General features: G+C 69.0%; 94 protein-coding genes and 3 pseudogenes. 40 read left to right on the top strand and 57 right to left on the bottom strand.

What is annotated here, in order from left to right:
- Nucleotides 1-29 precede the first annotated feature (29 nt).
- On the bottom strand, nt 30-515 hold the full coding sequence (locus ACXYMW_RS09315) for an Lrp/AsnC family transcriptional regulator (protein ID WP_459035042.1): 486 nt from the start codon (nt 513-515) through the stop codon (nt 30-32).
- Between the two features lie 228 nt (nt 516-743).
- Here ACXYMW_RS09315 and ACXYMW_RS09310 point away from each other — a divergent pair, with 228 nt between their 5' ends.
- From ACXYMW_RS09310 to ACXYMW_RS09300, 3 genes are all read left to right on the top strand, one after another.
- Nucleotides 744-2,069 (top strand): NAD(P)/FAD-dependent oxidoreductase, encoded by a 1,326-nt coding sequence (locus ACXYMW_RS09310; protein ID WP_459035041.1) that lies wholly within the window; start codon nt 744-746, stop codon nt 2,067-2,069.
- 146 nt (nt 2,070-2,215) lie between these two features.
- Nucleotides 2,216-2,476, top strand: a complete 261-nt coding sequence (locus tag ACXYMW_RS09305) for a heavy-metal-associated domain-containing protein (protein WP_459035040.1) — start codon at nt 2,216-2,218, stop codon at nt 2,474-2,476.
- A gap of 25 nt (nt 2,477-2,501) precedes the next feature.
- Nucleotides 2,502-2,993: an Lrp/AsnC family transcriptional regulator gene (locus ACXYMW_RS09300; RefSeq protein WP_459035039.1), complete on the top strand. Its 492-nt coding sequence runs from the start codon at nt 2,502-2,504 to the stop codon at nt 2,991-2,993.
- A gap of 12 nt (nt 2,994-3,005) precedes the next feature.
- Here the strand turns inward: ACXYMW_RS09300 and ACXYMW_RS09295 are convergent, their stop codons facing one another.
- From ACXYMW_RS09295 to ACXYMW_RS09260, 8 genes are all read right to left on the bottom strand, one after another.
- Nucleotides 3,006-3,893, bottom strand: a complete 888-nt coding sequence (locus ACXYMW_RS09295) for a GNAT family N-acetyltransferase (RefSeq protein ID WP_459035038.1) — start codon at nt 3,891-3,893, stop codon at nt 3,006-3,008.
- A 91-nt stretch (nt 3,894-3,984) separates the two neighbouring features.
- Nucleotides 3,985-5,136 (bottom strand): cation diffusion facilitator family transporter, encoded by a 1,152-nt coding sequence (locus ACXYMW_RS09290; protein ID WP_459035037.1) that lies wholly within the window; start codon nt 5,134-5,136, stop codon nt 3,985-3,987.
- A gap of 24 nt (nt 5,137-5,160) precedes the next feature.
- Complete coding sequence (locus ACXYMW_RS09285) at nt 5,161-6,312, bottom strand: NAD(P)/FAD-dependent oxidoreductase (RefSeq protein WP_459035036.1); 1,152 nt, start codon at nt 6,310-6,312, stop codon at nt 5,161-5,163.
- Nucleotides 6,313-6,376: 64 nt separating this feature from the next.
- Nucleotides 6,377-7,885 carry an ABC transporter substrate-binding protein gene (locus ACXYMW_RS09280; RefSeq protein WP_459035035.1) on the bottom strand — a complete coding sequence of 503 codons (1,509 nt, stop codon included), beginning with the start codon at nt 7,883-7,885 and terminating at the stop codon, nt 6,377-6,379.
- A 115-nt stretch (nt 7,886-8,000) separates the two neighbouring features.
- A complete protein-coding gene (locus tag ACXYMW_RS09275) occupies nt 8,001-9,098 on the bottom strand; it encodes an oligopeptide/dipeptide ABC transporter ATP-binding protein (RefSeq protein ID WP_459035034.1) in 1,098 nt (365 codons plus the stop codon).
- Complete coding sequence (locus ACXYMW_RS09270) at nt 9,095-10,174, bottom strand: ABC transporter ATP-binding protein (RefSeq protein ID WP_459035033.1); 1,080 nt, start codon at nt 10,172-10,174, stop codon at nt 9,095-9,097. Before ACXYMW_RS09270 ends, ACXYMW_RS09275 begins: the two co-directional genes overlap by 4 nt.
- A 17-nt stretch (nt 10,175-10,191) precedes the next feature.
- A complete protein-coding gene (locus ACXYMW_RS09265; RefSeq protein ID WP_459035032.1) occupies nt 10,192-11,058 on the bottom strand; it encodes an ABC transporter permease in 867 nt (288 codons plus the stop codon).
- A gap of 22 nt (nt 11,059-11,080) precedes the next feature.
- Nucleotides 11,081-12,022, bottom strand: coding sequence for an ABC transporter permease (locus ACXYMW_RS09260; RefSeq protein ID WP_459035031.1), 942 nt, complete (start codon nt 12,020-12,022; stop codon nt 11,081-11,083).
- Between the two features lie 380 nt (nt 12,023-12,402).
- Here ACXYMW_RS09260 and ACXYMW_RS09255 point away from each other — a divergent pair, with 380 nt between their 5' ends.
- On the top strand, nt 12,403-13,638 hold the full coding sequence (locus tag ACXYMW_RS09255) for an MFS transporter (protein ID WP_459035030.1): 1,236 nt from the start codon (nt 12,403-12,405) through the stop codon (nt 13,636-13,638).
- A 215-nt stretch (nt 13,639-13,853) separates the two neighbouring features.
- Here ACXYMW_RS09255 and ACXYMW_RS09250 read toward each other — a convergent pair whose 3' ends face one another.
- Both ACXYMW_RS09250 and ACXYMW_RS09245 read right to left on the bottom strand, forming a co-directional pair.
- Nucleotides 13,854-14,546: a GntR family transcriptional regulator gene (locus ACXYMW_RS09250; protein ID WP_459035029.1), complete on the bottom strand. Its 693-nt coding sequence runs from the start codon at nt 14,544-14,546 to the stop codon at nt 13,854-13,856.
- Nucleotides 14,543-17,458 carry an FAD-binding and (Fe-S)-binding domain-containing protein gene (locus ACXYMW_RS09245; RefSeq protein WP_459035028.1) on the bottom strand — a complete coding sequence of 972 codons (2,916 nt, stop codon included), beginning with the start codon at nt 17,456-17,458 and terminating at the stop codon, nt 14,543-14,545. The genes ACXYMW_RS09250 and ACXYMW_RS09245 overlap by 4 nt, the downstream gene beginning before the upstream one ends.
- Before the next feature lie 141 nt (nt 17,459-17,599).
- On the opposite strand from ACXYMW_RS09245, the gene ACXYMW_RS09240 reads away from it, so the two are divergent.
- The 9 genes from ACXYMW_RS09240 to ACXYMW_RS09200 all read left to right on the top strand — a co-directional run bounded on the left by ACXYMW_RS09240 (nt 17,600) and on the right by ACXYMW_RS09200 (nt 28,445).
- On the top strand, nt 17,600-18,787 hold the full coding sequence (locus ACXYMW_RS09240; RefSeq protein ID WP_459035027.1) for a pyridoxal-phosphate-dependent aminotransferase family protein: 1,188 nt from the start codon (nt 17,600-17,602) through the stop codon (nt 18,785-18,787).
- A gap of 148 nt (nt 18,788-18,935) precedes the next feature.
- Nucleotides 18,936-19,880 carry a TRAP transporter substrate-binding protein gene (locus ACXYMW_RS09235; RefSeq protein ID WP_459035026.1) on the top strand — a complete coding sequence of 315 codons (945 nt, stop codon included), beginning with the start codon at nt 18,936-18,938 and terminating at the stop codon, nt 19,878-19,880.
- A 129-nt stretch (nt 19,881-20,009) separates the two neighbouring features.
- Nucleotides 20,010-20,573, top strand: coding sequence for a TRAP transporter small permease (locus tag ACXYMW_RS09230; protein WP_459035025.1), 564 nt, complete (start codon nt 20,010-20,012; stop codon nt 20,571-20,573).
- Nucleotides 20,573-21,853, top strand: a complete 1,281-nt coding sequence (locus tag ACXYMW_RS09225) for a TRAP transporter large permease (protein ID WP_459035024.1) — start codon at nt 20,573-20,575, stop codon at nt 21,851-21,853. The genes ACXYMW_RS09230 and ACXYMW_RS09225 overlap by 1 nt, the downstream gene beginning before the upstream one ends.
- The gene (locus ACXYMW_RS09220; RefSeq protein WP_459035023.1) at nt 21,850-22,626 is read left to right on the top strand and encodes an enoyl-CoA hydratase/isomerase family protein; all 777 of its coding nucleotides are present in this window, start codon (nt 21,850-21,852) and stop codon (nt 22,624-22,626) included. Before ACXYMW_RS09225 ends, ACXYMW_RS09220 begins: the two co-directional genes overlap by 4 nt.
- Before the next feature lie 23 nt (nt 22,627-22,649).
- Entirely contained in the window at nt 22,650-23,825 is a 1,176-nt protein-coding gene (locus ACXYMW_RS09215; RefSeq protein ID WP_459035022.1) for a CaiB/BaiF CoA transferase family protein, read from the top strand.
- Between the two features lie 25 nt (nt 23,826-23,850).
- Nucleotides 23,851-24,594, top strand: coding sequence for a hypothetical protein (locus ACXYMW_RS09210; protein WP_459035021.1), 744 nt, complete (start codon nt 23,851-23,853; stop codon nt 24,592-24,594).
- 1,326 nt (nt 24,595-25,920) lie between these two features.
- Nucleotides 25,921-28,101 carry a hypothetical protein gene (locus ACXYMW_RS09205; protein WP_459035020.1) on the top strand — a complete coding sequence of 727 codons (2,181 nt, stop codon included), beginning with the start codon at nt 25,921-25,923 and terminating at the stop codon, nt 28,099-28,101.
- 98 nt (nt 28,102-28,199) lie between these two features.
- Nucleotides 28,200-28,445, top strand: coding sequence for a hypothetical protein (locus ACXYMW_RS09200; protein ID WP_459035019.1), 246 nt, complete (start codon nt 28,200-28,202; stop codon nt 28,443-28,445).
- Here the strand turns inward: ACXYMW_RS09200 and ACXYMW_RS09195 are convergent.
- Genes ACXYMW_RS09195 through ACXYMW_RS09175 form a run of 5 tightly spaced genes read right to left on the bottom strand, consistent with a single transcriptional unit; the run spans nt 28,436 to nt 32,913 of the window.
- Complete coding sequence (locus ACXYMW_RS09195) at nt 28,436-29,275, bottom strand: SDR family NAD(P)-dependent oxidoreductase (protein WP_459035018.1); 840 nt, start codon at nt 29,273-29,275, stop codon at nt 28,436-28,438. The two genes, ACXYMW_RS09200 and ACXYMW_RS09195, sit on opposite strands and share 10 nt — an antisense overlap.
- Entirely contained in the window at nt 29,272-30,099 is an 828-nt protein-coding gene (locus ACXYMW_RS09190) for an ABC transporter permease (protein WP_459035017.1), read from the bottom strand. The genes ACXYMW_RS09195 and ACXYMW_RS09190 overlap by 4 nt, the downstream gene beginning before the upstream one ends.
- Entirely contained in the window at nt 30,099-30,926 is an 828-nt protein-coding gene (locus ACXYMW_RS09185; RefSeq protein ID WP_459035016.1) for an ABC transporter permease, read from the bottom strand. Before ACXYMW_RS09185 ends, ACXYMW_RS09190 begins: the two co-directional genes overlap by 1 nt.
- A gap of 8 nt (nt 30,927-30,934) precedes the next feature.
- The gene (locus ACXYMW_RS09180) at nt 30,935-32,005 is read right to left on the bottom strand and encodes a quaternary amine ABC transporter ATP-binding protein (protein WP_459035015.1); all 1,071 of its coding nucleotides are present in this window, start codon (nt 32,003-32,005) and stop codon (nt 30,935-30,937) included.
- Between the two features lie 56 nt (nt 32,006-32,061).
- Nucleotides 32,062-32,913 (bottom strand): glycine betaine ABC transporter substrate-binding protein, encoded by an 852-nt coding sequence (locus tag ACXYMW_RS09175; protein WP_459035014.1) that lies wholly within the window; start codon nt 32,911-32,913, stop codon nt 32,062-32,064.
- A gap of 250 nt (nt 32,914-33,163) precedes the next feature.
- Between ACXYMW_RS09175 and ACXYMW_RS09170 the strand changes: the two genes are divergently transcribed.
- Nucleotides 33,164-34,105 carry a LysR substrate-binding domain-containing protein gene (locus ACXYMW_RS09170; protein WP_459035013.1) on the top strand — a complete coding sequence of 314 codons (942 nt, stop codon included), beginning with the start codon at nt 33,164-33,166 and terminating at the stop codon, nt 34,103-34,105.
- A 3-nt stretch (nt 34,106-34,108) separates the two neighbouring features.
- Here ACXYMW_RS09170 and ACXYMW_RS09165 read toward each other — a convergent pair whose 3' ends face one another.
- The 5 genes from ACXYMW_RS09165 to ACXYMW_RS09145 form a co-directional block, all read right to left on the bottom strand.
- Nucleotides 34,109-35,128, bottom strand: a complete 1,020-nt coding sequence (locus ACXYMW_RS09165) for an alcohol dehydrogenase catalytic domain-containing protein (RefSeq protein WP_459035012.1) — start codon at nt 35,126-35,128, stop codon at nt 34,109-34,111.
- Nucleotides 35,125-36,603: an aldehyde dehydrogenase gene (locus ACXYMW_RS09160; protein WP_459035011.1), complete on the bottom strand. Its 1,479-nt coding sequence runs from the start codon at nt 36,601-36,603 to the stop codon at nt 35,125-35,127. Before ACXYMW_RS09160 ends, ACXYMW_RS09165 begins: the two co-directional genes overlap by 4 nt.
- Complete coding sequence (locus ACXYMW_RS09155; RefSeq protein ID WP_459035010.1) at nt 36,596-37,480, bottom strand: dihydrodipicolinate synthase family protein; 885 nt, start codon at nt 37,478-37,480, stop codon at nt 36,596-36,598. Before ACXYMW_RS09155 ends, ACXYMW_RS09160 begins: the two co-directional genes overlap by 8 nt.
- A 13-nt stretch (nt 37,481-37,493) precedes the next feature.
- Nucleotides 37,494-38,792 (bottom strand): NAD(P)/FAD-dependent oxidoreductase, encoded by a 1,299-nt coding sequence (locus ACXYMW_RS09150; RefSeq protein ID WP_459035009.1) that lies wholly within the window; start codon nt 38,790-38,792, stop codon nt 37,494-37,496.
- A gap of 138 nt (nt 38,793-38,930) precedes the next feature.
- On the bottom strand, nt 38,931-39,500 hold the full coding sequence (locus tag ACXYMW_RS09145; protein ID WP_459035008.1) for a helix-turn-helix domain-containing protein: 570 nt from the start codon (nt 39,498-39,500) through the stop codon (nt 38,931-38,933).
- 204 nt (nt 39,501-39,704) lie between these two features.
- Here ACXYMW_RS09145 and ACXYMW_RS09140 point away from each other — a divergent pair, with 204 nt between their 5' ends.
- Nucleotides 39,705-42,152 (top strand): GcvT family protein, encoded by a 2,448-nt coding sequence (locus ACXYMW_RS09140; RefSeq protein ID WP_459035007.1) that lies wholly within the window; start codon nt 39,705-39,707, stop codon nt 42,150-42,152.
- A 106-nt stretch (nt 42,153-42,258) separates the two neighbouring features.
- On the opposite strand, the gene ACXYMW_RS09135 is transcribed toward ACXYMW_RS09140, so the two are convergent.
- Complete coding sequence (locus ACXYMW_RS09135; RefSeq protein WP_459035006.1) at nt 42,259-42,828, bottom strand: cupin domain-containing protein; 570 nt, start codon at nt 42,826-42,828, stop codon at nt 42,259-42,261.
- A gap of 141 nt (nt 42,829-42,969) precedes the next feature.
- On the opposite strand from ACXYMW_RS09135, the gene aptA reads away from it, so the two are divergent.
- Nucleotides 42,970-44,292 (top strand): omega-aminotransferase AptA, encoded by a 1,323-nt coding sequence (aptA, locus tag ACXYMW_RS09130; protein ID WP_459035005.1) that lies wholly within the window; start codon nt 42,970-42,972, stop codon nt 44,290-44,292.
- Between the two features lie 94 nt (nt 44,293-44,386).
- On the opposite strand, the gene ACXYMW_RS09125 is transcribed toward aptA, so the two are convergent.
- From ACXYMW_RS09125 to ACXYMW_RS09105, 5 genes are all read right to left on the bottom strand, one after another.
- Nucleotides 44,387-45,301, bottom strand: coding sequence for a DMT family transporter (locus ACXYMW_RS09125; protein ID WP_459035004.1), 915 nt, complete (start codon nt 45,299-45,301; stop codon nt 44,387-44,389).
- A 657-nt stretch (nt 45,302-45,958) separates the two neighbouring features.
- Nucleotides 45,959-47,032 (bottom strand): tartrate dehydrogenase, encoded by a 1,074-nt coding sequence (locus ACXYMW_RS09120; RefSeq protein WP_459035003.1) that lies wholly within the window; start codon nt 47,030-47,032, stop codon nt 45,959-45,961.
- Between the two features lie 11 nt (nt 47,033-47,043).
- Nucleotides 47,044-48,126, bottom strand: coding sequence for a tartrate dehydrogenase (locus tag ACXYMW_RS09115; protein ID WP_459035002.1), 1,083 nt, complete (start codon nt 48,124-48,126; stop codon nt 47,044-47,046).
- 13 nt (nt 48,127-48,139) lie between these two features.
- Nucleotides 48,140-50,143 (bottom strand): tripartite tricarboxylate transporter permease, encoded by a 2,004-nt coding sequence (locus ACXYMW_RS09110; protein WP_459035001.1) that lies wholly within the window; start codon nt 50,141-50,143, stop codon nt 48,140-48,142.
- A gap of 10 nt (nt 50,144-50,153) precedes the next feature.
- Entirely contained in the window at nt 50,154-51,107 is a 954-nt protein-coding gene (locus ACXYMW_RS09105; protein WP_459035000.1) for a tripartite tricarboxylate transporter substrate binding protein, read from the bottom strand.
- A 281-nt stretch (nt 51,108-51,388) separates the two neighbouring features.
- On the opposite strand from ACXYMW_RS09105, the gene ACXYMW_RS09100 reads away from it, so the two are divergent.
- The 6 genes from ACXYMW_RS09100 (at nt 51,389) to ACXYMW_RS09075 (ending at nt 58,416) form a co-directional block, all read left to right on the top strand.
- Nucleotides 51,389-52,324: a LysR family transcriptional regulator gene (locus ACXYMW_RS09100; protein ID WP_459034999.1), complete on the top strand. Its 936-nt coding sequence runs from the start codon at nt 51,389-51,391 to the stop codon at nt 52,322-52,324.
- A gap of 69 nt (nt 52,325-52,393) precedes the next feature.
- A complete protein-coding gene (locus ACXYMW_RS09095) occupies nt 52,394-53,305 on the top strand; it encodes a LysR family transcriptional regulator (protein ID WP_459034998.1) in 912 nt (303 codons plus the stop codon).
- Between the two features lie 83 nt (nt 53,306-53,388).
- Entirely contained in the window at nt 53,389-54,552 is a 1,164-nt protein-coding gene (locus ACXYMW_RS09090) for a mandelate racemase/muconate lactonizing enzyme family protein (protein ID WP_459034997.1), read from the top strand.
- 441 nt (nt 54,553-54,993) lie between these two features.
- On the top strand, nt 54,994-55,632 hold the full coding sequence (locus ACXYMW_RS09085; protein WP_459034996.1) for a hypothetical protein: 639 nt from the start codon (nt 54,994-54,996) through the stop codon (nt 55,630-55,632).
- Nucleotides 55,629-56,144 (top strand): hypothetical protein, encoded by a 516-nt coding sequence (locus ACXYMW_RS09080; protein WP_459034995.1) that lies wholly within the window; start codon nt 55,629-55,631, stop codon nt 56,142-56,144. The genes ACXYMW_RS09085 and ACXYMW_RS09080 overlap by 4 nt, the downstream gene beginning before the upstream one ends.
- Before the next feature lie 121 nt (nt 56,145-56,265).
- Complete coding sequence (locus ACXYMW_RS09075; protein ID WP_459034994.1) at nt 56,266-58,416, top strand: hypothetical protein; 2,151 nt, start codon at nt 56,266-56,268, stop codon at nt 58,414-58,416.
- 99 nt (nt 58,417-58,515) lie between these two features.
- On the opposite strand, the gene ACXYMW_RS09070 is transcribed toward ACXYMW_RS09075, so the two are convergent.
- Complete coding sequence (locus ACXYMW_RS09070) at nt 58,516-59,598, bottom strand: AbrB family transcriptional regulator (RefSeq protein ID WP_459034993.1); 1,083 nt, start codon at nt 59,596-59,598, stop codon at nt 58,516-58,518.
- A 73-nt stretch (nt 59,599-59,671) separates the two neighbouring features.
- On the opposite strand from ACXYMW_RS09070, the gene ACXYMW_RS09065 reads away from it, so the two are divergent.
- Together ACXYMW_RS09065 and ACXYMW_RS09060 are read left to right on the top strand one after the other, a co-directional pair.
- Nucleotides 59,672-60,355 carry a GntR family transcriptional regulator gene (locus ACXYMW_RS09065; protein ID WP_459034992.1) on the top strand — a complete coding sequence of 228 codons (684 nt, stop codon included), beginning with the start codon at nt 59,672-59,674 and terminating at the stop codon, nt 60,353-60,355.
- Nucleotides 60,356-60,375: 20 nt separating this feature from the next.
- Nucleotides 60,376-60,672: an FAD-binding protein gene (locus tag ACXYMW_RS09060; protein ID WP_459034991.1), complete on the top strand. Its 297-nt coding sequence runs from the start codon at nt 60,376-60,378 to the stop codon at nt 60,670-60,672.
- A 544-nt stretch (nt 60,673-61,216) separates the two neighbouring features.
- On the opposite strand, the gene ACXYMW_RS09055 is transcribed toward ACXYMW_RS09060, so the two are convergent.
- The gene (locus ACXYMW_RS09055) at nt 61,217-61,888 is read right to left on the bottom strand and encodes a GntR family transcriptional regulator (RefSeq protein ID WP_459034990.1); all 672 of its coding nucleotides are present in this window, start codon (nt 61,886-61,888) and stop codon (nt 61,217-61,219) included.
- A gap of 159 nt (nt 61,889-62,047) precedes the next feature.
- Here ACXYMW_RS09055 and ACXYMW_RS09050 point away from each other — a divergent pair, with 159 nt between their 5' ends.
- The 13 genes and pseudogenes from ACXYMW_RS09050 to ACXYMW_RS08990 all read left to right on the top strand — a co-directional run.
- Nucleotides 62,048-63,103 (top strand): zinc-dependent alcohol dehydrogenase, encoded by a 1,056-nt coding sequence (locus tag ACXYMW_RS09050; protein WP_459034989.1) that lies wholly within the window; start codon nt 62,048-62,050, stop codon nt 63,101-63,103.
- Nucleotides 63,100-64,101, top strand: coding sequence for an NAD(P)H-quinone oxidoreductase (locus tag ACXYMW_RS09045; protein ID WP_459034988.1), 1,002 nt, complete (start codon nt 63,100-63,102; stop codon nt 64,099-64,101). The genes ACXYMW_RS09050 and ACXYMW_RS09045 overlap by 4 nt, the downstream gene beginning before the upstream one ends.
- 3 nt (nt 64,102-64,104) lie before the next feature.
- Nucleotides 64,105-65,835 (top strand): acetolactate synthase catalytic subunit, encoded by a 1,731-nt coding sequence (locus tag ACXYMW_RS09040; RefSeq protein WP_459034987.1) that lies wholly within the window; start codon nt 64,105-64,107, stop codon nt 65,833-65,835.
- 55 nt (nt 65,836-65,890) lie between these two features.
- Complete coding sequence (locus tag ACXYMW_RS09035; protein ID WP_459034986.1) at nt 65,891-67,087, top strand: ABC transporter substrate-binding protein; 1,197 nt, start codon at nt 65,891-65,893, stop codon at nt 67,085-67,087.
- An 84-nt stretch (nt 67,088-67,171) separates the two neighbouring features.
- Entirely contained in the window at nt 67,172-68,056 is an 885-nt protein-coding gene (locus tag ACXYMW_RS09030) for a branched-chain amino acid ABC transporter permease (protein WP_459034985.1), read from the top strand.
- Nucleotides 68,053-69,867: a branched-chain amino acid ABC transporter ATP-binding protein/permease gene (locus ACXYMW_RS09025; RefSeq protein ID WP_459034984.1), complete on the top strand. Its 1,815-nt coding sequence runs from the start codon at nt 68,053-68,055 to the stop codon at nt 69,865-69,867. Before ACXYMW_RS09030 ends, ACXYMW_RS09025 begins: the two co-directional genes overlap by 4 nt.
- A complete protein-coding gene (locus ACXYMW_RS09020; RefSeq protein ID WP_459034983.1) occupies nt 69,860-70,564 on the top strand; it encodes an ABC transporter ATP-binding protein in 705 nt (234 codons plus the stop codon). The genes ACXYMW_RS09025 and ACXYMW_RS09020 overlap by 8 nt, the downstream gene beginning before the upstream one ends.
- Nucleotides 70,565-70,566: 2 nt before the next feature.
- Complete coding sequence (gene fabG / locus ACXYMW_RS09015) at nt 70,567-71,361, top strand: 3-oxoacyl-ACP reductase FabG (protein ID WP_459034982.1); 795 nt, start codon at nt 70,567-70,569, stop codon at nt 71,359-71,361.
- 23 nt (nt 71,362-71,384) lie between these two features.
- A complete protein-coding gene (locus tag ACXYMW_RS09010; protein ID WP_459034981.1) occupies nt 71,385-72,821 on the top strand; it encodes an aldehyde dehydrogenase family protein in 1,437 nt (478 codons plus the stop codon).
- 8 nt (nt 72,822-72,829) lie between these two features.
- On the top strand, nt 72,830-73,645 hold the full coding sequence (locus ACXYMW_RS09005) for a shikimate dehydrogenase family protein (RefSeq protein ID WP_459034980.1): 816 nt from the start codon (nt 72,830-72,832) through the stop codon (nt 73,643-73,645).
- Complete coding sequence (locus ACXYMW_RS09000; protein ID WP_459034979.1) at nt 73,642-75,036, top strand: FAD-binding oxidoreductase; 1,395 nt, start codon at nt 73,642-73,644, stop codon at nt 75,034-75,036. Before ACXYMW_RS09005 ends, ACXYMW_RS09000 begins: the two co-directional genes overlap by 4 nt.
- A complete protein-coding gene (locus ACXYMW_RS08995) occupies nt 75,033-76,634 on the top strand; it encodes a GMC family oxidoreductase (protein ID WP_459034978.1) in 1,602 nt (533 codons plus the stop codon). Before ACXYMW_RS09000 ends, ACXYMW_RS08995 begins: the two co-directional genes overlap by 4 nt.
- Before the next feature lie 392 nt (nt 76,635-77,026).
- Nucleotides 77,027-77,469 (top strand): annotated as a pseudogene (locus ACXYMW_RS08990) (transposase family protein); the annotation flags it as partial.
- 70 nt (nt 77,470-77,539) lie between these two features.
- Here ACXYMW_RS08990 and ACXYMW_RS08985 read toward each other — a convergent pair.
- The 20 genes and pseudogenes from ACXYMW_RS08985 to ACXYMW_RS08890 all read right to left on the bottom strand — a co-directional run bounded on the left by ACXYMW_RS08985 (nt 77,540) and on the right by ACXYMW_RS08890 (nt 98,327).
- Nucleotides 77,540-77,677, bottom strand: a complete 138-nt coding sequence (locus ACXYMW_RS08985) for a hypothetical protein (protein ID WP_459035043.1) — start codon at nt 77,675-77,677, stop codon at nt 77,540-77,542.
- Nucleotides 77,678-77,857: 180 nt separating this feature from the next.
- Nucleotides 77,858-78,130, bottom strand: a pseudogene (locus ACXYMW_RS08980) (SDR family NAD(P)-dependent oxidoreductase); the annotation flags it as partial.
- A gap of 83 nt (nt 78,131-78,213) precedes the next feature.
- On the bottom strand, nt 78,214-79,740 hold the full coding sequence (locus ACXYMW_RS08975; RefSeq protein WP_459034977.1) for a UxaA family hydrolase: 1,527 nt from the start codon (nt 79,738-79,740) through the stop codon (nt 78,214-78,216).
- A gap of 28 nt (nt 79,741-79,768) precedes the next feature.
- Nucleotides 79,769-81,256: a tripartite tricarboxylate transporter permease gene (locus ACXYMW_RS08970; RefSeq protein ID WP_459034976.1), complete on the bottom strand. Its 1,488-nt coding sequence runs from the start codon at nt 81,254-81,256 to the stop codon at nt 79,769-79,771.
- A gap of 3 nt (nt 81,257-81,259) precedes the next feature.
- On the bottom strand, nt 81,260-81,715 hold the full coding sequence (locus tag ACXYMW_RS08965; protein WP_459034975.1) for a tripartite tricarboxylate transporter TctB family protein: 456 nt from the start codon (nt 81,713-81,715) through the stop codon (nt 81,260-81,262).
- Between the two features lie 58 nt (nt 81,716-81,773).
- Complete coding sequence (locus tag ACXYMW_RS08960; protein ID WP_459034974.1) at nt 81,774-82,736, bottom strand: tripartite tricarboxylate transporter substrate binding protein; 963 nt, start codon at nt 82,734-82,736, stop codon at nt 81,774-81,776.
- A 65-nt stretch (nt 82,737-82,801) separates the two neighbouring features.
- Nucleotides 82,802-84,010, bottom strand: a complete 1,209-nt coding sequence (locus tag ACXYMW_RS08955) for a CaiB/BaiF CoA transferase family protein (RefSeq protein ID WP_459034973.1) — start codon at nt 84,008-84,010, stop codon at nt 82,802-82,804.
- 5 nt (nt 84,011-84,015) lie between these two features.
- The gene (locus tag ACXYMW_RS08950; RefSeq protein WP_459034972.1) at nt 84,016-84,696 is read right to left on the bottom strand and encodes a nitroreductase; all 681 of its coding nucleotides are present in this window, start codon (nt 84,694-84,696) and stop codon (nt 84,016-84,018) included.
- A 71-nt stretch (nt 84,697-84,767) separates the two neighbouring features.
- The gene (locus ACXYMW_RS08945) at nt 84,768-85,931 is read right to left on the bottom strand and encodes an acyl-CoA dehydrogenase family protein (protein WP_459034971.1); all 1,164 of its coding nucleotides are present in this window, start codon (nt 85,929-85,931) and stop codon (nt 84,768-84,770) included.
- Between the two features lie 3 nt (nt 85,932-85,934).
- Nucleotides 85,935-87,449, bottom strand: coding sequence for an AMP-binding protein (locus ACXYMW_RS08940; protein ID WP_459034970.1), 1,515 nt, complete (start codon nt 87,447-87,449; stop codon nt 85,935-85,937).
- A 122-nt stretch (nt 87,450-87,571) separates the two neighbouring features.
- On the bottom strand, nt 87,572-88,615 hold the full coding sequence (locus ACXYMW_RS08935; protein ID WP_459034969.1) for an enoyl-CoA hydratase/isomerase family protein: 1,044 nt from the start codon (nt 88,613-88,615) through the stop codon (nt 87,572-87,574).
- 270 nt (nt 88,616-88,885) lie between these two features.
- Nucleotides 88,886-89,767 (bottom strand): LysR family transcriptional regulator, encoded by an 882-nt coding sequence (locus tag ACXYMW_RS08930; RefSeq protein WP_459034968.1) that lies wholly within the window; start codon nt 89,765-89,767, stop codon nt 88,886-88,888.
- A 102-nt stretch (nt 89,768-89,869) separates the two neighbouring features.
- Nucleotides 89,870-91,435, bottom strand: coding sequence for an acyl-CoA synthetase (locus tag ACXYMW_RS08925; protein WP_459034967.1), 1,566 nt, complete (start codon nt 91,433-91,435; stop codon nt 89,870-89,872).
- 3 nt (nt 91,436-91,438) lie between these two features.
- On the bottom strand, nt 91,439-92,455 hold the full coding sequence (locus tag ACXYMW_RS08920; RefSeq protein WP_459034966.1) for a zinc-dependent alcohol dehydrogenase family protein: 1,017 nt from the start codon (nt 92,453-92,455) through the stop codon (nt 91,439-91,441).
- A gap of 3 nt (nt 92,456-92,458) precedes the next feature.
- Nucleotides 92,459-93,643 carry an acyl-CoA dehydrogenase family protein gene (locus ACXYMW_RS08915; protein ID WP_459034965.1) on the bottom strand — a complete coding sequence of 395 codons (1,185 nt, stop codon included), beginning with the start codon at nt 93,641-93,643 and terminating at the stop codon, nt 92,459-92,461.
- The gene (locus ACXYMW_RS08910) at nt 93,640-94,590 is read right to left on the bottom strand and encodes a branched-chain amino acid ABC transporter permease (protein WP_459034964.1); all 951 of its coding nucleotides are present in this window, start codon (nt 94,588-94,590) and stop codon (nt 93,640-93,642) included. Before ACXYMW_RS08910 ends, ACXYMW_RS08915 begins: the two co-directional genes overlap by 4 nt.
- Before the next feature lie 2 nt (nt 94,591-94,592).
- Complete coding sequence (locus ACXYMW_RS08905; protein WP_459034963.1) at nt 94,593-95,450, bottom strand: branched-chain amino acid ABC transporter permease; 858 nt, start codon at nt 95,448-95,450, stop codon at nt 94,593-94,595.
- A 97-nt stretch (nt 95,451-95,547) separates the two neighbouring features.
- Nucleotides 95,548-96,786, bottom strand: coding sequence for an ABC transporter substrate-binding protein (locus ACXYMW_RS08900; RefSeq protein WP_459034962.1), 1,239 nt, complete (start codon nt 96,784-96,786; stop codon nt 95,548-95,550).
- A gap of 72 nt (nt 96,787-96,858) precedes the next feature.
- Nucleotides 96,859-97,560 carry an ABC transporter ATP-binding protein gene (locus tag ACXYMW_RS08895; protein ID WP_459034961.1) on the bottom strand — a complete coding sequence of 234 codons (702 nt, stop codon included), beginning with the start codon at nt 97,558-97,560 and terminating at the stop codon, nt 96,859-96,861.
- Nucleotides 97,560-98,327: an ABC transporter ATP-binding protein gene (locus ACXYMW_RS08890; RefSeq protein WP_459034960.1), complete on the bottom strand. Its 768-nt coding sequence runs from the start codon at nt 98,325-98,327 to the stop codon at nt 97,560-97,562. The genes ACXYMW_RS08895 and ACXYMW_RS08890 overlap by 1 nt, the downstream gene beginning before the upstream one ends.
- A 144-nt stretch (nt 98,328-98,471) precedes the next feature.
- Between ACXYMW_RS08890 and ACXYMW_RS08885 the strand changes: the two genes are divergently transcribed.
- On the top strand, nt 98,472-99,359 hold the full coding sequence (locus ACXYMW_RS08885) for a LysR substrate-binding domain-containing protein (RefSeq protein WP_459034959.1): 888 nt from the start codon (nt 98,472-98,474) through the stop codon (nt 99,357-99,359).
- A 147-nt stretch (nt 99,360-99,506) separates the two neighbouring features.
- Here ACXYMW_RS08885 and ACXYMW_RS08880 read toward each other — a convergent pair.
- Nucleotides 99,507-100,231 (bottom strand): IS5 family transposase gene (locus ACXYMW_RS08880; protein WP_459034958.1). Its coding sequence is split into 2 segments (ribosomal slippage): nt 99,507-99,941 and nt 99,944-100,231, totalling 723 coding nucleotides; the frame shifts between segments, so codons are not numbered across the junction.
- A 100-nt stretch (nt 100,232-100,331) separates the two neighbouring features.
- Between ACXYMW_RS08880 and ACXYMW_RS08875 the strand changes: the two are divergent.
- Nucleotides 100,332-100,489, top strand: a pseudogene (locus tag ACXYMW_RS08875) (integrase core domain-containing protein); the annotation flags it as partial.
- Between the two features lie 81 nt (nt 100,490-100,570).
- Here ACXYMW_RS08875 and ACXYMW_RS08870 read toward each other — a convergent pair.
- The 4 genes from ACXYMW_RS08870 to ACXYMW_RS08855 form a co-directional block, all read right to left on the bottom strand.
- Complete coding sequence (locus ACXYMW_RS08870) at nt 100,571-100,705, bottom strand: hypothetical protein (RefSeq protein WP_459034957.1); 135 nt, start codon at nt 100,703-100,705, stop codon at nt 100,571-100,573.
- 105 nt (nt 100,706-100,810) lie between these two features.
- The gene (groL, locus tag ACXYMW_RS08865; RefSeq protein ID WP_459034956.1) at nt 100,811-102,439 is read right to left on the bottom strand and encodes a chaperonin GroEL; all 1,629 of its coding nucleotides are present in this window, start codon (nt 102,437-102,439) and stop codon (nt 100,811-100,813) included.
- Between the two features lie 45 nt (nt 102,440-102,484).
- Complete coding sequence (locus ACXYMW_RS08860; protein WP_459034955.1) at nt 102,485-102,772, bottom strand: co-chaperone GroES; 288 nt, start codon at nt 102,770-102,772, stop codon at nt 102,485-102,487.
- A gap of 133 nt (nt 102,773-102,905) precedes the next feature.
- A complete protein-coding gene (locus ACXYMW_RS08855; RefSeq protein WP_459034954.1) occupies nt 102,906-103,142 on the bottom strand; it encodes a hypothetical protein in 237 nt (78 codons plus the stop codon).
- A 150-nt stretch (nt 103,143-103,292) separates the two neighbouring features.
- Between ACXYMW_RS08855 and ACXYMW_RS08850 the strand changes: the two genes are divergently transcribed.
- Nucleotides 103,293-104,027: a Crp/Fnr family transcriptional regulator gene (locus ACXYMW_RS08850; protein ID WP_459034953.1), complete on the top strand. Its 735-nt coding sequence runs from the start codon at nt 103,293-103,295 to the stop codon at nt 104,025-104,027.
- Nucleotides 104,028-104,080: 53 nt separating this feature from the next.
- Here the strand turns inward: ACXYMW_RS08850 and ACXYMW_RS08845 are convergent, their stop codons facing one another.
- The 3 genes from ACXYMW_RS08845 to ACXYMW_RS08835 all read right to left on the bottom strand — a co-directional run bounded on the left by ACXYMW_RS08845 (nt 104,081) and on the right by ACXYMW_RS08835 (nt 105,315).
- A complete protein-coding gene (locus ACXYMW_RS08845) occupies nt 104,081-104,269 on the bottom strand; it encodes a hypothetical protein (protein WP_459034952.1) in 189 nt (62 codons plus the stop codon).
- A 210-nt stretch (nt 104,270-104,479) separates the two neighbouring features.
- A complete protein-coding gene (locus ACXYMW_RS08840) occupies nt 104,480-104,800 on the bottom strand; it encodes a hypothetical protein (RefSeq protein ID WP_459034951.1) in 321 nt (106 codons plus the stop codon).
- An 89-nt stretch (nt 104,801-104,889) separates the two neighbouring features.
- A complete protein-coding gene (locus ACXYMW_RS08835; RefSeq protein WP_459034950.1) occupies nt 104,890-105,315 on the bottom strand; it encodes a hypothetical protein in 426 nt (141 codons plus the stop codon).
- Nucleotides 105,316-105,795 lie beyond the last annotated feature (480 nt).

Here is a 105,795-nt window from a genome sequence, read left to right as displayed (position 1 = left end):
GCCGGGGATTTAGACCCCGGCCGCGCCCCTCAGCCCTCGAAGAGCGCGTTCAGCGGCAGGTGCGACTTCTCGAAGGGCGACTTGATCACCACGTAGTTGAAGTACTTCTCGATGCCGACATCCTGGTCGACCAGGCCTTCCATGATCGTCTGGTATTCCTCGATCCCCGCCGTCACGAATTTCAGCAGGTAGTCGAAGCCGCCCGAGACGAGGTGGCATTCGATGCAGGCCTCGATGCGCTCCACCGCGTCCTGAAAGCGGGCGAAATCGGGCTGGCGGTGGTTGCGCAGCGTGACCTCGGTGAAGACGGTGAGCGTGTCGCCCAGCCGGGCAAGGTCGATCCGCGCCGCGTAGCCCTTGATGAAGCCGGCCTTCTGCAGCTTCTTCACCCGCATCAGGCAGGGGCTGGGCGACAACGCCACCAGATCGGCGAGCTCGACATTGGTGACGCGGCCGTTCTTCTGCAGTTCCGTCAGGATCTTCAGGTCGATCCGGTCGAGCCTCATCCCCGTCATCGCCAAAGCCCGTCACCCCCGTCCGCGGCGCGCCGGTTCCGGCGCCGGTGCCGCAGCGTTACCCGCAGGCGCGGCTTTGGCAAGGCGGGGCAGGACGGGGCCGGGCAATTCGCCAGATAACACCGCGCCCGCCCGCGCGGCGGCAGAAAATGCCGTGCGCCGCGCCTCTTCCGCAGCGCTCGGGCACGGGCATCGTTAGGCTGGCGGCCAGACGATCAGGAGATGACCATGCCCGCGCCGCTGATGACCGTGCCGTCCTCGACCGAGCTGCCCGCCGAGGCCGACGTGGTGGTGATCGGCGGCGGCGTGGTGGGCACCTGCGCGGCCTGGTTCCTCGCCAAGCGCGGACTCAGGGTGGCGCTGCTGGAGAAGGGCCGGATCGCCGCCGAGCAATCGTCCCGCAACTGGGGCTGGTGCCGCCAGCAGAACCGCGACGCGCGCGAACTGCCGATGGCGACCCGGAGCCTGGCGCTCTGGGAGGAGATCGCGCAGGATCTGGGGGTCGATCTGGGCTTCCGGCGCTGCGGGCTCCTCTACCTCTCCGACGACGACGCCGAGATCGAGGGCTGGGCCAGATGGTGCCGCTTCGCCGCGGGCGCGGGCGTGACCTCGCACGTGCTGGGCGCGGCGGAGGCGACGGAGCGTGGCGCCGCCACCGGCAAGCCCTGGCGCGGCGGGGTGTTCTCGCCCAGCGACGGCACCGCCGACCCGGCCCGCGCGGTGCCGCTGATCGCCGCCGGCCTGAGCGACCGCGGCGCCAGCGTGCACCAGTTCTGCGCCGCGCGCGGGATCGAGACCGAGGCCGGCGCGGTCTCCGGCGTCGTTACCGAACGCGGCACCATCCGGACCAAGCGCGTGGTGCTGGCCGGCGGCGTCTGGGCCTCGTCCTTCTGCCGGCAGATCGGCGTCAGCTTCCCACAATCGGCGGCGCGGTCGTCGATCCTGTCGGTGATGCCGGGGGCCGAGGGGCTGCCGCCGGCGCTGCATACCGGCGCGGTCTCGATCACCCGGCGGCTGAACGGCGCGCATACGCTGGCGGTCTCGGGGCTGGCGCGGCTCGATCCCACGGCTCAGACCCTGCGCTATGCCCGCCACTTCCTGCCGATGTACGCCAAGCGCTGGCGGCTGGTCACCCCGGGCGGGCTGGAAGGGCTGCTCTCGGGGCACGAGAGCCGGCGGAAATGGGCGCTCGACCGCGCCACGCCGATGGAGCGGCGGCGCGTGCTCGACCCGCGGCCCTCGGCCCGCGCGGTGGCGACGACGCTGGCCCGCGCCCGGCGGCTTTTGCCGGCGCTGACCGAGGTGCCGGTGCAGGCGAGCTGGGCGGGCTATATCGACTTCACCCCGGACGGCGTGCCGGTGATCGACGCCGAGGCCGGGCCGGAGGGCTTCGTGCTGGCCGCCGGGTTCTCCGGCCACGGCTTCGGCATCGGGCCGGGCGCGGGGGAGCTGATCGCCGAGCTGATCGCGGGCGAGACCCCGACGCTCGCTTGGCGGCAATATGCGCTGTCCCGCTTCGCCCGCAGCGCCCGCGGCAAGGTGGCGGAGTTCTGATCCCGCCGGGGGCCGATACCGTCGCCAAGGCCCTTGACCTTCCAGCGGCTGGAAGCCCCATCTTGGACATCAATCGGCCGGGCCGCGACCGACTCGGGTGCCCCGGCCGACCGACGATCTGGACCTCACAGCAAGGAAGCTCGACTATGTGCGGATGCAGCTGCAACTCCACGACCGACGCCACGGCGACCACCACCTCCACCGCGAGTGCCGGTGCGGCCGCCTTTACCGTGCCCGACATGACCTGCGGGCATTGCGAGAAGGCGGTGCGCGGGGCCTTCGACAAGGCGATGCCCGGCACGCAGGTGGAGATCGACCTCGCCGCGAAGCGGGTGGTGGTGCATGGCGATGCCGCCACCGCTCAGGGCGTGCTGAGCGAGGCCGGCTACACCCCCGAGCCCGCCTGACCGGCGGCGGCGCAAGCGCCACGCCATGAGCCTCACCAAGTTCGACCGCATCGACGTCAACATCCTGGTCGAGCTGCAGGGCAACGGCCGGATGACCAACGCGCAGCTGGCCGACGCGGTGGGGCTCTCGCCCTCGCCCTGTCTCCTGCGGGTCAAGCGCCTGCAGGAGGCGGGCTATATCGAGACCATCAATGCCAGGGTGAACCTGGCCAAGCTCGGCCCGACCGTGACGCTGTTCGTCGAGGTCACGCTGGACCGCCACCGGCGCGAGAACTTCACCCGCTTCGAGGCGGCGCTGGCGGCGGTGCCCGAGGTGATGGAATGCCACCTGATCTCGGGCGGCTACGATTACCTCGTGCGGATGGTGGTGCCGCGGCTGTCGGATTTCCAGCGCATCATGGAAGAGCTGTTCGACGGCGGCGCCGGGATCGCGCGCTATTTCAGCTACGTGGTGATGAAGAGCCCGATCCGGCGGGCGGAATACCCGATCCGGGCGCTCTTCGACGATCCGTCCTGAACGCCCGCGCCCTCAGCCCAGCGTATGCGCGGCGAGGCCGAAGATCTGCGCGCCCGCCATGGCGCGGCGGCTGGGGCCGATGCGCATCTCCGTCACCGTGTCGAAATCCCCCAGCCCCGCGGCGGCGAGGAAGGCGTTGAAGACGGTGTCGTCATGCGGCGTGTCGACCCGCAGGAAGCGGCCTTCATGCGCGGCGATGGTCGGCGCGATGAGCGCCTGCGCCATTTCCGGGGTCTCCGCGACGATCGGGCCGATGACCCGGCCGCGGCCGAAATTGCGGTCGAGCGCGAAGCCCACCGGCGTGCCGTCGCGCGTGGCGATCAGGCCCCGGCTGCGGCCGAGCAGCGCCTCGAGCACCGGTTGGCGGTCGGCGCCGAAGGCGGCGCGGTCGAGCGCCAGCACCGCGCCGCGGTCCGCCTCCGTCATCTCGCGCAGATCGACGCCCGCTTGCGGCGCGGGCCGGGTGATGCGGCGCGCCGTGCCCTGGTGCTGGTGCACCGTGGCGACCGGCACGAAGCCCGCGCTCTCGTAGAGGCGGTAGCCCTGGCGGGTGGCGTTGAGGCGCAGATCGCGGCCGGCGCATTCGGCCATGATGCGGTCGAGCAGCCAGCGGCCGACGCCGTTGGTCTGCAGCCGCGGATGGGTGATCATCATGCCCAGCATGGCGAAGTCGTCGCCCATCCGGAACACCATGCCGGAACCGAGGGCGCGGCCGATCTCGTCCATCGCGAGGTAGCCCTGTCCGAGCGACAGGAGCAGCTCCAGGTCGCGGGCGCGGTGCGGCCAGAACACGCTGATGGTGAGCTCGTGCATCAGCGGCAGGTCGTCGGGCGTCAGCGCCCGGGTGCTGGCCTCGAAGGCGTCGACGCGCCGGTTCTCGGCTTTGGCGGGCTGGGCCATGATCTCTCCTCCGGGGCGCGCGCGCCTGGGGTCGGGCGGCGCAGGGTCGCCGGATGCCCCGATTAGGCCGGGGCATCCGAGGTCGGTCAAGTCAGGCGGGGCTCAGGCGGCCGCCGGGGACAGGGGCGTGATCGTGGTCGTGCCCGTGATCGTGGTCGTGGCGGTGGCCGTGATCGGGATAATGCCCGTGCCCGTGCCCGTGGTCGTGGTGGTGGCCCGGCCCGGGATCCGCGGCGGCGCGTTCGGCGGGATCGAGGATGCAGACGCCGGGGCTGTGTTCCCAGTCGATCTCGACGGTGGAATGGCCGATCCCGAAGGCCTCGGTCAGCACCCGCTTGACCGCCGCGGTGGCGCCCGGCGCGTCGGTGTTGTCGGCGAGCTGCACTTCCATGGTGGCCGAGGGCTGGCCCGAGGTGATCGACCAGACATGCACGTGGTGGACGCCGACGACGCCCGGCACCCGGTCGATCAGGGTCTCGCGCATGTCGGAGACAGTGATGTTGCTGGGCGTGCCCTCCATCAGGATGTTGAGCGAGGCCTTGAGCAGGAACCAGGCGCTGCGCAGCACGATGGCCGAGAGCAGCACCGACAGGATCGGGTCGATCGGCGTCCAGCCGGTGAAGTAGATGGCGATGGCGGCGGCGATGGCGGCGACCGAGCCGAGCAGGTCGCCAAGCACGTGCACCATGGCGCCGCGGATGTTCACGTGGTCGCGGTCTCCCTGCATCAGCATGAAGAAGACGCCGCCGTTCACCGCCAGGCCGAGCACCGCGATCACCAGCATCGGCCCGGCGAGCACCGGCGCGGGGTTGATCAGCCGGTCGACCGCCTCCCAGGCGATCCAGGCCACCAGCAGGATCAGCGTCACGGCATTGACGAAGCCCGCGAGGATCTCGAAGCGCATGTAGCCGAAGGTGCGCTTGTCGTCGCGCGCGCGGCGGCCGAAGCGGAAGCCGGCCCAGGCCAGCGCCAGGGCCGCGGCGTCGGTCAGCATGTGCCCGGCATCGGCGATCAGCGCCAGCGAGCCCGAGAGCAGCCCGCCGACCAGCTCGGCCAGCATGAAGCCGAAGGTCAGCACGAAGCCGAGCAGCACGACCTTCTCGTTGTCGCGGCTGACCTCGGGGGCGTGGTGGTGATGGCCGCCCTCGCCGTGGCCGTGGCACGGGCCGTGCGCATGATCGTGGCCGTGCCCGTGCGCATGATCTTGGGAATGGCCGTGGGAGGGTCCGTGATCGTGGGGCATCTTCGGTCTTTCTGGCGTCAAGCCTCAGGCCGCGCGTCGGTCCGCGAAGCGGGACGGGCGGAAGGTCTGCAGGATGTCCTGCGGCGTGTCGTCGACGATCTCGCGCCGGATCAGGTCCCCGGCCCAGAGCGCCTGGGTGGCGCCGCTGTGCATCACCGCGGCGTAGAGGTCGGGGCAGGCGTCGAAGCGGCCCAGCACCGGGCGGCGATCCTCGGGGATCGGCCGCATGCCGACGCGGGCGGCCTCGATGGGCGTGCCCTCGGTGGCGGGGTAGAACGCGGCGAGGCGGGCGCGGAGGGTCTCGACCGCCGCCGGGTCGGGGGTCCAGGCAGCCGCGCTGTCGGCGCGGGCCGCGGCGTCGGTGTTCGCGTCGGGGATCAGCGTGCCGTCGAGGCCGTAATCGTGCAGGCAGATGCGGCCGGCGCCGTCGGGGCGCAGGTTCAGCTCGGGGCTGTGGATCACCCGGCCCAGCGTCACCGCCGCGGGCGCGGTATAGGCCTGGAAGCCGCGCTCGTTGGTCATCGGCAGGGCGCAGCCGGCGGCCGCGGCCAGCGCTTGGGAGCGCGCGCCGGCGGCCAGCACCACGGCATCGGCGGCGATCCTGTCGCCCATCTCGGTGAGCACCGCGGCGATGCGGTCGCCGCGGCGGTCGAAGCCGGTGACGCGCCGGCCAGCCCGCACCTCGGCGCCGTGGGCCCGCGCGTCCGCCAACAGCCGGGCGATCAGCGGCGCGCCGGTGATCCAGGCTTCCTCGGAAAAGAAGGCGGCCTCGGCGCGCGCCGCGACCGCGGGGGAGAGGTCGGGCTCCAGCGCCAGAAGCTCCGCGGTGGAGAGCCAGCGGGCGGGATAGTCGAAGGCCGCCAGCGCATCGATCATGCCCTGCACCCGCGCCGCCTGGTCCGAGTCGAAGCAGAGCCGCAGGTTGCCGCCGCGGTGATACCACGGCGCGGTGCCGCAGGCGGCGGCGAATTCGGCGTGGCGGCGCATGCCCTCGAGGTTCATCCGGGTATAGGCCTCGGGCGGCTTGTCGGCGGCGTTCAGCCACGACAGCGAGGCGGCGGAGGTGTCCCCGCCCAGCCGGTCGGCGGCCAGCACGGTGACGCGCGCGCCGGCGGCCGCGAGTTCTGCCGCCGCCGCCGCTCCGATCAGTCCCGCGCCGATGACGCATACCTGCATGTGCCTGCCTTTCCCTTTGCTGCGGAGGGGCGCCGGCCCGCAGCGGGGCCGGCGCCGGTCCGGATCACTCGACCGTCAGGTCGGTGTCGAACACCACGTAGTTCAGCGGATGCGGCGTGTAGCCCCCGACGCTCTTGGCCACCGCGTCGAACACCGTTTCGTTGACGATGTAGACCATCACCGCCTGGTCGTAGACGAACTGCGCGATCTCCGAATAGGCGGACATGCGGGCCGCGCTGTCGGTCTCGGCCGCGGCGGCTTTGATCATCTCGTCAAGCGCCGGGTCGCAGAACTTCGAGAGGTTGAAGCCGCCCTCGCAGGCATAGTCGGCCGAGAAGAAGCCGATCGGCTCCGGCACGTCGGTCAGGTAGCCGCGCGACATCAGTGCGAGGTCGAAATCGCCCGACATCAGATCCGGCTCCAGCGCGCCGTAATCGGCCATCCGCACGTTCACCGTGATGCCGAGCTGCGACAGCATCGCCTGCACGATCTGCGAGATGTCCTTGAGTTCGGTCTTGGAGGTGTAGGCCAGAAGCTCCAGTTCCAGTGTGGACGGGTCGACCCCGGCCTCCTCGAAAAGCGCCTTGGCCTCCTCGATATTGGCTTCGATGGCCGGCGCGTTGGCGGCCTCCCAGGGTTCTCCGTCGCGGAACGGGTCGCCCGCCGGCGGGGCGTAGCCCTCGTAGACCGCGGCAGAGATGCCGGCAGTGTCGATGGCGGCGCGCACGGCCCGGCGCACCGTTGGGTTGTCGAAGGGCGGTTTCGAGGTCTGCAGGATCAGCTCGAGGATGCGCGGCGCGGCGACCTCGGCGATCTCGATGCCGGCGGTGGAGGACAGCGTCGAGACCGTCGTCGGCGGCACCAGCCGGGCGATCTGCACCTCGCCGGTGCGCACCATGGTGGCGCGGGTATTGGCATCGGGGATGAAGCGGATCTGCCCGCCGGCGAGCGCCGCAGCGCCGCCCCAATAGGCGTCGAAGCGTTCCAGCGTGACCGATTGCTCGGTGTCCCACGCGGTGATCCGGAACGGCCCGGTGCAATGGTTCACCGGGTCGATCCCGCTGTCCGTATAGGCCGCGGGGGCGAGGATGGCGGTCGCCGGGGCCGCCATGCGGGCGGGCAGGTTGGCCTGCGGCTCCACCGTGGTGATGGCGACGGTCCGCGGCCCGGTGGCGGTGACCGAGGTCGCGACCTTGGGCGAGAAGGCGCGCGCCGGGATCGATGCCTCGAGGAGGTGGGTCAGGGCGCCGGCGGCGGCCTCGGCGGTCAGGGGCTCGCCGTTCTGGAAGGTGACGCCGTCGCGCAGGGTGAATTCCCAGGTCAGGTCGTCGACCTGGCGCCACTCGGTGGCCAGCGCGGGTTCGATGGCCACGCTGTTCGACACCCGCGTCAGGCCCTCGTAGCAGCCGGCGCGCGCGGCGATGTAGCTGTCGTCGGAATAGAGCGCCCAGTTCGCCTCGATGCCGACATTGTCGGCGAGCGTCAGGGTGGCGCCGTCTTGGGCTGCGGCCGCGGTGGCTGCCGCGGCGACAATCGCGCCGGCGCTGGCGGTCCGATACATGAAGGTCTTCATCGCGTGGCTCCCCGGTTGGTCTCTGCGGCGCGCTGCGCCGTGTGTTTTGTGCCAGTGGGTCAAGCCTGCCGGCCGGCGGCCCGAAGATTGTTCCGAAGCGCCCGGCGGGCGGCGGTCAGGATGCCGAATCCACCCCCCGCGCGGCAGTTTCTTCGGCTGCCTCCAGCCAGTAGCGGCAGCGCACGAAATGCCCCGGCTCGGTCTGTTTCAGGTAGGGGGCGTGGGTCGCGCAATCGCTCCGGGCATGCGGGCAGCGGGTGTGGAAGGTGCAGCCCGGCGGCGGCGACAGGGGGCTCGGCGGCTCGCCATCGAGCAGCCTGGCGGCGCCGTCGAGACCGTTCTGCTCCAGCATCGAGGCGGCGATCAGCGCGCGGGTATAGGGATGGCCCGGCCGCTCGAAAAGCTGGTCGCGGTCGGCGATCTCGACCAGCCGGCCCATGTACATCACCGCGATGCGGTTGCAGAGATAGCGCACCACCCGCAGATCGTGGCTGATCATCACCATGGTCAGCCCGCGGCGGCGGCGCAGCTCGCTCAGCAGGTTGAGGATCTGGGTGCGCATCGAGGCGTCGAGCGCCGAGGTCGGCTCGTCGCAGATCAGCAGTTTCGGCTCCAAGAGCAGCGCCCGGCCGATCACCACCCGTTGCAGCTGGCCGCCCGAGCATTGCCGCGGCAGCCGGTCGTAGAAACCGGCGTCAAGCCCGACCTCCTCGAGCATGGCGACGGTGCGGGCCCGGCGGTCGGCGGCGTCGCGGCCGATGCCGTGATGCGCCAGCGGCGCCGACATCGACATCCCGATGGTCATGCGCGGATCGAGCGCGGCATGCGGGTCCTGGAAGATCAGCTGCACCTCGGGGCGGCGGCGGCGCAGCGCCTCGCCCTTCGGCGCCAGCCAGTCCTGGCCGTCGATGGTGATCGCGCCCTCGGTGGCGGTGGCGAGCCGGGTGACCAGCTTGGCGAAGGTGCTCTTGCCGCAGCCGGATTCGCCGACGAGGCCCATCACCTCGCCAGGCTGCACGTTGAGCGAGACGCCGTCGAGCGACTTCACCACGCGGGCGCGGCCGAAGCCCGCCACCGGGTAATGCTTCACCAGCCCGTCGGCGACGAGGAAGGCCGAGTGCCGGCGCGAGACCTCGACATAGCGCGGGGCGTCGCGGCGTCGGCAGCCGTCGACGGCGGTGCTGGCATGGTCGCGGGGCAGGTCGTGCATCATGCGGGGGCTCCCGTGCGGGTCTGGCGTGCAGCAAGGCGGGGATCGGCGGCGCGGGTCTCGACGCTCTGGACGTGGCAGCGGGCGCGCCAGCCGGCCCCGACGCGGTCGAGCGCCGGTTCGCTGCCGGTGCAGGAGCGCTCCAGCTGGCTGCCGTGACGGTGCATCTCGGAGCAGCGCGGCGCGAAGCGGCAGCCGCCGGGGATGGCCAGCGCGCCGGCGGAGCTGCCGGGGATGCTGGTCAGCGTGCCATCGGCCTCAGGCTCGAGCAGCGAGCAGCGGATCAGCGCGCGGGTATAGGGATGCGCCGGGGCGGCCATGACCTCTGCGGTCGGCCCCTCCTCGACGATGCGGCCGGCATACATCACCGCGACGCGGTCGGCGAAGGCCTGCACGATCGACAGGTCGTGGGTGATCATCAGGATCGACAGGTCATGCGTCCGGCGCTGGTCCCGCAGGAGCCGCAGGATCTGCGCCTGCAAGGTGACGTCGAGTGCGGTGGTCGGCTCGTCGGCGATCAGCAGGCGGGGGGTGCCGGCCATGGCGCAGGCGATCATCACCCGCTGCGCCATGCCGCCCGACAATTCGTGCGAGAAGGCCCGCGCCCGCGCTTCCGGATCGGGAATGCCGACACCGCGCAGGAGGTCGACGACGCGGGCGAGGGCGCGGCGCCCGGTCAGGCCCTCCTTGCGGCGCAGAGGCTCGGCCACCTGCGCCGCGACCCGCGCGGTGGGGTCGAGCATGGTCTGCGGCTGCTGGAACAGCATCGACAGGTCGGTGCCGCGGCGCTGGGTCAGTTCGGCCTCGGAGGCGCCGACCAGTTCCTCGCCGCCCATGCGGATCGAGCCCGCGGTGATCTCGAGCCCGCTCGGCAGCAGCTGCGACAGCGCCAGCGCGGTGACGCTCTTGCCCGAGCCGCTCTCGCCGACGAGGGCCACGACCTCGCCCCGCCCGACGGTCAGATCGAGCCCGCGCACGACGTTCCTGTCGAGGCCGCGGATCCCGACCTCGAGTCCGCGCACCTCCAGAAGCGGTTCGGCGGCGGCGGTCTCGGGCGCTGGCTGGCGCTGCGTGGTCATTGGCTTGCCCTCCCTCATCAACTGCGGTCCTCGCCGGTCTCGCTGGTGTCGATCTCCATGCCGTGGCCGATCCAGGTCACCCCGAGCGCGGCCGCGAAGATCACCGCGCCGGGGGCGATCATCAGCAGCGGCGCGCGCTCCAGATAGGGCTGGGCATCGGCCAGCATCAGGCCCCAATCGGGGTTCGGGGGCTGCACGCCGAGGCCGAGATAGGACAGCCCGCCCACGGTGATCAGCTTGTGGCCGAAGCGCAGGAACGACACGGCGGCGATCGGGCGGATGCAGTTCGGCAGGATGTGCCGCAGCATGACGAAGCGCGGCCGCATGCCCAGCACCTCGGCGGCGCGGATGTATTCGCGGGCATTGACCTCGCGGGTCAGGCCGCGGGCGAGGCGGGCATAGGGGGTCCAGCCGATGATCGTCAGCGACACGATCAGGGTGGTCCAGCCGGGGCCGAAGATGCCGATCAAAAAGATCGCGATCACCACGTCGGGGATCGAGATCAGGAGGTCGACGGCGCGCATCGCGATCTCGTCGGCGAGCCCGCCGGCGCGCCCGGCGGCGACGCCGATGGCGGTGCCGAGGACCAGCGTGATGACCACGGTGATGGCCGAGATGGTGACGGTGAACTGGCCGCCGATCAGCAGCCGCGACAGCACGTCCCGGCCCAGATGGTCGGTGCCCAGCCAATGCGCCGCTGAGGGCCCTTCGAGCCGCGCCAGCAGGTCCTGTGCGCCGGCGTCGTAGGGGGCGATCCACGGTGCCAGCGCCAGCAGCAGGACCAGCAGGGTGACGATGGCGAGCCCGGCGCGGAAGGTCCAGTGCCGCGAGCGGGCAAAGCTCAGCGCCGCGGCGAGCCGGCCTGCGAGAGCGGGGCGGGGCATGGCGGGAAGGGTCGCGTGGGTCTCAGACATGGGCACCTCGCATCGCCGGGTTGATCAGGACGTAAAGGACGTCGGCGGCGGTGCTGATCAGGATCGCGAGCCCGACCATGGCCACGAAGGCGCCCTGCAAGAGCGGCACGTCGTTGTTGATCACCGCGTCGAAGAGCAGCCGGCCCATGCCGGGGATGGCGAAGATCACCTCGACCACCACCGACCCGCCGAGCAGCCCCGCGAACCACAGCGCGAAGAAGGTCACCACCGGCAGCGAGCCGTTGCGCAGCCCGTGCCGCATCACCGCCTGGTTGTAGCTCAGCCCGCGGGCCCGGGCGGCGGTGATGTAGGGCGCCTGCAGCACGTCGAGCATGGCGGCGCGGGTGATCTGGGTGAAATAGGCCATCGGCCGCAGCGACAGCGCCAGGGCCGGCAGGATCAGCGACGACCAGTCCTGCCAGCCGGCCGAGGGCAGCAGCCCGAGCCAGAGCGCGAAGACCAGGATGGAGACCGGCGCGAACCAGTATTCCGGCGTGGCCACCAGCGTCTGGATCAACAGCGTGGTGGCGCCGTCGAGGCGCCCGCCGGGCCGCATCGCCGCGGCGGTGCCCAGCGGCAGCGCCACCGCCAGCGCCCAGCCGAGCGCGGTCAGCGCCAGCGTCAGCGAGACGCCGAGGGCGCGGCCGATCTCCTGCGTCACCGGTTGGCGCGAGGCGAAGGAATAACCCAGATCGCCGGTCAGGGCATTGCCGAGCCAGGCGAGGTATTGCACGAAGAGCGGCCGGTCGAGGCCGAGCTCCGCGCGCAGCGCCGCCACCGCCGCCGGGTCGAGGTTGAAGTCCGAGGTCCGCGACAGAAGGATGGTGCGGGCCGGGTCGGCCTCGGTGGTCAGCGGCACGATGAAGGCCGCCATCGAGACCACCAGCAGCATGACGAGCAGGATCGCCAGGCGCTGAAGGACCGTTTTCCACATCTGCGTTCCCTCCTGTGGCCGAGACCGCCGCGGGGGCTGCGCCGCGGTCCGTGTCACCAGACTATGCGCCGGACCCGGGATCGAAGCGGCAAAATGCCGAACCGGGGCAAAGATACTGCGGAATCCGGCGCGCGGGGCCGAATTCTGTGCCGGCGGCGGGCGGGATCCGGGCCGTTCCGGCGCCCCGCGCGCGTTCCCGCGCTGCGGGCACGGTATTTCTTGCCGCAGGGCCCGGCATTTCGACAGATCCTGCCGTGCCGGCGCGCCGCCGGGCGGTGCGGCGGGGGGGCGCGCGGCCTACCGTGGCCCGGAGGTCCCGCCTGTCCGTGCGGGCCCGTCGCGCCCCCGCCCGCACAATGCCTGCCAGCACGGAGACCGGCATGCCGCCCCGCCCCGGATTGCCCCTCGGCCAGATCGCGCTCCTGATGCTGACGCAGACACTGGGCTGGGGCAGCTCGATCTCGTTGATCGGAGTGATCGCCACCCATGTGCGCGGCGATCTCGGCCTGTCGAACGCGGCGGTCTATGGCGGCACCACGGTGATGTTCCTGACCGGCGCGGTGGCGGCGCCGCTGGCGGGGCGGCTGGCCGACCGGATCGGCGGCCTACGGGTGCTGTGCCTGGGCACGCCGGTGCTGGCCGCGGCGCTCGTCGCGCTGTCGCTGGCCACCGGACCGCACGGCTATCTGGCGGCGTGGGTGCTGTTCGGCATCGGCATGCATCTCGGCCTCGCCACCGCCGCCTATAACGGCATCACGCAGGTCGCCGGGGCCGGAGCCTACCGCGCCATCGGGCTGCTGACGCTGGCCACCGGGCTCAGTTCCACGGTGTTCTGGCCGCTCTCCGAATGGCTGCTCACGGCGATGGACTGGCGCGCGCTCTGCCGGCTCTACGCCGCGGCGACGCTGGGGCTGGGCCTGCCGGTGCATCTGTGGCTTGCCCGGCGCCACGGCAGTGCCGCCGCCGCGGGGCAGCCGGCGCGCGCCCCGAGCCCCGCCCATGTCGCGCCCGAGGCCGCCGGCCGGGCCTTCGCGCTGCTGGCCGCGGTGCAGGTGCTGACGGCGTCGCTGGGCACCGCCATCGCCATCGTCGCCATCGATCTCTTCGTGGCGCTCGGCACGCCGCGCGACGCGGCAGTCTGGGCCGGGGCGCTGATGGGCCTCGCCTATCTGGCGAGCCGCGGCTGCGACGTGGCGCTCGGCGCCCGGCTTTCGCGCATGAAGCTGGCGCGCATCGTGCATGTGGCGCTGCCGCTCAGCCTCGCGCCGCTCATGGTCTGCGCGGTGCTGGGCCTGCCGGTGCCGGGCTGGCTCGCCGCGCTCTCGGCGGTGCTTTACGGGCTGCCGGCGGGGCTTCTGGGCATCCTGCGCCCGGCGCTGCCCTTCCACATCTTCGGCTCGTTCAATTACGGGCTGCGGCTCGGCCGGCTGGCACGCCCGACCGACCTGGCCAATGCGCTGGCGCCGGCCGCCTTCGCGGCGCTGATGACGCGCTCGGCCGAGGCGGTGCTCTGGGCCGGCGTGGCGATGGCGGGCCTCGCCTGCCTGGCGCTCCTGGCGCTGAGCCGGATGGTCTCGGAAGGCGCCGGCCACCGCCATTACGACAGCGTGGCCTGATCGCCGTCGCAGGGAAAGCGCGCCCCGGATTTGGCTTCGCGAACCCCGCACAAGCCGTTGGCAGCCCGATCCCAAAGGAAGAACGTCACTCTTCAGGGCTGGGCTTGAGGCGTTTACCGCCTCATCCGGCTGCCTTTCATCCCCGCCTGCATTCGGACGCCGAGGGACGGGACCTTGTTTCCTTGCTCTGGGAGCGCTCGGATCTGGGCGCCGCGTCAGCCGGGGCTGCGGCCGGCGATCACCGAGGCGAGCGTGGCCATCAGGTGATCGTGCAGCAGCGCGCCGAGCCGCGCCGCGTCGCGGGCGCGCAGCGCGCGGGCGATCTCGCGGTGTTCGTCGAGCGCGGTCTGCCAGCGCGCCTTCGACAGGTTCGCCTGGTAGCGGGCGCGGTAGATCCGGGTGGCGACGGTCGAATGCGTGCGCATCAGGGTCTGGTTGCGCCCGGCGGTCAGGATGAAGCTGTGGATGGCGTAGTTGAGCTGGAAATAGGCATGGCGGTCGCCGGCTTCTACGGTGCCGCGCAGCTGCTCGGTCATCTCCTCGATGCGGGCGATGTCCTCTTCGGTGGCGTTGCGCGCGGCGAATTCGCCGGCGAGCCGCTCCAGCGCGGCGAGCACCGGGAAGGCCTCCGCAAGCTCTGCCTCGGATTGCCGGCTGACGATGGCGCCGCGATTGGGAATGAGCTCGATCAGGCCCTCCGCGGCCAGCATCTTCATCGCCTCGCGCAGGGGCGTGCGCGAGACGCCGAATTCCTGCGTCAGGGCGACCTCGCGGACCTTCTCGCCCTCGGGCAGCTCGCCCTCGAGGATCTTGGCGCGCAGCGCCTCGGCCAGGCGCACGGCGAGGGCCGGGGCCGCGAAGGGCGCCGCCGCGCTGGCCAGCGGCGCCGGGCCCGGCTCGGCCGTCATGCGGGGGCCTCCGCGCTGGCGGCGTCGAGCACCTGCGCGATGTGCAGCGCCCGCCGGCCGGTGCCGTCGGCGATCTGGTGGCGGCAGGACGTGCCGTTGGCCACCATCAGCGCGTCGGCCTCGGCGGCGCGCACCGCCGGCAGCAGCGACAGCTCGCCCATCGCCAGCGACGTGTCGATGGTCTCGGCGTCGTAGCCGAAGGCCCCGGCCATGCCGCAGCACGAGGATTCGATGGTCTCGGGCCGGAGCCCGTCGACGAGGCCAAGCGCCGCGCCCATGTCGCCCATCACCCCCGCCGCCTTCTGGTGGCAATGGCCGTGCACATAGGCCTTCCCGGCGAGCGCCCTGGTGTCGAGCACCATGCGCCCGGCGCGGGTTTCGCGGGCGACGAACTCCTCGAAGAGCAGCGCGCTCTCGGCCAGCCGCCGTGTGTCGGCGCCGGGCAGCAGCGCCTTGAACTCGTCGCGCAGGGTCAGCAGGCAGGACGGCTCGAGCCCGACGATCGGCCGGCCGGCCTCGATATGCGGCAGGAGCGCGGCCAGCGTGCGCTTGGCCTCGTAGCGTGCCTCGTCGATCATCCCCGCGGCGAGATAGGTGCGGCCGCAACAGAGCGGGCGGCCCTTGAGCGGGCCGGCGGCGTGCACAGTGTAGCCGGCGCGGATCAGCACGTTCAGCGCGGCGCGCGGGATCTCGGGATCCATCCAGCGGTTGAAGGTGTCGGCGAAGAGCACGACCTCCTTGTCGCCGGCGCCCGTGGGCGCCGCGGCGATCTCGCGCTCGCGGAAGAAGTCGCCGCGGAACACCGGCAGCGACCGGCGCGCCGAGATGCCGGTGATGCGCTCGGCCAGCCGGGCCACCAGCGGCACCCGGTTGCGCAGGTGGAAGAGCGCGCGCAGCGCCACCGCGGTGCGGGCATAGCGCGGCATCGTCGCGATCAGCTTGTCTTTCAGCGAATAGCCCTGCTTGCGGCCGCGCTGGTAGAGCACCTCGGTCTTCATCTTGGCCATGTCGACGCCGGTCGGGCATTCGCGCTGGCAGGCCTTGCAGCCGACGCAGAGCTTCATCGTCTCGGCCATCTCGGGGCGCATCAGCGCGTCGGGGCCGAGCTTGCCCGACAGCGCCAGTCGCAGCGAATTGGCGCGGCCGCGGGTCACGTCCTTCTCGTTCCGGGTCACCCGGTAGGAGGGGCACATGGCGCCGCCCTTGAGCTTGCGGCAGGCGCCGTTGTTGTTGCACATCTCGATGGCGCCCTGGAACCCGCCCGAGGCGCCGGACCAGGCCGACCAGTCGAACCCGGTCTCGAGATCGGCGAAGCGGTAATCGGCCGGGTAGCGCAGCAGGCTGCGGTCGTCCATCTTCGGCGGCTCGACGATCTTGCCCGGGTTGAGCAGGCGGGTCGGGTCGAAGGTGTCCTTGACCTCGCCGAAGGCGCGCACCAGCCGGGGCCCGAACATCTTTTCATGGAATTCCGAGCGCACGATGCCGTCGCCGTGCTCGCCGGAATGCGAGCCCTTGTATTCGCGCACCATCTCGAAGGCTTCCTCGGCGATGGCGCGCATCGCCTTCACGTCCTTCTCGAGCCGCAGGTTCAGCACCGGGCGGACATGCAGGCAGCCCTCGGAGGCATGGGCGTACCAGGTGCCCTCGGTGCCGTGCTTGTGGAACACCGCGGTCAGCCGGTCGGTGTAGTCGGCCAGGTGTTCCAGCGGCACCGCCGCATCCTCGACGAAGGAGACCGGTTTGCCCTGATCCTTCATCGACATCATGATGTTGAGGCCGGATTTCCGCAGCTCGCCGATATCGCCGATGAGCTTGGCATCGGAGACCTCGACGACGCCGCCCTCGCGCTCGCCGCCGGCGCCGAAGGCGTAGCCGAGGCCCGCCATCGTGTCCTCGAGGTTGCGCATCTTCTCGCGGTTCTCGTCGGGCGAATCGGCGAATTCGACGAAGAGCAGCGCCGCCGGGTTGCCCTTCACGAAGGCCTCGAGCGTCGGCACGAAGATCGGGATCTGGCGCGCCAGGTCGAGCATCGTGCGGTCCACCAGTTCGACCTGGGTGGGGCCGAGCTTCACCAGGTGCTGCGCGGCCTCCATGGCGGCGCGGAAGGTCGGGAAGTGGCAGACGCCCTGCACGCGGTCCGCGGGGGGCAGGGGGGAGAGCTTGATCTCGATCGCGGTGGAGATGGCGAGCGTGCCCTCTGAGCCCACCAGCAGATGCGCAAGGTTGAGCGGCCGGCTGCCCGGCACCAGCGCGTCGAGATTGTAGCCGCCGACGCGGCGCTGCACCTTGGAGAACCGCGCGGCGATCTCCTCGGCCTCGCGGCTGCCGAGCGCGGAGAGCCGGGCCAGCATCTCTTCGGGGACGTGGTTCTCGGACCCGGGGCCGAAATCGAACGGCGTGCCGTCGGCCAGCAAGCCCTTGATCGAGATGACATTATCGCGCGTCGTGCCGTAGCGCAGCGAACGCGCGCCGCAGGAATTGTTGGCCGTCATCCCGCCGATCGTGGCGCGCGAGGCGGTGGAGACGTCGACCGGGAACCAAAGGCCGTGCGGCTTCAGCTGACGGTTGAGCTCGTCGAGCACGATCCCCGGCTGCACCAACGCCCGCCGGCCCGCCACGTCGAGCTCCAGGATGCCGGTCAGGTGGCGCGAGCAGTCGAGGATCAGGCCGCTGTTGATGGTCTGGCCGCATTGCGAGGTGCCGCCGCCGCGCATGGTCAGCGGCAGGCCGCTCTCGCGCGCCGCATCGAGCGCCAGCGCGATGTCCGAATCGCTGCGCGGGGTCGCCACCGCGGCCGGCATGATCTGGTAATGCGACGCGTCGGTGGCGTAGCGTCCGCGGGAGAAGTCGTCGAACATCACCTCGCCTTCGAGACCGGAGGCAAGGCGCGATCTGAGCCCCTGTGTGAGCATGAATCTGTCCCGAATTGCAGGTGAGCGGTAAATCATCCTTGACTTGAATAATGAATTCATAATCACATTCCGTCAATCCGCCACGGTGGGTCGGCAGCGCCGCACCCAGAAACGGACCGGAGCGGGCAAGGGGAGAGAGAGATGCCGGCTGGACGCCACTTTCTGCAAATTCCGGGACCGTCGAACACGCCGGACCGCATCCTGCGCGCGATGGACATGCCGGTCATGGACCACCGGGGGCCCGCCTTCGCCGCGGTCGGCAAGGCCGCGCTCGACGGCATGAAATGGGTCTTCGGCACCGAAGGCGACGTGGTCATCTACCCGGCCTCGGGCACCGGCGCCTGGGAGGCGGCGCTGGTCAACACGCTGTCGCCCGGCGACACCGTGCTGATGTACGAGACCGGCCATTTCGCCACCCTGTGGAAGGCGCTGGCCGAGCGGCTGGGCCTGAAGCCCGAATTCATCGAGGGCGACTGGCGCGGCGGTGCCGATCCCGAGCGGATCGAGGCGCGGCTGCGCGAGGACAAAAACCACGAGATCAAGGCGGTCTGCGTGGTCCACAACGAGACCTCGACCGGGTCGGTCTCGCCCATCGCCGACATCCGCAAGGCCATCGACGCCGCCGGCCACCCGGCGCTGTTCATGGTCGACACGATCTCGGGCCTGGCCTCGATCCCCTATGCGCATGACGATTGGGGCGTCGACGTCACCGTGACCGGGTCGCAGAAGGGCCTGATGCTGCCGCCGGGCCTGTCCTTCAACGCCCTCAGCGCCAAGGCGCTCGAGGCGTCGAAATCGGCGACGCTGCCGCGCTCCTACTGGGACTGGTCGGAGATGCTCGGCCCCAACAAGACCGGCTATTTCCCCTACACCCCGGCGACCAACATGCTCTACGGTCTCAACGAGGCCATCGAGATGCTGCGCGAGGAGGGGATGGAGAACGTCTTTGCCCGCCATGCCCGTCACGCCGCAGCGACGCGCGCCGCGGTCGAGGCCTGGGGGCTCGAGGTGCTCTGCGCCAACCCGGCGCAGTATTCCGGCGTGCTGACGGCGGTGATGATGCCCGAGGGGCATTCCGCCGACGCCTTCCGCCGGACCACCCTGGAGAATTACGACCTGTCGCTCGGCAACGGCCTGTCCAAGGTCGCGGACCGGGTCTTCCGCATCGGACATCTGGGCGATTTCAACGACCTGATGCTGATCGGCACGCTGGGCGGCGTGGAAATGGGTCTCGGGGATGCCGGCGTGCCGCACAGCAAGGGCGGCGTGCAGGCGGCGATGGAGGCGCTGTCTGCGGCCAAGGGAGGACAGAAGGCGGCCGCCGAGTAATTCGCGCAGGGCAGGAGACAAGCGCGCGGCAAGCGCGCGGGGAGCAGGCGTCGCGCGCTTCGGCGCGCGACGGTCACCAAAGAAGTCTTTGGATACGCTAAGGGAGGAGTACCAAGAGATGAAAAAGTATCTTGCAGGCGCGGCCGTCATGGCCCTCTGTGCCGGCCAGGCCATGGCGGCGGAGACGACCCTGAGATTCGGCCATGTCGGCAATCCGGGCTCGCTGTTCGAGGCTTCGGTCGACAATTTCGCGGCCTGCGTGAACGACGCCGGCGGCGATGCCGTCGAGGTCCAGACCTTCGGCTCGTCGCAGCTCGGCTCGGACCAGGAGCTGCTGCAGAAGCTGAAGCTGAACCAGGTCGCCTTCGCGCTGCCGTCCTCGGTGATGTCCTCGGTCGACGAGACCTTCGGCGTCTTCGAGATGCCCTACATCATCAAGGACCGCGACCACATGCGCCGCGTGCAGGGCGAGATGATGGAGGATTTCCAGGCCGCGGCCAACGAGAACGGCTACCACATCGTCGGTCTCGCCGAGAACGGCTTCCGCCACATCACCAACAACGTGCGCCCGATCAACGTGCCGGACGACCTGAAGGGCGTGAAGCTGCGCACCCCGAACGGCACCTGGCGGGTGAAGATGTTCCAGCAATACGGTGCCAACCCGACGCCGATGTCGTTCTCGGACGTGTTCACCGCGCTGCAGACCGGCGTGATCGACGGCCAGGAAAACCCCTACGCCCAGATTGCCTCGGCCAAGTTCCAGGAAGTGCAGGAATACCTCTCGATCACCGGCCACGTCTACACGCCGGCCTACATCCTGACCTCCAAGGGGCAGTGGGACGGCTGGCCGGACGAGGTCAAGACCATCCTGTCGGACTGCGCCGCCTCCAGCCAGGACTTCACCTACGAGAAGGCCGCCGAGCTCGAGACCGAGCTGCTGCAGGTCATCAAGGATGCCGGCGTCGAGGTGAACGAGGCCGACAAGGACGCCTTCATCGAAGCCTCCAAGCCGATCTACGATGCCTTCGCGGCCGAGGTCGAGGGCGGCGGCGAGATGATCGAGCAGGTGCTGGGACTCGGCGAGTCCAGCTGACCCTTCGCCACGGCGACACCCGCCCGGCCCCGCGCGGCCGGGCGACTTCGCACAAAGAGAGGCCGCGTTGCGGACGCCGCGCTGTTGCCGCGGTGTCCGCGATTGCGGCCGCTCGACCCGGTAGGTGACATGAACCAGATCAACCGACTTTCCGAAATCATGGGCCTGATCCTCGAGGCCTTCACGGTGTTCCTGATGGTGCTGTTGACCAGCGTCGTCATCGTGGCCGTCGTGGCCCGGCTCGCCGGCAGCAGCTTCTCGTGGTACGACGAGGTGGCGGCGATCATGCTGGCCTGGATCACCTATTACGGCTCGGCGCTGGCGGCGCTGAAGCGGCGCCATATCGGCTTCGACACCGTGCTGCTGCTGCTCCCGGTGCGGGCGCGGATGGTCTCGGTGCTGATCGGCGAGGCGGTGATCCTGGTCTTCTTCCTCACCATGGCCTGGGCCGGCTTCCGGGTGCTCGACGTGCTGCAGGGCAGCTACCTGGTCTCGCTGACCTGGGTGCCCGTGCAATTCACCCAATCCGTGATCCCGCTGGGCGCGGTGCTCTTCATCCTCTGCCAGCTTCTGAGCCTGCCCGATTACTGGCGCAGCACCCGCGCCGGCATCTCGCTCGAACATGCCGAGATCGAGGAAGAGGTCGACGCCGAGCTCGAAAAGCAGTCCCACCGTCTCGAGGGCAGCCGCTGATGCTGATGTTCCTGATTTTCCTGGCGCTGGTCGCGCTGATCTGCGTCAACGTGCCGATCGCAGTGGCGCTCGCGGTGGCCGGCGTGCTGGGCCTTCTGGCCTATGAGGGCATGAACTCCCTCGTGACCATCGCGCTCGACATGTATTCGGGCGCCACCAGCTTCTCGCTGATCGCCATCCCGATGTTCGTGCTGGCCGGCGCCATCATGAATGCCGGCGGCATCACCGACCGGCTGATCAACTTCGTCTCGGCGATCATCGGCTTCGTGCGCGGCGGCCTCGCCATGGTCAACATCGGCGTGTCGCTGTTCTTTGCCGAGATCTCCGGCTCGGCGGTGGCCGACGTGGCGGCGATGGGCTCCATCCTGATTCCGCAGATGAAGAAGCGCGGCTACACCAAGGAGCTGTCGGCGGCGGTCACCTCGTCCTCGGCCTCGCTGGCGATCATCATCCCGCCGTCGATCCCGATGATCCTCTACGCCGCCTCGTCCAACACCTCTGTCGAGCAGCTCTTCGTGGCCGGCGTGGTGCCCGGCCTGATCGGCGCGGCGGGCCTGATGTTCGTGGCCTACGTCTTCGCCCGGCGCTACAACCTGCCGACCGAAGAGGCGTTCAACATGCCGCGCCTGCGCGAGACCTTCGTGGACGCGCTGCCGGCCTTCACCCTGCCGGTGATCATCCTCGGCGGCATCTTCGGCGGCTACGTCACCGCGACCGAGGCCGCGGGCCTGGCGGTGATCGCGGCGCTGGTCGTGTCGGCCTGGTACCGCAACCTTGACCTCGGGCATCTGCGCCGCGCGCTGCTCGACGGCGGCATGCAGACCGCGGTCGTCATGCTGCTGGTGGCGGCCTCCTACCTGATGGGCGGCTTCCTGACCCGCGCCCAGGTCCCGCAGGAGATCGCCCGGGCGATCCTCGACATCACCTCCCAGCAATGGCTGATCCTGCTGATCCTGAACTTCTTCTTCCTGATCGTGGGCTTCTTCCTGCACTCGGCGGCGGCGATCATCCTGGTGGTGCCGATCGTCATTCCGCTGATCAACGCCGCGGGCATCGACCCGGTGCATTTCGGCCTCGTGGTCACGCTGAACCTCGCCATCGGTCAGCAGACGCCGCCGGTCGCCTCGGTGCTGATCACCAGCTGCGCGGTGGCGCGGGCCAATATCTGGGCGGTCTCCAAGGTGAACATCTGGTTCGTCCTGGTGCTGCTCGCGGTGCTGATGGTCTGCACCTACGTGCCCTCCATTCCGCTCTTCCTCGTGGAGTACTTCTACAGATGACCGACGACATTCGCGCAGAGACCCGCGACGGGACGCTCTGGATCACCTTCAATCGTCCGGAAGCGCGCAATGCGATGACCTTCGCGATGTACGAGGCCCTCGCGGCGCACTGCGGCGCGGTGCCCACCGACGGCTCGGTCCGCGCGGTGGTGATCCACGGCGCCGGCGGCAAGGCCTTCGCCGCCGGCACCGACATGACGCAGTTCCGCGCCTTCGAGACGGCGCAGGACGCGCTCGACTACGAGGCGCGGATCAACGACGTGCTCGACGCGGTGGAGAAGTGCCCGCTGCCGACCATCGCGGCGGTGCACGGCGCCTGCACCGGCGGCGGCGCCTCGATCGCCGCGGCCTGCGACATCCGCATCGCCAGCGCGCGGCTGAAATTCGGCTTTCCGATCGCGCGCACGCTGGGCAATTGCCTGAACGCCGCCAACCTCGCCCGGCTGAGCGAGCTCTTGGGCGCCGGGCGGACGCGCGAGATGATCTTCACCGCGCGGCTGATGGAGGCCGAGGAGGCGCTGTCGACCGGGCTCGTCACCGAGGTGCTGGCGGACGAGGCGGCGCTGATGGCGCGCGCCGCGGAGCTCGCGCAGCAGGTCGGCGGCATGGCGCCGCTGACGCTGCGCGCCACCAAGGAGGCGCTGCGCCGCAACCGCGCGGCGATCGAGGTGGAGGATTCCGACCTCATCACCCTGTGCTACATGAGCGAGGATTTCCGCCACGGGCTCGAGGCCTTCCTCGGCAAGCGCGCGCCGGAATGGCAGGGCAAATGACCGGGCAGGGCCCCCTCCAGGGGATGAAGGTGGTCGAGCTGGCGCATATCATGGCCGGCCCCGCCGCCGGCATGATGCTGGCCGACATGGGCGCCGACGTGATCAAGGTGGAGAAGCCCGACGGCGACGACAGCCGTCGCTTCCTGCCGCCCGACATCAACGGCGAAAGCGCCGCCTACCTGATGATGAACCGCAACAAGCGGGGCATCGCGCTGAACCTCAAGGACGCGGGCGGGGTCGAGGCGCTGCGCACCCTGCTGGCCGATGCCGACGTGGTGATCGAGAATTACCGCATCGACACGATGGCCAAGCTCGGCCTGTCCTACGAGAGCCTGCGCGAGGTCAATCCGAAGCTCGTCTACTGCGCGATCTCGGGCTTCGGCCGCACCGGGCCCTATGCCGATCGCGGCGGGTTCGACCTGATCGCGCAGGGCATGTCCGGGCTGATGTCGATCACCGGCGAGGGGCCGGGCCGGCCGCCGGTGAAGCCCGGCGCGCCGATCTCCGACATCACCGCGGGCATCATCGCCGCCATGGGCATCATCGCCGCCTACAGCCACGCCCAGAAGACCGGGCAGGGCCAGACCGTCGACACCTCGCTCTTCGAGGCCGGGATCACGCTGACCTATTGGCAATCGGCCATCGCCTTCGCCACCGGGCAGGTGCCGGAACCGCTGGGATCGGGCCACCCGCTGAACGCGCCCTACCAGTCCTTCCGCACCGCCGATGGCTGGATCAACGTGGGCGCCGCGAACCAGCGCAACTGGCTGCGGCTGCTCGAGGCCATCGACGCGACCGAGCTCGGCGCCGACCCGCGCTTTGCCAGCAACCGCGACCGGATGGACCACCTGAGCGAACTGGTGCCGCTGCTCGAGGCGCATCTGACGAAGCGCACGACGGAGGATTGGCTGGCGCGGATGGAGGCGGTGGGCCTGCCCGCCGGCCCGGTCCTGTCGATCAACGAGATGCACCGCGACCCGCAGGCGCTGGCGCGCGAGATGATCGTCGAGACCGAGCACCCGGTCGCCGGGACGACCCGCGCCATCGGCCTGCCGGTGAAGTTCGGCGAGACCCCGGGCGGGGTCGCCCGCGCCGCGCCGGTCCTGGGCCAGCATGGCCGCGAGATCCTGGCCGAGCACGGCTACGCGCCCGACCGCATCGACGCGCTGATCGCGCAGGGCGCGCTGATTGGCGCCTGACCCACCGCGCACGGAAAGGACGGCCATGCCGGATCTCTCGGACTTCACCCGGGGCCTGATCGCCGCGCATCGCGCCCGGTCAACCTTCGCCCCCGACGGGCCGCTGCCCGAGACGGCGGACGAGGCCTATGCGGTGCACCAGGCGCTGACCGAGGCGGTGGGTCCGCCGGCGGGGTTCAAGATCTCCGGCGCGCCGGGGTCGGGCCGGACGATGGCGCCGATCCCCGTGCCGCGGCTTTTCGACGGCGGCGCCTGGGTCCCGGTGCCCGGCCCGGTGGGGCTGGAGCTCGAGGTGGCCTTCCAGGTCGTGGGGCCGCTGCCGGCGCCTGAGGATGCGGAGTTCGAGACGCGCCTGCGCGCCGCGGTGCGCCCGGCCGCGGTGATCGAGTTGGTGGCGCAGCGTTTGACCGGCCCGGCCGCCGAGCAGCCCTTCGCCAAGCTGGCGGACCTGCAGGCCAACGAGGCGCTGATCTGCGCCACGCCGCTGGACGGCTGGGACGGGCGCGATTTCGGCACTGTCGAGACCGTCATCGCGGTCGACGGCACCGGGATCCTCTCGGGCCCGGCCACCGTGCCGCATGGCTCGGCATTCGACTCGCTGGCGGCTCTGGTGCGTATGGTGGGCGGGCATTGCGGCGGGCTCGGCCACGGACAATGGATCCTCACCGGGTCGCTGCACCCCATCGCCCCGGTGCGGCCGGGTCAGCATATCGAAGCGCGGATCGACGGGCTCGGCACGGTGACGCTGACGCTCGGCGGACCGGACTGATCCGCCCCCGCCGGGACCCCGGCGACCGCAGAACGGCGGCCCGGCGACGCGACCAAGATTGCGTCCCCGGGGCGGTGGTGATCGATCGTTTGCTGTCGCCCTGAGCGACAACGGCCCGCTTATCCGAGCATGCAGGTTCGAGCAGGAGACGCCCAGGGTCTCGGCCGCGGTCTTCACGTTGAACCTGCCCCTTGGGCGGGGATGCCCCTGCCGCACAGGCCGGGATCGGTCTCGTTCTCGGGACGGCGCGACGAGTGCTCGGTTCATTCTCGGTGGTCAGACATCGTCTGAGCACGTCTGGTGAAATCGTTTCGCCGCTTGGAATGACTTCTGTCATGAATAGGGGCGTGCGATGCAGAGCCGCCCGTCTTTGGGCGCAGGAAACCCTGCGGGTTCGCGGAAGGGTTGCCTGAAGCTGTTCTGTGAGGTCTCTCCCCGTTACTTCTTAATTAAGTATCGCGTTTGGGCAGAAACGTAAGAAAAATATCGAACGTGAGATTGGGGCCTCCGGGGCCGCCTGCCCGGCTCGGGCAAACTCAACATTTTTCGTACGACGTTCTCGAAAAATCTTACTCGGTTTCGCAGGGGGCCTTGTTTTCAGGAGCCGGCACTTCAGATCCGCGCGCCTAAGCCAGTGAGACCCTGCCCGCGGCTTAATGGGGACGAGTTCCTGCGGACATCTGCACCGGATTTCCTAGCATGGAAACACCGCAATGACGGCAGCCCACCGCGCGTGTTCATTGCGATACGGGCCGGACCCTTCGGCATCGGCGGCCCGGACAACGCGCCTCGACAACTCCCGCATCTATTTCCCGATTCCAGGGTGCGAGAAACCCCGCTCCAAGGCCGGCTTCAGGCAGGAAATCCGAAAACGCGTAAGAAAAATGTCAGGTTGAGTATCGCGAGAAACAAGGGAAGTATCGCGTTTATCAAGTTAAGTATCGCATTTGGGCAACCTACGTTGACGTGCGGATGACCTGGGACGCCTTGACGGCCCGTCGAGGCAACTTTCCGGGAAGGCATTTCAGGGTGCGGACAGGGTATTTCGGGGCCTGACGGCAAATCGGGCGCCTCGATTGCCGATGTGGCACGTTTCCGGCCCCATCTGATCGCGTATGCCGCGGGAGAGACCGCCGAATACGCATGGTGTGCCCATTTGGATGATCCCGCAGCTTGGCGCGCTCAGTGCCGGATGCGCCTACAAAATGACAGAATCGGTGACGTATATGCCGGCCAAGACATCAGTCAGGATTTGGAATGACCTTTGGAACTTGGACGTACGGCCACCGAATACTTCTTCCGGTAAGCTGCCTGATTGCCCTCGGAATGCCTGCACTCGCCAGCGAAGACGCATACCAGTTTGGCGCCAAGCCTCGCGTGGTGGCGGACATCACCACCGGGATGACCCTGGCCGACGTTCGCGCATCGCTGACAGGGTACGACGCTCTCGGAAGCATGGATCTGACGCTCGAGGATGGCACCGTTCTCGGGACCCGCACCATGTTCGAGCGGGCGGGCGGGGATGAGATCGTCATCGTCGACAGCGCTTCCGAAGGCGGGGCGGTCGGTACCGTGTTCCGTGCGGCGGCCCTGCGCTACCAGGAGCCGGGCCGACTCGAACAGGCTGAGGCAGCGCTGACGGCGAAGTACGGGGAGGTCATCAGCTGCCAGGACCCCGAGATCGGGTTCGTGTTCCACTACGGCGCGGGCGGCTCCCTGATCGCGGAGGCGGATTGCTCCACCGTTCTGAATGGCCTCGATCCGATGCCGGAGGCCAGCGTCCACGAAGTCTTCGACGGCGATGGGCGAGCGTCCACGGTCGCCGTGGCCTTCGGTCAGGACGAAGCGGGACGCGCTTTCGTCATGGAGACCGTGCAGGCGAACGGCTTCAGCGCGCGCATTCACGCCGCGGCGATGGGGATCGAAGTTCCTCCGATGGAAGACGAGGCGGCCCCCGCGAACAAGGCGCCGGCGGACCTTGCCCCCGGGGAGGACCCGATCAACGAGATCCTGTCCCGGGACCCGCGCGGTGAGGCGGCCGCCGAGCTGCTTGATGGCCTGCTGACCAGCAAGTTTCCGGTGCCCCATGAGGGGTTCAAGATTCCCATGACACGGCGCGAAGCGGTGACCTGGTTCCGGGACAACAACGGCGCGTTCTTCACCCGCGAAGGGAAGATCCGCGGGAACCCCAAATTCGAGGACAGCTCGGCCGAGCTTGCCCTGCACCCGGGATACGAGCGCACGGCCCGGGCGGTGGCCGAGAGAGTGCTGACAACCGCGGCCACGCGCACGCCCGCTTTGCAAACCTCTTTCGCCGCCCAGTCCAAGTTCGACAACGGGGTCCTGGGCACGTACGTCGTCGGGTCCGAAGTCGATCCGTCCGGGGGCATCGGCATCGAAACCAGTCGCGTCTTCGAGGTGACCGCGTATTTCGACCTGGCCGAGACCAACTCGGACGTGACGAAAGACGACGCCCGGGCATGGGTCGAGCGAACCTTCGAGATGTCTTGTACCCTCGAGGAGCGCCGAACGAGCACGGTGTTCTTCTCCGCGTCGAACAATCTCGGCGACCGCATGGGTCTCGATGAGGCGGCCCAGCCCGGCTGCGGATCGATGGCCCGAGAGTATCGGGACACCGGATACAGCAACCTGATCGAGGTTTCCCACTCGCCCGAAGGGTTGGTGTCGAGGATCACTGTCAAATTCATGGATCACGCAACGCTTCACGAGCGGCTGCAAAAGGGCTTCGAATGGGCCCAGGCCGGCGGGCGCGAAGACGCGGAAACGAAGACGAAGGCGCAAGCTCTTGCACGTGCTCCGTCGGAGGTGCCGGAGTTCATGTCTGCCGGCGGCGGCGTGTTGCCGGCCATTCTGGGCTACGAGCTCGGGATGGATGCCGGCGACGCTGTCTCCCGCCTGAAGGCCGAAGGGTACAGGTTCCTGGGATACGGGTTGCAGGGGCCGCTGACGGATGAGCCCAAAATCCTCGACTGGACCTCCAACCTGGGCGGCGAAGAATATGTCGGCCGGGCAATCCAGGAGACGGGGAACACCAGCCCCGATGTGCAGCTGATGGCCGTCGCAGCACGGAGAAAGATCGACGATTACGAGGATACCATTGTCCTGCAGGTCGCACAGGGCAACGGTGATGCCTTTGCGGACGGAAAGGTCTCGCACATGATCGGCGTGCGAAACTATCCCCCCAAGCAACGGATCCATGTCAGTCAGGTTCGGGATGTCCTGAGCGCCAAGCGCATGCGGGGAAGCGGTTGCGTCACGCCAGGGAATGGCGGCATGCAGACCGTGATCTTCTGGGATGACCAGGGCAACGACGTAATCCCCCCGGACATGAAGGAAGGCGTTGCGCCCGGGTCCTGCCATACTTGGGAAATGCGGACGCCTCACAGGTATCGCGGATTGATCAACACCCTCGAATACGACGGAATGGTGGATACGCTGCGCGTCATTCTCGAGGATCACGAGGCGGTCCTGACCCGGATCAAATGACGTCGGGGGCGGTGCGGGTATAGACCGCGCTGCCCCCGTTTCATGAATGGATGTTGTTTCAATTTACGCGCCATACGCTGCCCAAGTCTTTGTGTGCATTGGAGAAGGTCGCCGAGGGCGCCGACGAGATCGCCGCGACCTATCCCGACCCCGAGATCGTGGCGGCGCTCGGTGCCCACCGGCAGGTCAACCTGCCGCTGCGGGTCGGCGGCCGCGCTGTGGGGCTCCTCAACCTTGCGCAGGGCGCGGGGCAGGACTGGTCGCGGCTGCAGCCGGTGCTGCCGCAGGCGGCGGCGCTGGCCGGGGCGCTGGTGGCCGGCTGCGGGGCGGGACCTCAGCGGTAATCGGTGCCCAGGGTCACCGCTTCCCAGGCCGCCATCTCCCGGGTCAGGCTGTCAAGCTGCCGCCGCGCCCGGTCGAGCGCGTCGGAGCCGAGCAGCAGGTCGCGGGGCGCCTCGGGCGCCGCGACCAGCGCGTGGATCGCCTCGGCCGCCCGGTCGGGATCGCCGATCTGGCGCCCGCTGACCCCGGCCAGCGCCGCCATGGCGGTGCCGACGGTGTCGCCTTCCGGGTCGCCCCCGGCGCGGTCGGAGTGGTCGAGGAAACCGGTGCGGAACTGCCCCGGCGCCACCGCGGTCACCCGGATGCCGCTGCCGGCGAGGTCCTGCGCCAGCGCCGCCGAAAAGCCCTCCATGGCGTGTTTCGCCGCCGCGTAGAGCGCCGTGCCCGGCCCCGGCGCGCGCCCGGCGATGGAGGTGATGTTGACGATGTGGCCCTGGCCCTGTCGGCGCAGGAGCGGCAGCACGGCGCGACAGAGGCGGATCGGCGCGTGCACGTCGACCGCAAAGAGCCGGTCGATGGCGGCATCGGGCAGGGTCTCAACCGCGCCGAGCAGCCCGTGGCCGGCATTGTTCACAACCACGTCGATCCGGCCGAAGGCCGCCGCCGCCTGCTGCACGAGGCCGGGGATGCGCTCCAGCGCCGAGAGGTCGGCGGTCAGCACCCGCAGCCGGTCGGAGCCCGCCGGCAGCGCCGGGGCGGCGCCGCGCACCGTGCCCACCACCCGTTCGCCCCGCGCCAGAACGTGGCGCGCCAGCGCGAGGCCGAGGCCGCGCGAGATGCCGGTGATCAGCCAGACCCGTCCGGCCGCACCGCTTTCCGCGCCCGCGCTCATGCCCCGGGCCGCCGTTCCAGCGCCCCGCGCGACACCCGGTCGAGCAGCACCGCCACCGCGACGATGGCGAGCCCGGCGCGCAGGCCGAGGCCCATCTCCATCCGGGTCAGCCCGCGGGTGACCTCGGCGCCGAGCCCGCCGGCACCGACCAGCCCGGTTAGCACCACCATGGCGAGCGACAAGAGGATGCACTGGTTGAGACCCACCACCAGCGTCGGCAGGGCGGCCGGCAGCTCGATCCGGAACAGGATCGTCCGCGGCCGCGCGCCGAGCGCGGCGCCCAGCTCCTTGAGGTCGGTCGGCACGCCCTTGAAGGCGAGCGTGGTCAGCCGCAGCATCGGCGGCACGCCGTAGACGATGGTGGCGATGATCGCCGGCACTTGGCCCAGGCTGAAGATCATCACCGCCGGGATCAGGTAGACCCAGGGCGGCACCGTCTGCATCACGTCGAGCACCGGGCGCAGCGTCGCCTCCACCCGCGGCCGCCGCGCGGCGAGGATGCCGAGCGGGAAGGCCACGGCCACCGCCACGGCGACCGCGACCACCACCAGCGCCAGCGTCTCCATGGTCTCGACCCACAGCGCCATGACCCAGCAATAGCCGAGCGCCGCGCCGGCCAGCAGCGCCACCCGGCGCCCCGCAAGGACATAGCAGCTTAGCATCGCCAGCGGGATCAGCGCCCACGGCGGCAGCAGCAGGAGCGCCGCCTCGAAGCCGCCCAGCACCGCCTCGATGGCGCGGGTGATCACGGCGAAGAGGGGATGGAAATTGGCGTTCAGCCAGTCGACGGCGGGGGCCAGGACGGCGCCGGGATCGAAGAGCATCAGCGGGGCCTCGCGGCGGCTTGCGTCACCCGGTCGAGCACCATGGTCAGCACCACGATGGCGATGGACGCGTTGATGGAGGTGGCGATGTCGAGGGTGCGGATGGCGGCATAGATCGTCTCGCCCAGGCCTCCGGATCCGACGATGCCGGCGATCACCACCATGCCGAAGGCCATCATCAGGCTTTGGTTGATCCCCGCCATGATCGAGGGCACGGCGAAGGGCAGGCGGATCTTGAAGAACATCTGCCCCGGCGTGACCCCGGAGGCCTGGCCGAGCTCGAGGAACTCCACCGGCGTGCGGCGGATGCCCACGGAGGTCAGCCGCACCGCCGGCGGGATCGCCACCACCACCGTGGCGATCAGCGCCGTGGCCTCGCCGTAGCCCAGGAGCGCGATGGCCGGCAGCAGGTAGATATAGGGCGGCATGGTCTGGATCAGGTCGAGCCCGGGCAGCAGCGCCCGGTCGAGCCGCGGCATCAGCCCGGCGAGGATGCCGAGCGGCACGGCGATCAGCAGCGCCATGGTCGAGGCGGCGAGGACGAGGGCGAGGGTCTCCATGGTCTCGACCCAGAGCCCCATGGCGGCGCAGGCCATCAGCGCGAGTGCGGTGGCGATCCCGGCGGGCAGGCTGAGCGCGCGCCAGGCGAGGGCGCCGATCAGCACCGCCACGACATAGGAGGGCGGCGCCGTCAGCAGCCACAGGAGCGCGCCGTAAAGCCCGTCGAGGACCGCGCGCAGCCCGTCGAAGACGAAGGCGGCGTGGTCCGTCAGCCAGAACAGCGCGCTGTCCACCGAGCGGTCGAAGAGGGTGACGACTTGGTCCATGCCGGGCCTCACGCCGCCGCTGCCGCCGGCGTGGCGTCGCCCTGCACGGCCAGAAGCAGGTCGCGCGTGGTGACGATGCCGGCGGGCTCGGCGCCCTCGGCGCCCCCGGTGATGGCCACGGCATCGCGGCCGGAGCGGATGATCTCGGCGATGAGCGTGCCGATATCGGCCTCCGGGGTGGCCCGCGGCAGGTCGTCGACCGGGCGCTGCCAGCTCGCCAGCGGCGACATGATGGTGCGCGCCTTGATCAGGTGCAGCCGCGAGATGCCGGCGACGAAATCGGCGACATACTGGTCGGCCGGGTTCATCACGATCTCTTCGGCGGTGCCGACCTGGATCAGCGCGCCGTCCTTCATGATGGCGATGCGGTCGCCGATGCGGATGGCCTCGTCGAGGTCGTGGGTGATGAACACCGCCGACTTGCCGAGATCCTTGGTCAGCTGGCGGAACTCGTCCTGCAATTGCCGGCGGATCAGCGGGTCGAGGGCGGAGAACGGCTCGTCCATCAGGATGATCTCGGGATCGGCGGCGAGCGCGCGGGCGAGGCCGACGCGCTGCTGCATGCCGCCCGAGAGTTCCGCCGGGTAGCGCGCCGTCCAGTCCGAGAGCCCGACCTTGTCGAGCGCGTCGCGGGCGGCGCGGTTGCGCGCCTCGCGCGGCACGCCCCGCACCTCGAGGCCGAAGGCCGCGTTCTCCAGCACGCTGCGCTGCGGCAGCAGCGCGACGCTCTGGAACACCATGCCGATGTGGCGGGCGCGGGTCTCGCGCAGGGTGGCGGCGTCCATCCGGGCGATGTCCTGCCCCTTGATCCGGACCCGTCCGAGGCTGGGCTCGATCAGCCGGTTGAGCAGGCGGATCAGCGTCGACTTGCCGCTGCCCGAGAGCCCCATGATGCAGAAGATCTCGCCCCGGTGGACCTGCAGGCTGGCATCCGAGACCCCGACCACGCAGCCGAACTCCTTGAGGATCTGGGTCTTGCTCAGGCCGCGTTCGGTGATCGCGCGGATCGCCTCGGCGCTGCGCGCGCCGAACACCTTCCAGACCGCCTCGCAGTCGATGAGAACCTCGGTCGTGTCCATGTCTGCTGCCCCGTCGTCGCTGTGATGGGGCGGCCCCAACGGCCGCCCCGCTTCGTTCAGTAGGATTTGATCGTCTTCCAGCGCTCGAGCAGCTCGGAATGCGCCTCGAGCCAGCCGGCGATGGCGTCGTCCATCGTCTGCCCGTCGTTCACCGCGGCGTTGATCGCGGTGATGTCGGCCAGCGGCACGAAGACGCTGGCGATGGCCTCGCGCGCCTTCGGCTTTTCCGCGGAGAAGCCGTCGCGGGCGATCCAGTAATAGGTCTGCGGCGGCGCGAAGACGCCCTTGGGATCGGCAAGGAACTTGGTGTCGAACTTCTGGACCATCCAGGAGGGCTCCCAGAGCGTCACGGCGATCCACTCGCCGCGGTCGACGGCGGATTTCAGCGCCGCGGTCATGCCCGCGGTGCTGCCCTCGATCAGGTCGAGGTCGAGGGCGTATTGATCGAGCGCGTCATTGGCCTCGCGCATCAGGCCCGATCCCGGCTCCAGCCCGACGATCTTGCCGCCGAGCTTGTCGGCATTGGCGTTCAGCTCCTCGACCGAGTCGATGGTGACGTATTTCGGCACCGCGATGCCCTGATAGAGGCCGTGCGACACCGGGGAGAGCTTCTCCAGCCGCGCATTGTTGCGCTGCCAGTAATCGTGGGTGACGTAATCGGTCTGCGAGGTGAGGATCTCCACGTCGCCCTTGGTCAGCGCGGCAAAGGCGATGCCCCATTCCGAGAACTCGGTGACCTCGACGGTGAAGCCCTGATCCTCCAGCACCTTCTTGGTGATCCCGGTGATCGGCGTCAGGTCCTCCCAGGACAGGGTGCCCATCTTGATGACGTCGTCCTGGGCCAGGACCGGCGTGGCCAGACCGAGCGTCAGCGCACCGGCCAGAAGCGAGTTGAAAAAGCGGCGCATGGCCGTCTACCTCCGTGTCGTTCTTGTTTAATTGGCGTGACGTCACGGTATCATGCGCGGCCCTCGGACCCGGTGTTCAAAAAGCTGCATTTGGGATAGAGCCAGTTTATGAGTAACGGCGCCGCATTGCCGGAAGGCTCGCACCCGGATATGATCCCGCTCGACGGAAGCGGATCCCGACGGGATCGAACCCGTCTATCGCAAATCCGGTCCGGTCCCTCCCCGGCCGGCAGCCAGACGAGCGCCCCAGATGTCCGGAACCCTCCGCCGCCAGATCCCCTCTCCGAACGCGCTCTTCGCCTTCGAGGCGACGGCCCGGCTGGGCAGTTTCGGCGGCGCCGCGGCGGAGATGAACGTCACCCAGCCGTCGATCTCCTACCAGATCAAGAACCTCGAACGGCATCTCGGCGTGCGCCTGTTCGAGCGGCGCGGACGGCTGACCGCCCTGACCGAGGCCGGCGAGGTGCTGCACCACGCGGTGGAGCGCGGCTTTTCCGAGATCCAGGTCGGCCTGACGCAGATCGCCCACCGCGAAAACCAGAACCTCGTCACCTTCTGCGTCTCGTCCTCGGCGGCGGCGCATTTCCTGCTGCCGCGGCATCCGGAGCTGAGCGCGGCGATCCCCGACATCGATCTCAGCCTGAAGATCCTCAGCCGCGACGTGAACCCGGCCTCCGAGAACGGCGATTTCGCCATCCGGCTGGGCCGCGGCGACTGGGACGACCTCGAGGCCTGGCCCCTGTTCGACGAGGTCTACTTTCCGCTCTGCACGCCGGACTTCTTCGGCCCGCGCGACGGGCCGGTGCCGCTGGAGGAGCTGAAGACCCGCAACCTGCTGTATCTCAAGGAACGGTTCCGTCCGCGTGACGACTGGTCGGCCTTCTTCAAGCGCGTCGGCGTGCCGATCGAGCGGGCGCATGCCCGGATGACCTTTTCCGACCAGCAGACGCTGCTGCAGGCGGCGGTGGCGGGGCAGGGCATCGGGCTGGGCTGGCGGGGGATGACCGATGGCTTCCTGAAGGACGGATCGCTGATCAACCCGACCGAAACCGAGGTGCGGACCGACCGGGCCTTCTACCTCGTCAAGCCGCGCGACCTGCGGCTGAACCGGACCGCGGTGAAGTTCCGCGACTGGATCATCGCGCAGGGGCAGGAGATCCAGTCGCGGGTGGTGTCCACCCGGATCGGCTGAGGCTCAGGGCACCAGCACGGTGTGGCTGAGCCCGCCGGCAACGTCGCGGGCATGGGCGATGGCGGCGTCGATCTCGGCCAGCGGGAAGGCGGTGGCCGAAAAGCGATCAAGGTCGAGACGGCCGGCCGCGACAAGGGACAGCAGCCGCGCGCGGGTCCGCGCGGTGAACCAGTAGGACCCGCGCAGCGTCAGGCTGTTGCGCATCACCAGCCCGGCATCGAGCGGCAGCGGCGCGCCGAGCGCACCGACAAAGACCGCGCGGCCGAAGCGCGGCAGCCCGGCGATCAGCGCGGCGCTGACCGAGGCATCCGCCCCGGCGCTGCAATCGAGCAGCAGCTCACAGGCGCCGGCCTCGGGCGGGCCGGCAACGACGCGCTCGGGGTCGAGCGCAACAAGGCTGTCGAGATGCGCCTGCCGGCGGCCGAGGACATGCACCCGCGCGGCGCCGAGGGCGAGGGCGGGCAGCACCGCGCCGGCACCGAGCGCGCCGGTGGCGCCGTTGATCGCCACCCGTTCGCCGGCGGCAAAACCGCCGCGCTCCAGCCCTTGCAGCGCCGTGCCGAGCCAACCGAGCCGGCACAGAAGCTCCGGCCGGTGCACCGCAACGGCCTCGGGCAGCGGGGTGAAACAGGCTTCCGGCGCGTGAATCACCTCGGCAAAGCTGCCATCGGGCCAGGCCGCCATCGGCGCCGCGGCGCCGGCGCCGAGCCCGAAGCAGCCGAGGAAACCGTGATCCTCGGCCGGGTCGGCGGCGTCGCGGCTGCCGGTGAAGGCGTCGAAATAGACCCGCTGGCCGGGGCGGAGCCGGCCGGCGCCTTCCTCGACCACGCCGATGGCGCATTGGCCCGGGGTGAAGGGCCGCGGCGGCGTGACCCAGGCGCCCGAGGGCAGGGCGCCCATGTAGGAGGCGACCATCGCCGCCTCCAGCCGCACCAGCGCGCCGCCGGGGGCGCGCGCAGGACGGGCGACCTCCTCGACCGCAAAGCCGGTCGCGCCCTCGTTGATCCGAACCGCGCGCATCATGCCTCCGACAGGTCGAACCAGATGGTCTTGAGCTCGGTATATTGCTCATGCGCGGCGATGCCGTTGTCGCGCCCGCCAAAGCCCGAGGCCTTCATGCCGCCGAAGGGGGTGGAGATCTCACCCTCGCTGTAGCCGTTGACCGCGACGGTGCCGGCCTGGAGGCGCCGGGCGCAGCGATGCGCCTTGCCCAGATCGCCGGTATAGAGCGTGGCGGCCAGCCCGTATTCGGTGGCATTGGCCAGCTCGATCGCCGCGTCGTCGCTGTCGGCCGGGCAGACCGCGAGCACGGGGCCGAAGATCTCCTCCCGGAAGATCGTCATCTCGGGCGTGACATCGGCAAAGATCGTCGGCGCGAAGCCGAGATCGCCGACGCCCGCGCCGCCGGCGATCAGCCGCGCGCCCTCGGCGCGGCCGGTCTCCACCAGGCCCGTGACCTTGCGGTGCTGGGCCGCGTCGACCAGCGGGCCGCTGCGGGTGCCGGGCTCCAGCGGGTCGCCGACGGCCCAGTCCTTCGCCGCCTCGGCCAGTTCCGCCAGCAGGGCCTTGTAATGCGAGCGGTGCACGATGATGCGGCTGTTGGCGGTGCAGTTCTCGCCCATGTTCCAGAAGATCGCGCCGGCTTGGATGCGGGCGATCCGGGCCAGGTCCTGCGGCCCCTCCAGCACCACCGCGGCGCTCTTGCCGCCCATCTCGAGGCAGACCTCCTTGAGGTTCGACTCGGCGGCATAGGTCAGGAAGCGGCGGCCGATCTCGGTCGAGCCGGTGAAGGTCAGCGCGTCGACATCGCCGTGTCGGCCGAGCGGCTCGCCCACATCGGGGCCCATCCCGGTCAACACGTTGAGCACGCCCGGCGGCACCCCGGCCTCCAGCGCCAGTTCCGCCAGACGCAGCGCCGTCAGGCTGGTCTGCTCGGCCGGCTTGACGATCACCGAATTGCCGGTGGCCAGCGCCGGGCCGATCTTCCACGCCATCATCATCAGCGGGAAGTTCCACGGCAGCACCGCGGCCACCACGCCCACCGGCTCGCGCACGATCAGGCCGAGCGCGTCCGGCGCGCTCGGCGCGATCTGGCCGTAGAGCTTGTCCTGCGCCTCGCCGTGCCAGCGCAGGCAATTGGCGGTTTCGGGAATGTCGATCGACAGGCAATCCGAGATCGGCTTGCCGGAATCGAGCGATTCCAGCACCGCGAGCTCGGTGCCGTTCTCCTCGATCAGGGCGGCGAGGCGGTGCAGCACGCCCTTGCGCATCGACGGGTGCTGCCCCTCCCAGACGCCGGCGCGGAAGGCCGCGCGGGCCGCCGCCACGGCGTCGTCGACATCGGCCGCGGCGCAGGCCGGCAGGGCGGCGAGGGTCTCGCCGGTGGCCGGGTTCACGGTGTCGAAGGTCGCGCCGCTCCGGGCGCCGCGCCAGCTGTCGCCGACGAGGATCTGCGCGGGGATCCGCAAGTTGCGGGCGATGGCGTGGTATTCAGCCATGCGCCGCCCCGTTCAGCGGTGCGAGGGTGGCCAGCATCTCGGCCCGTATGGCGTCGCTGATCGGGCGCAGCGGCGCGCGCACATGGCCGGTGCCGAAGCCGCGGCTCTGCGCTGCCGCCAGCACGCAGTGCAGGTAGGAGTTCGACCAGGCGTAGAGCAACGAGGGCAGCATCTTCTGCCAGAGCTCCAGCGCCTCGGCATAACGTCCGGCGGTGACGAGGTCGTAAAGCTCCACCGCCTCGCGCGGCATGTAGTTGGCCCCGCCCCAGACGGTGCCCACGGCGCCGGCCATCATCGCGTAGACGGTGGTCGGATCGGCGCCGTTCAGCACCTTGCACTTGCCCTGGATGTAGCTCTGGTGCACGTGAAGGTCGCCGCCGCTGTCCTTGATGTAATTGTAGTTTTTCAGATACGACAGCCGCGCCAGCAGCGCCGGGGAGACGGCGATGCCGGTGGCCTGCGGGATGTTGTAGCCGACGATGTCGATGCCGATCTCGGCGTCGATGGCGCGGTAGAACTCGAACATGCCGTCGTCGTCCTCGGGGCCTTCGAGGTAGGGCGGCAGGATCATCACCGCGTCGGCGCCGGCATCCTCGGCGTGCTTGGTGCGGCGGATCACCTCGCCCATGTTGAGCGCCGAGGTCTGGCAGATGACGTTGCAGCGCCCGTCGATGCGCCGGATGCCGGTCTCGTAGAGCTTGTTGGCCTCGGCCTCGGTCAGATAGGGGTGCTGGCCGGTGCCGGCGCCCAGCACGAGGCCGTGCACGCCGGCTTCCAGATAGGCCTCGATCAGCCGCTCCCACTCGGCGAAGTCGATCTCGCCGCTGGCGTCGAACGGGGTCTGCATCGCGAGGTTGATGCCCTTGAGATCTGCCATCATGAGGCCTCCTTCAGGTTTCCTGGCCGGCGCGGAAGAAGCGCCATTTGGTGGTGACCCGCACGCCGATCTCGGTCAGCCAGTCGGGGTAGCCGCGATTGGGTTTCGGGCGGGCGTTGAGAATGTCGATGGTGCGCGAGCTCTGGCCGAGCCCGAGCTCGGCCAGCGCCTTGCCGAAGGCGGTGCCGCGGGCGACGCCGGTGCCGTTGCAGAAGGCCGCGCCGTAGACCCGGTCGGCAAGCTGGCCGAAGACCATGCCGCCGTTTTCCGCCATGGTCAGCAGCCCGCCCCAGCTGTGCGCGTAGCCGATGCCGGCAAGATCCGGGTAGCGCCGGCGGAAGGCTTCCTCGTGGTGCCGGCGGGCATGGTCGACATCGGCGCGCTGCGAGCGGAAGTTGCGGGCGTAGGAATAGACGTTGCGCAGAAACAGCCGGTTGTCGGCGGTGAGCCGCATGGTGGTGCCGAAGCTTTCCGCCGGGATCACGCCGAAGGGGCCGCTGGCGCCGACCCGTTTCAGCTCCGCCGGGCTCAGCGGCCGGGTCATCGAGGCATAGGTGTAGACCGGGATCGCGGTGTGCGGGAAGAAGCCGCTCTTGGTCAGGTAGGCCGAGTTGCACAGGAAGACCTTGCCGGCGGCGATGCTGCCGCCCGGGGTCTCGCAAAGGTGGCGCGGCGCCTCGTAGCGGATGCCGGTGACCGGGGTCTTTTCGTAGGCCGCGACGTTCTCGGGCAGGGCGGCGGCCATGCCGGTGAGGTATTTCGCCGGCTGCATCAGCACGGTGCCCGGCGTGTGGATCGCCGCGACGTAGTGCTTCGAGCCGGTGCGGGCCTGGATCTCGTCCCGCCCGAGGCGGCGATGCGCCTTGCCGATCTGGTTCAGTGCCTGCGCCATCTCGTCGAGGCAGGCCACCCCGCGCGGGCTGGCGGCGGCGTGGTACTTGCCCGAAGGGTCCCAGTCGCAGTCGACGCCCAGCTCCTCCACGGCGCGCTGCAGATAGCCGATGCCCTCGACGTTGACGTGGTATTCTTCCTCGTTGCCCTTTTTATCTTCCGCGAAGTGCTTGTTGCGCGGATTATGCGCGAGATCGATCGCGAAACCGGCGCAGCGTCCGGCGGCATTGTCGCCGATCCGGCCGGCATCGACCAGCACGACGCGGGCCTCGGGGGCCAGCTCGGCCAGCCGCCGGGCGCAGTGCAGGCCCATCCAGCCGGCGCCGATGACAAGGAAATCGCAGGCAACATCAGCGTCTAAGCTGCGGGCAGGCGGACGGGGCCCGAGGGCGGCGTACCACCCCGAGCGGGTCGGCTCCATATGGACAGGCGGGATCTTCATGGGCGCACCGAGGGCTGTCGTGACTGCCCCGACACTACAGCAGCGCGGGCCCCCGGGCAGGTCGATTAAACCGCGTGATCCATAGAATGGATTTATCCCGCGCGAAGCCGTTCGGGGTCAGTAGATCGGCGGCGCCACGACCCAGAGCACCCGCGCCGCGGCATCGCCCTCGTTGCGCCAGCCATAGTCGCGGTTGCGGAACTGGAAGCTGTCGCCGGTCTCCAGCTGCAGCTCCTGCGCCCCGAGGATCAGCACCAGCCGGCCCTCGATCAGCACGCCGCCATTCTCGGTCCCGCGGGAGCGCCGCAGCCCGGCCCCGGCGGAGCGCGGCGCGAAGGTCGAGCGGATCATCTCGAAACTGCCGTCGAGCGCCGGCGACAGCAGCTCCTCGGTCAGGCCGGTCTCCTCGGAGCCGATCGGCGTGCGGTCGGCGCGGCGCAGCACCACGCCGCGTTCCTCGGGCGCGCGGCGGGCAGAGCGGAAGAAGAAGCTGATATTGACCCCGAGCTCCTCGGCCAGCCGGCCGAGATCGTCCACCGAGGGCGTGGTCTGGCCGCGCTCGACCTGGCTCAGCCAGCCCACCGAGCGGCCGACTGCACCCGAGAGCCGCGACAGGGTGATTCCGCGGCCCTTGCGCAGGGCGCGGATGTCGTCGCCGACATGATGGGGAAGGGCGGTCGCTGTCATCCGGGCCGAGATTGCGCCGAGCGCCCTGAAAACACAATCGGATCTCGGGCCTCTCTCATAGGTATCCCGCAGTTTTTTGCCTGAGTGAAAAATTCATTTGATTTTTCATTCCGGCGCGGGCAGCTTGCAGGCGAGGGCGGAGACCGCCGCCCCGGCGCCCCGCGCGCCGCCGCCTGTCCCCCATCCCCGGACCCGGAGCTCCCCATGGCCGATCTTCCCCGCAGCGCCCGCGTCGTCATCATCGGCGGCGGCATCTCGGGCTGTTCCGTCGCCTATCATCTGGCGAAGCTCGGCTGGACCGACATCGTGCTGCTGGAGCGCAAGCAGCTGACCTCGGGCACCACATGGCACGCCGCGGGGCTGGTGGGGCAGCTGCGCGCCAGCCAGAACATGACCCGGCTGGCGAAGTATTCCGCCGATCTCTACGCCGAGCTGGAGGCCGAGACCGGGCTCGCCACCGGGTTCCGGCAATGCGGCTCGATCACCGTGGCGCTGACCGAGGAGCGGCGCGAGGAGATCCTGCGGCAGGCGGCTTTGGCCCGCGCCTTCGGCGTTGCCGTCGATGAGCTGTCGCCGCAGGAGGTGAAGGAGCGTTACCCGCATCTCGAGACCTCGGACGTGATCGCCGGCGTGCACCTGCCGGGCGACGGGCAGGCCGATCCCGGCAACATCGCGCTGGCGCTGGCCAAGGGTGCCCGGATGCGCGGCGCCCGCATCGTCGAGAACGTCAAGGTTACCGCGGTGACCCGCGCCGAGGGCCGGGTCACCGGCGTCGACTGGCAGGCGGGCGGCGAGAGCGGCCACATCGCCGCCGAGCACGTGGTCAATTGCGGCGGCATGTGGGGCCGCGAGCTGGCGCGGGATTCGGGCGTCACCCTGCCGCTGCATGCCTGCGAGCATTTCTACATCGTTACCGAGAACATCCCTGGCCTCGCCCAGCTTCCGGTGCTGCGGGTTCCCGACGAATGCGCCTACTTCAAGGAAGATGCCGGCAAGCTGCTGCTCGGCGCCTTCGAGCCCAAGGCGAAGCCCTGGGGCATGGCGGGCATCCCCGAGGAGTTCTGCTTCGACCAGCTGCCCGAGGATTTCGACCATTTCGAGCCAATCCTCGAAAAGGCCGTGGCGCGCATGCCGATGCTGGCCGAGGCCGGCATCCACACCTTCTTCAACGGCCCCGAGAGCTTCACCCCGGACGACCGCTACTACCTCGGCGAGGCGCCGGAGCTGAAAGGCTACTGGGTCGCGGCGGGCTACAACTCCATCGGCATCGTGTCCTCCGGCGGCGCCGGCATGGCGCTGGCGCAGTGGATGCAGGACGGCACACCGCCTTTCGACCTGTGGGACGTCGACATCCGTCGTGCCCAGCCGTTCCAGCGAAACCGCCGCTACCTGAAGGAGCGGGTGAGCGAGACGCTGGGCCTGCTCTACGCCGACCATTTCCCCTACCGCCAGTTCGCCACCGCCCGCGGCATCCGCCGCTCGCCGTTGCACACTGCGCTGGCCGAACGCGGCGCGGTGTTCGGCGAATCCTCTGGCTGGGAACGCGCCAACTGGTTCGCGCGGGACGGGCAGGACGCCGCCTATGCCTATAGCTGGCAGCGCCAGAACTGGTTCGACAACCAGCGCGCCGAGCACATGGCGCTGCGCGAGGGCGTCGGCCTCTTCGACATGACCAGCTTCGGCAAGATCCGGGTCGAGGGGCGGGACGCGCTGGCCCTGTTGCAGGCGCTCTGCGCCAACCAGATGGACGTGGCGCTGGGCCGCATCGTCTACACCCAGATGCTGAACCCCAAGGGCGGCATCGAGTCGGACCTGACGGTGACACGGCTGTCCGAGACCGCCTTCCTGCTGGTGGTGCCCGGCGCCACCCTGCAGCGCGATCTGGTCTGGCTGCGCCGCCATGTCGGCGAGCAGTTCGTCACCATCACCGATGTCAGCGCCGGCGAGGCGGTGCTCTCGGTCATGGGGCCGCGGTCGCGCGACCTGATGGTCCGGGTCTCGCCCGACGACCTGTCGAACGAGGCGCACCCCTTCGGCATGGCGCGCGAGATCGAGATCGGCATGGGCCTCGCCCGCGCTCACCGCGTGACCTATGTCGGCGAGCTCGGCTGGGAGCTCTATGTCTCCAGCGACATGGCCGCGCATGTTTTCGAGACGCTGGCCGAGGCCGGAGACGCGGAGGGCCTGACGCTCTGCGGCTTGCACGCCATGGACAGCTGCCGGATCGAGAAGGGCTTCCGCCATTTCGGCCACGACATCACCGACGAGGACCATGTGCTGGAGGCCGGCCTGGGCTTCGCGGTGAAGGTCGACAAGGGCGATTTCATCGGCCGCGAGGCGGTGCTGCGCAAGCGCGAGGCGGGCCTGGAGCGGCGGCTGGTGCAGTTCCGGCTGACCGACCCGGAGCCGCTGCTCTACCACAACGAGCCGATCCTGCGCGACGGCAAGATCACGGGCTTTCTGACCTCCGGCAATTACGGCCATGCCCTCGGCGGCGCGGTCGGGCTGGGCTACGTGCCCTGCCGGCCGGGCGAGAGCGCGGCGGAGATGCTGGCCTCGGGCTTCGAGATCGACGTGGCCGGCCGCCGGGTTCGGGCCGAGGCGAGCCTGAAGCCGCTCTACGACCCGACCTCCGCCCGCGTCCGGGCGTAACGGGACGCTGAACGCCGCGGGTCCGGGCGCCCGACCCGTCCACCCGCGGCGGGTTCCGTGCAGCAATGCGCGGCCGGCCGTTGGCCCGCCTGCGGCCCCGCCGCGCTCAGAAGCTCGGCGGGGTGCAGGCGCTGACCACCTCGCAGACGCTTTCGCCGGTGTTGCGGAAGCGGTGCGGGGTGGTGCTGGCGAAGTAGTAGCCGTCGCCGCGGGCCAGTTCGAAGACCTCGTCGCCCACCGTCAGCTCCAGCGTGCCGGCGACCACCAGCCCGCATTCCTCGCCCTCGTGCGCGAGCGCCCGGCGCCCGGAGTCGCGGCCGGGCTCGTAAAATTCGTGCAGCATCTGCAGCGCCCGCCCCGGCCGGCTGGCCGCCAGCAGCAGGTAGGCGACGCCCGGCGCACCGATATCCACCATCTCCGACTTGCGCACCACCGGCGAGACCGCCTCCGGAAGCTCGAAGCTAAAGAAGGTGGCCAGATCCATCGGCACGCCGTCGAGGATCTTCTTCAGCACCGAGACCGAGGGCTGGGTCGCGCCGGCCTCTATCTGGCTGATCGTGCCGGAGCCCACGCCGGTGCGGCGCGCAAGTTCGCGCTGCGACAACCCGCGGGCGCGGCGCACCACCCGCAGCCGGCGGGCGACCAGGGCGTCGTGGCTTTCACCGGGTGTCGGCATGGCGCTTTCCCGCTTTCGATCCAAAGCGAAGAATGGCCAAATCCTTGATTTCGTTCAACCCGAAACGGGGCCGCAAAGCAGGATTGTTCGGTTTCGCGAGCGGTGCAATCTGCCCCCATGCACCGCTCCAGGGAGGCCGCGATGACCCACCACGCCAAGATCAACGACATGTCCAGCTTCTGGATGCCGTTCACCGCCAACCGCGACTTCGCCGCCGATCCGCGGCTCGTCGTGGCCGCCGACGGGATGTATTACACCGCGCAGGACGGCCGGCAGGTCATGGATGCCACCGCCGGGCTGTGGTGCGTCAATGCCGGGCACAACGACCCGCTGATCACCGAGGCGGTGCAGAAGCAGGTCGCGACGCTCGACTACGCGCCGCATTTCAACTTCGGCACGCCGCAGGCCTTCGAGCTCTCGGCCGAGCTTGCGGCTTTGTTCCCCGAGGGGCTGGACCACGTCTTCTACACCAATTCCGGCTCCGAGTCGGTCGACACCGCGCTGAAGATCGCGCTGCACTATCACCGGGCGCGCGGCGACGGCGCGCGGACCCGGCTGATCGGCCGCGAGCGCGGCTATCACGGCGTCGGCTTCGGCGGCATCTCGGTCGGCGGCATCGTCAACAACCGCAAGCATTTCGGCGGGCTGCTGACCGGCACCGACCACCTGCGCCACACCCATGACCCGGCGCGCAACGCCTTCTCCCGCGGCTGCCCGGAGCACGGCGCCGAGCTGGCCGAGGATCTGGAGCGGCTCTGCGCGCTGCACGACCCCTCGACCATCGCCGCGGTGATCGTCGAGCCGATGGCCGGCTCCACCGGCGTGCTGCTGCCGCCGGTGGGCTACCTCAAGCGGCTGCGCGAGATCTGCGATCGCCACGGCATCCTGCTGATCTTCGACGAGGTGATCACCGCCTATGGCCGGCTTGGCGCGGCTTCGGCGGCCGAATTCTTCGGCGTCACCCCCGACATCATCACCACCGCCAAGGGGCTGACCAACGGCGTGGTTCCGATGGGCGCGGTGATCGTCAGCCGCGAGATCTACGGCTCGGCGATGGAGCGCGCCGGCGCGCCGATCGAGCTGTTCCACGGCTACACCTACTCGGCCCATCCGCTGGCCGTGGCGGCGGCGCGGGCGACGCTGCGCAGTTACCGCGAGAACGCGCTGTTCGAGCGGGTGATGGCGCTGGCGCCCTCCTGGGAAGACGCGCTGCACGGGCTGCGCGGCCTGCCGCATGTGGCCGACCTGCGCAATCTCGGCCTCGTTGGTGCGATCGAGCTAGAAGCCCGGCCGGGCGCGCCCGGCGCCCGCGGCTGGGAGGCGATGAAGCTGGCCTGGGAGGCCGGGGTGATGATCCGCGTCACCGGCGACATCATCGCGCTGTCGCCGCCCTTCATCATCTCCGAGGACGAGATCGCGCAGGTCTTCAACACGCTGGCAGGGATCCTGCGCAAGCTCAACTGAGCCGGAGCCTGCGGGCGGGGCAGCCCGCCCGCCTGCCGCCGGGCGGCCGCGGCGCTCTGGCCGGCGGGATGCCGATCCCGGGGCGGTCCGACGGTCAGAGACCGCCGGCGCCTTGGCCCAGCCCTCCGCCCGTCCGCGCGGCACGGCGGCGCCGCGGCCGCAGCTCGACTTCGGCCAGCACCATGGCCGACAGGATCAGCCCGGCGCCGATCACCGTGCGCAGGCTCAGCGCCTCGCCCAGCAGCGCCACCCCGGCGAGCGCGGCGAAGACCGGCTCGCAGAGGTAGGTCAGCGCAACTTTCTCTTCAGGAATATGACGTTGCGCGGCGCTTTGCACCCCATACATGAAGGCGGTGGCAAAGAGCGCGGCGAAGACGATGCCGCTCCAGAAGGCGGCATGCTCTGGCAGCCAGACCGCGCGGGCATCGACGCCCGCGGCCAGGCCGCAGCCCAGCCCGCAGATCGCCAGCGCGACGATCACCGTCTGCATCGGGTCGTGCCGGTGGGCGAAATGCCCCACGCAGAGAACGTAGGCCGCGAAGCACACCGCACAGACCATGGTCCAGAGATCGCCGGCGTTCAGCCGCAGCCCGTCCTGCGCCACGATCAGGTAGAGCCCGAGGAGCGCCAGGCCGCAGGAGACCCAGACCCGCCCCGCGACCCGCCGCCGGAACAGCCCCCATTTGAAGAGCGGGATCATCAGCACGTCGAGCCCGGTGATGAAGGCCACATTGGTGACGCTGGTCTGCTGCAGCCCGATGGTCTGGAACACGTTGCCGAGCATCAGCGGCAGGCCGATCAGCACGCCCGCGAGCGCCGCCTTGACGCTCAGCCGGCGCAGCCGCCGGGCAAAGACGCAGGCCAGCACCAGCGCCGCCAGCGCGAACTTGTAGGCGAGGAAGACGAAGGGCGAGCCGTCGCCCACGCCCACCTTCACGAGCGAGAAGGACACGCCCCAGAAGGCGGTGCCGAGAATAAGGAGCAGGAAGAAAACGCGCGCTGTCGTCATGTGGGCCACCATCGCTGTCGTGATGGCCAGAGTATGCGCGGGGCAAAAGGACCAGCCTCCGCCCCCGATCTCTTCTCTGGCGCTGGGGCGGCGCTGACGGATGTCCTTATCCTGGCCGGGGGGTACGGCGCGGCGGGGGCGTCTGTCAAGCCGCGGCGGGCGCCGCGCCGGCGCGCGGTCTGCCGAATGCCGGACGGCAGGCCGGATGGGAGGAGGAGCGCCCCACCGGGCGGCCCGGGCTTCATCGCCGCGACGCTTTCGGTCGGCCGGCGCCGCGCGCCGCGCATCGCCGCCGGGTCCGGGCGCCCGCGGCCCCGGCGTGTCGGCCACCGCTGCGCCGCAGGTCTCGGCATCGGCGCTGCCACCGAAACGCGCGCGCGTCCGCGGGGCCGTGCCGGCGCGCCTGCTGACCGAGGCCCGCGACGACCTCGACACGCACGGCGGTCGCGAGGCTGGCAGAAGATGGCGTCGAGCGAAGGCGATCTGCCGCTTCCCAGGGCCGGTTCGCGGCGCCCGGCCCAGGGCCTGCGGGAGGGCGCTATGGCATCGGGACGACGAGGCAATGCGGAGGGGCGCGGCCCTTCGGCGGCCCCCGGAGGGGGCCGCATTCGCCGCGCAGTTTTCCGGGCAAGAGGAAGAAGGGGCGGGGGCCGGGTATTATCCGAGGGCGTCGGCCACGGCCTTGCCGCAGGTTTCGGTGTCGGCGCTGCCGCCGAGGTCGCGGGTGCGCAGCGAAGGCTCGGCCAGCACCCGCTCGATGGCCGTGACGATCTCGGCGGCGGCTGCACTGTGGCCGAGATGGTCGAGCATCATCGCGCCGGCCCAGATCTGGCCCACCGGGTTGGCGACGCCCTGGCCGGCGATGTCGGGGGCCGAGCCGTGCACCGGCTCGAACAGCGAGGGGAAGGCGCCCTCGGGGTTGATGTTGCCGGAGGGCGCGATGCCGATGGTGCCGGTGCAGGCGGGGCCGAGATCGGACAGGATGTCGCCGAAGAGGTTGGAGGCCACCACCACGTCGAAGCGGTCCGGGTTGAGCACGAAATGCGCGGTCAGGATGTCGATGTGGTACTTGTCGACGGCGACGCCGGGATAGTCCTTGGCCATCTCGGCCACCCGCTCGTCCCAATAGGGCATGGTGATCGAGATGCCGTTCGACTTGGTGGCCGAGGTCAGCCGCGCCCGCGGCCGCTTGGCCGCCAGCTCGAAGGCGTAGCGCAGCACCCGGTCGACGCCGTGGCGGCTCATCACCGTCTCCTGCATCACCACCTCGCGCGGGGTGCCCTCGTACATCTTGCCGCCGATGGAAGAATATTCGCCTTCGGTGTTCTCGCGCACGATCCACATGTCGATCTCGCCGGGCTGGCGGCCGGCCAGCGGGCTCGGCACGCCGGGCATCAGGCGGGCCGGACGCAGGCTGACATATTGGTCGAACTGGCGGCGGAACTGGATCAGCGAGCCCCAGAGCGAGACATGGTCGGGCACCGTCTCGGGCCAGCCCACGGCGCCGAAGAACAGCGCGTCGCTGCCGTCGAGGCGCGCCTTCCAGTCCTCTGGCATCATCTGGCCGTGCCTCGCGTAGTAGTCGCAGGAGGCGAAGTCGTGCTCGGCGAAGCGCAGGTGGAGGCGGTGCCGCTTGGCGGCGGCCTCGAGCACGCGAAGCCCCTCGGGGATCACTTCCTTGCCGATGCCGTCGCCGGGGATCACGGCGATTGTCAGGTGGTTGTCCCTCATCGTCCTGCCTTTCAGTCGTTGCGGCTGCGGAGCGCGGCGATCACCGCGTCGGTGACCTGCCGGGTGGTGGCGCTGCCGCCGAGATCGGGGGTGTGCAGCGAAGGGTCGGCGGTGACGCGCTCGACCGCCGTCATCAGCCGCGCGGCGGCAGGGGCCTCGCCCAAATGCTCCAGCATCATCGCCGCGGTCCAGAAGGTCGCCACCGGGTTGGCGACGCCCTTGCCGGTGATGTCGAAGGCCGAGCCGTGGATCGGCTCGAACATCGAGGGCGTGTCGCGTTCGGGGTTGAGGTTGGCGGTGGGGGCCACGCCGATCGAGCCCGAGAGCGCCGCGGCGAGATCCGACAGGATGTCGGCATGCAGGTTGGTGGCGACGATGGTGTCGAGCGAGGCCGGGTCCATCACCATGCGCACGGTCATCGCATCGACCAGCATCTTGTCCCAGGTGACATCGGGGAACTCCTGTGCCACGCGGGCGGCGCATTCGTCCCAGAGCACCATGCCGTGCCGCTGGGCGTTGGACTTGGTCACCACGGTCAGACGCTTGCGCGGCCGGTCCTGCGCCAGCCGGAAGGCGCAGCGCATGATCCGCTCGACCCCGGCACGGGTGAAGATCGACACGTCGGTGGCCACTTCCAGCGGCAGGCCGGGATGCGAGCGGCCGCCCTGGCCGGCATATTCGCCCTCCGAGTTCTCGCGCACGATGACCCAGTCGAGCTCGGTCCGGTCGACGCCGCGCAAGGGCGAGGTGATGCCCGGAAGCATCCGGGTGGGGCGGACATTGGCGTATTGGTCGAGCGGCTGGCAGATCGCCAGTCGCAGGCCCCAGAGCGTCAGGTGGTCGGGCACGTCCGGCGCGCCGACGGCGCCGAACAGGATGGCGTCGAAGGCGCGCAACTGCGCGGCGCCGTCCTCGGGCATGAAGGCGCCGGTGCGCTTGTAGCGCTCGGTCGACCAGTCGAAGCTTTCGACCTCGAAGGAAAAGCCGCCGTCCTTCTGGGCCAAGGCGTCCAGGACCTCGAGGCAGGCATCGACGACCTCGACGCCGATGCCGTCGCCGCCGATGGCGGCGATCTTGTGGATGCGTTTGCTCATGTAGTTCTCCGGTTCAGATCAGGAGCCCGGCGGGCATCCTGAGCAGCAGGACATTCGCCATCAGCCACCAGAAGCCGAGGCAGATCAGCAGGCCGGCGGCGATCCACGCGGCCCAGACCCGGGCCGGCGGGCGGTCGTAATCGGCCACCACCATGATCGCGACGAAGGCCGCCACGCTGGTGACGAGAAAGCCGATCAGCGGCATCAGCACGACCCAGGCCAAGAGGATGGCGCCGAGCGCGAGGCGGTGCCGGGCGCCGCTGTCGAGGGTGAAGACGGGCGCCGCGGGACCGCGCGGGCGGCGCAGGTTCAGCACGATCAGCAGCGCCGAGAAGGCCGCCAGCGCCACCGCGATGGTGCGCGGGAAGACCGAGCCCAGCGGCGACATCGCCGCCGCGCCGACGAAGATGGCGAGGCCGAGGCCGATGAACAGTCCCGCCAGCGCCATGCCGGCCGGGTCGCGCGGCTTGCGCTCGGCCACGACCTCGGTGCCGGCATCGCTGAGCGGCGCGCCGGCGGCGGCCAGCTGCGCCCGGCGCCGGGCCTTCCAGCCCGACCAGATCGGGAACAGCAGCGTCAGCAGCGCCGCGGCGATGATGCCGAGGCTGATCGGGCGCAGGAAGAACATCTCCACCAGCCGGCCCGAGGCATTGCCGATCAGGTAGGTCTGCCCGAAGCCCTGCTCGGCGATCGAGCCCAGCACCAGGCCCAGCACGATGGGCGACGGCTGGAAGCCGTAGCGGTTCAGGAGCCAGGCCATCAGGCCCAGGCCCACCATGAGCTGGGCATCCTCGACATTGGAATGGATCGCGAAGGCGCCGATGATCGTCAGCAGCGCCACCGTGGGCGCCAGCACCGCCTTCGGCACCTTGATGATCGAGGAATAGGCGTAGCGGCCGATCAGCAGCCCCACCGGCAGCATCAGCGCGGTGGCGATCAACAGGCCCCAGATGAAGGTGTAGACGATGTTGGCGTCGGTGGTGAACAGCGTCGGGCCGATCTTGATGCCCTGCACCAGCAGCGCGCCGAGGATGATGGCGTCGGGCGGGGTGCCGGGGATGCCCAGCACCAGCGTCGGGATGAAGCCGCCGCCGACGGTGGCGTTGTTGGCCGCCTCGGTGGCGATCACCCCGTCGGGGTTGCCCTTGCCGAAGCTCTCGGGGTCGTCCGAGGAGCGCCGCGCCTCGGAATAGGAGACCAGTCCGGCGATCGAGCCGCCGGCGCCGGGCAGGATGCCGATCACCGTGCCGATCACCGAGGAGCGGATGACGTTGACCTTGCGCGTAAGCGCGTGGCGCAGCCCTTCGCGGACCCGGAGCCCGCCGACCTCGGAGGGTTTCAGATGCGGGTCGGGGCTGGCGACGAGGTCGAGGATCACCGGCACGCAATAGAGCCCGATGATCGCCGAGGTCAGGTCGATGCCGGCCAGGAAGCGCTGCATCCCGAGCGTGTAGCGCACGTCGCCGCCGACCACGGCGACGCCGACCATCGACAGAAAGAGGCCGAGGCAGGCGCCGATCAGCCCCTTGACGGTGTTGCCGACCGAGAGCGCGGCGATCAGCGTCAGGCCGAACATCGCCAGCCAGAAATATTCCGTCGGGCCGAAGGCCAGCGCCACGGTGGCGAGCGGCGGCGCCAGCACCAGCAGCGCCACCGCGCCGACCACGCCGCCGGCGACCGAGGCCAGGGTGGCGAGCGAGATCGCCAGCCCGCCATCGCCGCGCTTGGCCATTGGGAAGCCGTCGAAGGTGGTGGCGATGGCCGAGGGCGTGCCCGGCGTGTTGACGAGGATGGCGGCATAGGCGCCGCCATAGATCGCCCCGGTGTAGATCGCGCCGAGGGCGATGAGGCCGGCGGCGGGATCCATGGTGAAGGTGAAGGGGACCAGCACGGCCACCGCCATGGTCGCCGAAAGTCCGGGCAACGCGCCGATCACCGTGCCCAGCACCACGCCCGCGAGGGCGAGGGCCAGGTTGAACGGCGTCAGCGCATTCAGGAGGTAGCCGAGGACGTCCATGTCGGGCGCGTTACTGGATGATCCCGAGCGCCTTGGCGCCGGCGGTGTATTCCTCGACCCGCTCGGCCACGAAGGCGTCCATCTGGTCGTAGGTGATGTCGGTCAGCACGAAGCCGGCGCTCTCCATCTTCTCGACGAAGTCGGGCCGGGCGTTGATCTCGGAGACGATGTCCGACACGCGCTGGCGCAGCTCCTCGGAGGCGCTGTCGGGCAGCGCAACGCCGCGATAGGCGCCGCCGACGATGTCGTAGCCCAGCTCCTTGAAGGTCGGCACGTCGGGGAAGGCCGGCAGGCGCTCCTCGGAGGCGACGGCGAGCATCCGCATGGCATCGCCCTGGCTGACGCCCGAGGTGGCGTAGTTGAAGCCCGCCATGGTCGAGCCGCCGAGCACTGCGGTGATCGACGGGCCGGTGCCCGAGAACGGCACGTAGGTGGTGGTCACCCCGGCCTGTTCGTTAAAGCGGATGGCGGCGAGGTTGTTGGAGGAGTTCGAGCCCGAGCCGGCGAAGGTCACGAGGCCGGGGTTGGCCTCGGCATGCGCGACCAGCTGTTCGAGGGTCTCGAACTGGCTTTCGGCCCGCACGAAGATCGCGTCGGGGGTGTAGTGGAAGTAATGCACCGGGGTCAGGTCCTCGGTGGCGTAGCCCACCGATCCCGCGAGCGGCTGCAGCACGGTATGCGGCAGGTTGATGCCCATGATCGTGTAGCCGTCGCCGGGCAGCGAGTTGAGCTGCGACCAGGCCTGCGCACCGCCGGCGCCGGGCTGGTACTGGATCACCACCTGCTGGCCGGTGACCGCCTCCCATTCGGCCTGCTGGAAGCGCGCCGAGATGTCGGATTCGCCGCCCGCGTTGAACGGGATGATGTAGGTCATCGGCTGCTCGGGAAAGTCGGCGACCGATTGCGCGGCCAGCGGCGCGGCCGCGACCAGCGCCACGGCAAGTCCTGCAAGGGTGATCTTCATGATGTCCTCCTCCTCGGACCCGGACGCCCGGGCGATGCGCCGGGCCGTCGCGGGCAATCCGGCCCGATGGGCCGTGCCTGGGGAAGCCACCGGACAGCCGGCCGCTTTGGCCTTCTGGCGGTCGTCTCGGCCCCCCGGTTGCACCCTGTCCGGGACCGGCAAAATGGCCCGCCCGGCAGGTCGCCCGGCGCCTCCTCGACGCCGGACAGGGGGAGCCTAGACTGCTTCTCGGAAATCTATAATTTCATATCATGCACTTCATCTGTGCGTTGAGGTTGATAATGAGCGAAGGCGATCTGGGCTTCTTCGTGCGGCTGGCGCGGCGCGGCAACATGAGCGAGACCGCGCGCGACATCGGCATCACCGCCTCGGCGGTGAGCCGGCGGCTGGCGCGGCTGGAAGAGCGGCTGGGCGTGCGGCTGGTCCACCGCACCACCCGCCGCATCAGCCTGACCGGCGAGGGCGAGGCCTATTTCCGCAAGGCGGCGCGCCTCCTGGCCGAGATCGAGGATCTCGAGAGCAGCCTGAACCGGGCGCGCGAGACGCCGAGCGGGCTGCTCAGGATCAATGCCGCCTTCGGCTTCAGCCGCGACCACATCGCGCCGGCGGTCTCCAGCTTCAAGCGACGCTACCCGGAGGTCGAGGTGCAGCTCGTGGTCACCGACGCGCCGGTCAACATCGTCGAGGAGGGGTTCGACCTGAACATCCGCTTCGGCACCCTGCCGAGCAGCAACCTCGTGCAGCGCCTGCTGCAGCGCAACCGCCGCTTCATCTGTGCCGCGCCCTCCTACCTTGCCGAGTTCGGCACGCCGCAGACTCTGCTGGAGCTGCAGCGCCACGACTGCATCGTGCTGCGGCAGGAGCACGACATCTACGATATCTGGCGCTTCGACGGCCGCGACGGAGAGAGCCACAGCGCCCGGGTCGCCGGCGGGCTCAGCACCAATGACGGCGAGATGGCGCGCGAATGGATGCTGGCCGGGCAGGGCATCATGATGCGCTCGGAATGGGACATCGCGCGCCATGTCCGCGACGGCCGCCTGCGGGTGCTGCTGCCGGACTATCACCAGACCGCCAACATCACCGCGATCTACCCCGAGAAACACACCCTGACGGCGCGGGTGCGGCTCTTCGACGATCACCTCGCCGAACGGCTGCGCGCCGCCAACGCGCAGAGCCCGATGCAGCTCGACGCCGCCGACCTCGGGTCGGGCTGAGCCCGGGACGGGCCGCGCTTGCCATGCCTCATGCCTGGCGCGCATATATGGCGGGGCAGGGAGGGCGGCATGAACCTGGGGCTTCTGGAAGACTTCCTCGAACTGGCGCGGCAGCTCAACTTCTCGCGCGCGGCGGAGGCGCGGGGCACCACGCAGCCGGCCTTCAGCCGCCGCATCCGCAGCCTCGAGGCGGCGCTCGGCACCGCGCTGGTGACGCGCAGCACCCGCAGCGTGACACTGACCGCCGCCGGCCGCGCCTTCGAGCCGCGGGCGCGGGGTCTGGTGCGCGGCCTCGCCGAGGCGCGGGCCGAGGCGCTGGAGGCCGTCGGCCAGAGCCAGCGCAGCCTGACCCTCGCCGCCACCCATGCGCTGTCCTACACCTTCGTGCCGCGCTGGCTGCTGTCGATCGACGGGCCGACCGGCACCGGCGCGCTCAACATGGTGTCGGATTCGCACCGCCAGTGCCGCCGGCTGATGCAGGGCGGCGAGGCGCAGTTCTTCATCTGCCACAAGGCGCCGACCGAGGCCGAGGGCCTGCCGGAGCGGCAGTTCCGCAGCCACGCCATCGGCGCCGACCGGCTGGTGCCGCTCTGCGCCCCCGGCGCGGATGGCGGGCCGCGCTGGCGGCTCGGGACGGGGCCCGCGGCGCCCGGCCTCGCCTATGCCGCGGCCTCCGGCCTCTCGGCCATCCTGGAGGCGCACTGGGCCCGGACAGGGGCGCCGGGGCTGACCCCGGTGCTGCATTCGGTGCTCGCCGCGACCAATCTCGAAATGGCCAAGCAGGGGCAGGGCGTGGCCTTCCTGCCGCTGTCGCTGGCCGAGGCGGATCTCGCCCGCGGCACGCTGGTGCGCGCCGGCAATGCGGGGTTCGAGGTGCCAGTGGAGGTGGTGATCTACCGCCCCCGCGCCCGCATGTCACCGCATTGCGAGGCCTTCTGGCAGCGCGCCACCGACCCCGCGATTAATGCCCGTCGCGCATGAATATACGCCGCATCGGCATTGGCCCACGGGCGCCGCAGCGCGCTATCAGCGGCGCAGGACAGGCCACCAGAAGGACCCCCGCCATGCGCATCCTCGACATTTGCGAGGTCACCAAGCCGATCGCCTCGCCGATCCGCAACGCCTATATCGACTTCAGCAAGATGACCGCGAGCCTTGTCGCCGTGGTCACCGACCAGGTCCGCGACGGCCGCCGCGTGGTCGGCTACGGCTTCAACTCCAACGGCCGTTACGGGCAGGGCGGGCTGATCCGCGAACGCTTCCGCGACCGCATCCTCGAGGCCGACCCGGAAAGCCTGCTGACCGAGGCCGGCGACAATCTCGACCCGCACCGCGTCTGGGCGGCGATGATGGCCAACGAGAAGCCCGGCGGGCATGGCGAGCGTTCGGTCGCGGTGGGCACCATCGACATGGCGGTCTGGGACGCGGTGGCCAAGATCGCCGGCCAGCCGCTGTTCCGCCTGCTGGCCGAGCAGAAGGGCCGGGAGGCCGAGCCGCGGGTCTTCGTCTACGCCGCCGGCGGCTACTACTACCCCGGCAAGGACGACAGCGCGCTCAGGGCCGAGATGCGCGGCTATCTCGACCGCGGCTACAATGTGGTGAAGATGAAGATCGGCGGCGCCGCGCTCGACGAGGACCAAAGACGGATCGAGGCGGTCCTGGCGGAGATAGGGTCGGAGGCGCAGCTCGCGGTCGACGCCAATGGCCGCTTCGATCTGGAGACCGCCATCGCCTACGCCAGGATGCTGCGCCAATACCCGCTGTTCTGGTTCGAGGAGATCGGCGACCCGCTGGACTACCGGCTGCAGGCGGCGATGGCCGAATTCTATCCCGGCCCGATGGCCACCGGCGAGAACCTGTTCTCGCATCAGGACGCGCGCAACCTCCTGCGCCACGGCGGCATGCGGCCGGACCGCGACTGGCTGCAATTCGACTGCGCGCTGTCCTACGGGCTGGTGGAATACCTGCGCACCCTCGACGTGCTGGACGAGATGGGCTGGTCGCCGCGGCGCTGCATCCCGCATGGCGGCCACCAGATGTCGCTCAACATCGCCGCCGGGCTGGGCCTGGGCGGCAACGAGAGTTACCCGGACCTGTTCCAGCCCTATGGCGGCTTCCCCGACGGCGTCGCGGTCGAGGACGGCCATATCGTGATGCCGGAACTGCCGGGGATCGGCTTCGAGGGCAAATCCGACCTGATCGCGGTGATGCGCGACTTCGCGGAGTAGCGCGACCCGGGGCCCCGGGTCAGCAAGACGCGCCGTCGGTTCTTCACCGGCGGCGCGTCGGCTCGAAGCGCGCCTTAGCGGATCCGCGACCAGCGGGTCTGGACGTCGCGGCCGACCTCCCCTGAGGCGCCGGTCTGGCAGTCGTCCATCGCCGACCAGAAGGCCGAGGTGCCGATCGCGCTTGGTATCCGGTCGCATCCGGCGAAGCGGAAGGCGGTGGCTGGTCGTGATCCCGCCCTGGCTGGCCCGCGTCGGGGTCTGGTGGGCCGCCGTTGCGGCGCCGAGATGCGGAGTCAGGAACTGGCCCGGGCTGATCTGGATCTCGTGCCCCACCGGTGTCTTCAGGAACGCGTCGGAAAGTGATATGGTTTCTCAACTCAGAAGACCGGGTAGCATCCACTCTGGGTCATTTTGTATATCTATTTCATATATATAGACACTGTGGGGCGCGATATTGCCATGCGGCCACGAACTGTCTTCAGGATCTGCATCCGGCTACTGGCGCTCTCAGCGCTCTGGGCTCCGACCTCTGCGCAGGAAGCCGGGGTTCAGGATCGCTCTCAGACCGAGCTCTGGTTGGCGGGTGGATTGGACCATTTCATCGAATTTTGCGGAAGCGCCTTTGTCGATCGCGACGCCTACGTGGAAGGTCTCTCTCGACGTGAGGGCGTGGTCGCCCATGGCCTTTCTGCGGACGCGAACGTGCGCGCCATCCGCTATGCGCCGTTTGAACCGGCAGCCCGAATCGCGTGGATAGAGCAAAGCTTGTTCGCCCTGAGTGATTCCAAGGCGGTAATTACCTGCACCGTCGCCGGGTTCAACATGGACTTCCCGTCGGCTGAAGAAATGGATCGGATATTTGTTGAACTGGTATCGGAGCGTTTTACAAACGCAATCTCCGTCGGCGGGATACTTGCCGCCGCTCCGGGAGCTTCCTTTGACCCTGGACCTGCGGTGCCGTCCGTGTCCTGGCGAATGGTGAAGAACTGGATCGACGATCCAGATGTGATGATGATCGTAAATCTTTTCTCCGGTGAGTTCGTTCTCAGCGGGAGCAGACATTTTGGAGCGGAACGATGAATTATTTTAAGAGCATTCTCTTGCTGCTTCTGTCCGGGGTTTCAGCCGGCAGCGGTTCTGCAACCCTCGCGCAAGGGCTCACACCCGCGGCGAATGCGATGTACGCAGCCTCCGAAGCGTGCATGCGAAATTACGGTTCGCCAGAGCACGTCATACTTGATCTTCGCAAGGCAGGCTTTGCGCTTGCCCCAGGTATGGATCCGGGTACGCACGAGTTCTCGGGCGCCGGAGTTTACGGTATCGCACTCACTGAGCCTGGGCAGACATATTGCGTTGTTCAGTCCACGCAGGTGCCTCTTGCCACCGCCCGGGCGATCGGCCTGCAACTGGCGCAATCCATATTCGGCTACGGGTCCAGTGCCGAAAATGGCACGCCAGAGGGTGGTCGCGGACCCTGCGACGGCTTGAACCTGTTGGCGCCGCAAAGGGTGATCTGGATCCACTATTCGCAAGCGGGGAACAGCGGGGAATGTGTGGACGATGGAACGTCCGCGATCATTATGAATATGTAGCTGCCAATTTTTCGTTTTACGGGGAAAGGCCAAGCATTCCCACACAGACAGATTTCACCATAATCGCATTGCTTTGGAGGTCGCTCTCTGCGGAGAGGATTTTAACATTGGAAGGCTGAAAATGATGATGGTCCGGGCCTCGCACACGATCTTCTTTCAATTGTTTCTGGTTGCAACTGTTCTATCCGCGCTTGTCGCATGCGTTCCAGGTAAGGTGTCAGCTCAGGAGGCAGCCAGTGAAACTGATGCACCACTATCAGTATATGACAGTATCATGACTCTTCCTGATGGAACGAGCTATGATCAGATCATTGAAAATCAGAAAAGTTTTACCGCGTATTTTGTGACCGCGAATCTGGAAGAGATCGTTGGGAACGATTATGATGCTTTGACGGCAATAGATTTGTTGCCGCGCGACGAGATTCTTTCACTGATCGCGGCAGAGTTGCCAGCGCCCGATGAGGGAAGACGTCTTCTTCTTCAGCGAACCGAAGCGTTTGGCCCGGTTCTAACGGCTGGCTCCCTCCTCGACCCGTTTCAAGCACGCAACTTGGCGGAGGCGGTCCGGCAACGGCTCTCTGAAACGTCTGGCGGTCTCTCTTCCGAGATATCGGTGCAATTTTTCTGCCAAGTCCATCTCCGCGGATATGACTTTCAGGCAGAAGGCTTTCCACTTGATGCCAATATCCTGGATAATTGCGTGCGGGATATAGCGGGGAGTTCCCGGACGATGTTTCCGACGGAATTCATCCCCGATATCGCGCAATCTCCTGTCTTCATCCCGGCTGGCGAAGCCGAGGCCCAGAAACTTGCTGCGGAGCAGGGCTCCGAGTGGCCCTTTCTCGTGTTCGATGCTGTTGCGCAGAGCGCGATCGTGTTGGATCAACAGGGAAGGTCGACGATCCGGGTCGCCATCAACGGCGGACCGCCATACCGCCTTCACAGCCAGATCGACCCCATTCAAGAACTCTACCGGCTGCCGCAGGAAGACGGTCCCGTTTTTGATGTTTACCGCGCAGCGGACCTTGCGGCGCTGGTCTCTTCGGTGGTCCCGGTTGACCCCATGACGGCCGAACCGGAGGCGCTTTTTGGCGCGTCTTCCAATGGTACCCTGCACTTGAGGTGGAACATGCAGGTGGCGGAAGATGACGAAGAGGAGGTTCATCCTGTCCCTTATCTCGGGCCCTCGACTGAGGCGATCGGCGCTGCGCTGCAGGTGCCCGGATCGCATCTGGTGGGGGGGTCGCTCGTCCTGCCGGACCAAACGATCTCCGAGATGTGGCTTGTTCTTCCGGCGCCCTTCGACGCATGGCGCGCGCCGCGTCCGGCCACCGGGGCAGCGCGGAATGCAGACAATCTTCTCGTTTCGTTCGAAATCGGAAAGGCTTGGATATTTGGTCCTGAAACCGCCAGAACCCTCGTCATCGCCGTGCGTCCCATCGCAGCGAGCGTCGTGGACGACGGGTCGAACATTCCACTAGCCGCGCTGCAGCTTTCCGATGTCGCGCCTGTCGTCACCGACATATTTGCCCGCCCGAAGGTCGATGCGCCAGTGGTTGCGGAGGGCAGCTTCCCGGCCGACATGCTCGGGGTCACTCTCGGGACTGACATGGTCGAGGCCGCCGAGCGCCTGCGCGCTCACATGCAGGTGGGCTGGACCGCCACGCTGCCGCCCCGGTCAACGCCGTTGCCCTTGCAGGATTTCACGGTGCTCGTGGCCGCGAGGGGACTGGAGCAGATAGCGCTCATTCCGGACAAAGCCGATCCTGCGCGCCTGGCTGGGATATCGCGTATCCTGATGACAGAGCCCGGCGTCACAGCTGAGGTCCTCGCAAACAGTTTGCGCGAGAAGTACGGAATGCCGAAATTCGAGTCGGACTGGGGTCTTGTATGGACCGAGCATCCTGGCGCGCGCGAGGATAGCCCCGAGATTACGCAAGCCGGGGATTATGGAGCCCGCTGTTACGCCGACATCTACCCCACCTATGATCTCATGTCGCTCAAGACACAGGAGGAAATCCCCGGGCTCGACCCGTTCATTCAAACCCAGACGCCGCAGATTCACGTGGGTGGGTTTCTCGGGGATAATTCCGCGATCAAAAGAATGGCGACGCCCGGATTCTTTGACACGTGCGGCCCGACCCTGATCGTCAAACTCGAGCCTCTCGAAGATCAGGCACTCATGCTGGCTGCGCTGATTGATCTCAAGGCCTATGCAGGAGGAGCGGGCGTGGCCCCCCAAACGTCCGCCCCGAAATCGCCAGACCTCTGACGGTGGCGGCAATTCCAGTCTGCGGCTAGGACCAGTTCGAGCTGCAATTCGCCGACATCTTCGATCCGGTGAAGGCCACGGGCGCGCCCGAGACCATGATCAATCCCGAGGTCCGGCGCGGCCGCGACGCCTGATCCCGGCGACCATCGGCGCGCCGAGGATCACCAGCACGATCCGTGTCAGGTGGTGCGCGATGACGTAGCCGAGATCGGCGCCCGCGACGATGGCCAGGACCGTCATCTCGGCCTGGCCGCCCGGCGCGAAGGCGAGGAAGGCCTCGACATCGCCCGCCACCCCGAGCCAGGTCACCAGCGTGGCCGCGCCGGCCGCCAGCGCCGCCAGCACCGCCACGTAGGCCGCCCCGGCGGCGACGTCGCGGCCGAGCTCGCGCAGGGTGACGCCGGTGAAATGGACGCCGAGGCCGGCGCCGATGAAGAATTGTGCGGCAAGGATCGCCTCGGCCGGCGGACGGGTGTGGATCGCCCCGCCCAGCGTCAGGGCGCCGGCGACGATCAGCGGCCCGAGGATCGAGGCGCCGAACAGGCCGATGCGCTCCGCCCCCTTCCAGCCGATCAGCGCCGCCGCGACCATCAACGCCATCTCCGACAGCGGCAGCTCGGCGGCCGGCGCCCCCATCGGATTGTCGAGCGTGCTGCCATAGACCTGCACCAGCAGGATCGGCGCCAGCGTGACGATGAACAGCACCCGGGTGGCGTGGATCAGCGACAGCGCCCGGGCATCGCCGCCGGCCTCGATGCCGAAGATCACCATGTCCTGCAGCCCGCCCGGCATCGCCGCGTAATAGGCGGTGGCGCGGTCGAAGCCCCAGACCCGGCGGAAGAACGGGATGCCGACGGCGCCGATCACCGCGATGAAGACCGGCACCATGGCGATCGACAGCGCCATTTCGGGCACCCGGCCCAGCACCGCCGGGGTGAGCGAGGCACCGACCGCGACGCCGAGGATCGTCCGCGCGCCCACCGAGACCTGCCCGAAATCCGCCAGCGGCACCCGGCAGAGCGCCGCGGCGAGGCAGGCGAAGAGCGGCCCGAAGAGGAACGGCAGGGGCAGGCCGGCGGCGTGGAAGGCGGCGGTGCCGGCCGCCGCCACGGCAAGCGTGATGGCGCGCCGCGTCCAGGGGGACCATGCCTCGGCGGTCTCGGATCTCGGCGCGCCGGACATGGCGTACTCCCGCAGGTTGACATCCTCTGCATCCGTTTGTATCCAACTGCACACAAACTGCAAGGGGGAACCCGTGGCGCGCGGTGACGACACATCCGGAGAGGGCCAGGGGCAGCAGACCTACCGCCGCCTGCTCGACGAGATCCGGCAGGGGCGGCTGACCTCCGGCGACCGGCTGCGCGAGATCGAGCTGTCGGAGCGGCTCGGCGTCAGCCGCACCCCGGTGCGCGAAGCGATCCGCCAGCTCGAGGCCGACGGCCTGATCACCCATGTGCCGCGGCAGGGCGCCACCATCCGGGCGCTCGACTACGCCGAGGTGATGGAGCTCTACGAGATGCGCGCCGTGCTCGAGGGCACCGCGGCGCGGCTCGCCGCCCGCGCCGCCTCGGCGCTGGAGATCGAGGAGTTGGCGGCGCTGAACGACGAGCTGGCCGGGCTCGGCACCGATCCGCGCGCCGTCGAGCTCAACCGCCAGTTCCACGCCGCCCTGCTCGATGCCGCCAAGAACCGCTTCCTCGCGCGCTCGATGCAGAGCCTGCAGCGCGCGCTGATGATCCTCGGGCCGACCACCCTGACCGAACCCGACCGCGCCGCCGCGGCGGTGACCGAGCACCGCGCGGTGCTCGAGGCGCTCGCCGCCCGCGACGGCGCCGCGGCCGAGGCAGCCATGCGCGCCCATATCGAGGCGGCGCAGCGCGTCCGCGTCCGCGCCGTGCGCGCCCGCACCGTGCCTCTCGACGATGGAGACCTGCTTTAGGCGACCAATACGACGTCGCAGTGATCGGCGGCGGCAACGCCGCGCTCCGCGCCGCCATCGAGGCCGCCGAGGCCGGCGCCCGGGTTCTGATCCTCGAGGCCGCGCCGAAGCCCTGCCACGGCGGCAATTCGCGCCACATCCGCAACTTCCGCTGCTTGCATGGCGGGCCGGCACAGCTCGCCCGCACGGCGATCCGGCTCGCTGAGGACTGCCTGCCGTGGATGGAGGCGCACTGCGTCCGCTTCCGGCCCGCGCTCTCGGGCACGCTGTCGCGCGCACCAACGCCTGCCTCATGGGCGGCGGCAAGACGTAGTTAACGCCTAGTAGCGCATTGCCAACGCGCTCACCGCCACCGCGGCCGCGTTCAACGCCGCCTGCGGCGACACCTCCGACTTCCACCCGACGGGACGGCGTGGCGACCACCGGCCGGACGACGCCCAAGACCAACTGGGCCCGGCCGCGCACCGAACCGCCGTTTTACGGCACTCGCTTAAGACCGGCGTCACCGTCACCTATCTCGGGCTGAAGGTCGACCGCTGCGGGCCATGCGCCACCGCGTCGGGCCCGATCCGCAACCTCACAGTGCAGGATCGTGCCCGAGGCGGTCGAGGCAAAGCACAGCCGGAAGCCCGTCAGCACCGCGGGCGCCTGTCCCGCGATGCGTCCGAAGACGGTGCCGATGGTCACGCCGAACCCGGCGAGGTCGCCCTGCCGAGCTGCGCCACGACAGCTGGGACGCCTTCGCCTGGCCCGGCGGGCTGGCCCGCGCCGCCCACCGCTCCGGACGACTTTGTTGTTGACCACGGCTAGACGGCTTGCGCTTCCCTCGATCTCCGAACTGATGCGCGCGTGTCTCAGCCGTCATTTCCCGGCGACATGATTTAGAAGCCCTTGGCCGCCCATCTCGATGTCGAAGCGGATGCCGGCGGCGGCGGCCTCCGGGTCGCGCCGGCGCAGCGCCTCCAGCACCCGTTCGTGCGGGTGCGGCACCCAGTTCTCGGGCACGCCGGCGTCATAGAGATGCGACAGGATCGGGCCGCAGCGTGCCCAGAGGTTCTCCACAAGATCGTAGGTGATCGGCATGCGCCCGGCGCGGCAGAGCGCGAGGTGGAATTCGGTGTTGAGATGCACCGCGTCGTCGAAGTTCGCTGCCGCGTGGCACTCCGCGATGCCGGCCTGGATGCTCTCGAGCGCGGCGATCTCCTCCTCGGTGGCGGCGGTGGCGGCGGCGGCGGCGGTGTTGCCCTCGAGGTCCATGCGGATGCCGCGGATCTCCAGCAGTTGCGGCAGGGTCAGCTGAGGCACCGTGGCGGTGCCGCGCTCGTCGAAGATCATCGCGCGCTCGAAGACCAGCCGCAGCAGCGCCTCGCGCATCGGCGTCAGCGAGATGCCGAAGCGTTCCGACATCGGCCGCAGGCGCATCCGCTCTCCCGGCTTCAGCTGGCCGCGCATCAGCGCGCCGCGAATCGCCAGGTAGGCCCGGTCGCTGAGGTTCTCGCGTTCGAGAGGACGGGCCCAATCGTCTGATCCCACGGCAGATTTCGCAATGTTCGCCGAGTGTCTTGACATCTGCCCCGCTCCTTCTGCATCGTCTGTTATAACAAATAAAACATAACGGACACTGACGCCACCCTTTCATCGTGACACGCCGGCCCGGCGCCGCAAAGGCGGAAGGACGGAGGAGACAGACCCATGCTTGCCCTGCGCAAGACCCGGCCCGCGCCCGGCGCGGAGCTGGTCGAGACCGGCTTTGCCGACCGCCTGCCCGCGCCGGGCATGGTGGAGGTCGCGGTCGGTGCCGCGGGCATCTGCGGCAGCGACCTGCACGCGGTGGCCTGGGACGCCGGCTACGGCTTCATGGCCGAGCACCTGCCGGTGACCATCGGGCACGAATTCGCCGGCACGGTGACCGCCGTGGGGGCCGGGGTCGCCAACCGCAGCGCGGGCGAGCGCGTGGTCTGCTGGCCGACGCTGACCTGCGGTAGCTGTCCGGGCTGCACCGCCGGCCGGCCTTCGGCCTGCGAGGCACGGCAGATCGTCGGGCTGCACCGCGACGGCGGCTTCGCCGAACGGGTGCGGGTGCCGGCCTCGACCCTGCACCCGATCCCCGAGGCGCTGGCCTTCGACCGCGCCGCGTTGGCCGAACCGCTGGCGATCGCGGTGAACGCGGTCGATCTGGCCGAGATCGCGCCGGGCGACCGGGTGGTGGTGCTGGGCCCGGGACCGATCGGCGCGGCCTCTGCCGTGGTGGCGCAGGACCGCGGCGCCGAGGTGCTGCTGGTCGGCCTGAACGACACCGCGCGGCTGGAAGTCGCCGGCCGGCTGGGCCTCGCGCGGCGCCATGACCTGGCCGACGGGACGCTGGACGCGGCCCTGACGCGCGCCTTCGGCGGCAGCGCCGACCGGGTGATCGAGGCCAGCGGCGCAGCGGCCTCCGTAGGGCAGGGGTTGGCGGCGCTGCGGCCCGAGGGCGTTCTCGTGGTCGCCGGCATCCACGCCCGTCCGGCCGAGATCGACCTTGCCCAGCTGGTGCGCGGCAAGAAGCAGATCCGCGGCGCCCATGACACCACGCCGGCGGCCTTCGCCGCGGCGCTTGACCTGCTTACCCGCGAAGGGCCGCGGCTCGACGCGCTGATCACCCACAGGCTGCCGCTGTCGCGGGGCCTCGACGCGCTGGAGCTGGCGCGCGGCGGCACGGCGATGAAGGTGCTGCTCCAACCCGACATGACCGAAGGACCAATCGAATGACCGAGACGACGAGGGCGGTGATCGCGGAGGGGGCCGGTGGCCCCGAGGTGCTGCGCGTGGTGAGCCGCCCGCGCCCCGAACCCGGCCCCGGCCAGCTCCTGATCGAGGTGCGCGCCGCGGGCGTGAACCGCCCCGACGTGATGCAGCGGCAGGGCAACTACCCGCCGCCGCCGGGCGCCTCCGAGGTCTTCGGGCTGGAACTTGCCGGCGTCGTGGCGGCGCTGGGGGAGGGGGTCGAGGGCTTTGCCCCGGGCGACCGGGTGATGGGGCTGGTGCATTCCGGTGCCTATGCCGACTGGGCGGTGCTCGACGCCGCCATCGCCATCCCGGTGCCCGAGGGTCTGAGCATGGCCGAGGCCGGGGCGATCCCCGAGACCTTCTTCACCGTCTGGTCCAACGTGTTCGAGCGCGCCGCGCTGCAGCCGGGCGAGACCCTGCTGATCCACGGCGGCACCTCGGGCATCGGCACCACGGCGATCCAGCTTGCCAAGGCGCGCGGCTCCACCGTCATCGTGACCGCCGGCAGCGCCGAGAAATGCGCCGCCGCCACGACGCTCGGCGCCGATCACGCGATCAACTACCGCGAGACCGATTTCGTCGCAGCGGCGCGCGAGATGACCGGCGGCACCGGCCCCGACGTGATCCTCGACATGGTCGGCGGGCCCTACCTGCAGCGCAACATCGAGCTTCTGGCCCCAGACGGCCGGATCTCGCAGATCGCCTTCCAGCAGGGCAGCAAGGCCGAACTCGACCTGCTGCCGCTGCTGATGAAGCGCGGCACGCTGACCGCCTCCACGCTGCGCGCGCGGCCGGTGGCGATGAAGGCAAAGCTCGCCCGCGCGCTGATCGAGAACGTGGTGCCGCTCCTCGCCGAGGGGCGGGTGAAGCCGCCGATCGACAGCACCTATCCGCTGGCCGAGGTCACCGCCGCTCATGCCCGCATGGATGGTGGCCAGCACGTCGGCAAGATCGTGCTCCTGATGAACGGCGAGGCCTGAGCGATGACCCGACACGACACCCCGACCCGCAACGTCACCGGCGCGCAGATCATGGCCGCGGCGCTGGCGCGGCACGGCGTGACCGAGATCTTCGGCCAGTCGCTGCCCTCGGCGCTGATCCTCGCCGCACCCGATCACGGCATCCGGCAGGTCGGCTACCGCACCGAGAACGGCGGCGCGGCGATGGCCGACGCCTATGCCCGCGTTTCCGGCAAGGTGCCGGTGGTCACGGCGCAGAACGGACCGGCCGCGACGCTACTGGTGCCGGGTCTGGCCGAGGCGCAGAAGGCCTCCGTGCCGGTGGTGGCGATCGTGCAGGACGTGCACCGCAAGTTCACCGATCGCAACGCCTTCCAGGAAATGGACCACTTCGCGCTCTTCGGCGGCGTGTCGAAATGGGTGCGCCGGGTCGCCGATGTCTCGCGCATCGACGATTACGTCGACATGGCCTTCACCGCGGCGGCCTCGGGACGGCCGGGGCCGGCGGTGCTGATGGTGCCGGTGGACCTGCTCGACGAGCGGCCCGACCTGTCGGCCGAGGCGCCGCGGCGGCAGGCCGACCTCGGGCGTTGGCCGCTCGACCGCATGGGCGCGGATCCGGCGCGGGTGGCCGAGGCGGCGGCGCTGCTGGCCGGGGCCGAGCGGCCGGTGGTGATCGCCGGCGGCGGCGTGCACGGCAGCGGCGCGGTGGCGGAGCTCGGACGGTTGCAGGAGCTGGGCCTGCCGGTGGCGACCACGGTGATGGGCAAGGGCGCGGTGGCGGAGACGCATCCGCTCTCGCTCGGCGTGGTGGGCTACTTCATGGCGCCCGGCGCGCGCGCCGCGCACCAGCGCGAGCTGGTCACCGGGGCCGACGTGGTGCTGCTGGTCGGCAACCGCACCAACCAGAACGGCACCGACAGCTGGCAGCTCTACCCGCAGGACGCGCGCTACATCCATATCGACATCGACGGGGCCGAGATCGGCCGCAACTACGAGGCGTTGCGCCTCAAGGGCGACGCCAAGCTGACACTGGCGGCGCTGGCCGAGGCGCTGGAGGCGGCGGGCACATCCGCGATGGCGTCGCGGCGCAGCGCGCTGGAGGCCCGCATCGCCGAGGGCCGGGCGGCGCATCGCCGCGACCTCGACACGCTGATCGACTGGGACGCGGCGCCGCTGCGCCCGGAGCGGCTGATGCGCGACCTCGACGCGGTGCTGCCGGAGGACGCCATCGCGGTGGCCGACGCCTCCTATGCCTCGATCTGGGTCGCCAACGGGCTGACGGCGAAGCGCGCCGGGCAGCGGTTCATCACGCCGCGCGGCCTCGCGGGGCTTGGCTGGGGGCTGCCCTTCGCGCTCGGCGCCAAGGCGGCGCGGCCCGATGCGCCGGTGGTCTGCCTGACCGGCGACGGCGGCTTCGGCCACGTCTGGGGCGAGCTCGAGACCGCGCGGCGGATGGATCTGCCGGTTGTGGTGATCGTGCTCAACAATCAGATCCTCGGCTACCAGAAGCACGCCGAGCTGAGCCTCTTCGGCGCCCATACCGATGTCGTGCATTTCACCGCCGTCGATCACGCGGCGATCGCCCGCGCGGTCGGCTGCGAGGGCGTGCGCGTCGACCGGCCGGAGGACTTCGCGCCGGCGCTGGAGGCGGCGATGGGCCGCGACACGGTGACGGTGATCGACGTCGTGACCGACGAGCGCGCGCACCCGCCGATCACCTCGTTCATGGGCAAGGACGCCCTCGACTACTGAGCTCGACACGGGCGGGCCGGGGAGGCGCCGCCACAACCCAAAGGGAGGAGACATCATGACGTTCAAGGGATTGCTGACCGCGACCGCGGTATCGGCGCTGCTCGCCGGAGCGGCACAGGCCGAGGTGAAGTTCGGTGCGCTGTTCCCGTTCTCGGGCAGCCTGGCGCTGCTGGGCGAGGAAAGCTACCGCGGCGTGGAGATCGCCGTGGACGAGATCAACGCCGCAGGCGGCGTGCAGGGCGAGCCGGTGGAGCTGGTGCGCGGCGATGCCGTCGACAACAACCAGGCCATCGGCGAGGCCCGCCGGCTGATCAGCCGCGAAGGCGTCGTGGCGATCCTCGGCACCTATTCCTCCTCGCGCTCCATCGCCGCGAGCCAGGTCGCGGAGCTCTCGGGCATCCCCTATTTCGAGCTCGGCGCGGTGGCCGATGAGGTGACCAGCCGCGGCCTGCAATACCTCTTCCGCACCAACCCGACCGCGGAGTCGATGGGCATCATGATCGTCGACATGATCCTCGAGCAGATCGCGCCGGGCCTCGGCGTGGAGCCGGGCGAACTGACCGTGGGCGTGATCCACGAAGACAGCGCCTACGGCACCTCGGTCGCGGGCCATCAGGAGCGCTACGGCGAGGAGAAGGGCCTCAACATCGTCACCGTGCAGGGCTATCCGGCGAACACCGTCGACATGTCCTCGCTGGTGCTCGACCTGAAGGACCGCGGCGTCGACGTGGTGCTGCAGACCTCCTACCAGAACGATTCCGTGCTGTTCCTCAACCAGTCCGCCGAGGCCGGGTTCGCGCCGAAGGCGGTGATCGGCGGCGGCGGCGGCTATTCGCTGACTGCCACGGCCGAGGCGGTGGGCGAGAAGATGGAGGGCGTCTACGACGTCGACTTCACGCAATACGCCGTCAACACCGAGTTCACGCCGGGCCTCGAGGAGTTCCTGACCGCCTATCAGGAGAAATACGGCGAGGATCCGCGTTCGGGCCATTCGCTGAACAACTACGTCGGCGCGCTGGCGGTGCTGCAGGGCATCGACGCCGGCGAGGGGCTCGAGGCCGACCAGATCGTCGCGGCGATGCAGGCGGTCGACGTGGCCGAGGGCGAGACCGCCGCGGGCTATGGTATCAAGTTCGGTGAGAACAACCAGAACGAGCGCGCGATGATGATGGGCATGCAGTGGCAGGACGGCAAGCTCGTCACCGTCTACCCCGCGGACGCCGCCGTCGCCGAGCCGATCATCGGCCAGTAAGCCCCCGGACGGCCCGGGCCGCCTGCGCATGCTCCCCGCGCGCGGCCCGGTGCCTTGCCAATCCTACCCGGAGACCCGGCAGTCATGGACACCTTCCTGCAAGTCGTCGCCAACGGGCTGATGCTGGGCGGGCTCTTCGCCATCGTGGCGGTGGGCCTCACGCTCATCTTCGGCATCGTCAAGGTGATCAACTTCGCCCACGGCGAATTCCTCATGGTTGGGATGTACCTGACCTTCCTGCTCAGCACCAAGGGCGGCATGCATCCCTACCTGACCGCCGCCGCTGTCGTGCCGGCGCTCTTCGTGATGGGCGCGCTGACCCAGCGGCTGCTGATCCAGCCGCTGATGGCGGCGCGCGACGAGCACGTGCAGATCTTCGCCACGGTCGGGCTGTCGACCGCGCTGATCAATCTCGCGCTGCTGATCTTCGGCGCCGACATCGCCAACACGCCGACCTCGGGCGTGCGCGAGATGGTCACGCTGGGCCCCGTGCGGGTGCTGACCGGGCAGCTTTGGGTGTTCGGCGCGGCGATCGCGCTGGTCGTCGGCCTGCAGGTCTTCATGAAGTCGACCCGCACCGGCCGCGCCATCCGCGCCACCGCGCAGAACCGCGCCGCCGCTCGCCTGATGGGCATCGACGACCGCTTCGTCTACGTGCTGACCTTCGGCCTGGGCGCCGCCTGCGTCGGCCTCGGCTCGGTGCTGATCGCGCCGCTCTACCCGGCCTCGCCGACCATCGGCACCTACTTCGTGCTGATCGCCTTCGTCTGCACCGTGCTGGGCGGGCTCGGTTCGATCCCCGGCGCCTTTTTCGGCGCGCTGGTGATCGGCCTCGTCGACGCGCTCTCGGGCTTCTACGTCGGCTCCGACCTGCGCGAGGCGGTGGTCTTCGGGATCTTCCTGCTGATCCTCATCCTGAAACCCTCGGGGCTCTTCGGCACCCGCATGAACCTGAGCCACGTCTCATGACCGACACCACCATGACCCAGACCGCCCCCGCCGGCCGCCTGTCGGGCCAGAAGCTCGGCCTTGGCGCGCTCGCGATCCTGCTGGTGGCGCTGTTCGTTACCCCGGTGGCGATGGACGACCCCTTCGTCTACCACATCTTCATCACCATCTGCATCTTTGCGGCGCTGTCGACGGCGTGGAACATCGTCGGCGGCTACGCCGGGCAGCTCTCGCTCGGCCATGCGATCTTCTACGGCATCGGCGGCTACGCGGGCGTGATGCTCACCAACCTCGGCATCACGCCCTGGATCGGCATGTTCGCCGGCGCCGGCATCGCCGCGCTGGTGGCGCTGGTGATCTCCTGGCCCTGCTTCCGCCTGCACGGGCCGTTCTTCGCGCTCGCCACCATCGCGTTTCTGGAAGTGTTCCGCGTCCTCGCGCTGCATTTCCGCGACCTGACCGGCGGCGCCACCGGCCTGATGATCCCGCTCGAGATCGGCTGGGAGTGGATGGTCTTCCGCGAACGCCTGCCGGCGCTGATCATCGCCTTCGGCATGATGCTGGTCTGCCTCGGCGTGGCCTGGGCGATCCGCTCCAACCGGCTGGGCTTCTACCTCGTCGCCACACGCGAACGCGAGAGCGCGGCGCGGGCCGCCGGCGTGCGCACGGTGCGGGTGCGGCTGGTCGCGGTGGCGATCTCGGCGGCGCTGTCGGCGATGGTCGGCACCTTCCATGCGATGTACCTGAGCTACATCGAGCCGGCGTCGATGTTCTCGCTGCAGTTCTCCATCCAGATCGCCATGTTCGCGCTGATCGGCGGCATCGGCACGGTCTGGGGGCCGCTCCTCGGCGCGGTGCTTCTGGTGCCGATCACCGAGTTCGCGCGCGGCGCGCTTGGGGCCGAGGCCATCGGCCTGCACGGCTTCGTCTACGGCGTGGTGCTGATGTTGGTGGTGCTTTTCCTGCCGAACGGCATCGTCGGGCTGGGCCAGAAGCTCGCAGGCGCGCGCCGCGCTGCGCCCGGCCAGGCTGGCGCCATCGCGACCGAGGCCGCCGCCGCCACCGCCGCGCCGCCCGCCGAGGCTCGCGTGCCGGGGCAGGAGGTGATGCGCGTCGAGGGGCTGCAGAAGCATTTCGGCGGCCTGCACGTCACCAACGACGTGGGCTTCACCCTGCGCGAGGGCGAGATCCTCGGCGTCATCGGTCCCAACGGCGCCGGCAAGACGACGGTGTTCAACATGATCTCGGGCTTCCTGCCGCCGGATCAGGGCACCGTCTCGGTGCGCGCGCCCGATGGCAGCTGGCAGCAGCCCGCGAGCCCCGGCGACTTCGCCGCGCTCGGTGTCGGCCGGACCTTCCAGATCGTTCAGCCCTTCGCGGCGATGACGGTCGAGGAGAACATCATGGTCGGCGCCTTCCACCGCCACGCCAATGTCTCCGACGCCCGCGAGGCGGCGCGCGAGACGGCGCACCGCATGGGGCTCGGCCACTACCTCGACACCGAGGCGGCGAGCCTGACCATCGGCGGGCTGAAGCGGCTCGAAGTGGCGCGGGTGATGGCGATGCAGCCGCGGGTGCTGCTGCTCGACGAGGTGATGGCCGGTCTCAACCAGACCGACGTGCGCCGTGCCGTCGACCTGATGCTGTCGATCCGCGACACCGGCGTGTCGATCATCGCCATCGAGCACGTCATGCAGGCGGTGATGTCGCTCTCCGACCGCGTCATCGTGATCAACTCCGGCCAGATCATCGCGCAGGGCGACCCGCAGAAGGTGGTGCGCGACCCGCAGGTGATCGAGGCCTATCTGGGCAAGGAGTTTACCCATGCTTGAGGTCAGCGGAGTCGACGCGGGTTACGGCGCCACGGTGATCCTTCAGGACGTGTCGCTGAAGGTCGATCCCGGCGAGGTCGTCACCATCGTCGGCGCCAACGGCGCCGGCAAGACCACCTTTCTGCGCACCATCTCGGGCCTCGTGACGCCACGCCGCGGCAGCGTCACCTTCGAGGGGCGCGACATCACCAAACTGGCGGCGCACCAGATTGTCGATCTCGGCATCACGCTGATCCCGGAGGGGCGGCAGCTCTTCCCGGACATGACGGTGCGCGAGAACCTGTTGATGGGGGCCTATCGCCGCCACGCGCGGGACCGGCAGGCCGACACGCTCGACGAGGTGCTGGCGCTGTTTCCCCGGCTGGGCGAGCGGCTGGAGCAGCATGCCAGCTCGCTCTCCGGCGGCGAGCAGCAGATGGTCGCCATCGCGCGCGGCATGATGGCGCGGCCGAAACTGCTGATGTTCGACGAGCCGTCGCTCGGCCTCGCGCCCATCGTGGTGGCGCAGGTCTTCGAGGTGATCGAACGCGTCGCCGCTGCCGGCACCACGGTGCTGATCGTGGAACAGAACGTCTATCACACGCTGAAGGCGGCGGATCGCGGCTACGTGCTGGAGAACGGCCGCACCGTGCTTAATGACACTGCCGAGGCGCTCTTGGTCAACGACCACGTGCGCCAGGCCTATCTGGGGATATGAGCATGCCCGACAGGGAAGTGACGGCCGCGCGCCACGCCGCGCGCGACAGCCACGCCGGCAGGCGGGTGCTGGTCACCGGCGCCGCCAAGGGCATCGGGCTGGCGCTGGCAGAGGCCTTCGCGCGGCGCGGCGCGGTGGTGGGCGTGCTCGACATCGACGCGGCCGAGGTCGCGGCGGCGGTGGCCGGCCTGCCGGGGCAGGGCGTGGCGATGACGGCCGACGTGGGCGACTACGACGCGCTGGCCGAGGCCATCGCGAAGGCCGAGGCCGAGATCGGCGGCGGCTTCGACGCGCTGATCAACAATGCCGGCATCTCGCCCAAGCACCAGGGCCGCGCCCACAAGGTCTGGGAGATGGACCCGGCGGAATGGCGGCGGGTGGTCGACGTCAACCTGACCGGCACCTTCAACGGCGTGCGGGCGCTTGCCCCCGGCATGATCGAACGCGGCGGGGGCTCGATCGTCAACACCTCCTCGGTTGCGGGTAAAACCTTCTTTCCCATCGTCGCCAGCCACTACGCCGCCACCAAGTCGGCGATCATCGGCCTGACCAAGCACTGGGCGGGCGAGCTCGGCCCGCACGGCATCCGCGTCAACGCGCTGGCGCCGGGACGCATCGCCACGCCGATGGTGAACGGCGTCGCCCCGGAGGTGAACGCGGCCGAGGTCGCGCGCACCCCGCTCGGCCGGCTGGGCGAGCCCGCCGAGGTCGCCGACGTGGCGCTCTGGCTGACCTCGCCCGAGGCGAGCTTCGTGACCGGGCAGACGATCGACGTCGCCGGCGGCCTCTGCATGTGACCTGACCTCCAAGGATTTCTTCCATGACCTTCCACAACGTCATCGGCGGCGCGCCGGCCGAGGCCGCCGACCTGTTCGAGAACATCAACCCCTCCGACACCCGCGACGTAATCGGGCGCTACGCCCGGGGCGGCGCGGCCGAGGTCGACGCCGCGGTGGCGGCGGCGCGGGCCGCGCAGCCGGGCTGGGCCGCCGCCGGGCCGCAGCTGCGCTACGACGTGCTGCGCCGCGCCGCCGACGAGGTGCTGGCCCGGGCCGAGGAGCTGGGTCGCGAACTGGCCCGCGAGGAGGGCAAGACCCTGGCCGAGGGCCGCGGCGAGGCGGTGCGCGCCGGTCAGGTGCTGGCCTTCTTCGCCGGCGAATGTCTGCGCCCGGGCGGCGAGGCGCTGCCTTCGGTCCGGCCCGGCGTCGAGGTTCAGGTGAACCGGGAGCCGGTGGGCGTGGTGGGCCTCATCACGCCGTGGAACTTCCCCATCGCCATCCCGGCCTGGAAGATCGCGCCGGCGCTCGCCTGGGGCAACGCGGTGGTCTTCAAGCCCGCCGAACTGGTGCCCGGCTCGGCCTGGGCGCTGGTCGACATCCTGCACCGTGCCGGACTGCCCGCCGGGGTGCTGAACCTCGTCATGGGGCCGGGCCGCGCGGTCGGCGCGCGCATCGCCGAGCATCCCGGCATCGACGCGGTGAGCTTCACCGGCTCCACCGCCACCGGGCGCGGCATCGCCGCGGCCTGCGTGAGCTCGACCCCGATGAAGAAGGTGCAGCTCGAGATGGGGGGCAAGAACCCGCTCGTGGTGCTCGACGACGCCGACCTCGATCTGGCGGTGGAGACCGCGGCACAGGGCGCCTTCTTCTCGACCGGGCAGCGCTGCACCGCCTCGTCGCGGCTGATCGTGACCGAGGGCATCCACGACCGCTTCGTCGCCGCTCTGACCGCGCGGATGCAGGCGCTGCGGGTGGGCCACGCGCTGGAGGACGGCACCGAGATCGGACCCGTTGTCGACCGCCGGCAGCTCGACACCGACCTGCGCTACCTGGAGATCGGCACCCGCGAGGGCGCGGTGCTGACCGGCGGCCGGGAGCTGGAAGGCCAGACGCCGGGCTTCTACCTCGAACCCGCGCTCTTCACAGAGGTCAGCAACGACATGACCATCGCGCGGGAGGAGATCTTCGGCCCCGTCGCCTGCGTCATCCGGGTCAGGGACTACGAGGCCGCGCTCGCCTGCGCCAACGACACCGAGTTCGGGCTGTCTTCGGGCATCGTCACCACCTCGCTGAAACACGCGTCGCATTTCCGCGCCAACGCGCAGGCCGGCATGGTGATGGTCAACCTGCCGACCGCAGGTGTGGACTACCATGTGCCCTTCGGCGGTCGGAAGGCCTCGAGCTTCGGCCCGCGCGAGCAAGGGGTCCATGCCCGCGAGTTCTACACCACCGTCAAGACCGCCTACACCCTGCCCTGAGCGAGACCATGCCCGACGTCACCGGCCACACCCGCCTCTTCGGCATCCTTGCCGACCCGATCCACCACGTGAAGACGCCGCAGGTCATGCACGAGGTCTTTGCCCGCCACGGCATCGACGGCGTGCTGGTGCCGATGCATGTCGCGCCCGCGGGCCTGCGCGCCGCGCTCGACGGGCTCCGCGCGCTGCAAAACTTTGGCGGCTTCATCGCCACGGTGCCGCACAAGCCGGCGATGCTGGACCTCTGCGACGCGGTTGAGGGCGACGCGGCGCGGATCGGCGCGGTGAACTGCGTCCGGCGCGAGGCCGACGGCCGCATGGTGGGCGCCATGCTCGACGGCATCGGCTTCGTCGAAGGGCTGCGCGGCGCCGGCATCGACCCGACCGGCGCGCGGGTGCTGCTGGCGGGGGCCGGCGGCGCCGCCTCGGCCATCGCCTTCGCGCTGGCCGAGGCCGGGGCGGCCGGGCTGACGGTGGTGAACCGGACCGAGGCCAAGGCCACGGACCTCGCCGCGCGCGTCGCCGCCGCCTATCCCGGCTGCGCGGCCGAGGGCCGGGCCGAGGCCGGCGATGTGGCGGGCTACGACATTGTCGCGAACGCCACCTCGCTGGGCCTGCGGCCGGGCGATCCGCTGCCGCTGCCGGTCGCGGGGCTGCATGCCGGGCAGGTGGTGGCCGAGGCGATCATGGACCCGGAAGAAACCCCGCTCCTCGCCGCCGCGCGGGCGCGCGGCGCGCGGGGGCATCCGGGCCTGCCGATGCTGCGCTGCCAGATCGAGCTGATGGCGCGTCACATGGGCGCGCTCTCCCCGGTGCCGGCATGAGCGATCTGCGCGACACCCTGCGCGGCATCGTCGGGGCGGCGCATGTGCTGACCGGCGACGACATGGCCGGCTACGCGACCGACTGGCGGCGCAGCGTCACCGGGCGGCCGCTGGCGGTGGTGCGCCCGGCCTCGACCGAGGAGGTCGCGGCCGTGGTCCGCGCCTGCGCCGCGGCCGGGGCGGGCATCGTGCCGCAGGGCGGCAACACCGGGCTGGCGCAGGGCGCCACGCCCGACGACAGCGGCGATCAGGTGGTGGTCTCGCTGACCCGGGTGGCGCGGATCCGCACGCTCGACCCGCTGGGGCAGGTCATCGAGGTCGAGGCCGGGGTGGTTCTGCAGACGTTGCGCGAGGCCGCGCAGGCGGCCGGGCGCGACCTGCCGGTGTCCTTCGCCGCCGAAGGCTCCGCCACGCTGGGCGGCATCATCGCGACCAATGCCGGCGGGCTCGACGTGCTGCGCCACGGCATGACCCGCGATCACGTGCTGGGGCTCGAGGTGGTGCTGGCCGACGGCAGCGTCGTCTCCGGCCTGCGGCGGCTGCGCAAGGACAACGCGGGCGCGGACTGGAAGCATCTCTTCATCGGCGCGGAGGGGGCGCTCGGCATCGTCACCGCGGCGGTGCTGCGGCTGTCGCCCAGGCCGCGCGACCGGGTGGTGGCGCTGCTTGCCCCGCGCGACCTGCCCGCGGCGCTGGAGGTCTTCGGTCAGGCCACCGACCGGATGGGCGAAACGCTCACCGCCTTCGAGCTGATCTCCCCCCGGTCGGCCGAGCTGGTGGCACGTCATGCCGGCCTGACCACGCCGGTCGAGACCGAGGGCTGGCTGCTGCTGGTCGAGGCCTCGTCGTCCCTCAGCGGGCTGCGGGACGCGGCGATGGAACTGCTGGAGGCGCTCTTCGAGGCCGGATCGGTGACCGACGGCGTGGTGGCGGAAAGCGAGGCGCAGGCGGCAGACCTCTGGGCCCTGCGCGAGCGCGTGACGGAAAGCGAGGCCGCCGAGGGGCCGAGCCTCAAGCACGACGTCTCGGTGCCGATCCGGGACATCCCCGAGGTGCTGGAGGCGATCGGCGCGGCGCTGGCGCGGGTCGCGCCGGGGGCGGTGCCCAACGTCTTCGGCCATCTCGGCGACGGAAACCTGCATGTCAATGTCGGCCTCGCGCCGGGCGCGGAAGCCGCGGCGATCCAGCGCGCGGTGCACGACGCGGTGGCCGCGGCGGGCGGCTCGATCTCGGCCGAGCACGGCCTCGGCGCCTACCGTCTGGCGGAGTGGCAGCGGCTCGCATCCCCGGAGGAGGTGGCGCTGGCGCGGCGGATCAAGACCGCGCTCGACCCCGCGAACCGCATGAACCCCGGCAAGGCGCTGCCGGCGCCGGAAGCGGGGCGGCGATGACCGGGGAGTTCGATTACATCATCGTCGGCGGCGGCACCGCGGGCTGCGTGCTGGCCAACCGGCTGAGCGCCGACCCTTCGGTCCGGGTGCTGCTGCTCGAGGCCGGGCCGGAGCCGCGCAGCCCCTGGATCGCCATACCGGCGGGCTTCTACAAACTGCTGACCAACCCGCGCCACAATTGGCGCTTCACCTCGACACCCGAACCCGCCACCGGCAACCGCGAGATCGCCATCCCGCGCGGCAAGGGGCTGGGCGGCTCGACCCTGATCAACGGCATGATCTACGTCCGCGGCCAGCGGCAGGACTACGACGGCTGGGCGCAATCCGGCTGCACCGGCTGGGGCTGGGACGAGGTGGAGCCGGTGTTCCGGCGGCTGGAGCGCTACGCCGGGCCGGATCCGGAGGGGCTGCGCGGCCGCGACGGGCCGCTCGACATCGCCGAGGTCGTCGAGCGCCCGGCGATCGGGCAAGCCTTTCTCGACGCCGGGGCGGCGGCGGGTCATCCGGTCAACCCCGATTACAACGGCCATGCACAGGACGGCGTCGGCTGGTATCAGGTCAACCAGCGGAATGGCCGCCGCGCCAGCGCCCATGCCGCCTACCTCGCCCCGGTGCGCAGGCGGCCGAACCTCGCGGTCCGCACCGGTGCGCGGGTGGCGGCGCTGGAGATCGCCGAGGGCCGCGTCACCGGCGTGACGCTCGACGGGCCGGGGGCGGAGCGCATCGCGGCGCGGCGCGAGGTGATCCTCTGCGCCGGCGCGGTGCAGACGCCGCATCTGCTGGAGCTGTCGGGCATCGGCGACCCGGCACGGCTGCAATCGCTGGGGATCGCGCCACGGGTCGCGGCGCCGGGCGTGGGCGAGAACTACTCCGACCACTTCTGCACCCGGCTGAACTGGCGGGTGCGCCGCGCCGAGACGCTGAACGAGCTCAGCCGCTTCCCGCGGCTCCTGCGCGAGGTGGTGGACTATGCCCTGCGTCGCCGCGGCATCCTGACCTTCGGCACCGGGCTGGCGCATGGCTTCCTGCGCTCGCGGCCGGGGCTGGCGGGGCCGGACGTGCAGCTCTTTTTCATGCACGCGAGCTACGCCAATGCCGCCGAGCGGCGGCTGGAGCGGCGGCCGGGCATGACGCTGGGAGTGACGCAGCTGCGCCCGGAGAGCCGCGGCAGCATCCACGCCGCCACGCCGCACCTGCGCGATCAGCCCGAGATCCGGCCCAACTTCCTCGCCACCGAGGAAGACCGCCGGGTGATGGTTGACGGCATGATCGCCGCCCGCGCCATCGTCGAGGCGGCGCCGATGGACGTCTGGCGGGCGCACGAGATGTCGCCGGGGCCGGACTGCACGCGCCGCGAGGACTGGCTGGCCTTCGCGCGGGCCAACGGCCAGACGATCTACCACGCCGCCGGCACCTGCCGGATGGGCGGCGACGCGGCCTCGGTGGTGGATCCGCGGCTGCGGCTGCGCGGCGTCGCGGGACTGCGCGTGGTCGACGCCTCGGTGATGCCAACGCAGGTGTCGGGCAATTCGCAGGCGGCGGTCTTCATGATCGCCGAGCGTGCGGCAGAAATAATTCGGGAAGATGCAGCGAAATGAACCTGCCCGGGCATATGCCCAAGCCTCCATGGTCATGCTTGAGTGTGCGGCCGAAACGGCGGCCAGTTCACTTCCCGAAAAAAAACGTAAGCACCCGATTGTCACCGCCTGCCTGCTTTCGGGCGTATGTCTCATACTCCATCGTTATTGACGTCGTTGACGACGTCGTATCGAGCCGGGACTGATATGCGGCATGAGGTGATCGTCGGTGTCGAACGGCGACCGCGTTGGTGCGAGGAGCAGAAGCTCGGCGTGTTCCTGGAGGTGGCTGAGGAAAACTGAACAGCCGGAATGGGCGGATTTTCCGCGCAAGAGCAGCATGATGCTGCGAGCGAGGAGAAGTCTTATGACGACGACCGGCCCGGAATCACAGTCCGGCGTTCAAGGCGAAAGTGGCGGTGGCTGCGATCAAGGGCGAGAAAACCCTGGTCGAGCTTACGCAGGATTTCGACCTGCGCCCGAACCAGATCAAGCAATGGCGAGACCAGCTTTTGGAAGGCGCGACTGGCGTATTCGGCGAAGCCCCGAAGGGCGATCCCGCCCCGAAGGTCGATGTGACGACCCTGCATGCGAAGATCGGAGAGCTGACGCTGGAGAACGATTTCTTGTCCGGCGCGCTCGGCAAGGCGGGACTGTTGCCGAGCGCAAGAAGATGATGGATCGGAGCTCGAAGTTGAGCCTGTCGCGCCAGGCCAAGGCGCTCGGTATCAGCCGTAGCAGCGTCTACTACAGGCCGCAGCCGGTCGGGGATGCCAATCTCAAGCTGGTGCACCGGATCGACCAGTTGCAAATGGAATTCCCGTTTGCGGGCAGCCGGATGCTACACGGTCTGCTGGTTTAGAAAGACTTCGTAGGGGGTCTCCTGAACTTTGTGTATCCGGCCCGGTCCATGCGGTTTGGGATACTCAAGCGTCGAAGCGCTCGCCGAACATTATTGCAAACTGATTGCGGGCGGCAAACCAATCCCTGGACATTTCGGCCGTCCTTCTCCCGAAGTGGGCGAGCGTGCTGTGCGCCTGGTCCTCGACACTGAGGGTAAGCATGGATCGCGCTGGCAGGTGGTTATATTTCGGCGTAAATTGATCCTATCGGCAATGCAGCCGCTTCGTTCTTTTTCTCGAACGGCGTCGGCGTCGGAAGCGCGGCATGAACGTACTACGACGCTGGAACGGCGTTTCACTGACGTTCAAGTAGAGTTGCTCGCGTAGCCGCGTATTAGCGATCTAGCCGCCGTCGATCCTGAGCGCGCTACCGGTGACCAGCGTCGCGGCGTCGGAGGCGAGATAGAGCACAACGCCCATCAGGTCCTCGATCTCGCCGGCGCGGTCGAGCTTGATTTTCTCCTCGATCCGCGCGCGGCCCTCAGGGTTGTCGAAGGACGACCGCGTCTGGTCGACCAGCACGAAAGTCGGGCCGAGCGTGCTGACGCGGATGCCGGCGGCACCCCATTCGATCGCCATCGCCTTGGTGAAGCACTCGACCGCATGCTTGGAGGCGGGGTCGAGGCCTGCGGCGCGAACGGGGCGGGCCGGACACCGGCCGCGAGGACACGGCCTTGCCAATGGCCGTGTCCTCCTGATCACATCTGCGCGTAGGTCTGCCACGGCGCGAATTCGGCCTCGCCGAGATCGAGGACTTCGGACAGCGTCCGCTTGCCCGACGCCACCGCGAGCATCTCCGCAAAGATCCGAGCGCCGGCCTCGGCTACGCTTTCGGTGCCATCCGTGATCGTGCCGCAGTTCAGGTCCATGTCGTCCCGCATCCGATCGAACATCGGCGAGTTGGAGGCGATCTTGATCGAGGGCGCGGGCTTGTTGCCGTAGCACGATCCGCGCCCGGTGGTGAAACAGACCATGGTGCAGCCCGAGGCCACCTGCCCAGTGATCGACACCGGATCGTAGCCCGGGCTATCGACGAAGACGAGGCCGCGCGCGGTGATCGGCTCGCCGTAGCCGTACACTCCGTTCAGGTTGGTCGACCCGGCCTTGGCCACCGCACCCAGGGACTTTTCGAGGATCGTGGTCAGGCCGCCGGCCTTGTTGCCGGGGGTAGGGTTGTTGTTCATCTCTGACCCGTGGCGGGCCGCGTAGTCCTTCCACCAGTCGATCAGCGCGACCAGCTTCCGGGCCACTTCCGGCGTGGCGGCGCGGTCGGTCAACAGGTGTTCGGCGCCGTAGATCTCGGGCGTCTCGGCCAGGGCCGCGGTGCCGCCGTTCCGCACCAGAAGGTCGACGGCATGACCGAGGGCCGGGTTCGAGGTGATGCCGGAATAGCCGTCCGAACCGCCGCATTGCAGCGCTACGACAAGCTCGGAAGCCGGCACTGTCTCACGCCGAGCGGTATCGGCATGGGCCAACGCCGCCTCGAGCCATTCCAGCCCGAGCTCCACGGTGCGGCGCGTGCCGCCTTCGTCCTGCAGGACATGGTAGCGGAACCGTTCGGGCGGGGGATTGCCGTAGACCTCGAGCATCAGGGGGATCTGGTTCGCCTCGCAGCCCAGCCCCAGCATCAGCACTGAGGCGAAATTGGCATGGGTGGCGTAGCCCCAGATGGTGCGCTGCAGCTTGCGGAAGGCCTCGTCATCGGTGCCGATACAGCAGCCGGCGCCGTGCGTGATGGGCACGATCCCGTCGACATTGGGATAAAGGTCGAGAAGGCCACGCTTCTCGGCCTCGCGGGCGATCAGCCGCGCGGCGCCGGCCGAACAGTTGACCGATGTCACGATGCCCACGTAGTTGCGCGTGCCGATCTTGCCGTCGGGGCGGCGGTAGCCTTGGAATGTTGCGCGCTCGGCCGCGGGCACTAGCTCGGTCGCCCTGGCGAGGCGCCCGAAACGATGGTCGCGCGCGTGGTCGGCCATGGCCGCGTTCTGGGTATGAACATGCTCCCCGGCGCGGATATCCCGCGTGGCGCGCCCGATCACCTGGCCGTATTTGCGGATCTCCGCGCCGGCGGGGATCGCGTCAAGCGCCACCTTGTGGCCCCGTGGCACGAGCCCGTGGGCAGAGGTCTCGAACGGCGCCAGGGATGTGCCGTGCTCGACGGAGTCCAGCACGATCAGGACGTTGTCGGCGTCGTGCAGCCGAAGGGCGAGGGATCTTGTCATGGCAATGCCTTTCCGTGGAGGGGCGGTGTCATACCGCTGCAGCGCGCCGTGCCCGCAGATGCCGGATCACCGGGGTCAACAGGACGAGCACGATCAACGCGACCAGCGTGATCGAAATGGCGCTCGAAACCAGGTAGCCGTAATCGCCGCCGCTGATGCGCAGCGCGCGCCGGAACGAGGCCTCTGCCATCGGACCGAGGATCACCGCCAGCACCGCCGGCGCGGTGGGAATCTCCAACCGTTCCATGGCGAAGCCGATCAGGCCGAAGCCGAGCATCAGCCAGACGTCGAACATGCTGTTCTGCACCGCGTAGACGCCCACCGTGGTCAGCGCGAGGATCATCGGGCCGAGCAGCAGCGGCGGCAGCCGCAGCACGTTGACAAAGGCCCGCGCGCCGACCCGGCCGATGACATACATCAGCCCCGAGGTGATCAGCATGGTCAACATGAAGCCGTAGACCGTTGTGGCATTGTCCCGGAACAGCTCCGGCCCCGGTTTTAGCCCGTGCACCAGCATCGCGCCGAGGATCACAGCCGCCACCGCGTTGCCGGGCACCCCGAGGGTCAGCGCCGGGATCAGCGTCGCAGCGGTGTCGGCGTTGTTGGCGCATTCCGGCGCGGCGAGCCCGTCCGGCGCGCCCTTGCCGTAGTCCGGATTGCGGCTGACGCGGCGCTGTTCGTTCCACGCCAGAAGCGCCGCGACATTGCCGCCAAGGGCGGGGATCAACCCGATGAAGAGCCCGATGGCCGAGCTGCGAATCCAGACCGGCACCAGCCCGGCCCAGTCGATGCGGTGGCGCGGGCCGCCAAGGCTCAGCCCGGAGGCATCGATCTCTCCGCGCCCCAGAAGCAGCCCTACCGCGGGCGGAATGGCGTAGAGCCCGGTCAGCAGGACGATGATGTTGACCCCGCTCAGCAGGTTGAGCTCGTCGAAGGTGAAGCGCTCGGTGCCGGTAATCGAGTCGATGCCGACGAGCCCGACGATGAGGCCGAAACAGGCGCTCAGGAAGCCCTTGGCGGGATTGTCGCTGAGCAGCACCGCGATGGTCATCATGCCGAACATCGCCAGCCAGAAATAATCCGCCGGGCCGAACTTTAATGCCACCGCTGCCAGAGGCGGCGCCACCAGAAGCAGCGCCACCGCGCTTACTGCGCTGCCGATCGCAGAAGAGGCGAGCGAAATGTCGAGCGCCGCGCGGGCCTGGCCTTTGCGCGCCATCTCGTAGCCGTCAAAGACGGTGGCGATGCCGGCGGGGGTTCCAGGGATGCGCAGCAGGATAGCCGGGATCGAGCCGCCATACATGGCGCCGTTGTAGATCCCCGCGATCATGCCGAGCGCAACCAGCGGCGGCATCGCAAAGGTCAGCGGGATCAGCACCGCGATTCCCATCGTCGCCGAAAGCCCGGGCAGGGCGCCGACCCCGATGCCGACCGCGGTGCCCAGCACCATCGCCAGCATCACGTCCAGGGAGAAAACGAGCGGCGCTGCCGCCCAGATGTTTGCCAGGATATCCATCGCTCAGCCCATCAGTCGGATCAGCGTTTCTGGGGGAAGCGGAACCGACAGCAGCAGCCGGAACACCGCATAGAGGACACCGGCAAAGCACAGCGTCACCGGGATCAGGACCTTCCAGTTGCGGTAACCCAGGGCTCCCGAAAGCGCCGGCAGCATCGCGATCGTCGCGGTGAAGAAGCCCAGCGAGCCCACCGCGAGGGTGTAGAGCACGATCGCCGCGACGATCACCGCCAGGCGCCGCATCTCGCCCCAATTGCCGAAGTTCTCCCGCGGCGTGCCGCGGGAGAGGGCCCGGCCGCTCTGCGCGGCCCAGACCAGGGCGAGCATCACGGCGAGCCCGCAGACCGCCACGGGCATCACCCGCGACTGTCCGGGATAGCCCGCGGCCTCTGCCAGCAAGGCGGCGAAGACGACCGCGACGCCGAGGGCCGCGAGCAGTTCGATCAGGTTCCGGGTCATTGCCAGCCTCCCGTGCATCCCGTTCCGGCTCTCGGGCACGGCCGTCCTCGCCCCCATCTTATTGCTCGATCCAGGGCTGGGCGTCCCAGAGCGACTGATATTCCGCGCTCAGGTCCTGCATGGATTTGGTGAACGCCTTGGCGTTCATGTAGAACAGGGGCAGATCCTGTTCCGCCGCGGCGGCGCGGAATTCTGGATCGTTCATCGCCTGCTCGGTCGCCGCGCTGAGCTTCTCAAGTGCCTCGGCCGGGATGCCGGCGGGCGCGCCGAGGCTGCGGTTGGCGCCCATAACGATGTCGTAGCCCTGTTCCTGGAAGGTCGGGATATCCGGTGCGCCCTCCCAGCGTTCGCTGGCCATCTGCCCGAGGACGACGAGCGTGCCCTCCTGCGAGTCCGACACCATCTCGCTGACATTCATCGAGGCCATCTTGATATGTCCCCCCAGCAGCGCGGCGCGGACGTCAGCATTGCCGTCGAACGGCACATGACGCATTTGCACACCGTGCTCGCGCTCGAGCGACAGAACCGCCAGATGGTCGTCCGACCCTGCGCCGGCGGTGCCGTAGGTGACCTCGCCCGGGTTCTCGCGCGCGTATTCGATCAGTTCGTCCAGCGTGCCGATCCCGGCATCGGGAAGAACCCCGAAGGCGCCGGGATCGTAGATCACGTTGGCAACCGGCTGGATATCGTCGAGCGTGTAGCGGGCTTTGCGCTGAATCGGGATGGTCAGCACGTTGGGCGCGTTGATGAACCCGATCGTGTAGCCGTCGGCCTTGCTGTGGGCGAGTGCGGTAAAGCCGACCTCGCCGCCTGCGCCGGGCTTGTTGCTGACCGAGATGCTGACCTCGTTGCCGAGATACTTCTCGAGATAGGGGACCAGCGTGCGCGCCGCCACATCGGTGCCGCCGCCGGCGCTATAGGCGACGATCATGGTGATGGGGCGTTCAGGATACTCCGCGAGCGCGGCGGCGGGAACGATCCCCAGCGCGGCCACGGCGATGCCGGCGAGATAGGTTTTCATGCTGTCCTCCCTTTCAAGTCTTGTGCGGGTCATAATGGGTTCCTCCCTTGGGTCGGGCCCGGCCGTCAGGTCAGGGCCCCGGCTCGCCGGAATTCGGCGATCTCTGTGCCGGCGAAGCCGAGTTCGCCGAGAATGACGTCGGTGTCCGCGCCGGGGCCGGCCGGCGGCGGCGGGGTGGCGGCGGGCGTGCGGTCGAGCCGGGGTGCCGGCGCGGCCTGCCAGACCCCGGCAAGCTCCCGGAAGGTGCCGCGCGCTGCCGCATGCGGATCGCGCACCGCCTCGTGCCAGTCGAGGACCGGCGCCACGCAGGCATCGCTGCCCGCAAAGACCGTCCGCCAGTCGTCGCGGTCGCGGCTGCGGAAGACGGCCGCGAATTCGGCGATCTGCGCGGCCCAATGGCTTCGCTCGTTCTGCTGCGCCAGCCATGCGGCCGGCAGTCCGGTCAGCCGCAGAAGCTCGGCATAAAAGCCGGGCTCGATCGCGCCGACGGCAATGTAACGGCCGTCGCGGGTCTCGTAGCAGCGGTAATAGGGCGCGCCGCCGTCAAGCATGTTGGCCTCGCGGTCGGCGGTCATGGCGCCGCTGGCGATCTTGCCGTGCAACAGCCCCATCAGCGCCGCCACACCGTCGGTCATCGCGGCATTGACGACTTGTCCGCGGCCGCTCTTGGCCCGTTCGACCAGCGCCGCGAGAACCCCGAACAACAGCATCATTGCGCCGCCGCCGTAATCCGCCACGAGGTTCAGCGGGGGCGTCGGCGGCGCGTCGCGCCGGCCCATCGCGTGCAGCGCGCCGGTGAGGGCAAGATAGGTCAGGTCGTGCCCGGCCGAGGTGGCGTAGGGACCGTCCTGACCCCAGCCGGTCATCCGGCCATAGACCAGTCGGGGGTTGAGTGTCAGTGCCACGTCCGGGCCAAGTCCCAGCCGCTCCATGACGCCCGGGCGGTAGCCCTCGATCAGTACATCGGCGCGGGCGATCAGGCGCCGGGCGATCTCGACGCCGCCGGGCGTCTTCAGGTCGGCCGCGATCGTCCGCTTGCCTCGCCGGTTGACGCTGTGAGGTTCCGGCGCGGCGCTGCGCCGGTCGAGGATGCAGACCTCGGCCCCGTGATCGGCCAGCATCTGCCCGGCGAGCGGGCAAGGGCCGAGCCCGGCCAGTTCCACCACCCGAAGCGAGGACAGCGCGCCGGCGCGCGGCGCGGCCGCCGCCTTGGCCTCGGCCGGCGATCCGGCGGGGCGGCCCGGGCGGGCCTGATATGCGGGGGCAGGGTGCATCCCGGTCAGTCGGCCTTGAAGCCGAGAAACTGCACCACCCGGCCGAAATCCTCGCGCTCGCTGACGAGGCTGTTCTCGACCCGGTCAGTATCCTCGTAGCCCAACGAGATGCCGGCCACGAGCGACTGGCCGTCGGCGGCGCCGAGCGTTTTCAGCACCGCGTCTTGGTAGGGCACCCAGGCGGCTTGCGGGCAGGTATGCAGCCCGTGGTCGCGCGCCGCCAGCATGACGGTCTGCAGAAACAGGCCGACGTCGGCCCAGTTGCCCTTGGCGAGGTAGTCGTCGATGGCCACGAAGATCCCCACCGGCGCGCCGAAGAACGAAAAGTTGCGCAGACCCTGCCGCTTGCGGCGTTCGGTGTCGCCGCGCTCGATGCCGAGAAGGGAATAGAGGCCCCAGCCCACGGCCCGGCGACGGCTGTTATGCACCTCGTTCCAGCGTTGGGGGTAGTAGCCGACGTCATGGTAGGTGGCCGCGCCACCGCTACCGATCTGCTCGAGCACCGCATCCGTCACTGCCTGCTGCGTCTCGCCGGTGCAGACATAGACATGCCAGGGCTGGGTGTTGGTACCGCTCGGCGCGCGCAGAGAGACCTTCAGGATCTCTTCCACGATCTGTTTCGGCACCGGGTCGGGCCGGAAGGCGCGTACGGATTTGCGCGTGAGGATTGCGTCGGTGACGTTCATCTGGGGGGTCCTTTCATGTGTCGGGGCCGTCTGTGCGACCGTCTTCGGGGCCGGCATCTGGCTGGATCGGGTCATCGCGTCGTTCCTGAGGCCACGAGATCGCGGGAGACGCGGTCGAGCAGCATCTCCGTCGATCCGTCGATAAGCCGGGCGATCCCGGCGGCGACGAGATGGCGGGCGAAGGGCGCTTCGGTCTTTAGGCCCGCGGCACCCGTGGCATGGGCCAGCACCGGGATCTGTCGGGCGGCCATGTCGGTGGCGAAGATCTTGGCCTCGGCGGCGATCCGGCGGGCGTCCCGACCGGTGCCGAAATCGACCTCGGCGCGCCGCACGAGGCCGGTGGCGGCCGCGAGATCGGCCGCGGCCTGCGCCAGCGGCCAGCGCCAGGCCGGAGTCGCCGCAAGCGTACTGCCGAAAGCCGTGCGAGCGGTGCCGTGGGCTATGGCGTGATCGAGCGCGGCACGCACCATGCCGCAGCACATCGCCGCTACGCAGATGCGCGCACCGTTGAGCGCGGCCAGCGTGTCCTTGAACGCGGTGCCGGGCTGGAGCACCACATGATCGGCAGGCACGCGGCAAGCCTCGAACACGAAGCCGCCGACGCCGGAAGAGGCAAGGGCGGGGCCGGCCCCTTCGGTGAGGCGGGTGACACCCGGCGCATCGGCATCGACCACGAAGGCGCCGATGCTCGCCCCGTCCCCGGCGTCGCCGGTCTGGGCGAACACGATCACCGTCGCAGCGTGACGCGCGTTTGTAATCCACGCCTTGCGCCCGTCGAGCTGCCAGCCGCCCGGCACCGCCCGGGCCCGGCAGGTCATCGCCGCTAGGTCGGACCCGGCGTCGGGTTCGGTCAGGGCGGTGCAGGCGGTGGCAGCGCCCGACACCAGCGGAGGAACGAAGCGCGCCACGGCGGCCTTTGTCCCGTGCCGCGCCAGCCGCAGCGCTGCGTTATGCGTGTTGACGATGGAGAGCGCGGCGCTGAAATCGACCTCGGCCAGCGCCTCGCAGATGCGGGATTTGCAGGCGAAGGAGGCGCCGCTTCCGCCTAGGGCGACGGGGAGTTCGATCCCAGTCAGACCCAGTTCCGCCGCCTGCCGGAGCAGGTCCGGGTCCGTTGCGCCCGACGCTTCGACCGCGGGCGCCGCCCCGGCCAGCGGCCCGGCGGCGAAGCGGCGGGCGGTTTCGAGCAAAGCCTGCTCGTCCGGGGCCAGATCCGTCGCGGCGTCAAACTGCATGGCTCAAGTTCCCGCTGCGGCGGCGCGCGCAGTGTATTGTTCGATAAGGCCCTTCTTGTAGAGCTTGCCGTTCTCCTGCCGCGGCAGCGTGGCGACGAAATCATAGGAACGCGGGCATTTGACGGCGCTCAGCCGGGCGCGACAGAAGGCGTCCAGTTCCGCGGCGCCGGTGCCGAGGCCTGGCTGTGCGAGTTGCACGACCGCCATCACCTCTTCTCCGAAATCCGGGTTCGGCAAGCCGAAGACGGCCACGTCCTCCACTGCCGGATGCAAGCTCAGGGCGTTCTCGACCTCTTGCGGGTAGATGTTCACTCCGCCCGAGATGATGGTGTTGGACAGCCGGTCGGTGAGGAACAGAAACCCCTCATCGTTCAGGTGGCCCACATCACCCAGTGTGGTCCAGCCCCGCGCATTGCGGACGCTCGCCGTCTTGTCGGTCGCGTTGAGGTATTCGAAACGGGCGCGGCTTTCGAAGTAGACCACGCCGGTTACGCCGGGCGGCAGGGGATCGCCGGCGTCGTCGCAAACATGGACGGCGCAGCCTACCGGGCGTCCCACCGAACCGGGATGGCGCATCCAGTCCTCGGTGCCGATCGAGACATGCCCGACCCCCTCGGAACCGGCGTAGTATTCGCGCAGGATGGGCCCCCACCACGCGATCATGCGCCGCTTGAGGTCTTGCGGGCAGGGCGCCGCGGCATGGATAGCGCAGCGGTGCCGGGACAGGTCGCGACGCGCCTTGACGTCCTCTGGCAGGCGGTCAAGGCGGACGAAATGGGTGGGCACCCACTGGCTATGCGTGACGCCGCAGTTTTCTATCAGATGCAGCGCGCGCTCAGCGTCGAACTTCCGCATGATGACCACGGTTCCGCCTGCGCGCAGCGTCCGCAACGTCCATTGCAACGGGGCGGCGTGGTAGAGCGGGGCCGGAGAGAGATAGCAGATCGTCTCGTCGAGCCCATAGAGGTCGTAGAGCGCCCTGTTGGCCGGATCTAGGGTGCCGTAGGGCCGTTCGGGGAGCGGCTTGAAGATGCCCTTGGGCCGTCCGGTCGTCCCCGAGGAATACAGCAGATCGACACCTTCGCATTCATCGGGAACCGGGCCGTCGCTTTGGTCTTCCAGGAGCGGCTCGAGCGCGGCGAAGCCCGGCGCCGCCCGGTCCAGCATGAAGTCCTCCCGGTCCGGCGGCGCGGTGAGCGGCGCCAGTGTGTCGGCGAACCGGGCTGAAGTAATCAGAATGCGCGGCTCGCAATCGTCGAGGATGTAACCGATTTCTTTGCTGGAGAGGTGCGTGGCGATGGGTGTCACATGAAGGCCTATGCGCCATGCGCCCCAGACCAGAGGCAGGTATTCCCCGCGGTTCTCGATCAGGACGGCCACGCGGTCGCCCCGACGCAGGCCGCGGGCGCGCAGCAGATGCGCGCAGCGCCGAGACAGTGCCTCGAATGCCGCGTAGGTGTAGGCTGTCGTGCCGTCGTCGAGGATGATGGCGGGCTTATCGGGCTCCTGTGCGGCCATGCGGCCGGGGTGGAAGGTGCCATGTGTCCGGGTCATCGTGGTCTCCAGTCGTCCGGCCGCAGCAGTACGGGCCGCGCGCCGTGCGGGACGCGGTCGGGCCGACCCTCGCGGGGGGAATGGTGTCAGGCCCGATCCGGGCCGTCGAAGTTCAGTTCGTCCTTGCCCAAAGGCGCAAGAAGCGCGTCGACCGTCCCGGGCTCCGGCGGGCTAAGCCGGGGATGGCGCCACTGCGGCGCCAGGTCCTTCTCGACGATGATGGCGCGCAAACCTTCAAGGAAATCCGCGTGCTGCTGGCAGCGGAACGTGAAGCGATGTTCGAGCGTCAGCGCCTCGCGGATGCCGCCGCCGCTGTAACGGGCTTGCAATTCCAGCGCCGCCACCATCGCAAGCGGGCTCGATTTGGCGATCCGTGCCAAGGCCGTGCGCGTGAGCGTTTCGGCGGACACCTGCAGCCGGGCGATCACCTCCGCCAGTCCGCCGGGGGCAAAGCAGCGGTCGATCTCGGGCCGGGCGGCCTGCAACCGCGACGGCCCCGGCGCTTCGGCAAATCGCGCGACCTGCCCGGCATCGCCGGTGGTAGCGACTGCGGCGACAAGTTCGGTCCAGCGATCGCGCGGGACGTAATGGTCGGCAAAACCGGTATAAAGCGCGTCCGCTGCATCGAGCCTGTACCCGGTCAGCGCGAGATAACGTCCGAGTGCGCCCGGCGCCTGCGTCAGAAGCTTGGTGGCCCCGACATCCGGGACACCGCCGATGCAGCATTCCGGCATGCCGAGCCATGTCGTCTCGGCCACCACCCGGTGCGAAACGTGACAGCCGAGCCCGACCCCGCCGCCCATGGCAAAGCCCTGCATCAGTGCCAGCACGGGCTTGGGATATTCCGCAAGTTGCGCGTTCAGGCGGTATTCGGCCTGCCAGAAGCGTTGCGCGACGCGGTGGTTCCCCGCCCGCCCCGCGCGATACAGCGCGCGCATGTCGGCCCCGGCACTGAACGCGCGCTCGCCCGCAGCCTCGATCAGCACCGCGGCGACGGCGCCATCGTCGCGCACCTGGTCCAGCGCAGCGGTGATCTCGAGGCACATCTCCAGCGTCAGCGCGTTGAGCGCCTCAGGCCGCGTCAGGGTGATGCGCGCCAGCCTGCCATCGATGCGCGTGGCGATGTCCACCAAACCACAACCCTCCCGTAGCAAGGCACCGTTTACCGGTGCCGCCTCGATTGACCGGTGCGCGGCGCTGCCGCGGCTCCGCGCCACCCCTCCCGTGGCGGCCGCACTGCCATCGGTGCCGTGGCAGCGTCGTTTTCGGGCAGCCTAGCCTTGCGAAACCACTGCAGCCATATGAGATTCAGCGAAGTAGAGTTGCAGAAAATCGGGTGCCGGTCAGAGGCGCCAAGCGGCCCACGGCAGGCGTCGAGTGTGCGCTGCCGCGGGCTGCGTTTAGCGGGCGGCATCGTTGGCGCGAGCCCGCAGCCGCGCGATCTCCTGGCTCAACTTGACCTGGAAGATCTCCACCAGCGTGTCGATCAGCTGCCCGTCCTTGCGCCGCGACACCAGGTAGTAGCTGCGCGGAATGTGGAACTCGGGCAGCAGTCGCACGAGGCCGGGGGCCAGCGAGAAGGCGAAATCGTGCAGCAGGCCGGCGGCCCGGCCTTCGCAGATCCACTGCCATTGCACCATCACCGAGCTCGAACGCAGCATCGGCTCGCTCTCGCGGTGCTCTTCAGGGATATCGAGCCCGGGGTCGAGCAGTAATTCCGGCACATAGCCCGCAAGCGGCAGACCAGCGAGGTCGACCTCGCCGTCGCCGAGAAGGCTGCGATGCGCGGCGAAGATCAAGTTATACTCCGCCACCGGCTGCACCACTGTACGCTTGTTGCCGGGCGGATTGACCGCGACCGCTATATCGACCTCGCGCCGCAGCAGGTCGAAGCCCCGGCCGTGCGGGATCACCTCGAGGCACAGCGACGGGTTGGCGGTTTGGATGTCGGCGCAGATCTGTGGCAGCAGAAAATTGGCGCAGCCGTCCGGGGCCCCGATCCGAACGGTGCCCCGCAGGTCGCTGTCGGGGTGACCGTCGCCAGGCACAATGTCCTGCGCGATGGTCTCGATCTTCTGGGTGTCCTGCAACACCCTTTCGCCGAAATCGGTGACCACGACCCCGCGCGAGGAGCGTGCGAACAGCGCCGTGCCCAGCGTCTCCTCGAGCCGCCCGATGCGCCGGCTGACGGTGGCGGTGTCGAGCGCCAGCGCCTTGGCCGCCGGCGTGATGCCGCCCTGCCGCGCGACCGCGGCGAATACCCGAAGATCGTCCCAGTTCATGTCGGCACACCTGGCTGGCCGCGGTTCGGATCGTTCCGGTTTTGTCGGTGCCCGGCGCCGCACATGCAAGCTGCGATCTTCGGACGCCGGTCGGTCACCATGTCAGCCGGGGCCGCTCCGTCGGTCCTGCCAATACTCGTCCCTTAGCTGGCGCTTGTAGAGCTTGCCGGCGGCGGAGCGCGGCAGCTGCGCCCGGAAGTCCACGCCGCGCGGGCATTTCAGTGCCGACAGGCGGTCGCGGCACCACACCATCAACTCCTCGGCCAGCGCCTCGGAGCCGGGGCGCTCGGGCACCGTCTGCACCACCGCCTGCACCGCCTCGCCGAACTCCTCGTGCGGCACCCCGAACACCGCGGCGTCGAGCACCGCGGGATGGCCCAGCAGCACGTTCTCGGTCTCTTGCGGGTAGATGTTCACTCCGCCCGAGATGATCACGAAGGACTTGCGGTCAGTCAGGTAGAGATAGCCTTCCGCATCCAGCCGGCCGATATCGCCGAGCGTGGTCCAGCCCTGCGAGTTGCGGCTGGCGGCGGTCTTGGCCGGGTCGTTGTGATACTCGAATTGGTGACCATTCTCGAAGTAGATCTCCCCCTCCGCCCCTGGTGGCAACTCCTGCCCGGCCTCGTCGCAGACATGCAGCACGCCGAGCTTGGCCCGGCCGACCGAGCCGGGATGCGCCAGCCATTCGGCGGAGTCGAGCGCGGTGAAGCCGTTATTCTCGGTCCCGGCATAGTATTCGTGGAGGATCGGCCCCCACCAATCGATCATCGCGCGCTTGATCTCGACCGGGCAAGGCGCGGCGGCATGCACCGCCACCTGCAGCGACGAGACGTCATAGCTGCGGCGCAGGGCATCGGGCAGTTTCAGCAGGCGCACGAACATCGTCGGCACCCACTGGCTGTGGGTGATCCGCTGCGTCTCGATCTGGCGCAGCGCCTTCTCGGCGTCGAACCGGTCCATCACGTGGACGCTGCCGCCGGCCTTGATCGTCACCATGGCGTGGCGCAGCGGCGCCGCGTGGTAGAGCGGCGCGGGGCAGAGATAGCGCGTCTCGCGGCCGTAGCCGAACAGCCCGCAGAGCAGATCGATCAGCATGGTGCGGCCGCCCGGCGGGGTGTCGGGCATCGGCCACTTGATGCCCTTGGGCCGCCCGGTGGTGCCGGAGGAATACAGCATGTCGAGGCCCTGCGCCTCATCAGCCAGCGGCGTGTCGGGCTGGGCGGAGACCAGCGCCGCCCAGTCGGCACAGCCGGTAGGCACCCGGCCCACTGCCAGCCGGACCGGAGCGGGGGTGCGCCCGTCGGCGGCCTCAGCAGTGCACAGCTCCTCCGCGAAGCGGTCGGAAGCGATGATCGCGCGGGCGCCACAATCGACGGCGATATAGGCGATCTCGGGCGGCGCGAGATGGGTGCTGGCGGTGGTGTAGTAAAGGCCGGCACGCTCTGCGGCAAAGCAGATCTCGAGGAATTCGCGCCGGTTCTCCATGACAACGAGCAGGTGATCGCCGCGCCGGAGGCCGAGGCTGCGCAGCAGATGCGCGCCCTGGTTGGCGCGGGCCTCCAGCGCGGCGAAGCTCACCGTCTCGCCGGTCGCGCACATCCGGAAGGCGAGGCGCTCAGGGTCCAGGCTGGCCCAATGGCGGGTGTGAAAGATGCCGGTATTCTCCATCGCTTAGAACCGGATCGTGGTTTTGCCGAAGCCATCGCCGGCGCGCAGATGCTCGAGCGCGGCGCGCAGGTCCTCGAAGGCGAAGCTCTGCCCGAGCACCGGACGGATGCGGTGCTGCGCCATCGCCGCCAGCATCTCCTCGAGGCCGGCGCGGGATCCCACGGTGACGCCCTGCAGCCGCACCTGCCGGGCGACGATCGGGCCCAGCGAGGCCGCCATCTCGAGCCCCGAGAGCACGCCGATCATGGCGATCGTGCCGCCCGGCCGCACCGCCTTCAGCGAAAGCGGCAGGGTCTCGGCGCCGCCCAGTTCGACCACCAGGTCGAAGCCGCCGCGCGCTGCCGTGATGTCGCGGCTGGCCTTGGCCCAATCCGGCGTGCTGCGGTAATTGATGCCGGCATCGGCACCCAGCTCGCGGGCCCGCTCGAGCTTTTCGTCGCGCGACGAGATCACCGTGACATGGGCGCCGGCCAGCTTTGCGAAGGCCAGCGCGAAAAGCGCCACGCCGCCGGTGCCCTGCACCAGCACGCGGTCGCCCGGGCGCACCGCGCCCTGGGTGACGATGGCGCTCCAGGCGGTCAGCGCGGCGCAGGGCAGGGTGGCGGCCTCGTCGTCGCCAAGGTAGTCGGGCACCTTCACCACGCCGTCCTCGGAGAGGCAGACGAGCTCTGCCATCACGCCGTCCAGCGGGCCGCCGAGGGCCGAGGCGAAGGAGGCCGCGCTCGGCGCGCCGCCCTGCCAGTTCTGGAAATAGGTCGGGCAGACGCGGTCGCCGGCGGCGACCCGGGTCACCTCTGCTCCGGTCTCCACCACCGTGCCGACCCCGTCGGAGACTGGGATCAGCGGCAGCGTCCCGGTGGCCCGGCCATAGCCGCGCTCCGGCACGATAAGGTCGCGCGCGTTCAGCGCCGCGCGCGCCATCCGGATCAGCACCTGCCCGCGGCCCGGACGCGGCGCGTCGCGCTCGGCCACCCGCAAGTTGTCGATGCCCCAATCGTCCTCAATCTGGAAGACACGCATGTCCTACCCCGTCTGTCTGTGTGGTTGGGTGGCCCGGGCCACCTGTTCGAGCAGCATTTCGGTCGAGCCATCGACCAGCGCCGCGATCTGCGCGGCGCCGAGATGCCGGGCCATCGGATGCTCGGGCCGCAGCCCCTCGGCGCCCATGGCATGCAGCAGCGCCGGCAAGTGGGTCTGCGCCGCCGCCACCGCGCTGAGCTTGGCCTGGGCGGCGAGCAGCCGGGCCTCGGCGCCGGTCTCGACCGCGGCCACCGCGCGGTCGGTCAGCGCCTCGGCGGCGGCGAGGTCGGTCGCCGCGCGGGCCAGCGCCAGCCGCCAGGCCTGGTGCCCGGCCAGCGGCCGACCGAAGCTGTGACGCGTGGCGCCGTAACCGGCCGCCCGGTCGAGCGCCGCCCGCAGCATGCCGCAGCACATCGCGGCGACATAGGCGCGGGCGCCGTTGAGCTCGTCGAGGATGGCGCGGAAGGCGGTGCCGGGCGGCAGCAGCATGGCTTCGGCCGGCACCGCCACCCCGGACAGAACGAAGCCGCCGGTGCCGGCGCTGGCCTGCGCGAAATCGGAACCCAGCGCCCGCCGCCGGCAGCCCGGCGCGGTCAGGTCGACGAGGAAGGCGGCGATGCCGTTGCGGTCGCCGGGCTGGCCGCATTGCGCGTAGACGATGGCCAGCGCGGCGTTGCGGGCATTGACGATCCACACCTTCTCGCCGTCGAGCAACCAGCCGTCACTGCTGCGCACCGCGCGCATCTCGAGCGCGCCGGCATCCGAGCCGGCGGCAGGTTCGGTCAGCGCGGTGCAGGCCGCGGTCTGGCCCCAGAGCAGCGCCGGCAGATGCGCCGCGGCGAGCGGCGCGGGGGCGCTCTCGGCGATCCGCCGGGCGGCGTTGTGGGTGTTGACTAGCGACATCGCGAAGCCGAAATCCGCCGCTGCGAGCAGCGCGCAGGCTCGCGCCTGAACGCGGAAGCGCAGGCCGAGCCCGCCGGCCGCCCGCGGCACGCAAAGCCGCGTCAGGCCGAGCTCTGCCGCGCGGTGCTGCAGCGCCGCCTCCGGCGCCTCACCCTTGCTCCAACGCGGCGCCGCCGGCGCCACCTCCGCAGCGGCGAAGGCCGCGATCCGGTCCAGCAGGGTGGCCTCCTCGGCCTCCACGCCGGCGCTTCCCGCAGCGGCCGGGGCGGGGGACTCGCCGCTCATCGCCGTCCTGCTCGGCGGCCGAGGTCGCGCAGCAGGCCGACGATGCCGCGCGGCATGAAGATCGTCGCGAGGATCAGGATCAGCCCGTAGAGAATCAGCCGGAAGCTGTCTGCGAAGCGCAGGTATTCCGGCAGGAAGACAACGATGAAAGCGCCGATTACCGGCCCGGTCAGGGTGCCCGAGCCGCCGAGGATTACCGCGAGGATGGCGTCGAGCGACTGCGCCACGCCGAAGATCTCGGGATTGATGAAGCTTTGGTAATGGGCGTAGAGCGCGCCGGCGAGGCCCGCGAACATCGCCGAGGCGACGAAAGCGAATAGCTTGTATTTCCACACCGCGATGCCGATCGAGCCGACGAGGTCCTCGTTCTGGCGGATAGCCACGAGGATCTGGCCGATGCGCGAGCGCACGATCAGCGCCGCCAAGAGGGTCACGGCCACCGCCACTGCAAGCACGAAGTAATAGTAGACCTCGCGGTCGTGGAAATCGATCAGCGCGCCGCGCCCGAAGCCGGGTTTCGGGATGCCGGTGATGCCGGCCTCGCCCTGAGTCAGGGCGGTGAAGTTCAGCAGCACGATGAAGATCACCATGTTGAAGGCAAGCGTGACGATGGCGAAGTAATGGCCCTTGACCCGCAGGCTGGGATAGCCGGTGACCAGCGCGAAGCCGGCGGTGACCAGCGGCGCCAGCATGATGGTGACGCTGACCGGCAGGCCAAGATGCTGGCCCATCAGGGCCGAGGAATAGGCGCCGATGCCCATGAACCCGGCCTGCACGATGGAGACGTAGCCGGTATAGCCCTGGATCAGGTTCTGGCCCTGCGCCACGATCACCCAGACCAGCGCGAGGATGGCGAGGTGCAGGTAGTATTTCACCGCGATCAGCTGCGGCAGGGCGATGAACAGCACCAGCGCGGCGAGCGGTGCGAAGCGTGCGACGGTCTTCATGCTCATGCCCTTCCCATCAGGCCCTGCGGGCGCAGCAGCAGCACCGCGATCATCACCACGAAGGCGATCACGTCCTTGTAGGCCGAGGACAGGAAGCCCGCGGCCAGCGCCTCGGTGACGCCCAGCACGATGCCGCCCACCACGGCGCCGGGGATCGAGCCCAGGCCGCCGAGGATCAGCACCGCGAAGCCCTTGATCACGAGGTTCTCGCCGACCCCGGGGGCGATCGCGAAGAGCGCGCCCACCATGACCCCGGCCGCGACGCCGAGCGCGGTCGACATGGCGAAGACCACCAGCGGGATGGTGCGCACGTCGATCCCCATCAGGATCGCCGCGTCGCGGTTCTCGGCCACGGCGCGGATCGCCTGACCGGTCTTGGTCTTCTCGACGAAAAGCGTCATCGCGAGGATCAGCGCCGCGGCGGCGAGGATCACGTAGAGCCGCAGTTCCGGCAGAGTGACGCCGCCGACCGCGATCACGCGGTTGAAGCTGGTGGGGATCACCACCTGCTCGGCACCGAAGAGCTGCAGGTTGATGCCCTCGACCATCATCGTCAGGCCAAGCGCGACGATGAAGGCGTTGATATGGCTGGCATTACGCACCGGCCGGTAGGCCAGCAGTTCGATCAGCACGCCGAGCACCAACCCCGCGGCCAGCGCCAGCAGGATCGACAGCGCCAGCGGCACGCCCTGCTGGGCGACCAGGAAGAAGGTCAGGTAGCCGCCGAACATCGACACCGAGCCATGCGCGAAATGCGCGATCCCGAGGATGCCGAACACCGTGGTGAGGCCGAGCGCGATGAGGACATAGACCCCCCCGATCGCCACGCCGTTTATGATTTGCTGGAAGATTTCGATCATCAAGGGGTCTCCGCTCGGCCTGGTCCGGGCCGGCCGCTGACAGGTCGCATCGCGGGGTCGGGGGGGAGGTGCGGGCGGCACGGGCCGCCCGCCAGGCTCACTCGTCGAGCGTCGAGAGGAAGGCGGAATAGGCCTCCGGGTCCGAGGGCAGGTCCTGCACATAGGTCCAGGCCCCGTCCTGCCACTGGAAGGCGCCGTTCTCGGTATAGGCCTGGCCGTTGGCGTCGAACATCCGGCCGCCCACCGGTAGGTACTGCATCACCACCTCGTCGGGGACCTCGAGCTCGCGGATTGCCGCCGCCACCGCGGCGGTGTCCTCCACCGTGCCGGCAGCCTCAAGCGCGTGCTTGAGCACCCAGGTCTGGTCGTAGGCATAGGGCGAGCTGGGCGACGGCGAGCTGCCGAATCGGGCGCTGTAGTTCTCGTGATAGACAGTGCCGTTGGGGCCCGTCGATTGCAGCGTCAGCTCGGTCGGCCGCAGGTCCCAGACGCCCTCCATCTGCTCCGATGTGGCGACCCGCAGGAACTGCTCCTCGCTGCCGCTGGTGAAGCCGTAGCGCGGGATATCCATGCCCAGCTCGACCGACTGACGGTAGACGAAGGCGGCCGGCTCGACATAGCCCACCACCAGCAGCGCATCTGGCGCCATCTCGCGGATCTCGGTCAGCTGCGGGGTCATGTCGCGGTCCTTGGAGGCAAAGACCTCGCGGGTGACGATCTCGCCTCCGCCCTTGGCGAACTCCTCCTCGAAGGCGTCGACATAGCTGGCGTAGAACGAGATCTCGAGCGCGCCCAGCACCGCCACTCGCTTGTGGCCCTGCGCCGCCACGAAGGCGCCGGCGGCGGCGCCGGTGTAGTCGGCCGGCGGCCGGGTGCGGGCGAGGTTGGGGATCTCACGCGTGGTAATCGAGCGCTCGGCGGCATTGCCGACCAGCATCACCGCGTCCTCGTATTCGATGAACGAGGCGACCGCGCCGGTGGTGCCCGAGCAGCAGAAGCCGAGGATGTACTTGGCACCGTCGCGGTCGATCAGCTTGCGCACCGCATTGGTGGCCTCGGTCGGGTTGGCCTTGTCGTCATAAGCGACGACCTCGAGCTTGTAGGTCTCGCCGTCGACCGACACGCCGCCGGCGGCGTTGATCTCGTCGGCGGCCATCTGCACCGCGTTGGCCTGCGGCAATCCGTAGACCGCGGCGCCGCCGGTTAGCGCATCCGCGACGCCGATGGTCAGCGTCTCCTCCGCCGCCGCGCTGCCGGCGCCAAAAGTCAGCGCCGCGCTGCCGGCGGCCAGGGCCAGCGCCGCGGTGCCGGCCGGGATCCAGGATCGTGTCGTCATGTCGGGTCTCCTCCCGTGTTGCATGGTCGGGCGCGGCCGGGGTCTCCCGTCCCCGGTGCCGGGCCCGGTCGATCAGTGGCCGAGATACGCCTTGGCGACCTCGGGATGCTGTCGCAGCTCGGCGCCGGTGCCCTGCAGCACGATCTCGCCGGCCTCGAACAGGTAGGCGCGGTCGGCCAGCCGCAGCGCCATCAGCGAGTTCTGCTCGACCAGCAGGATGGTCATGCCCATCGCCTTGATCCGGGCGATGGTCTCGCCGACCTCGGCAACGATCTTCGGCGCAAGACCGAGCGACGGCTCGTCGAAGATGCAGAGCCGGGGCCGCGCCATCAGCGCGCGGGCGATCGCCAGCATCTCCTGTTCGCCGCCCGACAAGGTGCCGGCATCCTGCCCGGCGCGCTCGCGCAGGATCGGGAACATGTCCATCATCCGCGCGACATCGGCCCCCTGCTCGGCATCGCGGCGGGCATAGGCGCCCAGCCGCAGGTTCTGCAGCACGGTCATGCCGGGAAACACCTGCCGGCCCTCGGGGCACATGGTGATGCCGGCGCGGACGATGGTGTGGCCGCTGCGGTTGGTGATCTCCTGGCCGGCAAAGCGGATGCTCCCGGCGCGCGCCGGCAGCAGGCCGCAGACCGCCTTCAGGGTCGAGCTCTTGCCGGCGCCGTTGGCGCCGATCAGCGCCACGCATTCGCCCTCCGAGACGTCGAGATCGATGCCGTGCACGACCTCGATCGGGCCGTAGCCGGTGCGCAACCCGCGGATTTCCAGCATCACGCGGCCTCCCCGAGATAGGCATCGATGACGGCGCGGTTCTCTCGGATCTCGGCCGGCGTGCCCTCGGCGATCAGGGCACCGAAATTGAGCACCGCGATGCGGTCGCAGACCTCCATGATCAATGCCATGTGATGCTCGATCACCAGCACCGCGACGCCGCTGTCGCGGATCCGGCGGATCATGTCAGTGAGCACCCGGCGCTCATGCGCCACCATGCCGGCGGCGGGTTCGTCCAGCAGGATCACTTTGGGCGCGGCGGCGAGCCCGGTGGCGATCATTAGGAAGCGCTGCTGCGCCGCTGAGAGGGTGGCGATCTCGCGTTCGGCGAGCTCCTCCAGTCCGGTCAGTTCGAGCGCCTGGTCGACCCGCGCCTCGACCTCAGCGGTCTCGCCCGGGTGCCGCCCGAAGCCGAAGGCCGAGGCGATCGGCCGCGACCGACGCGTTGCCTCGCATCCCAGCCGGATCTGCTGGCGCACGGTGAATTCCGGGAACACGCTGGCGGTCTGGAAGGTACGGGTCAGGCCGCGCGTCACCCGGTCCCATTCCGGCAGCGTATGGATCGGCGCGCCGGAGAGGCGGATTTCGCCAGAGCTCGCCGGGAACAGCCCGGCCAGGGTGTTGACGGTGGTCGATTTGCCGGAGCCGTTGGGCCCGATGAGCCCCAGCACCTGGCCGGGCGCGACCGAGATGCTGAGATCGCGGAGCGCCCGCACGCCGCCGAAGGACTTGCAGAGGTTGCGCACCTCCAGAACCGCGTTCGACATCTGGCCTCCCCTGCCGTTGTGTCGGTCAAGGCGGACGTTAGAAGCACGGCGACGTGACGTGAAATACAAAGATTGGGGCTCTATATCGAATTATTGGATGGCTACGGTCGACTGAATCAACCCGGCCGGCGAGGCCCAACAAACATGTCCCGGATCAAGAATATTAAGTCTCTGCAGGTATTTGAAACGGTGGCTCGGCTCCGCAGCGTGACGGTGGCGGCACAGGTTCTGAACGTCAGCCAGAGCTCGGTCAGCTACCATATCAAAAAATTGGAGGACGAGATCGGCGCACCGCTGTTCGAGCGGCGCCCCGACGGGCTGGTGGCGACGCCGCGCGGCACGGTCCTAGCCTCGCATGTTGAGCGCGGGCTGGCGACCCTGCAGGCCGGGCTCGAGCGGGTCAGCGAGCAGGCCGAGGTAGTCCGGGTCGCGGTGCTGCCGATGTTCGCGAGCCGCTGGCTGTCCTCGCGGCTGGGCAGTTTCTGGGAGGCCAATCCGTCGCTGCAGCTGACCTTCCAGAACCACAACAACAGCTATGTTGATCTCGGGCGGCCGACCGAGTTTGCCGATCTCGGGGTGCAATGGGGCCGCGGCACCTGGCCCGGCTTCGACGCGATCCGACTGTGGTGCGAGCGTATGGTCATCGTTTGCAGCGCGGACTACCGCGCGCGCCACGACCTGCGCACGCTGGCCGATGTGCGGCGCTGCACGCTGCTGCATGTCGACGACGACCAGATGTGGGCCGAATGGTTCAGCAACGCGCAGCTCGAAATGTCGTCGACCCAGCGCCAGATGACGCTGGAGGACCGCCATTTCCAGCTCAGCTCGACGGTGAACGGGCTCGGCGTGTCGTTGTTTGCCCGGAGCATGATCCAGAGCGAGTTGATGAGCGGGGCGGTGGTTAACCCGTTCGAGCGCAGCTTCGCGACGTCCTTCGCGTATTACCTCGCGATCCCGAGCAACGCCGTGCTGTCGCCCTCGGCCAGCCTTTTCAAGACCTGGCTCCTGGACCTTTGCCAAAGCCTGGAATGACGACGCGGGAGGGAAGGAGCGCCATGCAAGATCGCCCTTGAGTTCGCTCTTTCCAAATATTTCGGCTTGTTGGGACCGAAGGTAGAATTGCTGATCAGCGGCAATCGTTGAGGTACGAGTCCGTAACACATAATTTAGGGTCAGGACTCATAGCCAGTAGATGACGGTCGCAGCGAGCGCGATTGCCGAGAGGAAGACTTTCGGACACCGATCATAGCGGGTGGCAACCCGGCGCCAGTCCTTGATGCGGCCGAACATGATCTCGATGCGGTGGCGGCGCCGGTATCGGCGCTTGTCGTATTTGATCGGGGCCGTGCGCGACTTGCGCGGCGGAATGCAGACGCGAATTTCGCTGTCTGCCAAAGCTTTACGGAGCCAGTCGGCATCGTAGCCGCGGTCGGCAATCAGCCAGTTCGCCTGCGGCAACTGGCGCTTTAGCGCGAGCGCGCCTTTGTAGTCGCTGACCTGGCCGGCGGTCACCAAGAGGCGGACGGGGCGGCCCTGCCGGTCGGTCACGGCATGCAGCTTGGTGTTCATGCCGCCCTTGGTCCTGCCGATCAGGCGGCCACGCCCCCCTTTTGAAGGCTCAGGCTTGAGGCCGTGCGGTGTGCCTTCAGATATGTCGCGTCGATCATGATGGTCCGGTAATCGGCCTGCTCGGCGGCGAGCCCTTCCATGATCCGGGCGAACACACCCATGCGGCTCCACCTGATCCAGCGGTTGTAGAGTGTCTTATGCGGGCCGTATTCACGCGGGGCATCACGCCAGCGCAAGCCGTTGCGATTGATGAAAATAATCCCGCTCAGAACACGCTTGTCATCGACCCGCGGCTTGCCATGCGACTTCGGAAAGTAGGGCCGCAGCCGTTCCATCTACGCGTCGGTCAGCCAGAAAAGATCGCTCATCGTCAGCCTCCTTCGAGCGGAGGCTGAATCACGCAAAGCCGTGCTGATCAATGGGTCCTGAGCCTAGGCCTTCGTGAAGACCCTCAAGCGCGACTACGTCCGCGTCACCCCGCTGCCCGACGCCGCCACGGTACTCGGGCTCGTCCCCGCGTGGATCAACGACTACAACACCGTCCATCCACATTCCGCGCTGCCATGCGCTCGCCCATCGAGTTCGGATCAGCGCTCAACCCCGGTGAAACGGGGGGCACTCCACGCGGCCATCAGACTCCGTATTCAGTAGTAGCCAACCACCTGGCCCTTTCACTATTTTTTCTTGTGCTCACCGAGATTGGTCAAGGCTTTACCTTTATTGAAGTCGGCTGTTGCAACGACCTTTTCTTTTACCTTCTTAGGTTTCTTCGCTTCACGGTTGCCGCGTTGCTTGTTACCTTTGGTCATTTCCGTTTCTCCTGACTGTGAATTATTTTTCTGAACAGGTCGCGTTCATATCCATAAAGAATGTGATTTCTAGTTTTGGGCAACTTGATGAAAGGCAGCGTCCATTTACATCATTCCGCCCAAGTCGGATATTTTGCTACCGGCATCAGACTCCTTGGGCTTTTTCGCGACCATGGCTTCGGTCGTGATCAGTAGTCCGGCAATGGACGCGGCGTTTTCGAGTGCGATCCGGACAACTTTCGTCGGATCGATGACACCGGCCTTCAGCATGTCGCCGTATTCTTCGGTTTGAGCGTCGAAACCGAAGCTCCGGCTATCGTTCTCGATGACCTTACCGACCACGACCGATCCGTCGACCCCGGCATTTCTGGCAATCTGGCGCAGCGGTGCCTGGATCGCGCGCCGGACAATCTTAATGCCGGCATCCTGCTCGCTGTTCTCGCCCTTAAGCAATGCCAGAACCTTGCCGGCATGAACCAGGGCCACGCCACCGCCGGGCACGACACCTTCCTGGACCGCGGCGCGGGTGGCGTTCAGCGCATCTTCGACGCGGTCCTTGCGCTCCTTCACCTCAATCTGGGTTGCCCCGCCGATCCGAATCACGGCGATGCCGTCGATAAGCTTAGCGAGTCGCTTCTGCAGATTCTCCTTGTCGTAGTCCGAAGTAATCTCGTTGATCTGCGCCCGGATCTGTCTGCCGCGCGCCGCGATCGCCTCCTTGCCGCCGGCACCGTCGATGATCGTCGTGTCATCCTTGGTAATCGTGACCATTCTGGCGGACCCGAGCATGTCCATGGTGACATTCTCCAGCTTGGTGCCCATTTCCACGGAAATCACCTGGCCGCCCGTCAACACGGCGATGTCTTCCATCATCGCCTTGCGGCGATCGCCGAAGCCCGGTGCCTTGACGGCCGCCACCTTCAATCCGCCGCGCAGCTTGTTGACGACCAGCATCGCCAGCGCCTCTCCCTCGATATCCTCGGCCACGATCAACAGTTGCTTCTCGGCCTGAATCACAGCCTCCAGCAACGGCACCATGGATATGAGAGAGGTCAGCTTCTTCTCGTGAAGAAGGACGACGCAGTCATCCAGCTCGGCGATCATCTTCTGAGCATTCGTGATGAAATAGGGGCTCAGATAGCCGCGGTCGAACTGCATGCCTTCGACCACTTCAATCTCGGTCTCCAATCCCTTGTTTTCCTCGACGATGATTACGCCTTCCTTGCCGACCTTTGCCATCGCGTCGGCGATCTGCCGCCCGATCTCGAATTCTCCATTGGCCGATATGGCGCCGACCTTGGCGATCTCGTCGCTGTCGCCGACCGGTCGGGACATGGTCTTGATCTCGGCCACCACTGCGGCCACGGCCCTGTCGATTCCGCGTTTTAGATCCATCGGGTTCATGCCGGCGGCAACCGACTTCATGCCTTCCCGGACAATCGCATGGGCGAGTACGGTTGCCGTGGTGGTTCCGTCGCCAGCCTCGTCGTTCGTGCGCTGCGCGACCTCCTTGACCATCTGGGCGCCCATATTCTCGAAATGGTCCGACAGCTCGATCTCCTTGGCGACGGTCACACCGTCCTTGGTGATGCGCGGTGCACCCCAGGATTTATCGAGAATGACGTTTCGGCCCTTGGGGCCGAGGGTGATCTTGACGGCATCTGCCAGAGTCTGGATACCTTTCAGCATTCGGTCGCGGGCGTCGGTACTGAATCGAACTTCCTTGGCGGACATGGGTGTGGGTTCCTGAGACTGGGGTTGATGTGAAAGGTTTCGGACTCAGGTGATCACCCCGAGAATGCCGCTTTCCTTCATAATCAGAAGGTCTTCGCCATCGAGCTTGATTTCTGTGCCGGACCATTTTCCGAACAGGATCCGGTCGCCGGCTTTGACGTCCCTCGGGATGCGTTCGCCGTCCTCGCGCCTTTCCCCAAAACCGACGGAGACAACTTCGCCTAATTGAGGCCTCTCCTTGGCGGTATCTGGAATGATGAGGTCGCCCTTGGTCGTCTCGTCGCCGTCAATGTGGCGAACGAGGACCCGGTCGTGGAGGGGAGTAAATGACATCGACGTGCTCCTGGTCGAGGATCGTCGGGCGTAAGTACCTTGTTCGAATGCCCGGCTTAGATGAGCGCAAGGCGGCGACAACCTGGTGGGGCAATTCTTCGAGATTGCGGATCAAGACCGCCGCGGTATTGCATCATGAGCGTCGAACCGAGTTTCCGCCAGCGATGATCGCGTTGATTATTCCCGCGACGGCCCGGTGATTTTCCATGTCGAGTTCGGTGCCAACGGCATTCTCATGGGTCGCCGCAGCGTCGCGAAGAACCCCCACGATCTCGTGCTCCGGGAGCACCCCGCGATCGTTCATGGCAAGCAGGAGCGCCTCGCAGATTGACAGGGCGGCCTGGCCTGCATGTTCGCTCGCGGTCGACATCCTGCGTCCCTTCCGTGGCATCGTGATCCCCGGGGATGGCGAGGTTCAGATACATCCGTACTTCTCGCAGGAAGTGCTCTATGCTGAACTGATCCAGAGCAGTGTCCAGGCCGATTTCCACTCCTGCGTCACGTCACGCCGGGAGCCTCCATGACATCAGCCGAAGACAGCCCTCTTACCCGAAAGCTCTCGGCTTTCGTCGCTCTGTCGGAGATCGAACTGGCCGTGCTTGAACGACTGCACCAGCGTCGCCGCTCCTTCGTTGCGGGGCGTGACATGGTGCATCAGGGGCAGTCGGCTCGGGCCGCGTATATTTTGTCCGCGGGATGGGTCTGTTCCTACAAGCTGCAAGCCGACGGGACGCGGCAGATCGTCGATTTCCAGGTGCCGGGAGATTTCCTCGGGTTGCGGAGCGTCCTGTTGCGCACGTCGGACCACAGCTTCGAGCCCATCGTCGACATTGAGGCCGCCGAAGTGCAGACGAGCGATCTTCTCGATGCCTTCGAGCGGACGCCGCGCCTCGCGACCGCAATACTCTGGGCAGCGTCAAGGGACGAAGCGATGGTAGTGGAGCATCTCGTCGGGATCGGTCGCCGTGACGCTGAGGCCCGCATGGCGCATTTCCTGCTGGAGCTGGGATCGCGGCTGGCGTTGGTAGGCATCGGCAGCAGGGAAGGATTCGATTGCCCTCTGACGCAATACCACCTCGCCGATACGCTGGGGTTGAGCGCGGTCCATGTGAACCGCGTCCTGCGGCAGCTTCGCGAGAGTGGACTGGTGACCTTTCGGGGCGGCCGCGTGATGTTTCACGACTATGGCGGGCTGGTGGAACTTGCCGAGTTCGACCCGGCATATCTGGACCAGACCGGGCCGCTCCTGAAATGAAAGGGCCGCCTTGCTCAGCAGGCGGCCCCGGTGATAACGCCAGACGGTTGCGTTTACGTTAGGGCGCGGGTCGCCGCGTCGAGTTCCTTGTTGGTCTCGGCGTCGTTTTTTGCCGTGTTCGCCTTCTCGGCTGCATGGTAATGTTTCATCGCTGCAGCTTTTTTGGGTCCGGCGGGGGCGTTCACGCAAGCGGCTTTGACGGATTTCATCTTGTCGGCGGTCTTGATTTGTTCGGGAGTCATTGAATGTGTCCTTTCTGGACGCTCCGAGAATAAGAAGCGTGTCGGCATGTTGTCCTTTGGATCGACACGCCACACGCTTCTCAGGTGCTCAGAAAAACATGCACCACCAAATACTCGGCGGGCACGTCTCAACTGACAGGAGTCGGCGCCCCGCCGCACTGACGCAGGTTAGCCTCGACGCCTGCGGGAGGTCGGTTGCCCGTGCGCTTATCAATTCAACGCAGTTTGCTGGTGGGCAATCCTCAGCCAGGTGTCCTCATCATTGAGATAGGTAGAGGCACAGAGGGCCTTGTAGATCGGCACCTCGGGTTTTTCTGCCGAGACGCGATAGGTGAGAATGGCGATGTTATGACACCGCATCACGCGCCGTTCGGCCATGACAACGGTGCGCCAGCCGGTCCTTTCACGAAGGTGGGTCCAGATGTGATCGCCCTGGAGGATGCCGGGCGGATAGGGGAAGACCATGACGGCGTTGGTCGCAGTGGTTGCTCGCGCGTTGTCGGCGCCACTGGTCCAGAAGTGTTCCTCCATGTCCCAGAGAACGCTCTGTTCGCAAGGCGATAGCGTGCCGGACTCGTGTGCCGCATGTTCCGGTCTGCCCATGCTTGCAGTTGAGACGGTCATTCGCCTGACCCCGACCCGCCGACCATGAACATCTGAAACAGTACAAAGACGATCGCGAGCACCGCCCAGATCGCTCCGCTTGCTCCCGGGCGGCCATCGGCCATAGTCGAGGCAGAGCGCAGCAAGGCTGCTGACGTCGGTCCTTCGGGAAGCAGCTGGCTCAGGTCTCGTGCAATCCTGCCGTGATCACTGGCGAGCGCAGGAACGTCACGAAACCGGGCAAGCAGTGTTCTCAATCGCGCTTGCGCGGCGTCGCGCCCCAGCGTGACCAGTTCAGCGGTTTCCTTCCATGGATCAAGGCCAAGCCGCGCAAACGTGGAGAGTACAGTCACAGCATAGCCGTTCCGATCCTCGCCCACCGACGCATAGAGAAACCGATCGAACTCGGGTGGGTGCGGGTTAAGATAATTGTGGACGGCCATCGCCAATCCTTTCATAGGTTGCAGGAACGCAGATCGCCCCTGTTCCTCAAAGGATACGCGCAAGTCCGTCTCGCCGCCCTTACGCAGGTCAGTGCGGGCGACGGCCCTCAGGAACGTCGCAGGCGGTTCGGTGCCCTGGACTAACTTGCGTCAGCAACAGTCGGACGATCCCGAGGTACAAGGCGGCGACCTTGCCGTCATGAACGCGACCCTTCTCGCGGCCCGTTGACTGCTCTTGCGTCAGACCATGCCGGCTGAGAATGCGCAGCACGCTCGTGCGATTGACTGTCTCCAGTCATGCAAGGCTGTGTGGGCGAAACGGGGGACAGTTCAGGTCTCCAATCCCATGGTTACGATTGGAGTGCCCCCCATTTCACCGGACAGCCTGGCTGGAGTTGAGCGCTGATCTGAACTCGACGGGCGAGCGCATTGCCAGCGCGGAATGTGGATGGACGGTGTTGTAGTCGTTGAGCCAGGTGG

This window comes from Roseivivax sp. CAU 1761, from assembly GCF_054482755.1.
Note: the sequence above shows the minus strand (reverse complement) of the source record. Positions and strands in the feature narration are given on the sequence as shown.

Excerpts from the sequence above, each read along its gene's own strand:
- ACXYMW_RS09145 (WP_459035008.1), bottom strand. The coding sequence starts at position 39,500 with ATGACAGCGACCGCCCTTCCCCATCATGTCGGCGACGACATCCGCGCC.
- ACXYMW_RS09215 (WP_459035022.1), top strand. The coding sequence starts at position 22,650 with ATGAAGGTGGTCGAGCTGGCGCATATCATGGCCGGCCCCGCCGCCGGC.
- ACXYMW_RS09305 (WP_459035040.1), top strand. The coding sequence starts at position 2,216 with ATGTGCGGATGCAGCTGCAACTCCACGACCGACGCCACGGCGACCACC.
- ACXYMW_RS09190 (WP_459035017.1), bottom strand. The coding sequence starts at position 30,099 with ATGCTCTTCGATCCCGGCGCCGTCCTGGCCCCCGCCGTCGACTGGCTG.
- ACXYMW_RS08870 (WP_459034957.1), bottom strand. The coding sequence starts at position 100,705 with ATGACCAAAGGTAACAAGCAACGCGGCAACCGTGAAGCGAAGAAACCT.
- ACXYMW_RS08920 (WP_459034966.1), bottom strand. The coding sequence starts at position 92,455 with ATGCGTGTCTTCCAGATTGAGGACGATTGGGGCATCGACAACTTGCGG.
- ACXYMW_RS08890 (WP_459034960.1), bottom strand. The coding sequence starts at position 98,327 with ATGTCGAACGCGGTTCTGGAGGTGCGCAACCTCTGCAAGTCCTTCGGC.
- ACXYMW_RS09115 (WP_459035002.1), bottom strand. The coding sequence starts at position 48,126 with ATGAGCAAACGCATCCACAAGATCGCCGCCATCGGCGGCGACGGCATC.
- ACXYMW_RS09000 (WP_459034979.1), top strand. The coding sequence starts at position 73,642 with ATGAGCGATCTGCGCGACACCCTGCGCGGCATCGTCGGGGCGGCGCAT.
- ACXYMW_RS08970 (WP_459034976.1), bottom strand. The coding sequence starts at position 81,256 with ATGGATATCCTGGCAAACATCTGGGCGGCAGCGCCGCTCGTTTTCTCC.
- ACXYMW_RS08945 (WP_459034971.1), bottom strand. The coding sequence starts at position 85,931 with ATGCAGTTTGACGCCGCGACGGATCTGGCCCCGGACGAGCAGGCTTTG.
- ACXYMW_RS09225 (WP_459035024.1), top strand. The coding sequence starts at position 20,573 with ATGCTGATGTTCCTGATTTTCCTGGCGCTGGTCGCGCTGATCTGCGTC.
- ACXYMW_RS09100 (WP_459034999.1), top strand. The coding sequence starts at position 51,389 with ATGAGCGAAGGCGATCTGGGCTTCTTCGTGCGGCTGGCGCGGCGCGGC.
- aptA (WP_459035005.1), top strand. The coding sequence starts at position 42,970 with ATGACCCACCACGCCAAGATCAACGACATGTCCAGCTTCTGGATGCCG.
- ACXYMW_RS09040 (WP_459034987.1), top strand. The coding sequence starts at position 64,105 with ATGACCCGACACGACACCCCGACCCGCAACGTCACCGGCGCGCAGATC.
- ACXYMW_RS09240 (WP_459035027.1), top strand. The coding sequence starts at position 17,600 with ATGCCGGCTGGACGCCACTTTCTGCAAATTCCGGGACCGTCGAACACG.
- ACXYMW_RS09275 (WP_459035034.1), bottom strand. The coding sequence starts at position 9,098 with ATGATGCACGACCTGCCCCGCGACCATGCCAGCACCGCCGTCGACGGC.
- ACXYMW_RS08860 (WP_459034955.1), bottom strand. The coding sequence starts at position 102,772 with ATGTCATTTACTCCCCTCCACGACCGGGTCCTCGTTCGCCACATTGAC.
- ACXYMW_RS09140 (WP_459035007.1), top strand. The coding sequence starts at position 39,705 with ATGGCCGATCTTCCCCGCAGCGCCCGCGTCGTCATCATCGGCGGCGGC.
- ACXYMW_RS09090 (WP_459034997.1), top strand. The coding sequence starts at position 53,389 with ATGCGCATCCTCGACATTTGCGAGGTCACCAAGCCGATCGCCTCGCCG.
- ACXYMW_RS09075 (WP_459034994.1), top strand. The coding sequence starts at position 56,266 with ATGATGATGGTCCGGGCCTCGCACACGATCTTCTTTCAATTGTTTCTG.
- ACXYMW_RS09105 (WP_459035000.1), bottom strand. The coding sequence starts at position 51,107 with ATGAAGATCACCCTTGCAGGACTTGCCGTGGCGCTGGTCGCGGCCGCG.
- ACXYMW_RS09050 (WP_459034989.1), top strand. The coding sequence starts at position 62,048 with ATGCTTGCCCTGCGCAAGACCCGGCCCGCGCCCGGCGCGGAGCTGGTC.
- ACXYMW_RS09175 (WP_459035014.1), bottom strand. The coding sequence starts at position 32,913 with ATGCGCCGCTTTTTCAACTCGCTTCTGGCCGGTGCGCTGACGCTCGGT.
- ACXYMW_RS08910 (WP_459034964.1), bottom strand. The coding sequence starts at position 94,590 with ATGAAGACCGTCGCACGCTTCGCACCGCTCGCCGCGCTGGTGCTGTTC.
- ACXYMW_RS09210 (WP_459035021.1), top strand. The coding sequence starts at position 23,851 with ATGCCGGATCTCTCGGACTTCACCCGGGGCCTGATCGCCGCGCATCGC.
- ACXYMW_RS08960 (WP_459034974.1), bottom strand. The coding sequence starts at position 82,736 with ATGAAAACCTATCTCGCCGGCATCGCCGTGGCCGCGCTGGGGATCGTT.
- ACXYMW_RS09165 (WP_459035012.1), bottom strand. The coding sequence starts at position 35,128 with ATGATGCGCGCGGTTCGGATCAACGAGGGCGCGACCGGCTTTGCGGTC.
- ACXYMW_RS09155 (WP_459035010.1), bottom strand. The coding sequence starts at position 37,480 with ATGGCAGATCTCAAGGGCATCAACCTCGCGATGCAGACCCCGTTCGAC.
- ACXYMW_RS09230 (WP_459035025.1), top strand. The coding sequence starts at position 20,010 with ATGAACCAGATCAACCGACTTTCCGAAATCATGGGCCTGATCCTCGAG.
- ACXYMW_RS09265 (WP_459035032.1), bottom strand. The coding sequence starts at position 11,058 with ATGCCCCGCCCCGCTCTCGCAGGCCGGCTCGCCGCGGCGCTGAGCTTT.
- ACXYMW_RS09315 (WP_459035042.1), bottom strand. The coding sequence starts at position 515 with ATGACGGGGATGAGGCTCGACCGGATCGACCTGAAGATCCTGACGGAA.
- ACXYMW_RS08850 (WP_459034953.1), top strand. The coding sequence starts at position 103,293 with ATGACATCAGCCGAAGACAGCCCTCTTACCCGAAAGCTCTCGGCTTTC.
- ACXYMW_RS09135 (WP_459035006.1), bottom strand. The coding sequence starts at position 42,828 with ATGCCGACACCCGGTGAAAGCCACGACGCCCTGGTCGCCCGCCGGCTG.
- ACXYMW_RS09205 (WP_459035020.1), top strand. The coding sequence starts at position 25,921 with ATGCCTGCACTCGCCAGCGAAGACGCATACCAGTTTGGCGCCAAGCCT.
- fabG (WP_459034982.1), top strand. The coding sequence starts at position 70,567 with ATGCCCGACAGGGAAGTGACGGCCGCGCGCCACGCCGCGCGCGACAGC.
- ACXYMW_RS08845 (WP_459034952.1), bottom strand. The coding sequence starts at position 104,269 with ATGACTCCCGAACAAATCAAGACCGCCGACAAGATGAAATCCGTCAAA.
- ACXYMW_RS09180 (WP_459035015.1), bottom strand. The coding sequence starts at position 32,005 with ATGGACACGACCGAGGTTCTCATCGACTGCGAGGCGGTCTGGAAGGTG.
- ACXYMW_RS08965 (WP_459034975.1), bottom strand. The coding sequence starts at position 81,715 with ATGACCCGGAACCTGATCGAACTGCTCGCGGCCCTCGGCGTCGCGGTC.
- ACXYMW_RS08950 (WP_459034972.1), bottom strand. The coding sequence starts at position 84,696 with ATGAACGTCACCGACGCAATCCTCACGCGCAAATCCGTACGCGCCTTC.
- ACXYMW_RS08985 (WP_459035043.1), bottom strand. The coding sequence starts at position 77,677 with ATGCTTACCCTCAGTGTCGAGGACCAGGCGCACAGCACGCTCGCCCAC.
- ACXYMW_RS09070 (WP_459034993.1), bottom strand. The coding sequence starts at position 59,598 with ATGTCCGGCGCGCCGAGATCCGAGACCGCCGAGGCATGGTCCCCCTGG.
- ACXYMW_RS08840 (WP_459034951.1), bottom strand. The coding sequence starts at position 104,800 with ATGGAGGAACACTTCTGGACCAGTGGCGCCGACAACGCGCGAGCAACC.
- ACXYMW_RS08930 (WP_459034968.1), bottom strand. The coding sequence starts at position 89,767 with ATGAACTGGGACGATCTTCGGGTATTCGCCGCGGTCGCGCGGCAGGGC.
- ACXYMW_RS09025 (WP_459034984.1), top strand. The coding sequence starts at position 68,053 with ATGACCGACACCACCATGACCCAGACCGCCCCCGCCGGCCGCCTGTCG.
- ACXYMW_RS08975 (WP_459034977.1), bottom strand. The coding sequence starts at position 79,740 with ATGACAAGATCCCTCGCCCTTCGGCTGCACGACGCCGACAACGTCCTG.
- ACXYMW_RS08955 (WP_459034973.1), bottom strand. The coding sequence starts at position 84,010 with ATGCACCCTGCCCCCGCATATCAGGCCCGCCCGGGCCGCCCCGCCGGA.
- ACXYMW_RS09195 (WP_459035018.1), bottom strand. The coding sequence starts at position 29,275 with ATGAGCGCGGGCGCGGAAAGCGGTGCGGCCGGACGGGTCTGGCTGATC.
- ACXYMW_RS09290 (WP_459035037.1), bottom strand. The coding sequence starts at position 5,136 with ATGCCCCACGATCACGGACCCTCCCACGGCCATTCCCAAGATCATGCG.
- ACXYMW_RS09020 (WP_459034983.1), top strand. The coding sequence starts at position 69,860 with ATGCTTGAGGTCAGCGGAGTCGACGCGGGTTACGGCGCCACGGTGATC.
- ACXYMW_RS09120 (WP_459035003.1), bottom strand. The coding sequence starts at position 47,032 with ATGAGGGACAACCACCTGACAATCGCCGTGATCCCCGGCGACGGCATC.
- ACXYMW_RS09250 (WP_459035029.1), bottom strand. The coding sequence starts at position 14,546 with ATGACGGCCGAGCCGGGCCCGGCGCCGCTGGCCAGCGCGGCGGCGCCC.
- ACXYMW_RS08915 (WP_459034965.1), bottom strand. The coding sequence starts at position 93,643 with ATGAGCGGCGAGTCCCCCGCCCCGGCCGCTGCGGGAAGCGCCGGCGTG.
- ACXYMW_RS09245 (WP_459035028.1), bottom strand. The coding sequence starts at position 17,458 with ATGCTCACACAGGGGCTCAGATCGCGCCTTGCCTCCGGTCTCGAAGGC.
- ACXYMW_RS09005 (WP_459034980.1), top strand. The coding sequence starts at position 72,830 with ATGCCCGACGTCACCGGCCACACCCGCCTCTTCGGCATCCTTGCCGAC.
- ACXYMW_RS08905 (WP_459034963.1), bottom strand. The coding sequence starts at position 95,450 with ATGATCGAAATCTTCCAGCAAATCATAAACGGCGTGGCGATCGGGGGG.
- ACXYMW_RS09300 (WP_459035039.1), top strand. The coding sequence starts at position 2,502 with ATGAGCCTCACCAAGTTCGACCGCATCGACGTCAACATCCTGGTCGAG.
- ACXYMW_RS09150 (WP_459035009.1), bottom strand. The coding sequence starts at position 38,792 with ATGGAGCCGACCCGCTCGGGGTGGTACGCCGCCCTCGGGCCCCGTCCG.
- ACXYMW_RS09185 (WP_459035016.1), bottom strand. The coding sequence starts at position 30,926 with ATGGACCAAGTCGTCACCCTCTTCGACCGCTCGGTGGACAGCGCGCTG.
- ACXYMW_RS09280 (WP_459035035.1), bottom strand. The coding sequence starts at position 7,885 with ATGAAGACCTTCATGTATCGGACCGCCAGCGCCGGCGCGATTGTCGCC.
- ACXYMW_RS08925 (WP_459034967.1), bottom strand. The coding sequence starts at position 91,435 with ATGGAGAATACCGGCATCTTTCACACCCGCCATTGGGCCAGCCTGGAC.
- ACXYMW_RS09030 (WP_459034985.1), top strand. The coding sequence starts at position 67,172 with ATGGACACCTTCCTGCAAGTCGTCGCCAACGGGCTGATGCTGGGCGGG.
- ACXYMW_RS08900 (WP_459034962.1), bottom strand. The coding sequence starts at position 96,786 with ATGACGACACGATCCTGGATCCCGGCCGGCACCGCGGCGCTGGCCCTG.
- ACXYMW_RS09295 (WP_459035038.1), bottom strand. The coding sequence starts at position 3,893 with ATGGCCCAGCCCGCCAAAGCCGAGAACCGGCGCGTCGACGCCTTCGAG.
- ACXYMW_RS09285 (WP_459035036.1), bottom strand. The coding sequence starts at position 6,312 with ATGCAGGTATGCGTCATCGGCGCGGGACTGATCGGAGCGGCGGCGGCG.
- ACXYMW_RS09260 (WP_459035031.1), bottom strand. The coding sequence starts at position 12,022 with ATGTGGAAAACGGTCCTTCAGCGCCTGGCGATCCTGCTCGTCATGCTG.
- ACXYMW_RS08835 (WP_459034950.1), bottom strand. The coding sequence starts at position 105,315 with ATGGCCGTCCACAATTATCTTAACCCGCACCCACCCGAGTTCGATCGG.
- ACXYMW_RS08895 (WP_459034961.1), bottom strand. The coding sequence starts at position 97,560 with ATGCTGGAAATCCGCGGGTTGCGCACCGGCTACGGCCCGATCGAGGTC.
- ACXYMW_RS09220 (WP_459035023.1), top strand. The coding sequence starts at position 21,850 with ATGACCGACGACATTCGCGCAGAGACCCGCGACGGGACGCTCTGGATC.
- ACXYMW_RS08855 (WP_459034954.1), bottom strand. The coding sequence starts at position 103,142 with ATGTCGACCGCGAGCGAACATGCAGGCCAGGCCGCCCTGTCAATCTGC.
- ACXYMW_RS08940 (WP_459034970.1), bottom strand. The coding sequence starts at position 87,449 with ATGGCCGCACAGGAGCCCGATAAGCCCGCCATCATCCTCGACGACGGC.
- ACXYMW_RS09045 (WP_459034988.1), top strand. The coding sequence starts at position 63,100 with ATGACCGAGACGACGAGGGCGGTGATCGCGGAGGGGGCCGGTGGCCCC.
- ACXYMW_RS09010 (WP_459034981.1), top strand. The coding sequence starts at position 71,385 with ATGACCTTCCACAACGTCATCGGCGGCGCGCCGGCCGAGGCCGCCGAC.
- ACXYMW_RS09110 (WP_459035001.1), bottom strand. The coding sequence starts at position 50,143 with ATGGACGTCCTCGGCTACCTCCTGAATGCGCTGACGCCGTTCAACCTG.
- ACXYMW_RS09170 (WP_459035013.1), top strand. The coding sequence starts at position 33,164 with ATGTCCGGAACCCTCCGCCGCCAGATCCCCTCTCCGAACGCGCTCTTC.
- ACXYMW_RS08995 (WP_459034978.1), top strand. The coding sequence starts at position 75,033 with ATGACCGGGGAGTTCGATTACATCATCGTCGGCGGCGGCACCGCGGGC.
- ACXYMW_RS08885 (WP_459034959.1), top strand. The coding sequence starts at position 98,472 with ATGTCCCGGATCAAGAATATTAAGTCTCTGCAGGTATTTGAAACGGTG.
- groL (WP_459034956.1), bottom strand. The coding sequence starts at position 102,439 with ATGTCCGCCAAGGAAGTTCGATTCAGTACCGACGCCCGCGACCGAATG.
- ACXYMW_RS09125 (WP_459035004.1), bottom strand. The coding sequence starts at position 45,301 with ATGACGACAGCGCGCGTTTTCTTCCTGCTCCTTATTCTCGGCACCGCC.
- ACXYMW_RS09035 (WP_459034986.1), top strand. The coding sequence starts at position 65,891 with ATGACGTTCAAGGGATTGCTGACCGCGACCGCGGTATCGGCGCTGCTC.
- ACXYMW_RS09270 (WP_459035033.1), bottom strand. The coding sequence starts at position 10,174 with ATGACCACGCAGCGCCAGCCAGCGCCCGAGACCGCCGCCGCCGAACCG.
- ACXYMW_RS09255 (WP_459035030.1), top strand. The coding sequence starts at position 12,403 with ATGCCGCCCCGCCCCGGATTGCCCCTCGGCCAGATCGCGCTCCTGATG.
- ACXYMW_RS09160 (WP_459035011.1), bottom strand. The coding sequence starts at position 36,603 with ATGGCTGAATACCACGCCATCGCCCGCAACTTGCGGATCCCCGCGCAG.
- ACXYMW_RS09095 (WP_459034998.1), top strand. The coding sequence starts at position 52,394 with ATGAACCTGGGGCTTCTGGAAGACTTCCTCGAACTGGCGCGGCAGCTC.
- ACXYMW_RS09080 (WP_459034995.1), top strand. The coding sequence starts at position 55,629 with ATGAATTATTTTAAGAGCATTCTCTTGCTGCTTCTGTCCGGGGTTTCA.
- ACXYMW_RS09310 (WP_459035041.1), top strand. The coding sequence starts at position 744 with ATGCCCGCGCCGCTGATGACCGTGCCGTCCTCGACCGAGCTGCCCGCC.
- ACXYMW_RS09235 (WP_459035026.1), top strand. The coding sequence starts at position 18,936 with ATGGCCCTCTGTGCCGGCCAGGCCATGGCGGCGGAGACGACCCTGAGA.